The organism is Mycobacterium sp. 852013-50091_SCH5140682, assembly GCF_001665685.1.
Lineage (GTDB): Bacteria > Actinomycetota > Actinomycetes > Mycobacteriales > Mycobacteriaceae > Mycobacterium.
The window spans coordinates 1-113,540 of the sequence record NZ_LZTB01000057.1 but is presented as its reverse complement, the minus strand read 5'-3'; the positions used below and the strand labels follow the sequence as shown (position 1 = coordinate 113,540).

The window sequence follows — 113,540 nt, the reverse complement described above, 5'->3', positions numbered from 1 at the left end:
CGTACCGAATTGCCCATCCACGATCGGCAGACCGACGTCATCGTCGGCATCATCGGTCTGGGGCTGGCGCTCATGGTCCAGGGTGTGCTGCTCAAACGCTATTCGGAGTTCTTCCACCTCATGCGCCTGGATCTGCTGGCCATGTGGCTCTTCGTGCTCAGCAGCAGCATTGTGCTGTTCGGTGTGCGCCCAGTCGCCCGATTCGGCTGGGTGTGGGTGTTGTTGTCGCTCGTGTCGGCGCTGCCGTACCAGGTGGTCGTGATCACGCTGGGCGGCGGGAAGTTCGCCGCAGGAATCGGGACGCTGTTCATCGCGGCCGCCGCGGCCGCCATCGCGGTGGGACGCAATCGCAAGCGCGCGGCGGTCGGTGCCGCCGGCGCGTTCCTCTTCGGGTTCGTACTTCTGTTCGCCCTTGAGCTTCTGGCGCCCGACGCACCGGTCCTGGCGTATCAGATGCTTCCGTCGCTCACGGCGATCGTCGCGGTCGGCGTCGCGGCGTTTCTCTACACCCGGCGGGGGCAGCCCAAGAAAATACTGGACCGCAAGATCGAACCCCTTGCCGCCAAGCAGATCTGGTCAGCCATCCCGCTCGTCGTCGCGGTCGCGGTCGCGCTGGCGTTGATGCCGCTGCCGAAACAACTGAGTGTGACCGAGATCAGCGGCAGCGCCCCCTACGACCTCGTTCCCGGACGACGCCTGTCAGCACCGCCCGGTTGGACCGCCGTCGGGGAGCAGACCTATACCGGGGTGGCCCGCTACTACGGTGACGACGCGATCCTGGTGCGCCAACGGATGGTTGCCAATGTCGGCGATGCCCGCTTCGACAAGCTTTCTGCGCCACGAATACTCATGGTGGACAGCATCGTCAGCGAGCTGCCGTTCTCGTTCGACGCCTACCCGGGGCAGGTACTCTACGACACCACCGGTACGCGGCTCAGTGCGCCACGCGCTGTCGACCTCGGCCACGGGGTGCGCGGAAAGCTCTTCTCTGCCATCGACGACCGGTTGCTGGTGACCTGGGACGTGTTGCGGTTCGCGTGGGGCGACACGAACAAGGATCAGCTCGTCGACGTCTTCGCGGTCGACAATCACCTGCCCGACGCGCCGTTCCCTGATCCGCAGCGTGGTCTGGTGTCCACTCTGCGCAACCTGCTCACCGTGTTGTTCCGCGGCAACTCTGTTCTGGTGCAGCGGCTGCCGACATACAAGGACGCCGAACTGCTCACCGAGTTCGGTCGGGCGCTGGTGGCCGAGCAGTTCGCTCGGGCGGAGACCGGCCGATGAGATATCGCGAGACCTTCGACCCGGAAACTGTCACCGACGATCAGCGCGAGTACGCCCTGCACCGCGCGATCAACGGCCTGCGGGAAGACGATCCGGTGCATTCCGCGTCGACCCCGCTGCTGGGCTGGCAGAAGCCGGTGCTGTGGGGTCTGCTCGCGGTCGTGATCGCCTGCGGGGTGTGGCGGCCGATGCAGACGGCGGTCGTGCTCATCGGGCTGTGCACGCTGGCCTATCTGCTGACGTTGGGCGACCGCGTGCTGATCTTCAAGCGCGGGCTGGCGTCGCGGCCCATCGTGATCTCCGACGAGGCGGCCCGGTCGATTTCGGACGCCGATCTGCCGTCGTACACGATCCTGGTACCGGCGTACAACGAACCGGAGGTGGTCGCCGACCTCATCGGCGCGATGGACGCCCTGGAATACCCGCGCGACAAGCTTCAGGTGCTGCTGTTGCTGGAGGCCGACGATCAGGTCACCATCGACGCCGCCGAGGCATGCGGCGAATCCGACGTCATCACCATCCTTCTGGTGCCGCCGGCTGAGCCGCGCACCAAACCCAAGGCATGCAACTACGGTCTGCATTTCGCGACCGGAGACATCGTCACGATCTTCGACGCAGAGGACCTACCCGAACCGCTGCAGCTGCGCCGCGTGGTGCGGGCCTTCCGTCAGCTGCCGGAGAATGTGGCGTGCGTGCAGGCCAAGCTCGTCTACCACAACGGCCACCAGAACCTCTTGACCGCGTGGTTCACCGCCGAGTACGCGCTGTGGTTCGGCTATCTGCTGCCCGGGATGATGGTGAGCACGTCACCGATTCCCTTGGGCGGCACCTCGAATCATCTGCGGCGTGACATCCTGCGCACAATCGGTGCCTGGGATCCGTTCAATGTCACCGAAGACGCCGATCTCGGCCTGCGTATCGCGTCGCACGGATACCGCACTGCAGTCATCGACTCTTTCACCCTGGAAGAGGCCAACAGCGATGTGATCAACTGGATTCGGCAGCGATCCCGATGGTACAAGGGCTATCTGCAGACCTGGCTGGTTCACATCCGCCAGCCGCTCAAGCTCTACCGCACTCTCGGCCTGCGTAGCTTCATCCGGTTCACCCTGGTACTCGCGGGCACGCCGATCATCGCGGTGCTCAATCTGCTGTTCTGGTTCATCACGGTGCTGTGGTTCCTCGGCCAGCCCGCTGTGGTGGGCGAGGTGTTCCCCGTGTTCATCTATTTCCCGGCGCTGATCGCGATGGTCATCGGCAACTTCACCGTGATGTACATGAACATGGTCGCCCTGCGCGAGGACGACCGGTCGGATCTGCTGCTGGCGGCGCTGAGCGTACCGCTGTTCTGGGTGATGATGAGCGTGGCCGCGGCCAAGGGCTGCTATCAGATGATCCGGCAGCCGTCGTTCTGGGAGAAGACGTTTCACGGGCTGGCCGAGCGGCCCGAGGACACCACGACGGACGAAGCGGCCGCCGCATGACCGGCACTGCGCCGGCAGGGTCGGACCGCCGGCTCAAATTCACGGTCTTCTTCGTGTTCCTGGTCGTCTATCTCGCGGTGGGGTATTGGCTGCAGGTCCACCACGGATTCATCATGGGCGACACGCTGTCACGGGTCGCGGCCACCCAATCCGTATTGTTCAGCCGCGATCCGCACCTCGCTGCGCTGGGTTTCATCTTCACGCCGGTCGCGGCGATGGTGCAGATACCGGCCATCGCGCTGAGCACCCTGTGGGCGGACATCGCGGCACGCGCGTTCTCAGGCACGATCATGTCGGCCACCTTCATGGCAGGCGCAGCCGTGCAGATCCTGAGCATGGGCACCGATCGTGGTCTGCCCCGGGCGTATTCGCTGACCATCACGGTGTTGTTCGCGCTCAACCCGATGATCGTGTTCTACGGCTCCAACGGCATGAGCGAGGCGCCGTTCATCTTCTTCATGTCCTGGGCGGTGCGCCGGCTCATCATGTGGATGGTCGACGACGACGTGCACCACCTCGTTACCGCCGGCGGTATCGCGATGGGGCTGGCGTATTTGACCCGCTACGACGCCGCGGCATGTATCGGCGCTGCCGGGATCCTGGTTGGCCTGACCACCTATGTGCGCGCCACACCGCGCCCACGAATGCGGCGGGCGATTCTGGATCTGTTGATTGTGAGCGGGCCGGGCGCGCTGGCCTTCCTGGGCTGGGCCGCCGCGGGGTGGTTGATCACCGGTGAAGCCTTTGCGCAGTTCACCTCTCAGTACGGCAACACCGCGATCCTGGAGCAATCAGGCCAGACCGCACCGAATTTCGCGCACGGCGTGCAGTTCGCGCTGGTGTGCATCATGCTGCTGGCCCCGACTCTGCTCCCGCTGTTGCTGTGGGTTCTGCTGCAGCGATGGGGTCGACCCAACTGGCAGGTGCTGCTGGTGCCGGTGGCGTTGTTCGGTGCGGTGCTCGCGTTCCAGGCCTACAGTTACGCGGCCGGATCGACGTTTCCGTTCCTGCGGTTCTTCATCATCGCGATTCCGATGACGGCATGCCTGGCCATGCTCGCGGTACCCGACGGTGTTCTCGCGACGCCGACCCGGCGTGGCCGATACGCACCGGAGGTCGTCACGTCCACCGCCGAAACGCCGAAACGCTCGGCCGTACGCTACGTGGCGGTCGCGGCCGTCGTCGCCATCGGCATCCCCGTGACGATCGTGGGTATGGCCCAACCCGATTACGCTCCACAGGAATACGGGCTGGGCGCGGTGTTGAAACCGGATCCCTACAACGTCACGGTGCGCAAGGCCACCGAACACCGCATCGCCCGGACCTTCGGCACCGAACGCAGGATCGCCGAGTACCTACAGTCGTTGAACCTGCCCGACAGCTCGGTGATCACCGACACCGTGTACGGCTTCGGCATTCTCGCCGCGTCGCCACGGCCGCGGGTTTTCGTGATCCCGTCCGACCCGGACTTCACCGAGTTGCTCAACGATCCGAGCGCCAACGGCATCCGATATCTGCTCGCGGTGCCGCCCATCGGCCGCGGCACCTCCGATGCGCTCAATCTGCGGTACCCGACGTTGTACAACACTGGAGCCGACGTCGCCACCCTGGAGCTCGAGATTCCCAACGACGGTGACGGCCAGCCTGATTGGCGGCTCTACCGGGTCAATGAGCGCGTGGGGACCCGCTAGCCGGCCCCAGCCAGCGGGCGCAGTTCGGTGTCAGGGTACCGAGCCGTACGGCCGGCCACGCCTTAGTTTCGCTTGCCCGAGCAGCCACGACGGTACTCGAAACGCGGCGTGTCGCGTACCGCCATGTCTGCTCGGCGGGGAAAGTGGCGCACATGAGCGAGGAACTCGTGACGGTGTACGACGCCGACGGCAATGCGACCGGCACCGCTGCGCGGTCGCGTGTATACGCCGAGGGGCTATGGCACGGCAGCGCCGGCGTGCTGGTCCGCTCGTCCGACGGCAGCCGCATCTACGTGCACCGACGCACTCCGACCAAGGCGGTGTTCGCCGGTATGCACGACTGCCTGGCCGGCGGAGTCATCGATCCCGGCGAGACGCCGTTGCAGACCGCGACCCGCGAACTGCACGAGGAACTCGGCATTTCCGGGGTACCGCTGACCGCTCTCGCGTCGGCGGCATGGGACGGGCAGTGGGCGGGAAAACCCATGCGCTGCCACGTGTTCGCGTTCGAGACGTACTGCGACGGCCCGATCCGGCACCAGCCCGAGGAGATCAGCGCCGGCTGGTGGTGGACCGACGACGAGCTCGCCGCGCACCTGGCTGATCCGGACTGGCCGTTCGTGCCGGACACGCGGGTGCTCATCCCGCAGCTGCTGCGCTTACGTCAACACCCTTGAGCTAACGGTGCGGATGCTTCTTACTGGGTGGTACCTCACCTTCAGGAAGAATCCCGTGCACACCGTTTTCGAAAAGAACAGGCCCGCTGCCGGCCTCGTCGAGCGCTCACTGGCAAACACCGTGTTGCAGCCTTTCTGGCTGGATGACGTGCCTGCCCATCCCGGCTACCCGGCGCTGACCAGGGCGGCGACACACTACGACCTCGTCGTCGTCGGCGGCGGATACACGGGCCTGTGGTCGGCGCTGCTGGCCAAACAGCGTGACCCGGGTCTTCGGGTCGCCGTGCTGGAGGGTCAGACCATCGGCTGGGCAGCTTCGGGTCGCAACGGCGGTTTCGTCGACGCGTCGCTCACCCACGGCGCCGAGAACGGTCGCAGCCGGTGGCCCGATGAGATGGAGACCCTTGACCGGCTGGGCATGGAGAACCTCGACGGCATCGAGAAGACCGTCGATACGTTGCGTCTGGACTGCGACTTCGAGCGCACCGGGTCCATCTCGGTTGCGGTAGAGCCCTACCAGGCCGACGAATTGGCGTCCGCGCCGCTGGGGCCGGGGCAGGTGTACCTGGACCGGCAGGCCATGCGTGCCGAGGTCGCTTCGCCCACCTACCTGGCCGGCGTGTGGTCCAAGGACACCTGTGCGCTGGTTCATCCCGCCAAGCTCGTGTACGAACTCGCCCGCGCCGCAGCTGAACTCGGCGTGGAGGTCTACGAGCACAGCAAGGTATGTGGACTCGGACAGGACCGTCGTGGAGGGCCGCTGACCGTACGCACCGAGCGTGTTTCGGTGCGGGCCGACCGAGTGATCCTGGCAACCAACGGTTTTCCGTCATTGTTGAAGCGGTACCGCTACCACACCGTGCCGGTCTACGACTACGCGCTGATGACCGAACCGCTCACCGAAGCGCAGCTGGCCGACATCGGCTGGCGGCATCGGCAAGGCATCGGCGACATGTCGAACCAGTTCCACTACTACCGCATGTCCAAGGACAATCGCATCCTGTGGGGCGGGTACGACGCCATCTACCACTTCGGCGGCCGCATCCGGCCTCAGTACGAGGACCGCGACGCCACCTACCGTCGACTGGCCGGTCACTTCTTCACGACGTTCCCGCAGCTGGAGGACGTCACGTTTACCCACCGTTGGGCCGGCGTGATCGACACGTCGACGCGATTCTGCGCATTCTTCGGATCCGCGTATGGAGACCGGGTCGGATACGCCGCCGGGTTCACCGGGCTGGGCGTGGCGGCAACACGTTTCGCGGCCGAGGTCATGCTCGACCGGTTCAGCGGCACGCCGACCGAGCGCACCGAACTGGAGATGGTCAAGTCGCTGCCGCTGCCGTTCCCTCCAGAACCGTTGGCATCGGCCGGGATTCAGGCAACACGCTGGTCATTGGACCGTGCCGATCACCAGGAAGGACGCCGCAACGTCCTGCTGAAGGCGCTCGACTCTGTGGGGTTGGGGTTCGATTCGTGAGCACAATCGGTGACGCCGTCGACGCCGCGCGTCTGACGCTCGACCACACCCCACTGCCTCAGGAGTCGGTCGTCACCGGCACTCCGACAACGGCATACCGCGATCTCAATTCCCTGTCGGACGTGACCATCGGTGTTTGGGAACATACACCCGGCGTCTCCCGGGACGTCGAGTCCGACGAGGTGTTCGTGGTTCTCAGCGGTGACGCGACCGTCTCCTTCGACGACGGCTCCCCGACCATCGACCTGCATCCCGGCAGCGTTGTCCGGCTTCATGCCGGACAACGCACCACCTGGACGGTCCGCGAAACGCTGCGCAAGGTGTACGTCGCTTAGGCCCTTCCAAGCGTTATCCGCCGGCGAGAGTCGCCGCGATCTCCCGCGAACCTGCGCCCGTCCGGCGAAGCACGAACGCGACGACACCGAGCGCCACGAGCGTCAGCAACAGCATGAGAGTCGATACCGCAGCCACTTCGGGGCGCAGACCCACCTTCAACGACGAGAAGATATATACCGGCCACGGCGTGGACCCGGGCAGCTGAACGAAACTCGACACGATCGTGTTGTCCAAACTGAGCGTGAACGACATCAGGGCGCCGGCCAGGATTCCGGGAAACGCCAGCGGCAAAGTGATCTGGCGGAATGCGTTCCACTTGCCCGCGTACAAGTCCGCGGCGGCTTCCTCGAGGCGCAGGTCCGTTCCCTGCATCCGCGCGCGGATGATGAATGTCACGACGGCGACCGACATCACCGTATGCGAGATGACCAGTCGGACCATTCCGTTGTTCATCGGCAGGAATCCGGCATCGGTCCCCAACGACACAAACCATGGCAGCAGTGAAACACCCGTCACCACTTCAGGTGTGACCAGCGTGACGGCGAGAATCGCGGTGAGCGCGACCGCCCATCGGTTGCCGTTGCGCGAGCGCGCGAGAGCCAGCCCGCCGAGCGTGCCGAGCACGGTCGAGAGCACCGCCGCGCCTGCCGCCGCCTGCAGGGAGGTCAGTACCGAGTTTCTGATCATGATGTTGTCGAAGGCGCTGGTGTATGCGCCGAATCCGAAACCCTGCCACGCGGCGAGGATCCGCCCGGTGTTGAACGAGTAGGCGACGATCACGATGATCGGCAGGAACAGGAACGCGTACACCGCGATGCCCCACAACCGCAATCCGACGGCGACCGGATCCCACGATCTGCGTTTGCGCTGCGGGGTTGCGATTTCCGGGACGGGACGCTCGAGCGTATCGGTCATGCTTGTGCCCCTTCGGGAATCGTGACGCGGCGGGACCGCTTGATGAGTGCCTTGACGATCAATGCGACGGCGCCGACGGCCACCACGGTGGCGAGGATGAAGGTCATCAGGATGATGGCCATCGCCGATCCCAGCGCCCAGTTCTGGGCGATGTTGAACTGGGCGGCGACCAGCTGGCCCACCATGTTGCCCTGTGCTCCGCCGAGCACGGACGCCGTGATGTAGTCGCCCATCAGCGGTATGAACACCAGCAGGCAGCCGGCTGCGATGCCAGGCAAGGCAGACGGGACCGTGACGTCGATGAACGTTCGCAGGCGTCCCGCACCGAGGTCTTTGCTCGCCTCACGCATACTGGCCTCGGAACGCTCCAGTGCGACGTACAGCGGCATGATCATGAGTGGCAGATAGTTGTAGACCACGCCGATCTGCACTGCCGTCTGCGTATAGAGGATCGACAGCGGGCCGTCGGCGAGCCCGATCTTGTTCATGACGCCGGAGACAAAACCCTCTGGGGACAGCATGATCTGCCATCCCAGCGTGCGGACCAGGAAGTTGGTCCAGAACGGGATCAGCACGAGCGCGAGCAACACGGCGCGTCGGCGTGGGGCGACCTTGACAGCCAGCCAATAGGCGAACGGCAGGCCGATCGCCAGGCATATCAGCGTGCCCAGGCCGGCGATGCGCAGGGTGTTCCAGAACGTGGTCAGGAAGGTCGCGTCGCCGGCTTCGAGGTAGCGGTCGAAGGACATCCGCTCGTTGGAGCGGGCCGTGTAGATGTCGGGCTTGCTCCCGAAGCTGTACCAGCCGATCAGGGTGGTCGGGATCAGGAAGAAGAAGACCAGATAGGCCCACAGCGGAAAGGACAGGGCTGCATTCGATTTCGTTCCCGTGGACAGTCGGATCACGTCACGGCTCCCGCCTGCATGCGATTGAAGATCTTGACCAATCGGCCGGTGGCGTCGGTGACCTCACTGGGAGTCAGCCGATCCAGCGTGGCCTGGGTGGGGTAGATCAGGTCGATCATCGGGACTTCGTTCTGCGCGGCGAGTTCGCGCTGGCCGATCAGCCCGGTCGGGTAGCCGATGTGTTCCATCTCTTTCATGCCCACCTTGGGTTCGAGCATGTAATTGATGAATGCATAAGCGGCGTCGGGGTGTTGGGCACCCTTGGCGATGGCCCACGTGTCCATCCACAGATTCGCGGTGGGTGTCGGGAACACGAAGCGCCAGCGGTCCGGATCGTCGTCCTCCAGAAGGGCCAGGCGCACGTCGCCGTTGAAGGCCTGCATGAGCGCGAACTGGCGCTGGGCGAGCTGCGACGACACTTGGGACACGAATGCCGATATGGTCGGCGCGATCTTGCCGACCATGAACCGCTCACAGGCGTCCAAGTGGCGCTCGTCGGTGGTGTTCAGGTCGATACCGTTGGCGGCGAAGAAGATCGCACAGACCTCCCACGGATCCTCGAGCACCGTGGTCTTGCCGCGGGCTTCCTTCTGCGCGGCATCGAGAAAGTCGTTCCACGATGTCAACTCGCGGCCTATGGCATGGGTGTCGTAGACGTACCCCGTCGTACCCCAGTTCTTGCAGACTGCGTAGGTGTTGGTGCGGTCCCAGGGCTGGTGCAGATACAGGGGATCGACGTTGGAGAGGTTGGGCAGATATGTGTGATCAAGCTGCTCCAGCAGGCCGGCGCGCGCCATCATCGGAACGTAACTGCCGGTCGGCACCACGATGTCGTAGCCACTCGTGCCCCGGGCAGCGCCGAGCTTGGCCACGAGTTCTTCGTTGGAGCCGAAGTTGTCGACCTGGACCGTGACGCCCCGGCGCCCGAACTCCGCCAGGTTGTCCGGATCGTCGTAGTCGCCCCACGAGTAGATGTTGAGCTGGTCCTCGAGCCGGCCGTCCGGAGCAGGCGATGGCACACCGCCGCGCGAACAGCCCGACAGCGCCAGGCCTGCTCCTGCCACGGCGAAACCGGCCAGCAGGCTCCTGCGGGTGATTCGCCGGGAATCGCTGGGGGAGGCCAGGATCCGTAACTGGTCCATGCGATTCACTTCTCAGCCGCGACGGTGGACGGATCCGCGGGGAAGACGTGCACCGGGTCTCCGTCCCAACTGCATCGAACCGCCGAGTGCAGATCGAGTGGCCGGGCCGCAGCGGCGGGCATCCGCGACAGCAGCTCGACGCCGGATGCCGTTGTCACCACGTACTGCACCGTCTCGCCGAGGAAGGAGATGTTGGCCAGCGTTCCGTCGACCGCGTTGATCGGGGTTTCACCGGAAACCGGCCCTACTGAGATGGACTCGGCGCGCACCACCGCCACCACCGGCTGACCGGCTTGGTGGCCCTCCATGGCATTGCGATCGGGCCGGATGGTGTACTCGGGGCCGGTGAGCGTATCCGGGCCGGAGACCATGCAATTGAGGAAGTTCTGCTTCCCGATGAAACCGGCGACGAACGAATTGGCCGGTGACTTGTAGATCTCTGCCGGGGTGCCGAGCTGCTGAATCGCACCGTCGCGCATGACCACCACCCGGTCGCTCATCGACAGCGCTTCTTCCTGATCGTGCGTGACGAAGACGAAAGTGATGCCGAGTTGGAGCTGAATCAGCTTGAGCTCCACCTGCATTTCCTCACGCAACTTGCGGTCCAGCGCCGACATCGGCTCGTCGAGCAGGAGGACCTTCGGGCGGTTGACCAACGCGCGCGCCAGCGCCACCCGCTGTTGCTGTCCACCGGAGAGATTCTTGGGATTGCGGCCTGCGAAGGTTTCCATGCGGGCCAGGCGCAGCGCATCGCCCACCCGGCGGCCTATTTCGGCTTTCGGAGTGCGCTTTTGACGCAGCCCGTATGCGACGTTCTCCGCGACGGTCATGTGCGGGAACAACGCATAAGACTGGAAGACGGTGTTGACGGGCCGCTTGTTCGGTGGGAGTCCGACGATCGATGAGCCGTCGAGCAGGATGTCGCCTCCGTCGGGTTCTTCGAATCCGGCGATCATGCGCAGCAGGGTTGTCTTACCGCAGCCCGACGGGCCGAGCAGGGATAGGAATTCGCCGGCCCGGATGTCGAGGTCGACGCCGCCCACCGCGGTAGCAGCACCGAACTGCTTGGTGATGTTGCGTAATTGTATTGCCGCACCGGACTTTTGCGTTCGGGTCGGCGCCTCGGCGAGGGTGGCTTCGGTCATGGTGAATCCTTCGCTCGGTGGATGTGATCAGCGGGTGGCCGTGGCCGACAACACGTCTGCGTAGACGAGTGCACCGTCGACATAGGTGCGTTCGACCCGGGTCTGGCAGATCTCCTCGGTGGGCAGGTCGAACGGATCCCGGTCGAGCACGACGAGATCGGCGAGGTATCCGGGCTGGATCACTCCGGTGTCGTCGAGGTGGTTGACGTAGGCCGAGCCCGCTGTGTACGCGGCGATTGCCGCCATGAGGTCGATCCTTTGCTCGGGCAGGAAAACCCGGTCGTCGGTGGTGCCGGGTGACCGTCGGTTCACCGCGACGTGGATGCCCTGGATAGGATCTGCGCTGCTGACGGGCCAGTCGCTGCCTGCGGCGAGGACGGCGCCGGCCCGCAGCAGATCCCCGAACGGATACTGCTGGAGCGACCGTCGCTCGCCGAGAAAGGGGATTGTCAGCGAGTCCATGGACGGCTCGTAACAGGCCCACAACGGCTGGATGTTCGCCGTGGCCCCCAAGGTGCGAAACCGCGGAACGTCGTGCGGATCGACGACCTGCAGATGCGCCAGGTGCGGGCGGGTGTCGCGAAAACCGTTGGCACGCCTCGCGGCCTCGACAGCGTCGAGTGCTTCCCGGACAGCGCGGTCGCCGAGGGCGTGGAAGTGCAGCTGAAACCCGAGTGCGTCGAGTTCGACGACGTAGTGCCGCAACGCCTCGGGGTCGACGAAGCTGACGCCGGCGTTGGCGGTGCAGCAGCCGCAGCCGTCGAGATAAGGGGACAGCAGCGCCGCGGTCTGGTTTTCGGCGATCCCGTCGATCATGATCTTGACCGTGTTCGCGCGCAGTCGCCCGCGGTGCAACGCGGTGCGGCGTTCGACCATCTCCGGTATCTGCTCGGCTCCGCGGTCGCGTTCCCACCACTGCGCCGCCGCGACCCGCACCGTCAAGGTTTCCTCGAAAATGGCTCTCCGGTAGGCATATTCGGCATCCGGCACTGCGGCGTACTTGCCCAGCATGGCGTCCTGCCACGCTGTGATGCCCAACGAGTGCAGGTGTGCCTGTGCGTCCAGCAGGGCCCGGTACAACTCGTCCTCGGTGGGCGGGGGAACGTATACCGACACCAGATCCATCGCTGCTTCCTGCAGCATCCCCGTCGCGCGGCCGTCGGCATCGCGTTCGATGCGTCCACCCGGGGGATCCGGCGTGTCCTCGGTGATCCCGGCGATCCGCAGGGCGACGGTGTTCACCCACGCTCCGTGATGATCGCGGTTGGGCAGGTACACCGGACGGTCGGCGACCACCGAATCGAGCATGTCGGCGGTCGGGATGCCGCCGTCGAAGGCCTCCAAGGACCATCCGCCGCCGGTGATCCAGGGGCGGTCAGGATGTGCGGCGGCATATGCGGCGATGGCGGCCAGAGTGGCGGCTGCGTCGTCGACACCGAGAAGATCGCACGTCAGGCGCTCCACACCGGCGCCGACCGGATGGACGTGCGCGTCCTGGAAACCGGGGATGAGTAGCCTGCCCGACAGATCGACGACTTCGGTGTCCGGCCCGATCAGGGCGTGGGCCTCCGGTCCGACCGCGGTGATCCGGTTGCCCGTTACCGCGACCGCCTCCACCCGGGATCGAGCCGAGTTCATCGTGAGGACCGGACCTCCGCTGAATACGATGGTGGCCGGCGCAGCGGGCATTGCGATGTCTCCTCGATTCGGTGGGGCGGACGGCGGTAATACGGCCTCCGATTGCGGTTTGTTGTGGGCCATGACACAGCAGCGCCGCAAAATGGAGCAAGGGCGTTGACATAAGCGAAGGCGGTGCGGATGAGCCGACAACTGAAGTCCGAGTCGCCACGCCGGCGGCGACGCCAGACCAAGCAGGGCGCGGTCCTGTCGGAAGAACTCATCGTCGAGGCGGCATTGCGGGTGCTGCAGTACCACGGCGCGGCCGGGCTGACGGTGAGGCGCCTCGGTCTCGCGCTGGGGGCTGACCCGACCGCCCTGTACCGCTACTTCCGCGGCATCGAGGACGTGGTGCTCGCGATCACCGACGAGTTGCTGCGACGCGTGGCCGAGGGCTGGGAACCGGGTGCTGACTGGCGTGACGCCATGCGGGAACTCGGGCTGCGCGTGCACCGCGTCTACCTTGAGCACCCGCAGGCCGGGGTTCTCGCGGCGAGCCGGGTGACCGGTGGCCCGCACGAAATCCAGCTCATCGAAACGGTTTTGGGCCTATTGCGCGACGCCGGCTTCCCAGACCGGGAAGCCGTCGATGTGTATCACGCCTTCATCGATCAGATGTTGGGGTTCGCTGCGCTCGACGCGGCATATGAGGCCCTTCCCCCCGAACATCGTCAGCGCGACGACAGCAAGTGGCGCGACACCTATTCCCAGCTGCCCGCCGAGACGCACCCGAACATCGCCGCGACCAGCCGGCTACTCGACGAGTCGATGCGCCAAAGTGGGTGTGAACCGGCTCTGGATCTCCTGCTCGACGGCATTGCGGCGCGGTTGAAGGCGCATGTCGGCTAAGCCGATCAGCGGGTCTTGGCGGCGATGCCGTCGAGCAGTTGTCCCAGGCCGGAATGGAATTCAGTGAGCGGGCCGTCGTCGGCCTGATCGAACGCTCCGGCGTCGACGGCTGCTGCCAGTGCGGGGAACCGGACGGGGTCCACGAGGCGACGCAGTAGCGCCGGGTACGCCCGGTCGTCGATTCCGCTCGCCTCGATGGCCAATGCCGCCGAGCCCCGGGTGAACACCAGCACGGCGATGACGGCGGTGAGCTTGTCGCGTTCGGTCAAGCCTGCGCCGGACAGGGCTGCCAGACCGGCGTCGAGCCACGCCAGCTGCCCGGGATCGGCGGGCGGCCCGCTGGATGCGGTCTGCAGGATCCAGGGGTGTCGGTGGTACACGGCCCACAGCTCGCGTGCCCAATTCGTCAGTGCGCCACGCCAATCCGTACCCTGCGGCGGCGACGGCGGTGGGCCCGGTCCGGCGGCGAGCATGAACGTCACCAGCTCGTCCTTGTTGGCCACGTGCCGGTACAGCGACATGGTGCCGCATCCGAGTCGTTCCGCCAGTCGTGCCATGGATAGGGCGGCCAACCCGTCGGTGTCGGCCAGTTCGATCGCCGCCGCGACGATCGCCTCCCGGCTCAGCCCACGTGATCGTCGCGGCGCCGGGTCTTGTTGCCAGAGCAGACGCAACGCGCGGGGGAGCGGGGGTTCGGAGCCTGCCATCAACGCTCAGCGTAACCAGTGACATCCGGGTGCGTATGCAATACGCTTTTGCGTATGACATACGCATTACCGCGTTCGGTGCGGCTCGCGGTGGCGCTGGCGGTGATCGTCGTGGGATTTCTGGCGTATTCGCTGCCGCCGTATCTGACCGGCGGTACGCGCGTGCCGTCCACGTTCGGGCTGCACTATCCCTTACTGGTCGCGCATGTCTTGCTCGCCGGCGTGGCGATGGTGTGCGCGGTCGGGCAGATCTGGCCGGGGCTGCGGCGGCGTCAGCCGAAAGTGCACCGCCGCATCGGGCGCGTGTACGTCGCGACGGCGATTCCGGCGGCCCTGTGCGCGATGGTCATCGGGGCGGCAACGCCGTTCGGCCCGATCCTCGCGGTCAGCAACGTCGCCCTTGCGGCGCTGTGGCTGTGGTTCACCGTCGACGGATTCAGCGCTGCGCGGCGGCGTCGGTTCGGCGCGCATCAGCGCCAAATGCTGCGCAGTGCGACGCTGGCGCTCTCGATCATCACCAACCGGATCTGGACACCGGTGCTGTATGTGTGTTTGGAACCGTTGCGCGACAGCATCTTCGGTGGCAATGACGAAAAGTATGTGTGGCTGGTCGCGGGCGTGGGCGCGTGGTTGGGCTGGACGATTCCGCTGCTGGCGCTGCAGCTCTGGCTGCGGCGGCGGCCGGCTCCGGTTACCGATCGGTCGGCGCACTTGAGCCGGCTGTGATCTGATCGATCACGGCCAGCAACCCGTCGTCCTGCTCGGTGGCGGCCAGGTGTCCGCCGAGCGCGCGATGCAACGCGCTGAAGTAGAGGCCGTCGCCCATCAGTTTCACCGCGCGGGCCACGTTGCGATCCCCGAGCGTCTCATGCAGAACGTTGAGCCAGTCGGCCGAGACCGTCTCGATGACGGTGCGAGCGCGATCGTCGCCGGCCTGCTGCAGCCGGGACACCGCCACCACCGCCCGATCCAGCGGCGTGCCCGCGTAGTGCGATGTGCGGATGTAATAGCGGGCCGGTCCCTCGGGTGCGGTGCGCATTCGCTGCACATCTTCGGCGGCCAGCGTCAGCAGACGATCGCACACGGCCGCGGCGAGGCGGTCCTTCGAGGGGAAGTGATACAGCAGGCCGCCCTTGGACACCCCGGCCTTTGCGGCCACCGCGTCGAGCGTGGCGTACCGCTCGCCTTCGACGGCAAGTAGGTCCTCATAGGCGTCGAGGATGCGGTCCCGCGACGAAGCCATTCCCAGAGCTTACGACAGCAGGCATGAACTGTACCGTCTGGACGGTATAGTGATGTCCCGTCACGCGTGGTCGGTGAGGGAGTTGGTGATGCGGGCGTATCGCGATGTGGTCCGGATGCCGGGCGTGTTGAACATGACGGCCTCTCAGTTGTTCGCCCGCCTGCCGCTCGGCATGCTCAACCTCGCGATCCTGCTCCACGTTCAGGCCATCAGCGGGTCCTATGCGCAGGCCGGGGTCGTGGTCGCAGGGGTAAGCGTGGGAGAGGCGGTGGCCATGCCCATCACCGCTCGAATCGCCGGACGTGCCATGGTGGCGACGCTGGTCGTCGCGGCCCTGGCCAACGGCGCCGCGATGTTGGCCCTCGCGTTCGCCGGTGGCTCCGCGGCGCTGCTGATCGTGCTCGGATTGCTCATCGGGGCAACCGTGCCGCCGTTGATGCCGGTGGTGCGGGCGCTGTACCCACAACTGGTCGCCCGCGACGCGGTTCGCGTGTTGTTCGCTCTCGACACCACTGCGCAAGAACTGATCTGGGTCATCGGCCCGGTGGCCGCCACGTTCCTCGCGTCCACCCTTTCCACGGCGATCCCTCTGGTCGTATCCGCCGGGATTACCGTTGTCGGGACAGGGTGGTTTCTGGTCAGCGCCAAGCATCTTCGCCTACCGGTGACGCCCAGGTCGTCGGGCTTCGGCCGGGTGATGGCCAACCGCACGGTCATTCTCGCCATGGTCGCCAGCCTCGCGATGGTCGCGTCGTTCATGGCTTTGGAAGTCGGCATCGTCGCGCTGCTGGGTCGCACCGGCATCATGGCGGGCCTCGCGATCGCGGTGGCCAGCGTGGGATCGGTCATCGGGGGTTTGGCGTTCGGGCACCGGCGATTTGGGCTTGCGGGCCTGGTGGCCGCATTGTCGACCGTGGCACTCGGCACCGCCGTGTTCGGCGTCATCGACAATCTGGCACTGCAGTTCTGCGCGTTGTTCGTATCCGGCTTGGGTTTTGCGCCGGCAATGTCCGCGTTGTACATCATGGTGTCCGCGGAGATCGCCGACCATGCGGCCACGGAGGCGTTCGGCTGGCTCAACAGCGCCGCGCTGGTGGGCGGTGCCGGCGGCACGGCCATCGCCGGTGTCGCGGCCGACGCGCACGGTGCCGCCGGTCCGACCGTCGTGGCGGTGATACTGGGCCTCGTCGCCGTGAGCAGCCCGCTCGCCGCGCGGCTGACCGGCCCGCTGCGCGGTCTCGCCGGACAACCGGAGGCGCCAACCGACGCCGATGATCCGCTCTGCACGTCGGCGCCCAATTCCGAAGGTTGACAGCATGTTGTCGGGGTCGTCAGTTTCCCCGGCAACCCTCAGTGACCGGGTGTACTCTCCGGGCGATCGCCCTTATCGGCGCTGTATCGCCAACCGGGAGTGAGGCTCACCATGGCTACCGACTTCAACGGCAAGATCGAACTGGACATCCGGGACTCCGAACCCGACTGGGGACCATACGCGGCGCCGACCGCCGATGAGAATGCGCCCAACGTGCTGTATCTGGTGTGGGACGACACGGGCATCGCCACCTGGGACTGTTTCGGTGGCCTCGTGGACATGCCCGCGATGAGCCGCATCGCCGAGCGCGGCGTTCGACTCTCGCAGTTTCACACCACCGCACTGTGTTCACCGACCCGGGCCTCGCTGCTCACCGGCCGCAACGCCACCACGGTCGGGATGGCCACCATCGAGGAGTTCACCGACGGATTCCCCAACTGCAATGGGCGGATTCCGTTGGACACCGCACTGCTGTCGGAAGTGCTCACCGAGAACGGTTACAACACGTACTGCGTGGGCAAGTGGCACCTCACTCCGCTGGAGGAGTCCAATCTCGCTGCCACCAAACGCCATTGGCCGTGCTCGCGCGGTTTCGAACGGTTCTACGGATTCATGGGCGGCGAAACCGATCAGTGGTATCCGGACCTGGTGTACGACAACCATCCCGTCGATCCGCCGGCCACGCCCGAGGAGGGCTATCACCTGTCGAAGGATCTCGCCGACAAGACCATCGAGTTCATCCGCGACTCCAAGGTGATCGCGCCGGACAAGCCGTGGTTCACCTACCTGTGCCCCGGAGCCGGGCACGCTCCGCATCACGTGTTCAAGGAGTGGGCGGACCACTACGCGGGCCGCTTCGACATGGGCTACGAGCGATACCGCGAGATCGTGCTCGAGAATCAGAAGCGCCTCGGGATCGTTCCGCCCGACACCGAGCTCTCGCCGATCAATCCCTATGCAGATGTCAAGGGGCCCAACGGTGAACCGTGGCCGGTGCAGGACACCGTGCGGCCGTGGGACACCCTGAACGACGACGAGAAGCGACTGTTCAGCCGGATGGCCGAGGTCTTCGCCGGCTTCCTGTCCTACACCGACGCCCAGATCGGGCGCGTCCTCGACTACCTCGACGAATCCGGTCAACTCGACAACACCGTGATCGTGGTGATCTCCGACAACGGTGCCAGCGGTGAAGGTGGACCGAACGGATCGGTCAACGAGACCAAGTTCTTCAACGGCTACATCGACACCGCCGAGGAAGGGCTCAAGTTCATCGACCTGCTGGGCTCACCGGAGACCTACAACCACTATCCGATCGGCTGGGCGATGGCGTTCAACACGCCCTACAAGTTGTTCAAGCGGTACGCCTCCCACGAGGGCGGCATTGCCGACACCGCAATCATCTCGTGGCCCAACGGGATTGCCGCGCACGGCGAGGTCCGCGACAACTACGTCAGCGTCTGCGACATCACCCCCACGGTGTATGACCTGTTGGAGATCATGCCGCCCGCCACCGTGCGCGGAGTTGCCCAGAAGCCGCTGGACGGTGTGAGTTTCAAAGTGGCGCTGGATAATCCGACGGCGCCGACGGGCAAGGAGACGCAGTTCTACACCATGCTGGGCACCCGAGGCATCTGGCACAAAGGCTGGTTCGCCAACACTGTGCACGCCGCGACGCCTGCCGGATGGTCCCATTTCGACGCCGACCGCTGGGAGCTCTTCCACATCGAAGCCGATCGCAGCCAGTGCCGTGACCTGGCCGCCGAGCAGCCCGACAAACTCGAAGAACTCAAGGCACTGTGGTTCGCCGAAGCCGACAAGTACAACGGTCTGCCGCTGGCCGATCTCAACATCCTGGAGACGATGACGCGGTGGCGCCCATACCTGGCGGGGGCCCGCTCCACGTACACCTACTACCCGAACACCGCAGAGGTCGGCCTTGGCGCTGCCGCCGAGCTGCGCGGGCAATCGTTCAAGGTGTTGGTCGAGCTGACCGTCGAGCGCCCAGACGCCCAAGGCGTGCTGTTCAAGCAGGGCGGTGCGCACGGCGGGCACGTCCTGTACGTCGCCGACGGGCGCCTGCATTACGTGTACAACTTCCTCGGCGAGATCGAGCAGCAGCTGACCTCGCCGGATCCGATCCCGCTGGGACGGCACATCTTCGGTGTGCGGTACGCCCGCACCGGCACCGTCGAGAACAGTCACACGCCGCTGGGCGACACGGCGTTGTTCATCGACGACGTCGCAGTGGCCGAAATGCCTGCCATGCGGACCCACCCGGGCATGTTCGCGCTCGCAGGCGGCGGCATCTGCATCGGGCGCAACACCGGTTCGGCAGTGTCGAAGAACTATCGCGGGCAGTTCGGCTTCACCGGGGCCACCATCGCCAGGGTCACCGTCGATCTGTCGGGTGAACCGTACGAGGACGTCGAAGCCACCCTGGCCCTGGCCTTCTGCAAGGACTGACAGAACTACTCTGAACCGCATGCACACCGAACTGGTCGAACTGCCCGGGGGAGCGTTCCGCATGGGTTCGACGCGCTTCTACCCGGAAGAGGCTCCGGTGTACACCGCGACGGTGGCGTCGGTCGCGATCGAGAAGTACCCCGTCACCAACGCCCAGTTCGCCGAGTTCGTCGCTGCCACCGGATATGTGACCATCGCCGAACGTCCGTTGGATCCGGCGCTGTATCCGGGTGTGGCCCAACAAGATCTATTACCGGGGGCGCTGGTGTTCCGGCCCACCGCGGGGCCGGTGAATCTGCAGGACTGGCGGCAATGGTGGGACTGGGCGCCCGGCGCGAGCTGGCGATACCCGTTCGGGCCGGACCGCGACCCCGGTCAGCCGGATCACCCCGTCGTACAGGTGGCCTACCCCGACGCCGCGGCGTATGCCGCGTGGGCGGGCCGGCGGCTGCCCACCGAAGCCGAATGGGAGTACGCGGCACGCGGGGGAGCCGACACCGTCTACCCCTGGGGCGACGATGTCATGCCCGGCGGTCAGCTGATGGCCAACACCTGGCAGGGCCGGTTCCCGTACCGCAACGACGGTGCGCTGGGCTGGACCGGTACTTCACCGGTGGGTTCGTTCCCCGCCAACGCCTTTGGGCTGTACGACATGATCGGCAACGTGTGGGAATGGACGTCGACGCGATTCTCGGCCCATCACCAGCCGGGCGCGGTCCAGCCCGCGTGCTGTCCACCGGCGGCCGCGGATCCCAGCATCAACCAGACCCTCAAAGGCGGCTCGCATCTGTGCGCGCCGGAGTATTGCCACCGCTACCGCCCGGCCGCCCGCTCACCGCAATCCCAGGACAGTTCGACGACGCACATCGGCTTCCGCTGCGTCGAGAGCCGTTGATTCCTCGCGCAATCCGAGATGGCCCACGATCACCACCAGACACGTGTGCCCGGCTGCCAGGCTGAGCGGCACCGCGATGTGCAACCGCAGCAGCATCGCACCCGCGACGGCGCCGAGAAAGATGACGACGATCGCCGCGAGCCGCCGGTTCCCCACGCCGGCGAGCCGGCCACCAGGAGGGTTTTCGGCGCCGACCGCGACGGCGACCGTCAGCGCGAGCAATACCGCCGCGCCGATGGTGAGCAGCGCCGTGATGCGGGTGTCTCAGCCGGATGACGTTCGGCGGCGCACTGCCATGCCTGCGGCGAGCGCTCCGGCCGTGAACCCCGCCAGAGCGATGGCCGGTCCAGCCGCACCATCTTTCAGAAGACGATGATCGCGACGACGGTGGCCAGCACCAATCCCGTCATCACGGGAAGGAAGCACTTGCGAGCGAGGCTCAGCACGGGCACCCGCGCGAATCCCGCGACCGCCACCAGCGAAGACCACGCCACCAACGTGCCGCCGCCGGACCAGATGTTGCCCATCTGCCCGATCGCAGCCAAGGTCGAGGGATCCATGTGGACGACGGGCCCGAGCGCCCCCGAGAGCGAGCCAGTCAGCGGCAACCCCGAAAAGCCCGAACCTTCAAGCCCTGCAATGAGTCCGACGAACAACACCGCGAAAGACGTGACGACGGGATTCGGCGACAGATGCGACTGGGCGGCGGTGATGAGGTCGAATAGGAACGCCGGGCCCCGGGCGTCGGCGGGCATCCCGAGGATCGCCGCCGAGAAGTCGCCGTTGCCGATGAAGAAGAATCCGGCGATCGGCAATACGATCCCCATGGCCTTGAACGCGAACACCAGCCCGTCCACGACGTGCTGCGACGACGTCTCTAGGAAGTTGCGTTTGTCGTTGGTGGCCGACGCTGCGAAGAGCAGCAAGGCCGCGAGGCCGCCGACGATGGCAGCTGCGTCTCCGCCTTTGAGTGGGGGCACCACGCTGGTGAACTTTCCCAGTAGCAGGTAGACGATGAACGCGAAGTACACCAGGGGAACCAGCACTGCGAAAAACTTTGCCGCCAAAGTCTTCTGCGGGTGCTGTGGCTCTTCGACCGGGTCGGTCAGGATGACGGTGGTGGTGACGGTCGCGGTGGCACCACCAGCCAGAATTGGTTCCGGCACTGGCGGAGGCGGGGGGCTTGGCACCGCCGGCGCACCCTCACCGGACGAGGCGTCGTCATCATCGCGACGCCGGTCCGCGGCGTCCTCCCAGTCCTTCAGCAGTTCCGGCGAGGGGTGGTGCCAGGTGCGGCGCTGCAATACGTAGGTGATGACGAGCGCGGTGAGGCCCACGATCAGCGACAGCACCATGGCCTTGTCGGCGACCGTGTCGGCGTCGACCCCGGCGGCCTTAGCCGAGATACCTGGGGCCACCTTGATGATGTAGTCCGATGACAGCGCCATCCCCTGACCGGAGATCGCGATGACCATGCCGACCGACAGCGGTGCCAGTCCCGCCCGGATCGCGACAGGGATGAGCACCGCCCCGACCAGGGGCACAGCAGGTGTTGGCCAGAAGAACAGCGAGATCACGTAGGTGACGATCGCGAGCACGATGAAGCTGCTGGTTCCGGCTCGCATCACTCGGCGAAACGGCGTGACCATCATGCGGTCGGCGCCCATCTCCCGCAGCGCCCCCAGCATCGCCGTCACGATCGCGATGATCAGGAAGATGTTGAACAGTTCTTTGGCCGCGGTCAGGCTGGCGTTGAAGATCGACGACAGGCCGGTGATGAGGCTTCCGGAGAACGCCCAGGCCGTCATGAGTGTTGCGGTGACCGCAGGCACGACGATGTTCTTGCGGATTGCCATCGTGATGAGAATGACGACGATGCCTGCAAGGTAGATCCAGTGCGCCGCGGTGAGATGGGTGTCCAATTCGGGACCTCTCGTTGAACTGCTGGTGGGCTGTGCAGTCGATGGTGGAATGTTCGGCGCGGTCACGACCTGGGTCAACGACTACAGTGCACATCCGGAACTGCCTCACCGTGTGCAATATGCTCGAAACTTGTCGGTGGCGTATCGCCCGATTTCCGTGACGTAACGATTCGCCGGCTTGTGCACGTTGTCCAGGTCTGGCCGTGTCGGGGTGTGCAGTATCGCGCCGACGGATTCCCCAATTGGCCGGGCCCAGGTGAGACAGTGCTTGGTGCGGGTCGACAGGACTTGGCAAACGCCATGGCTCAGGCCGCAATTCGCCGGCTTCCAGATTGGGTACACGCACCATGACCGATGTTCGAAGCGCAGGGCCGCCGGACCCGGCGCTGGACGATGGCACACCACTGGGATTGGCGGCGCTGCTGGCGGGGACAGTGGTGGGCACCCTCAGCAACAATGTCGTCAATGTTCCGCTGAACGCGATCATCGACGAGTTCGGCGCTCCACTCGGCAACGGGGTTTTCGTCGTCGTCGGCTTCCTGGTCTGCTTCGCCGCGACCATACCGCTGGCCGGCTGGTTCGGGGACCGCTTCGGGCGCAGACGCATATATTGCATGGCACTGCTGGCGACGGCGGTCTGTGCCGTCGGCGCGGCGACCGCGCCGACGTTGCCCCTGCTGATCGCATGGCGAGCCGCCGGCGGGGTCGCCGCCGCTGCCTTCGCCCCCGCGGTGATGGGCCTGATCGCCTGGATGTTCTCGGGGCAGTCACGAGGCAGGGCCATGGGTGCATGGGCGTCGGCCAACGGCATCGGGCAGGCGATCGGGCCGAGCCTGGGTGGCCTGGTGGCCGACCACTGGGGTTGGCGATGGGTATTCGTGCCGCTCGTGCCGGTGGCGCTGGCAGGCTTCGTCGGCACCCTCCGCTATGTGCCGCGGTATCCCGGGACCAGGATGCGGTTCGACCTCGCGGGCGCATCCGCGTTGACGATCGGATCGGCACTGCTCATGCTCGGGTTGGCCCTGGTGTCACAACCCGACGTCACGGCTTGGTTCGCGCTCGGCGTCGTGGTGATCGCGGTCGTCGTACTGGCGTGGTTCGCGTGGCACTGCACCTGCATTCCGAACCCGTTCGTCGACGTTCGGCTGGTGACCGAATCCCGGTTCGCCCGCAGCGCTGTGGCGGCGTTCGCCCAGATGTTTTGTCTCGGTGCAGCTTTGCTCGCGGTCCCGCTGTATCTGGTCGGCAATTCGGTGTCGATATCGGCTGCGGGCATCGCGTTGTTCACGGTGCCCGCAGCCATGGCGATCCTCGGTCCTGGTGTGGGTCGTTGGCAGGACCGGTTGGGCCCGCGGCGGGTCATGCGCACCGGCCTGGTGTTGCTGCTGATCGCGCAGGTCGGTCTGGCCGTCACGGTCGCGCAGCACCGGCTGCTGCTGCCCGCCATGGTGGCTGTCCTGGTGGCCGCCGGGGTCGGTATCTCGCTGGTTCAGACGCCCGCGGCGACTGGCGCGACGCGCGCACCCGCGGGCGAACGCGGTACCGGGCTGGGCCTGTTCAATCTGGTCCGATTCGGCGGCTCGGCGTGCGGTGCGGCGTGGGTCGCGGTGGCCCTGGACATCAGCGGCTATCCGCTGGTGTTCATCGCCTGCGCGGTGATAGTCACCCTGGGGCTGGCCGGGTCGTTTCTCGGTCCGGACCCTGCCCCGGTGTGATCAGCGGAAGCTGGCCTCCCGGTCGACCGCCGAGCGCACTTCGTCGAGGAGGTCGAGGCGGATCGCCAGCCACACCGTGAATTGGTTCTCGGGCACCCGGATGTCCATGCCCAGAAGCCGTGACACCCGGTCCAGCTTGGCCAGCATGGTGTTGCGGTGCACGTTGAGGACGCGTGCCGTCGCGTTGACGTTGCCGCCCTCGGCCAGATAGGTACTCAAGGTTTCTAACAGGTCAGGAGCAGAGCGCAACGGCCCCAACACATCCCGGACCAACTGGCGGCTTTCCTGAGTCTCGGCCACCTGTGCCAGCACCGTGAAGCCACGCAATTCCTGGTAGGAGGTCGGGCCCGTGCGGTGCAAGCGGCGTGCGATCCCGAGTGCCACCCGGGCCTCGCGATAACTCTCCCTGACCTCACCGGCGCCGCGCGCGGGCCTGCCGTAGGCAACCGGTTCCCGCAGCCCACGGCGCCGCTCCAGCTCGACCGACATCGCCCGGGCGTACTCGGTCATCTCTTCCCGCATCGCCGTGGCGTCCTCGCTGCGCAGTGTCCGCACCACGACCAGGACGTCGCCGATCACCGTGACATAGGCGTTCACCGACGGGTGTGGCGCAACACCGGCCGCATAGCGCGCAAGCCGGACCATGCTTGCGGTCGGGTTGTCCACGCGGCGGGGCAGGACGCCAGGTGCGACGAAAACCCCGAACCGCGAATCGAGTTCGATGTCGTGGTGCTCGGCGCGGGCCCGCATGTCGTGCTCGCTGGAGAAGCTGCCGTGCACCAGGGCCTGGACGAAATCTCCGCGCGCGCGTTCCTCGGCTTCGTCGACGCTGCGTTGCCGCAGCATCTCCGAGCCGACGATCGCGGTGGCCTGCTCGGTCAGCACCGCGTAGCGGGCCAGATCATGGTGACCGGGTTCGGCCGTCGGAACGAGGATCACCACCCAGCCTTCGAACGACTTCCCGAGCCGGATCGCACTCGCCACACACGTCCACACGCTGTCGTGCAAGCCTGTCACCGGCTGGATCCTGGTGTCATGTCCGTCGGAGCGCCGCTCGGACGCCGGCAGGTCGACCGCGAGCATCGCGCTCACCGAATCGGCCAGCGGTGCCAGCACATCGGGTGTGACACCGTTGCACGCAACCACGTGCCCGCGGGCGTCGAGCGCCACCGCCGGATTGCGCGCCAGGTTCGAGACCTCTCGCACCAGGATTTCCAGCCCGGCACCGCGGTGGAACAAGCCCGCGAGTGACGCGTGCACATGCGTCGAGTACCGCATGACGTGGACTTCCTGGCTCAGCGCGCGTTCGGCGAGCAGCCGATTCAGCGCTGCGAACCCGACCGGGATGCCGAACTCGATGACGATCAGCCCCTCGGGCAGGTGACCGACATCGGCCGGTATTGCTCCGTCCACCAGCAGGGTCGTGGCGCCGCGCGCGATGAGCGCCGACAGCGCGGCACTGTTGCCGACCAAGGACTCAGGTCGCGCATAGACCGCGACGGCGTCGAGCGGATCGTGTTGTGTCAGAACCTCGTTGAGCGGAAGCACCCAGCTCAACTCGACGCCGAGGCGGTCGGCGCCCGCGACCACTCGGGCACTCGACATGAGCGACTCGTCGAGCAGTCCCGCAACGGTCATGCGTTCGCTGTCGGTCGGTGTTGCCGGCATGTCACACCTCGCGTCTCGTGCCGTTCTGTATCGATTACCGGACTTGTCAGCACAGACACCATGTGCAATGTAACCCGGTTCAGCCGTCAATCCAGGTCATATTAGCCATCCCGTTGTGATCCTGCCGTTGATAGACATGCCTCGTCAGCCGATCACGACTGCCGCGAGAGAGCGAGACATCAATGCACCGAATTCACCGCATCACCCTCGACGACGCGTTGCCGCTGCTGGCCGCGGGTCGCGCCAAGGCCGAGGAAATCGGCGTCAAGCAGACCCTGTGCATCTGCGACGACGGTGGCAATGTCCTTGCGCTGCACCGGTTACCGGGTGCCCGCCTCACGGGTGTTGACATCGCGATCGCCAAGGCCTTCACCGCCGCGGGGCACGAACGTGCCACCCACCTATTCAACGAACCACCCAACGGGCCTGCGTTGCCCGGCAACGAGGCCTTCGGGATCAGCCACATGCTGCCGGGCAAGTTCGCGATCTTCGTCGGCGGCTTCCCGTTGGTGTTCGACGGCCAGATCGTGGGCGGCGTCGGGATCAGCGGCGGAAACGGCGAGCAGGACAAGGCCGTGGGTGCCGCGATCCTTGCGGAGTTCGAGGCGCTCACGGCCTCGGTTGCGCGGGCCTGAAGCGCACTTTTGTGCACCATGACCCGCTCATAGGTTGCGGCGCCGGTGATTGTGACCATGGCCGGTTCCGTCGCTACCTAGCTAATCTCCTTGACACCCAAGTCATTTCACGAAAGGAAGCATCGATGACCCAGCTGCTCGGGCGCGACGAGTTTCGCGCCGAACTCGAGAATGCGATCAAAGGCCGCGAGGCCAAGAACGCGTCGTTCTCCAAGGCGTGGGCAGACGGCAAGCTGAGCAAGCAGCACTTCGCGCGGTGGGCCGAGAACCACTACCACTACGTCGGCCCGTTCGCCGACTACCTGGCCAACATCTACTCCAATACTCCCGACGAGTTCACCGGGGCAAAGGATTTCACGCTCCAGAACATGTACGAGGAGGAGCTGGCCGACATCCGTCACACCGATCTGCTGATCAAGTTCGGCGAGGCGTGCGGCACCACGCGGGAGCGCATCGAGGATCCGTCCAACATGAACGCGATCACGCGGGGCCTGCAGGCCTGGTGCTACGCGGTGTCGCAGCGCGAGCACTTCGTGGTGGCCACCGCGGCGCTCGTGGTCGGCCTGGAATCGCAGGTGCCGAGCATCTACACCAAGCAGATCGTGCCGCTGCGTGAGGTTTACGGGTTCAGCGAGGACGAGATCGAGTTCTTCGACCTGCACATCACCTCCGACGTGGTGCACGGCGAACGCGGCTACCAGATCGTGCTCGACCACGCCGACACCCCGCAGCTTCAGCAGCGGTGCCTGCAACTCGTGCGGTGGGGCGCAGAGATGCGGTTCTCCTACACCAAGGGTCTCTACGACTACTACGTGGCGCCCGACCTGGAATCGGCGTCCGTCTGATCCCTCTCCCGCCGCCTCGGCAGAAAGGTAGCGCCATGACCACGGATTGGATTGCGGTGTCGAGCACCAAGGAGCTCGGCCGCCGCCGCAAGCTGCGCGTCGAAGTTGACGGTCTGGCCATCGCTCTGTTCGAGGCGGCGGGGCAGGTGTACGCCTTCGCCGACAGCTGCATCCACCAAGACCGCTCGCTGGCCAAGGGGACGCTGTTGCACGGCAAGGTGATCTGCCCGGGTCACCAGTGGCAGTTCGACCTGGAAACCGGATACGAGGAAAGCCAGGACCGTTGCCAACCCATCTATCCGGTCCGGGTCGAAGCCGGCACCGTCTACGTCAACCCGGGGACGAGCGCAGCGACAGCCGGGCGCGAACGAGAGGAAGCACAGGCATGACCAGCCGGACATTCGTCACTGTCGGGGCGGGGCAGACCGCCGCGGTGGCCGCCCGCACGCTACGCCGCCGCGGCTTCGACGGCCGCATCGTGCTGATCGGCGACGAGCCGCACGCGCCCTATCAGCGGCCACCGTTGTCGAAGGAATTCCTGTCCGGCGCAGACACCTCGGACTCGCTGGATATCCTGCCGCCTCAGTGGCGGGCCGACAACGGCATCGAGCTCGTGACAGGCACCGCGGTGGCCCGCGTAGATGCAGCCTCCGGCCGCGTCGAACTGGCGGGCGGACCGGCGATCGAGGCGGACGCGGTCCTGTTCGCCACCGGCGGGCGGCCCCGCCGACTGTCGGTGCCCGGACCCCGGCCCGACCTCGTGCACTATCTGCGCACGGTCGACGAGGCCGTGCGATTGCGGGCCGCCCTGGTTCCTGGGCGTCGGCTCGCGATCATCGGCGCCGGTTTTATCGGGCTCGAAATTGCCGCGACGGCAAGCACTCTGGGTGTCGACGTCACGGTGCTTGAGGCAGCCGCCGTGCCGCTTGCCGGTGTCGTCGGCCCGCGGGTGGGAGCCGAGATCGCCCGCGTCCACCGGGACCGCGGCGTGTCCGTCCGGGCGGGTGTGGCCGTTGACGCGCTGCACACCACCGCGGACGGCGTCGTCATCACATGCTCGGACGGCACGTCGGTGGACGCCGACGCCGTCGTGGTCGGTATCGGCATCGCGCCCAATACCGCCGTGGCCGCTGCCTCCGGTCTGGCAGTAGATCACGGCATCGTGGTGGACGCGCAAGGCCGGGCCTCGATTCCCAACGTCTACGCCGCGGGCGATGTCGCGAGCCGTTATTCGGCGCGCGCCGGGCGCCACGCGCGCCACGAGCATTTCGACAACGCCAACCGCCAGGGCGCCGCGGTCGCCAACGCGATGCTCGGCCGAGAGGCCGTCAACGACGACGCGCCGTGGTTCTGGTCCGATCAGTTCGACCACAACCTCCAATTGCTCGGTGCCGCAACCAGCGAGCTCGTTGTCCGTGGCGACGTCGACGCATTCGACTTCACCGCGTTCTACCTCGACGGTGACGTCCTGCGTGGCGTGTTCACGGTCGACCGCGGCGAAGACGTCATGGTCGGCCGAGAACTGTTGGGCCGCAGCATCGCGCGGGCGCTGCTGCAAGACGAGGACACCGACCTGTGGGAACTGGTGGACACCGAGGAGGTCGCGTCGTGACTCTCACGGGAGCCAACTTCATCGACAGCCAGTGGGTTCCTGCGGTCTCCGGCAACACCTTCGAGCGGCGCAACCCGGCTGATCCCGACGACGTGATCGGCAGCTTCCCGGCCTCCGACGGGACCGACGTGCGCACCGCGGTCGACGCCTTGGAGAAAGGCGCTGCCGAGTGGGCGGCGACCGCGCCAGAGCGGCGTGCCGCGATTCTGGAAGCTGCTGCCGCGCAATTGGAATCACGCACGGATTCGCTGGTCGCCGAGCTGGTTCGCGAAGAGGGCAAGACGACGGCCGAAGCCACCATGGAGGTCAGCCGGACGCCGGCGAACCTGCGCTTCTACGCCGGTGAAGCTACCCGCGCCACGGGAGCGACATACCCGGCCGCGGGCGAAGGCATGGTCTACACCATGCGTGAGCCGGTCGGCATCGTCGCGGCGATCACGCCATGGAACTTTCCGTTCAACATCCCGTCCCGCAAGATCGGACCCGCACTTGCAGCGGGAAACCCGGTGCTGTTCAAGCCATCCGAGATCACACCTCTGATGGGACAGCGCCTGGTCGAGGCACTGCTGCAGGGCGGGTTGCCACCCGGCGCGATCGCGCTCTTGCAGGGCGACGGCGTCGCGGGCGCAGCCGTCGTAGCCGAACCGCGGGTCGCGGCCGTGACGTTCACGGGCTCGACGGATGTGGGTCGGTCGATACACCGGCAGGTCGGCCCCGAACGGCGTGTGCAATTGGAGATGGGCGGCAAGAATCCCGTCGTGGTCGCCGAGGACGCCGACCTCGACGCGGCCGCCGCGCTCATCGTGAAGGGCGCGTTTGGGCTCAGCGGCCAGGCCTGCACCGGTACCAGCCGGGTCGTGGCGCTCGACGCGGTCCACGATGCGGTGCTCGACCGTGTGGTGGCCAGAGCGCAGGCACTGCGGGTCGGTCCGGGCGACGAGGCCGGCGTCAACATGGGGCCACTTGCCAACGCCGCTCAACTCGACAAGTTCCTGTACTACGTCCAAACCGGTATCGCCGAGGGCGCGAGCCTGCGCTGCGGCGGTACGACCGTGGGCGATCGCGGTCACTTCGTGCGTCCGGCCGTCTTCTCCGATGCGCTGCCCACCATGCGCATCGTGACCGAGGAGGTGTTCGGGCCGTTGATCGCCTTCCAGCGCGCTGCGTCCCTCGACGAGGCGATCGACCTGGCCAATGCGACCGAATACGGCCTGAGCGCGTCAATCGTGACGTCCGACCTCGCTGCCGCAAGTCGTTTCGCGCATCGATCGAGGACCGGCCTGGTCAAGATCAACCAGCCCACGACCGGCATGGCGATGAACGCGCCGTTCGGCGGGTACAAGGCATCGAGCACCCAGACGTACAAGGAGCAGGCGGGCGCCACGCTCATGGAGTTCTACACGCTCGAGAAGACCGTCTATCTCACCCCCGCCGTCTGATCAGGAGTAGCAATGGAATTCATGCGAGTCGCCCGGTCCGGGCAAGTGCCCGAAGGCATGGTGCGGCGATTCTTCGCAGGCGATCACGAGTTCGCGGTGGCACGTCTGAACGGCAAGGCCTACGCCACCTCCAACTACTGCACTCACCTGGACTGTCTGTTGTCCTCGGGGAAACTCGTCGACGACGGCATCGGATGCTCATGCCACGGCAGCGCATTCGATCTGGAAACCGGCGAGCCGATCTGTCCGCCCGCGACCGTCGCCATCAAGACCTATCCGGTCGAGGAACGCGACGGGGAGGTCTTCGTCGGCGTCGAACCGGGGGAGATGCCCGCCGGGCCGCGCCGCAGGCGCAAAGGCGCATGATGGCGGACCTCCAGCGGCCGGCTGCGCTGTCGGTGGGCGGTATGGTCAGCTCGAGTCATCCCGCGGCGAGCTTCGCCGGTGCCCGGGTGCTCGCCTCCGGCGGCAATGCCATCGATGCCACGCTCGCCATGGCGGCGACCACGTGGCTCGTGCTGCCGGGGCAATGCGGCATCGGCGGTGATGCATTCGCAATGGTGCGGGAACCCGACGGTCGGGTGTGGACCATCAACGGATCCGGATTCGGTCCCGACGGCGGCACCGCGCACTTCTACCGCGATCAAGGTCTGTCCTCGATACCGTTGCACGGGGCACTGGCCGTCGCGGTGCCCGGGGCGCCCGCCGCGTTGGCAGCGCTGCACGCGCACGGTGCAACCGTGGCGCTCGACGAGCTGTGGGAACCCGTGGCGCGGCTGGCCGAGACTGGCCTGCCGTGCTCGGCCAAGACCGCTGCCGATGTGCGGGAGACGCTGACCGCGATCCGGACGGACGCAGGCCTCGTGTCGATATACGCGCCCACCGGGGAACCGGCCCGGCTCGGGGATCGGCTCGGCCAACCCGATCTGGCGTGCACCATCCGCCGCCTCGCGAAGAACCCGCCCGACTTCTACACCGGTGACGTCGCCCAGCACGCGGTATCGATGCTGCGCGAGGCGGGTGCGCCGTTCAGCGGTGACGAATGGGCCGCCGGTGCCGTGCTCGACCCCGAACCCGCCATCACGGGCAGCTACGCGGGGGCGACCATCCACCAAACGCCGCTGCCGACCCCCGGCTGGATGGTGTTGCAGCAGGCGGCTCTGTGCGACGGCGTCGTCGGATTCGAGCCCTGGCTGGGCGCCGCGGGCATCGACCGGATGGCCCGCGCCGCGCGGCTCGCCTTCCAGGACCGATTCGCGCTGTGCGGAAGCGACACCTCCGGTGCGCGAGATGTCCTCGACCCCAAGCGAATCGAACGGCAACGTCGCGCGCTCGCCGCAGCGGCCGAAGACCGGCGCGCCTACGCCGTGAACGACGGCGACACCACGTGCACGGTCGCGGTGGATCACGAGGGCCGCGCGGTCACGTTCATCCACTCGCTCGGATTCACCTTCGGCGCGGCGCTCACCGTGCCCGGAACGGGTGTGGTGCTCAACAACCGGCTCGGCCGCGGGGCGTACCTGATCCCCGACCACCCCAACGAGGTGGCGCCGCGGCGCAAACCGCTGCACACGCTCAACGCGTGGATCGCCACCGACGAGGCGGGGGAGCTGCTCGCGCTCGGCAGCATCCCCGGCGGGGACGGCCAGGTGCAGTGGAACATGCAGCTGATCTCCCACCTGTTCGACCACGGGCTCGACCCGGCAGGCGCGGTGGAAGCACCCCGCTTCACGGTGTTCCCCGGTTCGGACGCAGACGTGGTCGGTGCGCCCGACGAGCTGCGGGTTGAAGCGAGGATCCCGGAGGACATTCGCGATCAGCTGCGTGCCGCGGGGCACCGCGTCGTCACGCAGTCTCCGTGGGGTGCAGGCGGCAGCGCCCAGGTGATCTGCCGCGACGAACGCGGTGTGCTCAGTGGCGCGGCGGATCCCCGTCAGGAGGGGGTGGCGATCGGTGTCGACTGACCGGGCCGCCGCACCGCAGCCGCAAGGCGACTACCGTCCCGCCGTAGAGCACGACGGAATCGTCTACACCGCGGGCATGACACCGCGCAGGGAGGGCGTTCTGGTGATGTCCGGGGTGGTCGGCGAATCAGTGTCTGCCGAGCAGGCATTCGTCGCTGCGGGAATCGCCGCGGACAACGCGCTGGCGGCGGTACGCGCGGTCGCGTCGGGAGCCATCGTCCGATGCCTGCGCATGACGGTGTACATCGCTTGTGCACCAACGTTTCACGACTTGTCTGCAGTGGCCGACGGAGCCTCGGCGGCGATCCGGTCGGCATGCGGCGAGGCTGCGCTGCCCGTACGGGCAGCGATCGGCGTCGGATGTCTGCCGTCCGGTGCGCCTGTCGAAATCGATTTGATCGCAGCGGTTTCGTGATATGTGTGGTGGTCATGGTGCACAGTGAAGCTCGCCCGCGAATGTGCGCAATTCGTGTTGTCCAGCAGCGCCAGGTGCATCAGAATCACGAGATCTGCTGAACATCACCGCTTTACGTGAGCCGCAGACAGCCTGATCAACCTGACCGAACGGAAGGTGAAGCCGTTGTCCGCAGCCCACTGGGTCTACCTGCTCGGCCTTGTTGTACTGATCGGCACGGTCGTCGCGAAGAAGAACGTCATCGCGCCGGCATTGATCGCCACGTTCCTCACCGGCTTCATCTACCAGGGTAGCTTCACCATGGGGCTTGGCGCGGTGTTCAACGCGTCGATCGCCGGAACACGGGAACTGCTACCGATTTTCATCATCATCGCACTCGTCACCGCGATGCTCGGGGCGATGCGTGCGCTGGGCGCCGACACCATCATGATCCGGCCGCTGAGTGGGCTGTTCCGCAACGGCCACATCTCGTATCTGGTGCTGGCGGTGGTGACTTTCCTGCTGTCGCTGGCGTTCTGGCCCACGCCCGTGCTACCGCTGATCGCCGCGATCCTGCTGCCCGCCGCGGTGCGCGCGGGCCTGCCGGCGCTCGGTGCGGCTCTGGCGATCGCGATTGCCGGGCAGGGCATGGCGCTGAGCTCTGACTACATCATGGGTGTGGCGCCTGCGCTGTCCGCCGAAGGCGCCGACGTGCCCGCCAGATTGATCGCGGACCGGGCCACGATCATCGCGTTGATCGCAGGCGCCGTGGCGTTGGCGCTGGCTTACCTGCGCGATGTGCGGACCAAGATGATCGACCCCGACCAGACGGCGGCCGTCACGCTGCCCATCGCCGAGGCCGGTGGCACCGTGCCCGAAACCGGCGGGGCCGAAACTGGCGGGGCCGGAGCCGGCCGAGCCACAACGGCCACCCTGGCCCCACCGGCGGTTACCCCCGCGCTCAAGCCGTCCCCGAAGGCGCTGATGGTCGCTGTCGCGGTGCCCGTGTTGTTCGCCGCGCTGCTCGTGTTTATGCTGCTGGGCCGGTTCACGACGATCGTGCCCGATATCGACGAGGGGCTGGGCGCGCCGCTCGTCGGCGGTACCGCGGCACTCACACTCGTGGCGATCTCGTTGCTGGCCAAACGGAAAGGCTGGCTCGACGACGTCGGCACCCACTTCACCGAGGGCGTGGCATTCTCGTTCCGCACCATGGGCATGGTGATCCCCGTCGCGGGATTCGTCTATGTCGGGCTCGCGGACTATTCGGCGGGCATCCTCGGGCTGCCCGAGGATGCGCACGCTCCGGCATTCCTGTTCGACGCCGTCGCCGCAGTGCAGCCCCACATTCCACACGTTCCGGTGTTCGCGTCGTTCGCGATGCTGCTCGTCGGCATGCTGATCGGTCTGGACGGAAACGGTTGGCCGGGGCTGCCGTTCACCGGCTCGCTGGCCGGCACCCTCGGTGACGGCACGGCGGATGTCGCGACGCTCGCCGCGATCGCACAGAACGGTGCCAGCTGGACCGGCGGCGGCACGCTGGTGATCTGGTCGTCGCTGATCGTCGTCGCCGGACTCACGGGTGTCTCGGTGGTCGAATTGGCCCGGCGGTTGTTCCTCCCAGTGGTCACCGGCCTCGTCGTGGCCACCGCGTTCGCGACGATGGTGCTGCTGTGACCGGCGTTGTCGAGATCGCCGATCTCGTCCGGTCCGGGGAACTGGCCGCGGCCACAGTGACCCAGGACGCGCTGGACCGCATCGAGCAACGCAACCGCGCGCTCGGTGCGTTCGTACACGTGGACGCCGAATACGCACTCGCGCGGGCGCATGCCGTGGACGAGATGGTGGCCCGTGGCGAAGATCCTGGCCCACTGGCCGGAGTCCCGTTGGGCGTCAAGGAACTTCACCCAGTGGCCGGCTGGCCGTTCGCGATGGGCAGCGCGCTCTACGCCGAGCGCTTCGCCGACCACACCTGCACGCTCGTGACGCGGGCCGTGGCGGCCGGCGCGGTCCCCGTGGGTCTGACGGCCTCACCGGAATTCGGGCGCGCGTCCTACACCGCATCGGAATTGCATGGCGTGACCCGCAATCCATGGAACCTCGCGCTGACCCCCGGCGGTTCCAGCGGCGGGTCGGCGGCTGCGGTCGCGGCCGGACTGGTGCCGATCGCGACCGGCACCGACGGTGCGGGCTCCCTGCGTATCCCGGCGTCCTACTGCGGCCTGGTGGGTTTCAAGACCACTTACGGTCTGGTGCCGCGCGGCCCGCGGCACCGAGGCGCGGCCGACAACGACCACTACGGCGCTCTGACCCGCACGGTCCGTGACACCGCGCGGTTCCTCGACTGCGTGTGCGGCATCGATCCGTTCGACCGGGCATCGCTGCCCGCACCGGCCAAGTTCGAAGAGTGCCTCGGCGCCGACCTGCGCGGATTGCGCGTCGCCTTCGCCGCCGATCTCGGCAACGCGCCGTGCGACCCACGTGTGGCAGAGGTCGTGGCGGCCGCGGCGGACAAGCTCGTCGCCGCCATCGGCGCCGTCGTCGTGCCCGCGGGCGTACGGGTCGACGAGCAGTGCGGTGCGGCCTACCGGACGCTCTCGGCGCCCGACGTCTACGCGCAGCTTCGGACGGCCCCGCGGGGGCGTCAACTACATTCCACGCTGCGTGGCTATCTGGATGCCGCGACGAGCGTGGACGCCGATGCCCTCGCTGATGCGCACGACACCAGGGCCCGGCTCGTGGCCACCTTCGCAGAGGCATTCGAACGCTTCGACTTGCTGCTGACCCCGGCAACCCAAGTGCCCGCATTCGCCGCAGAGGGGCCGATGCCGACCGAGGTCGCCGGACGCCCTGTCGACCATTGGGGTTCCATCGCTGTCACCTTCCCGTTCAATCTCACTGGGCAGCCGGCCATCTCGGTGCCCGCAGGTACGGTCGACGGGGTTCCGGTCGGGCTGCAGATCGTCGGAAGGCGGCACGCGGACTGCGTGGTACTCGCGGTTGCCGCAGCGATGGAAGACATCGCTCCCGCCTCCGCGCGCCCTGCCTAGATTCACCGCGATCCGATATGTAGGTCCTGAACCCACGCGCGCGCCAGGATGAGCCCGGCGTCGGCCGGGTGCCGACGGTCCGACTGGGAGGAGCGCACGGTGGCAGAGGGCACACCCGCAGACAACGCTGCGGTATCCGAGCGGGGATTGTTGGCCCGCATCGGATCCGATTGGTGGGCAACGATTCTCGGCCTCGCGGTGACCGCGCTCGCGGTTGCCGGGGTGCTGCCGAAGATCCCCTGGTGACCGGCATGAGCACCGTTGCCGATCGTGATCTCGCCGACGAGTCGGCGTCGGATTTCACCAGCACGCGTCCGCTGGATTACCTCCCCGGCCTGCTGCTGCTTGTCGCTGTGGGGGTGGCCGGCAAATACGCCGAGGTGGGCTGGCTGGCCTTGGCCAAACATCAGCACTGGCGGGTGCCCGACATCGAGTATGTCTTGTGGGCCATTCTCATCGGCCTCGTGATCGCCAACACCGTTGGGCTACATAGGATTTTCCGTCCCGGTGTACTGACCTACCAGTTCTGGCTGAAGGTCGGGATCGTGGCTCTCGGGTCCCGCTTCGTGCTCGGCGACGTGCTCAAGCTCGGCGCCACGAGCCTCGTGCAGATCCTGGTCGACATGACGGTGGCGGGCACCATCATCATCCTCGCCGCGCGCCTGTTCGGGCTGTCCGGCAAGCTCGGTTCCCTGCTGGCCATCGGTACCTCGATCTGCGGGGTGTCGGCCATCATCGCGTCCAAGGGCGCCATCCGGGCCCGCAATTCCGACGTCAGCTACGCGATCGCGGCGATCCTCGCGCTCGGTGCCGTGGCGTTGTTCACGCTGCCGCCATTGGGGCATGCGATCGGGCTCAGCGATCACGAGTTCGGCCTCTGGGCGGGCCTCGCGGTCGACAACACCGCCGAGACCACCGCCACCGGTTATCTCTTCTCCGATGAGGCGGGCAAGATCGCGGTGCTCGTCAAGTCCGTACGCAACGCCCTCATCGGTTTCGTCGTGCTCGGCTTCGCGCTGTACTGGGCATCCAAGGGGGAGGCCGACGAGTTGGCTCCCGGCGTGCGGGCCAAGGCCGCCTTCGTATGGGAGAAGTTCCCGAAGTTCGTCCTCGGCTTCCTCGCCGTGTCGGCGGTGGCGACGGCGGGCCTGCTGAGCAAGGGGCAGCTGACCAACGTCGGCAACATCTCCAAGTGGGCGTTCCTGCTGACCTTCGCCGGGGTGGGCCTGTCCACCGACATCCGTCAGATCGCACGCACCGGGTGGCGTCCGCTCGTCGTCGCCGTGATCGGGCTCGTGGTGGTCGCCATCGTTTCGCTCGCCCTGGTGCTGCTGACCTCGCGCGTGCTGCACTGGGGTGTGGGCGGCGCGTAGATTGAGCCAGTAGCGACTGTGGGCCGGACCTGCAGCGATTTGGCGCACTGCCCGAGCTCGCCTACTATGTAGGGGTTGTCTTGGGTAGACCCTGGCTGGTTGCTGTTCTGAGATCAGTCTGGCGTATCCATAGTCAACAAAGACCGCGCACGTCCAGGTCGGAATCTGGCGTGCATAAAAACCCAGGTCAGGAGATCGAGTGATTCAGCAGGAATCGCGGTTGAAGGTCGCCGACAACACGGGTGCCAAGGAGATCTTGTGCATCCGCGTGCTCGGTGGCTCGTCGCGACGCTATGCCGGCATCGGCGACATCATCGTGGCGACCGTCAAGGACGCCATCCCCGGCGGCAACGTCAAGCGTGGTGACGTCGTGAAGGCCGTCGTCGTGCGCACCGTCAAGGAACGTCGTCGCGCCGACGGCAGCTACATCAAGTTTGACGAGAACGCCGCAGTCATCATCAAGAACGACAACGACCCCCGCGGCACCCGCATCTTCGGGCCGGTCGGTCGCGAACTGCGCGAGAAGAAGTTCATGAAGATCGTCTCGCTGGCCCCGGAGGTTTTGTAAATGAAGGTCCACAAGGGCGACACCGTTCTGGTGGTCTCCGGTAAGGACAAGGGCGCCAAGGGCAAGGTCCTGGTCGCCTACCCGGAGCGCAACAAGGTCCTCGTCGAGGGCGTCAACCGGATCAAGAAGCACACCGCGCAGTCGCAGAACGAGCGTGGGGCCTCATCGGGCGGCATCGTCACTCAGGAGGCGCCGATCCACGTGTCCAACGTGATGGTGGTCGACTCCGACGGCAACCCGACCCGCATCGGCTACCGCGTCGATGAGGAGAGCGGCAAGAAGGTTCGCGTCTCCAAGCGCAACGGCAAGGACATCTGACTATGACCACCGCAGAGAAGACCCTTCCCCGGCTCAAGCAGCGCTACCGCGACGAAATCCGCGAGTCGCTGCAGCAGCAGTTCGAGTACGGCAACGTCATGCAGATCCCCGGCGTGGTCAAGGTCGTCGTCAACATGGGTGTCGGTGACGCCGCCCGCGACGCCAAGCTGATCAACGGCGCGGTCAACGACCTGGCCCTGATCACCGGTCAGAAGCCCGAGATCCGCAAGGCTCGTAAGTCCATCGCCCAGTTCAAGCTCCGCGAGGGCATGCCCATCGGTGCCCGCGTCACGCTGCGCGGCGACCGCATGTGGGAGTTCCTGGACCGACTGATCTCCATCGCGCTGCCCCGTATCCGCGACTTCCGCGGCCTGTCGGCCAAGCAGTTCGACGGCACCGGCAACTACACCTTCGGTCTGAACGAGCAGTCGATGTTCCACGAGATCGACGTGGATTCCATCGACCGGCCCCGCGGCATGGACATCACCGTCGTCACCTCGGCGACCAACGACGACGAAGGCCGTGCGCTGCTGCGGGCGCTGGGCTTCCCCTTCAAGGAGAACTGAGCACATGGCAAAGAAGGCTCTGGTCCACAAGGCCAACAAGAAGCCCAAGTTCGCGGTCCGCGCATACACGCGCTGCCAGCGGTGCGGTCGTCCGCACGCGGTTTTCCGCAAGTTCGGGCTGTGCCGTATCTGCCTGCGCGAGATGGCACATGCGGGCGAGCTGCCCGGCGTGCAGAAGTCCAGCTGGTAACAACGCACTGACGGCAGCACCCCGTGACCCGGCCATCCGGGACCCGCGGGGTGCTGCTGGTGTTCGGGGCCCAGTCGGCGAGCTCGTCTCGCAGATTTGGCTCTGAGCTGCCGGTTGTCTACACTTGACCGGTTGCCTGTGGCTCTTTGCCCAGGCGAGTCGGTATGTGCCGCCCACAGGTGTCACTGCTGACGTACGACCCCTGACCGAACCCGGTCAGATACGGATGAACACTTCGCAGTAGGCCCACCGTGCGATGTGCCAGGCCCCTTACGGGAACCGGTGCGAGCGCGCTGTATGGGAACCGCAGCGGGAGAGGTTGATTGACGCTGTCATGACAATGACGGATCCGATCGCAGACTTCCTGACACGTCTGCGCAACGCCAACTCGGCGTACCACGATGAGGTGACCCTGCCCCACTCGAAGATCAAGGCGAACATCGCCGAGATCCTCAAGAAAGAGGGCTACATCTCCGATTACCGCACTGAGGACGCCCGCGTCGGCAAGTCCCTGGTGGTGCAGCTCAAGTACGGCCCCAGCCGTGAGCGCAGCATCGCCGGCCTGCGTCGCGTGAGCAAGCCCGGTCTGCGGGTTTACGCAAAATCCACCAATTTGCCGCGCGTTCTCGGTGGCCTGGGTGTGGCGATCATCTCCACGTCCTCGGGCCTGCTCACCGACCGCCAGGCATCTCGACAGGGCGTGGGCGGCGAAGTCCTCGCTTACGTCTGGTAGGGGGAAGCAGATATGTCGCGTATTGGAAAGCAGCCGGTTCCGGTTCCCGCCGGAGTCGACGTGACCATCGACGGTCAGAACGTTTCGGTGAAGGGGCCCAAGGGCACCCTGGTGCTCGATGTCGCCGAGCCGATTGCCGTGTCGCGCAACGATGACGGCGCGATCGTGGTGGCCCGTCCCGACGACGAGCGGCGCAACCGCTCGCTGCACGGACTGTCTCGCACCCTGATCGCCAACCTGGTCACCGGTGTGACCGAGGGCTACACCCGCAAGATGGAGATCTTCGGCGTCGGTTACCGCGTTGTGGCCAAGGGCTCGAACCTGGAGTTCGCGCTGGGCTACAGCCACCCGGTTCTGATCGAGGCTCCCGAGGGCATCACCTTCGCGGTGGAGACGCCCACGAAGTTCTCGGTGTCGGGTATCGACAAGCAGAAGGTCGGCCAGATCTCCGCTGTCATCCGTCGCCTGCGTCGCCCGGACCCGTACAAGGGCAAGGGCATTCGCTACGAGGGTGAGCAGATCCGCCGCAAGGTCGGAAAGACAGGTAAGTAACCATGGCTCCCAAAACTGTTACTGCAGAAAACGCCAAGCGTAAGCCGGTGGGCCAGAACATCTCTGAGACCCGTCGCAACTCTCGTCTGCGCCGCCACGCCCGGCTGCGCAAGAAGGTCGCCGGCACCGCCCAGACCCCGCGTCTGGTGGTCAACCGGTCGGCCCGGCACATCCATGTCCAGCTCGTCGACGATCTGGAAGGCGTCACCCTGGCGGCGGCCTCGTCGATCGAGCCCGACGTCCGCGCGGTGGACGGCGACAAGAAGGCACACAGCGTCCGTGTCGGTCAGCTGATCGCCGAGCGCGCCAAGGCCGCCGGCATCGAGGCCGTCGTGTTCGACCGTGGTGGCTACACCTACGGCGGCCGCATCGCCGCGTTGGCCGACGCCGCGCGAGAGGGTGGGCTGAAATTCTGATGACTGTTAACGAGAGGACTGCATAATGGCCGAGCAGGCTAGCGCCGGTTCGGCGCAGGACAACCGTGGCGGTCGTGGTGACCGCGACGGCCGGGGCCGCCGCGATGACCGTGGTGGCCGTGGCCGCGGCGACGACCGTGGTGAGAAGAGCAACTACATCGAGCGCGTGGTCACCATCAACCGCGTGTCCAAGGTGGTCAAGGGTGGCCGTCGGTTCAGCTTCACCGCTCTGGTGATCGTCGGCGACGGTCACGGCATGGTGGGTGTGGGCTACGGCAAGGCCAAGGAAGTTCCGGCCGCCATCGCCAAGGGTGTCGAGGAAGCGCGCAAGGGCTTCTTCAGGGTTCCGCTGATCGGCGGCACCGTGACCCACCCGGTGCAGGGTGAGGCCGCAGCCGGTGTGGTGATGCTGCGCCCCGCAAGCCCCGGTACCGGTGTCATCGCCGGTGGCGCGTGCCGCGCGGTGCTGGAATGCGCTGGGGTGCACGACGTCCTGGCCAAGTCGCTGGGTAGCGACAACGCGATCAACGTGGTGCACGCCACCGTTGCCGCGCTGAAGCTGCTGCAGCGTCCGGAAGAGGTGGCGGCCCGTCGCGGTCTGCCCATCGAGGATGTTGCGCCGGCCGGCATGCTGCGGGCCCGACGCGAGAGCGAAGCGCTGGCTGCTGCAGCCGCGCGTGAGGGATCGGCATAACCATGGCAGAGCTCAAGATCACCCAGGTGCGCGGGATCATCGGCGCACGCTGGAAGCAGCGCGAAAGCCTGCGGACCCTGGGACTGAAGAAGATCCGTCAGTCCGTGGTTCGTGAGGACAACGCCCAGACCCGCGGTCTGATCAATGTTGTGCATCACCTCGTCGAGGTGGAGGAAGTCAAATGAGCGTTATCAAGCTTCATGACCTGAAGCCGGCTGCGGGCTCGAAGACCGCCAAGACCCGCGTTGGTCGTGGTGAGGGCTCCAAGGGTAAGACCGCCGGTCGCGGTACCAAGGGCACCAAGGCCCGCAAGAACGTCCCGGTGACGTTCGAGGGTGGCCAGATGCCGATCCACATGCGGTTGCCGAAGCTCAAGGGCTTCAAGAACCGCTTCCGGACCGAGTATGAGGTCGTCAACGTCGGCGACATCAGCAAGGCTTTCCCGCAGGGCGGCACCGTCGGTGTCGACGAGCTGGTGGCCAAGGGCCTGGTTCGCAAGAACAGCCTGGTCAAGGTTCTCGGCGACGGCAAGCTGGCCGTCAAGGTCGACGTCACCGCCAACAAGTTCAGCGGCAGCGCCCGTGAGGCCATCACCGCTGCAGGCGGTTCGGCCACCGAGCTGTAAGTTTCGACGTGCAAAGGGCCCTCGCTTCGGCGAGGGCCCTTTTCCGTTGCCGCCCCATCCTCGATTGTGAATCGTCTGCGAGATCCCACGCGATTTCTCGCAGAGGTTTCACGCTCGCGGTGAGTTCGTATTGAATACGGATACGAGCGGGACGGGAGGCGCGGCTGTGGATGCCGATGTGATCGTGGTGGGCGGGGGACTGGCCGGGCTGGTCGCCACCCGTGAATTGACCCGGCGCGGAAAGAAAGTCGCCGTCGTCGATCAGGAGAACGCGGCCAACCTCGGCGGCCAGGCATTCTGGTCGTTCGGCGGGATCTTTCTCGTCGGCAGCCCCGAACAACGCCGCCTGGGGATCAAGGATTCGCTCGAGCTCGCGTGGAACGACTGGCAGGGCAGCGCCGCGTTCGACCGGGTCGACGACGAAGACGCCTGGGCCGCCCAGTGGGCCCGCGCCTACGTGGAGTTCGCCGCCGGCGAGAAACGCGCGTACCTCTCCGAGCACGGCATCACCTTCGTGCCGACCGTGGGCTGGGCCGAACGTGGCGACCTGCGCGCCGACGGTCACGGCAACTCGGTGCCCCGGTTTCACGTCGCCTGGGGTACAGGCACGGGAATCGTTGAGCCCTTTGTGAATTCGGCACTCGCCGCGGCGACTGACGGGCTGGTCACCTTCCATCACCGGCACCGCGTCGACGAGCTGGTGTTCACCGATGGTGCCGTCACCGGCGTCCGCGGCGTGGTGCTGGCCCCCGACGACGCACCGCGCGGTGCGCCGTCCAACCGCGACGTTGTCGGAGATTTCGAACTGAGCGCGCAGGCCGTCGTCGTCGCCTCGGGCGGGATCGGCGCCAACCATGAAATGGTGCGGCGCTATTGGCCGTCCCGCATGGGCACGCCCCCGCGGTCGATGATCACCGGTGTGCCCGCCTACGTGGACGGTCGCATGCTCGACATCGCTGCCGACGCCGGTGTGCGCCTGGTCAACCGGGACCGCATGTGGCATTACACAGAAGGCATCCAGAACTGGAATCCGATCTGGCCCGACCACGCGATCCGGATCCTGCCCGGACCGTCATCGATGTGGTTCGACGCGATCGGCCGTCGGCTGCCCGCGCCGTATCTGCCCGGCTACGACACCCTGGGCACCTTGCGTCATCTCCGCACCGATCCCGATATCGCGGGGCACGACCATTCCTGGTTCATCCTGACCCAGAAGATCATCGAGAAAGAGTTCGCGCTCTCGGGGTCGGAGCAGAATCCTGACATCACTGGCAAGAACCGGTCTGCGATGCTGCGTGAGCGGCTGCTGAGTCGCTCGGCGCCGGGCCCGGTCGAGGCGTTCAAACGCCACGGTGCCGACTTCGTCGTCGCCGACGATCTCGAATCGCTTGTCGCCAAGATGAACGCGCTCACCGACGCGCCGCTGCTGGACGCGAAAGCCATCCGGGCGCAGATCGAGTCGCGTGACCTGCAATTCGCCAACCCGTTCGCCAAAGATGCTCAGGTGCAAGGCATCCGCAACGCACGGCGCTACCTCGGCGACCGCCTGGCCCGGGTCGCCGCGCCACACCGCATCCTCGATCAGTCCGCGGGCCCGCTGATCGGCGTCAAACTGCACATCCTGACTCGAAAGACGTTGGGCGGCATTCAGACTGATCTGTCGTCGCGTGCATTCCGGACCGACGGTCAGGCCATCGCCGGGCTGTATGCCGCGGGCGAGGCCGCCGGGTTCGGTGGCGGCGGCGTGCATGGTTACAACGCGCTCGAGGGCACGTTCCTGGGTGGGTGCATCTTCTCCGGGCGTGCCGCCGGGCAGGCGGCGGCCGAAGCCCTCTAGCTGAGGTGCGGAATGACCTCGGCGGCCAGGCGTTCCATCTGCTCACGATCCTCGGCGACGTTCGCGCCGGCCGGGTTGAGCACGACCATCTGGGCACCCGCGTCCGCCACCTCCTGCAGCCCGCGCACCACGTCGGCAGGCGTGCCCGACACCGGGACCGCCTCGATGCCGGGCATCTGACCGTAGATCCGGTGCAGCCCGTCGAGAACCCGTTCACGTGCGCGGGCGGGGTCGTCGTCGATCATGAGATAGACCCGCTTGCCGATGGTGTAGCCGGCGGGATCCTTGCCCTGCTCGTCGAGTTCCCGGCGCACCGTCTGCACCGCCTCGGCGAATGTGGCGGTGGTCGACGACCCTGCTCCGAGGAACGAGTCCCCGTACCGGACCGCGCGGGCGAGCGCATTGGGCGCGGTGCCACCGAACCAGATCGGCGGATGCGGGCGTTGCACGGGCTTCGGCTGGATCGGCAGGTCCTCCACGTCGCGGAATTGGCCGTGGAACGTGATGCGCGGCTCGTCGGACCAGGCCGCCTTCATCAGCTCCAAGCCCTCGTTGAAGTAACTGACGAACGTGGCGCGGTCCACGCCGAACGCGGCGAACGGCCGGAAATTGCCGCCGTGCCCGACTCCGACGTCGAGGCGCCCGTGGCTGAGCTGGTCGACGGCCGTGATGGCCGACGCGAGTTGCAGCGGATCGTGCAGGGACGTGATGAGCACCGCGACGCCCAGCCGAAGCCGCGTGGTGCAGGCCGCCGCGTAGGACAACAGCTCTAGTGGCGCGACGCCCGGGGCCTCGCCGATCGTCTGCTCCATGGTCCAGCCGCCCTCGAACCCCAACTCTTCGGCGCGGGCCAGGTAGGCCTTCAGACCCTCATCGTCGAATCGACCGGTCACCAGCTGCGGTATCGAAATCGAGAATCTCACCCACACCACGGTACGGCCTCAGGCGCGATCCCCGGGCTCCTCCAAGAAGTTGCTGATCGCCGGGGCCAGCTGATCGGCGTTGGCGACCAGGTCGACGTGACCGCCCGGATGGGTCAGCATCTCCGCGTGCGGCATCAGCCGACTCATGATGTGCGCGTTGGCAATCGGGATGATGGGATCGTCGGTGCCGGCCACCAGCAGCGTGGGTTGGCGGATCGCAGGCAGTGCGAACAGGCTCGTCCAGACGGTGCCTGCCAGCAACTGGTGCAGATAGCCCATCTTCGACCCGGCGTGCAGCTGGGTGCCGAAGATCTTGGCGATGTCGAAACCGTGATCACGGGCCGCGCCACCGTAGAGCTCACCGGCGATGGTCGACAGATACTCCGGATCCCGAAATCGTCGTGGCGTCAACATCTTCGCCAGCACCCGCGGGTGGGCAGGCACCATGAGCGCGCCGGTGCCCGTCGCCACCAGTACCAGACGCCGGCATCGGCGCGGGTTCTGGAACGCGAACTGCTGGGCCAGCGCCCCGCCCCAGGACAGGCCCAGGACGTCGACGACGTCGAAACCGAGCTTCGTCAGCACCCGACCCAGCACCCAGGCAAGATAGGGAAAGCCGTACGGCAGCGCCGAGACCGGGGAGCCACCCGTGCCCGGCACGTCGAACCGAATCACCGTCAGATCGGGATCGAGCGCCGCGACGAACGGGTCGAGCACCTCCAAGCTCGCGCCGATCCCGTTGCACAGCACCAGTGGGACACCGGTGCCGGGGCGGACATCCACCCGGATGCGTTGGCCGCCTGCGGCGATGTACGTCTCGGTCATGGCCTCAGCTCTCATGGACGTAGGTTCCCGGTGCGGGGGCCAGCGGCTCGTAGCCGGGACCGCCAAGGGCTTGCGGCGCATCGACTTCCGGACCGCTGCGCTGCGCAAGCCACGCGATGTAGTGTGGCCACCACGAATCCTTCTGAGGTTCGTTCTCGGTGAGCCATTCCTCGGCGCTGGAGTCATCGACGGCGCCTGCCCGGAACGACGCCTTCGGATTGCCCGGAGGGTTGACGAGTGCGGCAATGTGGCCGCTGGTGGACAGCACGTAGGTGTTGTCTTTGCTGCCGAGCAGCTGCGCACTGCGGTAGGTGGCCTGCCACGGGCAGATGTGGTCCGCCACGCCGCCGATCACGTAGGCGTCGTTGGTGACGTTGCCGAGGTCGACCGGGCTGCCGAGCATGGTGACCTCGCCGGGTTTGGTCAGCGAATTGTGCAGGCCCGACAGCACCATGTCGCGGTGCAGAGCAGCGGTCATCCGCGTGGTGTCGGCATTCCAGAACAGCACGTCGAACGGCGCCGGTTCGCGGCCCTGCACGTAGTTGTTCACCCAGTACCGCCACACCAGGTCGGTCGGCCGCAGCCACGCGAACATCTCGGCCATGGCCTTCCCGTCCAGGTAGCCCTGTCGGGCCGACGACCGGATCGCGGCCTGCGCGGAGCGCTCACTCATCGCCGCGGAGGCGAAGCCGGCTCGGCTCTGGTCCAGCACCGTGACGGCCAGGGTGAGTCCGGCGATCTTGTCGGCCTCGCCGATATCGGCCAGATGCGCGGCCACCATCGCCGCCAGGATGCCGCCGGAGCAGGTCGCCAGCATGTGTGCGCTGTCGGTTCCAGCGATGTCTCGGACCGCGTCCAGCGCCTCCAGGATCGCACCACCGTAGGCGTCGAAGCCCCAATCCCGGTGGCGGGCTTGCGGATTCCGCCATGAGATGGCGAACACCTGCTGGCCCTGCGCCACGAAGTACTCGATCATGCTGCGGCCAGGGGCGATGTCCATGATGTAGAACTTGTTGATCACGGGCGGCACCATCAGCAGCGGGATCTGCCGCACGGTCGGGGTCTGCGGTGCGTAGTGGATCAGCTCGAACATTCGGGTCTTCAGCACTACCGCACCCTTGGTGATGGCGACCGTCTCACCGACGGTGTACGCGTCCGGTTCCACCATCGCCGGGACCCTTGGCTTGGACGACATGTCGCGGGCGAAGGCCCTGAGGCCACGCACGGCCGACATGCCGCCGGTGTCGATGAGCGCCTTCCAGCCCAGCGGGCTCAGTAACGGGTTGTTGCTGGGCGCGAGGCCCTCCAGGATGTTGTCCAAGACGAAACGCATCTTGTCGCGGTCTCGCCAATCCAAGTCGGCCGCGGCGAACAGGTGCTCGGCGGTGTCGGCCGAGGCCAGATAGGCCTGCATGGCGCGGTGCATCAGGGGGTTGCCCTGCCAGGCGGGATCGCTGAACCGCTTGTCTGAGCGAGCCGGAGCGCGGTCGGAGTTGCCGGTCGCTATCGTGGCGAGTTCCCGGCCGAGGCCGCCGATCTGGTCGGCGACGGTGCGGGGCTGGCGGGCCAGGCTGCCCCCGAGCCTGGCCCAGGACTGGTTGGGCATCATCCGCCCGGCGAAGCTGCGAGTCGAATTGACCAGCAGCAGATCCAGGGGGGCGGCGAGTTCGTCGAAACGGTTGTCGGTCATGGCAATCAGTTGCTTTCAGTGGTGGGGACGGCGATTTCGCGGCGCAGGATCTTGCCGGTCGGCCCTTTGGGCAGGGCGTCGACCAGCCAGACGCGGCGCGGGTATTTGTATGCGGCGACACGTTGTTTGACGAAGTCGCGCAGCTCCTCGGCTGCAGTCTGAGCGCCGTCCTTGAGTGCGACCGCCGCGCCGACCTCCTCGCCGAGCGAGTCGTGCGGGATGCCGACGACGCAGGCCTCCGCCACGGCCGGGTGCTCGTAGAGCACCTCCTCGATCTCGCGCGGGTAGATGTTCAGGCCGCCGCGGATGATCATCTGCTTCTTGCGATCGACGATGTAGAAGTAGCCGTCGTCGTCGACCTTGCCGATGTCACCGGTGCCGAACCAGCCGTCCGACGAGATCGCCGCTGCGGTGGCCTCGGGCAGGTTCCAGTAGCCCTTCATGACGTTGTGGCCGCGGATCTGGATCTCGCCGGGCTCGCCCTGGGCGACCTCGGTGCCGTTGTCGTCGACGACGCGCATCTCGACCCCTTCGATCGGCGTGCCGATCGAACCGGCCTTGCGCTCGCGGTCGGGATGGTTGAAGGAGGCCACCGGTGAGGTCTCGGACAGCCCGTAGCCCTCCAGGATCGTGGTGCCGAACGTCTGCTCGAACTCGGTGAGGACCGGCACCGGCAGGGCCGCGCCGCCGGATGCGCAGACGCGCAAAGTCTGTGCTGCACCGGGGAATTCGGGTGCGACGGCGAGCAGCGCGGAGTACATGGTCGGCACGCCCTGGAAGACCGTCACCCGCTCGCGTTCGATCGCCTGCAGCACCGTGCGCGGCTCGAATCGGGGGATCAGCACCAGCGTCGCGCCGACGGCCACCGCGGCGTTGAGGCCACAGGTCAGGCCGAACACATGGAACAGCGGCAGGCAGCCCAGGATCACGTCGTCCGGGCCGACCCCGATCAGCGTGCGCAAGGTGACGTCGGCGTTGCGGCGCAGACCACCGTGGGTCAGCTCGGCGCCCTTGGGCTTGCCGGTGGTGCCGGAGGTGTGCAGCACCACGGCGGTGTCGGTGTCGGCCCGCTCGACCGGTTCGGCCTGCTCGGGCAGGTCCGAGACCAGGGTGGGCAACGTGGCATCGTCGACCAGCCACGCTTGGGCCGTCGCGGCCGTGGCGCCGTCGGTGGCGGCCTCGGCGAACGCCGGCGAGCCGAACAGGGCCTTTGCACCGGTGTTGGACAGGTAGAACTCGACCTCGCGGGCCTTCAGCAGCGGGTTCATCGGCACCGCGATGGCGCCCTGGCGCATGATGCCGTAGTACACCACCGCGAACGAGGCACTGTTCGGCAGCATAATGCCGACCCGGTCGCCGGGGACGATGCCGGCGCGGTCGAGGAAGGTGGCGACCCGTGCTGCGGCGGCGTTGAACTGCGCGAAAGTCAGGGTTTTGCCCTCACAGATCAGGGCGGTTCGATCAGGGTAATTCTCAGCTGCTGCAACGAGATTGGTGCTGAGATTGGTCACGGTGTCCTCCGGGTGCCGACGTTTGATCCGATACCTAAACTGTGACGGCGGCGGCGCAGGAAGACCATGGTGGCGGGAACAACGTCCGGAGCAGTCTGGTGTGAGCGCCCACACCGCGCGACCGCCGCGCCTATCGTGTGCACATGCCAACGGCGCCCGATCCGAGCATTGTGCGGCTCGCCGAGGCCGTGCTGGCCCGTGCCGATGCCCTGGCTGCAGCCATGGCCGAGGTCATCCGGCGCGACGTCGCGTTCTACGCGTCCAACCGCAGCCTGGTCGACGACGCCGAGCTGCACCGCAGCTGCCTGGCCCAGATGGTCTATGTGTTCGACGCCCTGACTGCCGACGGCGGCCCCGAGCTGGCCGACGTATCGGCCGCCGAGGACACCGGCGTGCGGCGCGCACTGGCCGGGGTGCCGCTGGCGATGGTGATGTCGGCGTACCGCGTCGGGTTCCGGTTCATGTGGGAGGCGAGCCTGGCCCAGGCGCGTGACCTCGACATCAGCCCCGAGGCCATCCTGGCCACCACATCGCAGATCATGCTCGCCCAGGATTCCTTCACCCAGGCGATGACCGGAGCCTACCGCCAGCAGTTGACCCAGCAGATGCTCGGCAAGGAGGAGGAACGCTCGGCTCTGGTCGAGGCGATCCTGCAGGGCCGCATCACCGATACCCAGAACCTGTGGGACGCCGCCGACATTTTGCGGCTGCCCACGTCGGGTCCGTATGTCGTTGCGGCAGCTCAAGTTCCGGGCATCGGACGCACCGGGCTGCCGGAGATCGCGAGCAAGCTCGACACCCGCGACATCCGGTCGGCGTGGCGACTGTTGCCCGATCTGCAGGTCGGCATCGTGCACCTGCGGCGCTCGGCCGCCCTAGACGAGCTGTTGGGGATCCTGCGGTCGGCAGCGTCGGACCGGGTGGGCGTGAGCCCGCCGTTCGACGATCTCACGGACACCGGTGAGGCTCTGCGGTTCGCCCGGCTGGCCATCGCGGGCAGGCCGATCGACGATCAGCTGGTGCAGGTTTTCGACGGATCTCCGTTGGCGGTGGCGGCGGTCGCCGCACCCGAAATCATGCAACGCATCGGGAACGACGTCCTCGGCGGCTTCGACGACCTGCCCGCCGAGGAGCGGCAGATCCTGGTCGACACTTTTCAGGCCTGGCTCGACTCCGGCGGCTCCGCCAACGAGACGGCCGCCAAGATCTACGTGCATCCCAACACCGTGCGCCATCGTCTGCATCGCATCGAGGAGCGCACCGGCCGGTCGCTGTCGCGGCCCCGCGACATCGCGGAGCTGTGCCTGGCCTTCGAGGTGTACCGGCGCTTGCCCTGAGGAGTCACTTTTTCTCGCGAGCAGACGCGCAGGTACCCCGACACGCCGATATTGGCGGACCTCAGTGTCTTTTCGCGCAGGAGACTGCATCTGCTGCCGTATCGGCCAGAGCGAGGGTTGCCGCGTCGAGCGCGGGCTCCAAGGGTGTCGGCCAGGACGACAGCTTGGCGACCACCACCGCGCGATCGAAGTCGACGTAGATGAGCTGACCGTGAATGCCGAGGCACATCAGAACCCGGCGGTCGGGATACGGCACCCAGAATTGATTGCGGTACAACCCGCCGGGGAGCCCAGTGTCGGTGGGGGAGTTGGCGAATGCGTCGCGGGAGTCCGCAGCGCCGGTCAGTGCGTCATCGATCCAGGCTCGCGGCACGATGTGATCGCCGCCCCGGCGCAACAGTTCACCGAACCGGGCGGTGTCGCGTAGCGACGCCGCCAACCCACCGTCGTGGAAGACGCTGCCGGCGCGGTCGACCCCGGCGTCCATGTCGTCACCGGCGAAGCGCGACCACAGGGTGCGGGACAGTAGTTCGGGCATGCGTTCACCGGCTGCCCGCTCGCACACCCAGCCCAGCACGTCGGTCTCGCACGATCGGTACTCGAAAACCCCACCGTGCGGCCGTTGTTGGCGAAGATGAGGCAAGTACTCGTACAGCGTCGCCGGTACGTCCGGGCTGGTTCGCGGTACCCAGCCGAGGGCCTGGTCGAGGTGGCGGACCTCCGCGTCGGGATCGAGGTACTCTTCGCAGAATTTGATGCCCGAGCGCATGTCGAGGATGTGCCGTACGGTGGCCCCGGCGTATCCCGACCCGCACAGCTCCGGAACATAGTGGGTGACAGCGTGATTCGGATCCAGCGCTCCGCTGTCGATCAGGACCGCGGCCACCGAGCCGATGATCGACTTGCTGACCGAGTACAGCATGTGCGGCCGTCCGGGTTCGAGATCGCCGGGGTAGCACTCCGCACGGATGACGCCGTCGTGCAGTACCAGGAAGCCGTCGGTGAACGTATCGTCCAGAACCGAGGTGATCGTGCCGTCGGCAAGCGGCATGTTCAGGTCGAGTCGCCGGTCGTCCTCGGCCAGCGGCAACGGGGTGCGGCCTGCGGCCACCCGAGCGGTGGGCACGATTTCGCGCATCCGCCCCGATGTGTGGCGGTTGACCGGACCGGTCTGCCAGTTCTCCAGTGTCACAGCGTGATTCATCATGCGAGCTGCTCTCTTGTGGCGGGTTCGACATCCTCGGCGGCCCCGACGAGGGACTGCTCGTAGTCGATACTCAATTCCGGGGTGGGCCGCCGGAATCCACGCGTGAGCCACAGCAGGTAGCCCACACCGATTGCGAGCCAGCCCAATCCGATGGCCAGTGAGGTTCCGCTGAGCTGGGTGAGCAGGTAGATGCTGACCATCGCACCCACCGCGGGCAGCGCGACGTACCCGAGGGTGCTCAGCCGGCGGGTGCGGTGGTGGCGCAGGTAGTAGGCGATCACGCACACGTTGACTGCCGTGAAGGCCGTGAAGGCGCCGAAGTTGATGAAGCCGGTGGCGGTCTCCAGCGAGAGGTTGAGCCCGACGAAACACATTGCGCCGCTGATCAACACGCAGTAGATCGGGGTCAGCGTGCGGGGGTTGACATATCCGAACACGCGCTTGGAGAGCACACCGTCGCGGCCCATGATATAGAGCAGCCGGCTGGTGCTCAGCTGTACCGCCAGGCATGATGCGGACCCGGCGATGATGCCTGCGAGATTGGTCCAGTCGGCGAAGAACTGGCCGCCGACGTCGACGGACATGGTGTACGACGCGGCCTGGGCGTCCTCGAAGAGATCTCCCGGGTGCACGAGCTGCATGACGTAGGCGCCGACGATGAACAGCAGTCCGCCGATGCCCACGACCAGGATGACCGCACGGGGGATGGTGCGTTTGGGCTCCTTGGTTTCTTCGGCGAGCGTGGTGACCGCGTCGAATCCGAGGAATGAGTAGGCGGCGATGGCCGCTGCGGCCGATACGCCGGTGATGGTGCTGCCGGAGTTCCACAGCGGTGCGGTGTAGGAGACCGGCGGGCTGCCTGCAAGGGTTTTGACGCAGTACGCAAAGAACAGCAGCACGAGGAAGACGGCGACGCCGGTCAGAATCTTGTTGACGCGGTCGGCCACCACGATGCCGACGATGTTGACGAGCGTGGTGAATCCGGCGTTGATGAGCATCCAGACCCAGATGGGGATGGCCGGGAACTGGGCATTGAGCAGGATCGACTGCGTCAGCCAGGCGACCATCGGCAAGAACAGGTAGTCCAGCAGCACGCTCCAGCCGACCAGAAAGCCGACCCGGGAGCCAAGGTTGTGCCGAGCGTAGAAGTACGCGGAGCCGGAGACCGGGTAGATGCCTGCCAGCTTGGCGTAACTCAGAGCCGTGACCAGCATGGCGGCGGTGGCCAGCGCGAACGCGGTCGGCGCTGTGCCTGAGCTGGCGACGGCGATGATTCCGAAGATCACCATCACCAGGCTGGGCGCCATGTAGGAGACGCCGAAGGCGACCACCGAGGGCAGGGTCAGCCGACGCGCCAGGTGCGCTTCCGTCGCAGCGGTCATGGGCGGGCTCCTCGAACACGATTAATTGAATGAGATTCAATAATCTAGACGGAGTGTGGGCCGCGCCACAAGAGGCAAATTGAATAGAGTTCAATAAAGTCGACGAAGGAGGTTCCGATGGGCCGGCCGCGGGTGGCCATACTCAACCGGGACAAGATCGGTGCCGCGGCACTCGAACTGGTCGACCGCAACGGCGATTTCACGATGCCCGGATTGGCCCGGCATCTCGGTGTGCAGGTCGCCGCCGTCTACCACCACGTGCCGGCCGGGCGTGCCGAAATCATCGAAATGGTGCGGATACTCGTCGCCCAGCGGATCGACGACGCGGCGTTCGACCGCATGCCGTGGGATGAGGCATGCGTCGTATGGGCGCAGTCCTATCTGGGTGCCTTCAGTGCCCACCCTGCGGCGGTGCGGCTGCTGGCCACCGAACCGATCCGTGACCCCGGGTTGATCGCTGCCTACAACCCCGTCGCCGCGGGACTCGCCAGGGCAGGTTTCGGCGACGGCGAGATCATCGCGGTGATCACCGCTGTCGAGAACTTCGTGCTCGGTGCAGCGCTCGACGCGTCGGCTCCGGACATCGTGGTGGCGGCCGATCAGGACGGGATCGAACCTGAGCTGCGCCGGGCGCTCGACGAGGCGCCGACCGGGCCGGCACGTGCAGCACAGGCGTTCGACTTGGGTATCGAAGCCTTCGTGGACGGGTTGCGGCAGCGCTTGTCGCGGCGTGCGGGGACCTGAACGGCCGGGCTCGTCGAACGCCTCCGATAGCCAGGTGGCTGTCACCAAGGGTCAACCCGGGCAATCGAATTCACCGCAGTGGGCGACCATCTGGAGTAGATTTCGAGGAGCCGATCACGGGTCGAAGCTCGACCGATGTGGGCTCGGCTCGGTGAGCGTTCGGGGGTTGGGGGACCAATGCGGTCAGATGATGGTGCGACACGGGCGATGACGCCGGAAGGCCATACCAAGCGGTTGTTGTCGATCGACCTGATGGACGCCGATGAACGCAGCCTGCTGGACGGCTGGGGCAACCGCGCCGCGCTGACGCAGACCGCGGGCGCACCGGTGTCGATTCCGGAGTTGTTCGCGGCGCAGGCCGCATTCGACCCGCAGGCGGTGGCCATCACGTGCGGCGTGCGCTCGATGACCTACGGCGAGCTCGACGCTGCATCTGATCGCTTGGCGCACTTGCTTATTGACCGCGGCGCGGCCCCGGGCGAACGCGTGGCGATTCTGCTGCCACGCTGCGCCGAGGCGATCGTGGCGGTCCTTGCGGTACTCAAGACCGGAGCGGCGTACCTGCCGATTGATCCCGCGCATCCCGACGCGCGGGTCGGGATGGTTCTCGCCGACGCCGGGCCGATGGCCGTGATCACCACCGCGGAGCTGCGTTCGCGACTCGACGGGTCGCGGGTGCCGGTCATCGACATCGACGAGGACGCCGTCGATGCCCATCCCAGCGACGCTTTGCCGGTCCCGGCCGCCGACGACATCGCCTACGTCATCTACACCTCGGGAACCACCGGCGTACCCAAAGGCGTGGCCGTCACTCACCGCAATGTGACCCGGCTCTTCGAGGCACTCCGCAGCGAACTGGCGCGCGGTCAGGTCTGGACACACTGTCATTCCTTGGCATTCGACTACTCGGTCTGGGAAATCTGGGGCCCGCTTCTGCACGGTGGACGGTTGTTGATCGTGCCGGAGGATGTCGTTCGGTCGTCCGAAGAATTCCACGCGCTACTCGTGCGCGAAAACGTCACGGTCTTGAGCCAGACGCCCTCGGCGTTCCATGCGCTGCAAACCGCAGACGCGCTGCGGCCCGCAACGGGGCAGCTGAGCCTGCAGACGGTGATCTTCGGCGGTGAAGCGCTTGCGCCGCAACGCCTTGCGCCGTGGTTCGACAGTCATCCCGAACGGCCCCGGATGATCAACATGTACGGCATCACCGAGACGACGGTGCACGCCTCCTTCCGCCAGATCGGCGTCGAAGATGTCGACACGAACGTCAGCCCGATCGGTGCGCCATTACCACATCTGGCCTTCTTCGTGCTGGACGGGTGGCTACGGCCGGTGTCGCCCGGCGTCGCCGGTGAGTTGTACGTGGCCGGTGCCGGAGTGGCATGCGGATATTGGGGTCGCGCCGGTTTGACGGCGTCGCGTTTTGTGGCGTGCCCATTCGGTGATGCGGGTGCATCCGCACTACGCATGTACCGCACCGGTGATCGGGTCTGCTGGGGTGCCGACGGAGATCTGCAATATCTGGGTCGCGTCGACGAACAAGTCAACATGCGCGGGTATCGCATCGAATTGGGCGAGATCCAGGCAGTGCTGGCCGGCATGGAGGGCGTCGACCAGGCGGTGGTGATCGCCCGAGAGGACCGCCCTGGCGACATGCGGCTGGTCGGGTATGTCACCGGCACTGCGGAGCCGGCCGAGTTGCGTGCGCAATTGGCGGATCGATTGCCCGCATACATGGTGCCGAGCGCGCTGGTGACGCTGGAGGCGTTTCCGGTGACCGTCAACGGGAAGCTGGACACGCGCGCCCTGCCGGCGCCGGAGTCCCACGGCGCCAGCCGTTACCGCGCGCCGTCAGATGCGGTCGAGCAGATCCTGGCCGACGTCTACGCCCAAGTCCTCGGTGTCGAACGAGTCGGCGTGGACGATTCCTTCTTCGACCTGGGCGGGGACAGCCTGTCGTCCATGCAGGTGGTGGCCCGGGCGCGGGCGGCCGGTGTGGCGTGCCGCCAGCGCGATGTCGTCGTCGAGCAGACGGTCGCCCGGCTTGCGCGGGTGGCCGCATTCACCGATGGTCAAGCGGCTGTGGTCGACACAGGCACGGGAGCGTTGGTGGGTACCCCGATCATGCACTGGCTGCACGGTTTTGACGGCCCGATCGATCAGTACAACCAGACAGTGGTGGTGCAGGCGCCGGCCGGAGTGACGGAGAGCGACGTCGTCGCGCTGTTGCAGGCCCTGCTGGATCGGCACGCGATCTTGCGGCTGCGTGCGCACGACGACCACGGCGCATGGTCGCTGTCGATCCCCGCGGAAGGGGCCGTAGACGCCCGCCGCTGCGTCCACACGGTGGATGCCTTGTCCGATGAGGCTCTGGCGGCCGCGCGGGCACGACTGAGTCCCGACGCGGGGTCGATGCTCACCGCGCTGTGGGTGCCGACGTCCGGCCTGCTGGCGCTGATGATCCACCACCTTGCCGTGGATGCGCCGTCGTGGCGAATCCTGCTGGAAGACTTGAATATTGCCTGGATGCAGCACAGCAACGGGCAGTCTGTGCGCTTGCCTGCCGGCGGGACATCGTTCGCCCGTTGGGGTTCGATCCTCGCTGAGCACGCGCGCAGTGCCGAGGTGCTGCAGATGGCCGATGCGTGGCGGCAACTGCTGGCAACCCCGGCCGCGCTACCCGCGGTGCAACCCGCCGTCGACACCTACGCCACGGCAGGCCATCTCCTGGTGACGTTGGACGCCGACGTCACGCGCCAGTTGGCGGCGGACGTACCTGCCGCGTTCGGCGCTGGGCTGCAAGACATTCTGCTGATCGCGTTCGGATTGGCCTGGAACGAATTCCTCGGCGCCGGTGGTGGCCCGATCGGTATCGACGTCAAAGGCCACGGACGAGCCGAGCAACTGAGCGACGACGTTGATCTGTCGCGCACGGTGGGGTGGTTCACCAGCAAGTACCCGGTGGCGCTGGTCGTCGACGAAATTCCCTGGCCCCAGGTGGCCGCCGGTGACGCGGCCTTGGGACCGTTGATCAGAGTTGCCCTTGACCGGCTTCGCGCCACACCGGACGGGCTGACATACGGTCTGCTGCGGTACCTGAATCATGAAGTCCGGCTGGAGGGTTCGGAGCCTGTCATCGAATTCAACTATCTGGGGCGTTTCGATGCCGGTGCGGCCGACACGTCCGATCACCTGTGGCGGATCGATGAGGACGCCATGGCGGCCATCCCCGCGGCCTCGGAGATACTCACGCCGCTGGGGCATACCGTGGAGTTCAACTCGGCCATCCTGGATACCGGCACCGGGCAGCGTCTGCACGCGACCTGGACCTGGGCGCCGTCGGCACTGGACCAGAACCGGGTCGAGCGGCTCAACCAGTTGTGGTTTGGCGCTCTGAGAGGCATCTGTGTGCATGTCGCGCGTGGCGGTGCGCCGACACTCAGTGCTGACTAGACGAACCTCCGCACCCGGGCGAAGTTCTCGACGAGATCTGCTGCCGCGGTGACGCTGTCGGCAGGTTTGGTCATCCGCGCCGAGAGTTCGCGAGCGCGAATCGCGTACTCCGGAGACAAGATCTGGCTCAGATCTGCGACGAGCGACGCGCGGGTGGTGCGGGACAGGCGGCGGTGCGTGCCAACCTTCAGCCGGCGTTTGAGCTGAGCTCCCCAGATCATCTGGTTGCCGTCCACCGAAAGGACCAGGGTGGGAACGCCGGCCCGCAGACTCGCGGCCGTGGTACCCGACCCGCCGTGGTGCACGACCGCGCGGCACATCGGGAAAATCGATGCGTAGTTCACTGCGCCGACGATCTTCACGTGATCGGAATGCGCAATGCCATCGAAGTCGCTCCAGCCAGCGCCGATCAAGGCGCGCTCACCCAACTCTGCGCACGCCCCGCTGATCATGTCGACCGTGTCGGCCGGAGATTTCACCGGCATACTGCCGAAGCCGAAGAAAATCGGCGGTGTTCCCGCTGAAATCCATGCCGCGGCTTCTTCGTCGGCGCGGGTCGCCAGCTCCATCGTCAGGGCGCCCACAAAAGGTCGTTGATGTCTCCATGCTGCCCATTCAGCCGCCAACCCCGGGAACGCGACGTGGTCGTAGGCCTGAAGTTCCAATGCCCCCTGCTCGGCAATCCGCTGCGGCGACGGCCCTGTTGTTCTCGGCAAGCCGAGTGCGCCACGCTGAGTATCTTCGAGTTTCTTGCTCAGCCGCCAGATCAGCCAGTCGAACGCGCGCACCGCCAAGCGAGAGGCCGGAGCCGGCAAGATCGCCACGACCTGACCGTTGGGACGCATAGGGACGTGGTGCAGCGTGACCAACGGAAGCCCATGGTGTTCAGCCACATTGGCGGCGATCTCCTGGTACGTCTGCCCCGCGAGCACCAAGTCGGCACCATCGGCGAGTGACGTCAGTGTGGTGCTCATCTGCGTCCACGTCCGGTTGGTGACCTCCTGGATTTCGCGGCCGGCTCGCAGTTGGTCCCGAATTCTCCAGAATCTGCCGAACAGTGATGTGGTGAAGGTGAGGTAGGCATCCATCCAGGCCTGGGTCTCGGCTCCATAGGGTACGGCCGACAGTCCTGCCGATTCCGCGAAGGCGACCAAGTCGGGCGGGACGGCGATATCCACGTCATGCCCCCTGCGCTGCAGCTCCCGGCCAATCACAACCGAAGGTTCGATGTCACCCCGAGTGCCATAGCTTGCCAGCGCAAATCTCATCGCCGATCAGCCTAGACGGCCGCCGCCGGCGAGAACCCGTTTCCTTGACCGTCGAGCCTGCTCCGCGGCGTCGGTAGGCTCGGAGCATGTTCGACTTCCTCCCGAGCTTGCCCGGCCCCGACGATGTGCGGGCGCTGGTCCGCAAGGTCGACACCGTCCGACACAACGGCGTCCCCAGCGCATGTGTTCTCGAACTCGATCTGACGTCCGTGCCTGCGGAGACCGCCGGGTTCGATCCGTTGGCGATGATCTCCGTCGGAGGACGTCCGCTGATCCTGCGCCAGGCCGTCGCGGCGATACACCGGGCTGCCGACGATGACCGGGTGGCCGGGCTGATCGCGCGGGTGCAGATCCCGGCCGCGGCCGCCGGGCCGGTACAGGAGCTGCGCGACGCGATTGCCGCATTCGGCGCCGTCAAGCCGACCGTGGCCTGGTCGGAAACCTATCCGGGCACCTTGTCGTACTACCTGGCCTCGGCGTTCCGCGAGGTGTGGATGCAACCGTCGGGCACGGTCGGGCTGGTCGGTTTCGCGACCAACGCGATGTTCCTCAGGGATGCCCTTGACAAGGTGGGCATCGAAGCGCAGTTCGTCACGCGGGGCGAATACAAGTCTGCGACAAACATTTTCACGCAGGATCGCTACACCGACGCGCACCGGGAAGCCGACAGCCGGCTGATCGAGAGCCTCCAGACCCAGGTATGGCAGGCCATCGCCGAATCTCGGCACGTATCCGTCGAAACCATCGACGCGCTGGCCGACAAGGCACCACTGCTGCGCGACGATGCCGTAGCAGGCGGGCTCGTCGACCGGATCGGCTTCCGTGACGAGGCGTACGCCCGGATCAGTGAACTCTGCGGTGCCGCAGCGGAATCCGATGGCGACGACAGTGCCCCGCGGCTGTATCTGTCGCGGTATGCGCGGGCGTCGGCGCCCAAGCCCACCCCTGCGATTCCGGGGCTCAAGTCGAAGCCGACCGTCGCTGTGGTGACCGTGCACGGGCCGATCGTCAGCGGCAAGGGTGGTCGGCAGGCGCTGCCGTTCGGTAACTCCGGCGCCGGGGGTGACACCATCGCCGCGGCGCTGCGCGAGGCCGCAGCCCAAGACGATGTGGTGGCGATCGTGCTGCGCGTGGACAGCCCCGGGGGTTCTGTGACCGCCTCCGAGACCATCTGGCGTGAGGTGGTGCGGGCCCGCGAAGCCGGTAAGCCCGTCGTCGCGTCGATGGGCGCCGTGGCGGCATCCGGCGGCTACTACGCGGCCATGGCCGCCGACGCGATCATCGCCAATCCGGGCACCATCACCGGCTCGATCGGGGTGTTGACCGGCAAACTCGTGTCGCGAGAGCTCAAGGACAAGCTCGGGGTCGGTTCCGACGCGGTGCGCACCAATGCCAACGCCGACGCCTGGTCCACCAATGCGCCGTTCACCGACGAGCAGCAGGCGCAGGTCGAGGCCGAGGCCGACCTGTTCTACGAGGATTTCGTACAGCGGGTAGCCCAGGGGCGCGGCCTGTCGGTGGAGGCCGTCCGGGACGTCGCCCGCGGCCGGGTGTGGACCGGGGCCGACGCTCACGAACGCGGTCTCGTCGACGAACTCGGCGGACTGCGCACCGCGATCCGCCGCGCGAAACTCCTGGCCGGTCTCGACGAGGACACGAAGGTGAAGATCGCTCACCTGCCCGGGTCGTCGCTGCGAGACCTGTTGTCGCCCAAGCCATCCTCACAACCGGCTGCGGCGTCACTGCCCGAGGCGCTCGGCTCGCTGGCCATCGCGTCGGTGGCCGGGGTGCTGGACCAGGCTCAGCGCTCGGTGACCGGAGCCAACGCGATGTGGCTGGGGGAGTACCGCTTTTAGAGCTCGCGAGTAGACGGAGAATCGCACTAATCCCGCTCCGGTAGTGCGATTTTGCGTCTGCTCAGCGCATTTGGAGCCCCGTTCTTACGGCAGCGACAATTGCTGCACGCCCCGGGGGCGGTGCATTGCGGCTGCCGGAGAGGTAACGTCAGACCTTGGCAACTACTGAATTGCCGGACGAGACGACGGCCTGGCCCTGCGGTGTTCACCAAACAGACCAGCCGAAACCACAGCGCGCGGCGGGGACCGGTGTCGTCAGACACATGGAGGAACCGTGCCTGCGCACAAAAGCCCGATGAGGGGCTTCGGAGACAAGCCGGAGATCGACTACAGCGAACCCGCGGAAAGTGCGCCAGACCCGGGCGTACTCAGACGGGCGATCGCCGCATCGGCGATCGGAAACGCCACAGAATGGTTCGATTACGGCATATACGCCTACGGCGTCAGCTACATATCGGCCGCCATCTTCCCGGGTGATACCCAGCAGGCCACCCTGTTGGCGCTTGCGACATTTGCGGTTTCGTTCCTCGTGCGACCGCTCGGCGGGTTTGTGTGGGGACCACTGGGCGATCGGCTCGGACGCAAACATGTTCTCGCGATCACCATCGTGCTGATGGCAGGTGCGACGTTCTGCGTGGGGCTGGTGCCATCCTACGCGGCGATCGGATTGTGGGCACCGGCCATCATGGTGGTGCTGCGGATGATCCAGGGCTTCTCCACCGGTGGCGAATATGGCGGTGCGGCAACGTTTATGGCCGAGTACGCGCCGTCGCGCCGCCGCGGGTTCCTCGGTAGTTTCCTGGAATTCGGCACCCTTTCCGGCTTTTCGCTCGGCGCATTGCTCATGCTGGGCTTCTCGATGCTGCTCACCGATGACCAAATGGGTTCGTGGGGTTGGCGGTTGCCGTTCATGGTCGCCGCGCCGCTGGGTTTGATCGGCGTGTATCTGCGGTCCCGACTCGAGGACACTCCGGTATTCCGTGAACTCGAGCAGTCCGGGGACACCGAACAAGGCGCGGTGACCCAGTTCAAGGATCTGGTCGGGGAGTACTGGGCGCCCGTGTTGCGGCTGGGCGGTTTGGTTGTCGCACTCAACGTGGTCAATTACACGCTGCTCACCTACATGCCCACCTACCTGGAGCGGACCATCGGACTGTCGAGCAATCACGCGCTGGTCGTACCGATCATCGGCATGCTCACGATGATGGTGTTCCTGCCGTTCGCCGGTCATATCTCCGACCGCGTGGGCCGCAAACCGATGTGGTGGTTCTCGCTGATCGGACTGTTCATCGCCGGTGTGCCGATGTTCCTGTTGATGGGCACCAACATGGTCGGCGCCGTGATCGGATTCGCGGTGCTGGGGCTGCTCTACGTGCCGCAGCTGTCGACGATCTCCGCGACCTTCCCGGCGATGTTCCCGACGCAGGTGCGCTACGCCGGCTTCGCGATCGCCTACAACGTGTCGACCTCACTGTTCGGCGGCACCGCGCCCGCGGTCAATGACTGGTTGGTGTCGTTGACGGGCGACCACCTGGTGCCCGCGTACTACATGATGATCGCCTGCGTCATCGGGGCGATCGCGTTGGTGAAAGTTCCTGAAACCGCCCGTTGCCCGATCGGGGGAACCGAGATCCCCGGCACGCCCGCCGCGCCGCCGCAGCTGGAATACGACGTCGAACCCAGTACGGCGTCGTAGCTTTCAGTCGGCAGGCCGGCGCGCGATCAGCCGGTCGACGGCGTCCTCCATGTGCGCGAGCATCAGCTTGTCGGTGAGCGCGACGTCGCCGGATCGGATGGCGCTTGCCAGCGCATGATGCTCGGTGACCCGGTCGCCGGGGGTGTCGTAGGTATCGGCCAAGGCGTGCAAGCACATTCGGGTCTCGACCAGGTAGGTCTGGTGCATCCTCGACAGTCGTGAGCTGCCCGCCGATGCGACCAGCAGTTCATGGAAGCGGATGTCGGCCTCACTGAGCTCATCGGGTTCGGCGGCCGATTCCATCTCGTCGACGATGGCGAGCAGCTCGTCGCCGACTGCGGCGTAATCGCCGTGCAGGATCTTGCGCGCCGCGGTGCGCTCGACCGCCTCGCGCGCCAGATACATGTCGCGAACCTCGTCGGGCGTCATGTCGATCACGAACACGCCGCGGTTGCGGATGGCGACCACCAGACCTTCCTGGGTCAGCCGCTGAATCCCCTCGCGGATCGGACCGCGGCTCACCCCGAATCTGCGGGCCAGTTCGGCTTCGCCCAGCTGAGATCCCGGTTCAAGCTCGCGGTGCGCGATGGCCTGACGCAGTTTGTCGGCGATGATGCTCGGCGTCGATTGTTGGTCCACCGGGCCGATGAAGTCCGTCACCTGGCCGTCCTGAACAGCGTGCCCAGACCGGGCAGACACGGAACCGGCCCGAGCAACTGCAGGCCCTTCCATACCGTCACGGCATTGGCGGTCAGCACTGGTTTTCCGACCGCCGCCTCCAGCCTCTCGATGATGCCCAGCGTGTGCATGGCGGTGTCGGGCACCAGCACCGCCTCGGCGTCGGGATGGTCAGCTGCTCGTACCATCTCGATCACGTCGTCGGGGGCCAGTAGGCCCACCTCGGCGGCCGTGACGATGCCGTGGCTGCCCATCGCGACCACCACCGCACCACTGGCCGACAGGAACGTCACGAAGTGCGCGGCCACCTCCGCGGGGTACGACGCGGCAACAGCGACGCGGCGAATGCCCAAGTACTGCAACGCATCTGCAAAAGCTATCGAGGTCGACGACGCTGGTACGCCAGCCGCGACGGCCACCTGGTCGACCTGTCGGCGCGCGCCGTCGGGGCCGAACACGAAGCTGCCCGACGTGCACGCCCACATCATCGAGTCCGCGTGCGCGCCGCTCAGCCGGGCCACCCCGTCTGCGAGCCGTTCGGCCTTGCCGAGGTCGAGCAGCGCATCCACGCGGTGCGCGTCCTCGCCGACGCTGGTGATCGCAACGGGCAACGACACAGCGGGGCCCAAACGTGCCGCCAGCGTTTCGAAATCGTCCTCTGCGCTGTGGCCGGGATAGAGGATGCCTACGGTCGGCATGCGGTCTCCTCTCGGATCGTGGGCACGGTGCGGGTCTCGGTCATCAGTGCGCCAGCAGTCGCTGACCGGGCCCGACGGCCTTGCGTCCCGCGACGGCCAGCGCCGCCCACATGGTCACCTGGTTGGCCGTCACGACGGGTTTACCCAGGTCGGCCTCCAGTCGGGCGATCAGGTCGTAGGTCGGCAGGTTCGTGCAGCTGATGACGATCGCCTCGGCATCGGGAACATCGGTGGCCCGCACCAGATCTGCCGTGGTCTCGTACGGCACCGCCCAGATGCGGGTGGTCATCCCCAGGCCCGCCGTCGCGACGACCTCGATGCCTGCCTCCATGAGGTAGCTGGTCAGTCCGATGGTCAGGTCCGCGGTGTAGGGCGTGACAGTGGCGACCTTGCGCAGGCCCAGATGCCGCAACGCGGTGAGCATCGCACCGCTGGTGGTCACGGCGGCCGGGGCGCCCGCAGCGCGCATCGCCGCGACCAGGGCGGCCTCGCCTGCCATGCCCTTGACGAAGCTTCCCGAGGTGCACGCGTACGCGGTGACCAGCGGGGAGACCGCGAGCACGTTGGCGGCGCCTGCCTCCACCTGCTCGGGTTCAGAGATGTGCACCGCCATGTCGACGGTCACGGGCATGGGCGCATACCGCAACCGGGTGACGTAGAGACTGACGTCGTTGGGCACCCATCGCCAGAGTTCCCGGTCGAGGGCGAAGTCGTATGGCGCCACGACACCTATCCCCACCTGCTGCAAAGGCGGGTGAGGGGCCAAACCCTCGATCGTCATGCCCATAGTGTGAGGCCGAACCGGTCGACCGGCAACACATTGTTGACAATCCTACGAAAAGGTTCCTAGCCTCGGATTGATGTCGAGCCCACGTCCGGTGATCGCGGTGTTGTGTGAGCGCGCGAGCGACCGCCCGGCAGGGGTGGCGGATCTGGACCTCGACGTGGACTTCCGGTATTGCGCCGCAGACGGTTTGGCCGACGCGGTGCGGGGTGCGCGGGCGTTGCTGATGTGGGACTACTTCTCCACCGCGCTGCGCGGTGCGTGGGCATCCGCGGACGCCCTGGAGTGGATCCACGTCACCGCGGCCGGCGTCGACACGTTGCTCTTCGACCAACTGCGGGACTCCGACGTCGTGGTCACCAATGCTCGGGGCGTATTCGACCGTCCCATAGCCGAATACGTGCTCGGAGCGGTCATCGCATACGCCAAGGGAACCCAGGCCAGTCTTGATCGGCAACGACGGCATCAGTGGCAGCACCGGGAGACCAGGACCATCACCGGTGCGAACGCACTGGTGGTCGGCACGGGCGGCATCGGCCGGGAGATCGCGCGGCTACTGCGCGCTGCCGGACTCGTCGTGCGTGGCGCCGGACGTGTCGCGCGGGCCGAGGATCCCGATTTCGACGGGGTCGTCGCCACAGCGGACCTGGCCACCGCGGTCGGCTGGTGCGATCACCTGGTGTTGGCCGCCCCGCTCACCGACGACACCCGCGGTCTGGTCGACGCGACCGTCCTGGCCGCGATGAAACCCGATGCGCATCTGGTGAACGTCGCTCGAGGCCCGCTCGTCGACGAGTCCGCACTGCTGGCAGCGCTGACCGCGGGCGGCATCGGTGGCGCCACCCTCGACGTGTTCGACGCCGAACCGCTGCCGCAGGACCATCCGTTGTGGGATGCGCCCGGTGCCGTCGTCACGGCCCACATGTCGGGAGACGCGCTCGGCTGGCGTGACAGGCTGGCCGCGCAATTCGCCGAGAATCTCCAGCGGTGGCTGGCGGGCCGGCCGCTGCACAACGTCGTGGACAAGAGGCTCGGATACGTCAGGGGGACAACGTGATTCCCGCGGCAGCCGACCTGATGGCGGGCTACCGGGACAAAGCGCTCTCGCCCGTCGAGGTCACCAGGGCCGCGCTGGCTGCGATCGACCGCCACAACCGCCTGGTGAACGCCTTCGTGCTGATCGACGAGGACGGCGCGCTGGCGGCCGCACGAGCATCGGAAGCGCGGTGGCAGGCCGGGGAACCGCTCGGGCCCGCCGACGGCATCCCCACCTCGATCAAGGACGCCCTGTGGACGAAGGGCTGGCCGACACTGCGCGGCAGCTGGCTCATCGACGAGGCAGGGCCGTGGGACGAGGACGCGCCAAGCGTTGCGCGGCTGCGTGATTCGGGCGCGGTCCTGCTCGGCAAGACCACCACACCCGAGTACTCGTGGAAAGGTGTCACTGATTCGCCGCGCTACGGCGTGACCGGAAATCCATGGAATCCGACCGTGACCGCCGGCGGGTCCAGCGGTGGCAGCGCCGCGGCCGTTGGCCTCGGTATGGGTGTGTGGTCGGTCGGCACCGACGGCGGCGGCTCGGTGCGCATACCTGCGGCATTCACCGGCACGGTGGCACTCAAACCGACGTACGGACTCATCCCGCTCTATCCGCCCAGCCCCTTCGGCACGCTCTCGCACGCCGGTCCGATGGCCCGGACCGTGGCCGACGTGGCCGCGTTGCTCGACGTGGTCACCGGTTTCGACCCCCGCGACTGGTCCGCAATGCCTTCTCCCACTTCATCGTTCCTGGCCGGTCTCGACGGCGGCATCGCCGGGCTGCGGGTGGCTTATTCGCCCGACCTCGGGTTCGGTTCCAACGATCCCGAGGTCGACGCCGCGGTACGGGCCGCCGTCAACATCCTCGCCGCAGCCGGTGCCGACGTCGAGGAAGTCTCCCCGGGCTTTCCCGACCCCGTGCACGCCTTTCACGTGCTGTGGTTCTCGGGCGAGGCAAAAGTGTTGGAGGGCAAGCTCACTGGCGATCACACCCGGCCCGTCGATCCCGGCCTGCTGCGCACCGCCGAGATCGGCGCCGGATTCTCGGCTTCGGACTACCTCGACGCGACCGCCGTCCGTATGGCATTGGGGGAGCGGATGGGTCGGTTCCACCAGCGCTACGACGTGCTGATCACGCCGACGCTGCCGCTCACTGCCTTCCCCGTGGGACAGGACGTGCCCGACGGCTCCGGATCGCCGGACTGGACCAGCTGGACGCCGTACACCTATCCGTTCAATCTGACTCAGCAGCCGGCACTTTCGGTGCCGTGCGGGTTCAGCAGGAACGGCCTGCCGATCGGTCTGCAGATCGTCGGTCCCCGGCACGCGGATGCCCTGGTGCTGCGCGTCGGACAGACCTATCAGGACGCCACCGACTGGCACCACCGGGTGCCTGCGGTGCTCACGGAGGAGGCGCGATGAGCCGATTGATCACGGTGTCGCTCGACAAGCGAGGGGTCACGTGCGTCGCCCGGTTGCTCGACGACGCGGCGCCCCGAACGTGTGCGGCCGTCTGGGATGCATTGCCGCTCTCGGCACAGGTGTTCCACGGCAAGTACGCCCGCAACGAGATCTACACCCTGCTACCCGCGTTCTGCGCTGACCCGGGCCGGGAGAACACCACAGTGACGCCGATACCCGGTGACCTGTGCTGGTTTTCGTTCGACTCCGACGACTTGGGCAACCCCGCCTACGGCTACGAGAACACCACGGGCACCGGGACGACAGGCGCCATCGTCGACCTGGCGCTCTTCTACGGACGCAACAACCTGCTGATCAACGGCGACCAGGGCTGGGTGCCCGGCAACGTGTTCGGAGCGATCACGGACGGGCTCGAGGAGATGGCAGCCGCGTGCCAGGACCTGTGGATGGGCGGCGCCCGTGGCGAAACCCTGAGTTTCGCCAGGGCGTGACCGGCCCTCAGCCCAGAGTGCCGCTGATGTAGACGATTTCGCCCAACGGGTCCTGGTCGTCCGCCTCGGGCGCGGGCAGGTCGTAACGTGCGAACAGCTCCGCCCGGGGAACACCGGTCATCTGCCAGCCTTTCGGGGCGAGATAGTCCGCCGCGGAATGTCGTTCGCCGTGATAGATCAGAGACGGCATGTCCATGTTCAACCCGAGCTGACTGAAGCCGGCCGCTACGGCGCGGGCCTTGTCGGGATCGAAATCCTTGAGGCCGGGCACGAATTCGGTTGCCAGAGCGCTGTCGGCAGCACTGAGGGCGTCGATGTTGTCGAACAGGCGGTCCTGGGCGTCCGGCGGCAGATAGATCAGCAGACCCTCGGCGGACCAGGCCGTCGGCTGCCCCGGGTCGAAACCCGCGCCACGCAGTGCTGTGGGCCAGTCGTCCCGCAGGTCGATCGGCACCGTGCGGCGCTGCGCCGTCGGCTCCGCACCGAGGTCGGCCAGCACCTGGGTCTTGAACTCGATGACGTCGGGCTGGTCGATCTCGTAGACGACGGTGCCGGCGGGCCAGGGCAACCGGTAGGCGCGCGAATCCAGCCCGGACGCCAGGATCACCGCCTGCCGGATACCGCCCTCGGTGGCTGCGACGAAATAGTCGTCGAAAAACCGTGTGCGTACTGCCATCTCGTCGATGTTCGTCCGCGCTCTGGCGGCCGCTTCCGGGGCGATGGCCTCGATGGCGTCGAAGTCCAGTTCACCGTTGACCATCTTGGTGAACGCGTCGATGCCCACGGCCCGAACCAGGGGCGCCGCGAACGGGTCGTTGATCAGACCGTGCGGCGCGGTGCTGGCGATTGCCCGCCCCGTCGCGACGAGTGTTGCTGTCGCTCCCACGCTCGATGCCAGATCCCAGCTGTCGCCGTCGACCCGCGCCATCAGATCCTCATTTCCGTTCTGCGGACAGATAACCCGAATCGCCGGCAAGGTCGGCGAGGTCATCGGGATAGTCGAAGCCATAGCCGGCGTAGGCGTCACGTGCGGACAGCACGGTCGTCTGCCAACCATGACCGGTCAGATAGTCACCGGCGGTGTGACGGTCGCCGGAATAGAACAGGTCCATCAGGTCGACGTCGGAGCCGACCCGCTTGGACCATTCGCTGACCTTCTTCGTCCATTCCTCGGGGAGCGTGTTCATGTCCATGTGTTCGGTGGCCAGTCGACTCCCCGGTGCGGACAGTTCGGTGATGTTGTCGAAGAGCCGGTCCTGGGCGTCGGGCGGCAGGTAGATCAGGAGTCCCTCGGCGATCCATGCGGTGGGTGCCGACGGGTCGAATCCGGCCGCGCGCAGCGCAGCGGGCCAATCGTCACGCAGATCGATGGCGACGGCGCGGCGTTCGGCGGCAGGTTCGGCGCCGAGCCCGGCCAGCGTGCGGGTCTTGAACTCGATCACCTCAGGTTGGTCGATCTCGTAGACCACGGTGCCTGCTGGCCAGCCCAGCCGGTAGGCGCGGGTGTCCAGACCGGATGCCAGGATGACCGCCTGGCGGATCCCGGCTTCGGTTGCGCTGGTGAAGAAGTCGTCGAAGAACCGGGTACGTACGGCGATCTGCTCGCACATCCGCTGCCGGTCCAGCATCGGGTCGCCCTCGACGCAGAGCTCGCCGTCGGCCAATCGGACGCAGTGCTCCAGCCCGACCGCCTTGACCAGTGGATCGGCGTACGGGTCGTTGATCAGCGGCTCGGGCTGCTTGGTGGCCAGCGCGCGGGACGCGGCGACGCCCGTCGCCGTCGAGCCGACGCTGGTAGCCAGGTCCCAAGTGTCACCGTCGGTGCGTGCCATCGTTGCTCCTTACTGTCGGGTGGCCACTACTGCCAATGAATTACGTTGTGGTTCAGCGTCTTCCGAGTCCGGGAAAGTGCGTCCGTATTCGGCGAACACCTCGGGGCGCCGTCGGGCCGTCACCGACCAGCCGCCGGCGGTGAGATAGTCGACGACCGAATTGCGCTCGCCGGTGTACCAGAGCTCGGACAGGTCGACGTCGAATCCGTGTTTGCGCCACCGCTCGGCCATGGACTGGCTGCGGTTGCGCACAGCCGCCGCGATGTCCGGGTGGTACTCGGTCGCCAGCCGGCTGCCGGTGGCGCTCAGTGCGGTGATGTGGTCGAACAGTCGGTCCTGGGCCTCGGGCGGTAGGTAGACCAGCAGCCCCTCGGCGCTCCACGCCGTCGGCAGATCAGGGTCGAACCCGGCGGCGCGCAGTGCCGCAGGCCAGTCGTCACGAAGATCGACGGCCACGGCGCGGCGCTCTGCGGTGGGGGCGGCGCCCAACTGCTCCATCGCGGCGGTCTTGGCGCCGATCACGTCCGGTTGGTCGATCTCGTAGACCACGGTCTCGTCGGGCCAGGGGAGCCGATAGGCGCGCGCGTCCAGCCCCGAGGCCAGGATCACCGCCTGCCGGATGCCCGCGCCGCCCGCGTCTGCGAAGAAGTCGTCGAAGAACTTCGTCCGCACCGCCATCACCGACGTCATGAACTCGGCCGCCGAGGAATCCTCGCCGTCGAGCACCAGGTCGCCGTCGACGAGTTTGGTGAAGAAGTCCACACCCACCGCGCGCACCAGCGGCGCGGCGTACGGGTCGTTGATCAGAGGCTGTGGTTCGGCGCTGGCGATCGCGCGGGCCGCGGCGACCATGGTGGCCGTCGCGCCGACGCTGGAAGCCAGGTCCCAGCTGTCCGCATCAGTACGTGCCATGTCGGTCCCTACCGCTGCGCGCTGATGTAGAGGACCGATGCGGCGTGTGCCTCATCCTCGACCGGCGGCAGGCCCGTCTGGATCAGAAGATCGTTGGAACTGATGCTGGTGGTCTGCCAGGAGTGGCCCTCCAGATACGTGGTGACGTCGGCGCGATCCCCGAGAAAGATCAACTCGTTGAGGTCGATGTCCAGGCCGTGCGCCCGCCATCGGTCGGTGAAGTCCTTCATTCTGGCGCGGATCGACTCTTCGTCGTTGGCCTCGGTCGCCGGAACACCCTCGACGCCGAGCCTGCTGCCCGGCGCGCTGAGCGCGGTGATCTGGTCGAGCAGGCTGTCCTGGGCCTCCGGCGGCAGATAGCCCAGCAAACCCTCGGCGATCCAAGCCGTCGGCTTGGCGGCATCGAATCCGGCCTCGGTCAACGCCGTGGGCCAGTCGAAGCGAAGGTCCATGGCCACCGTGCGCAGATCTGTGGTCGGCGTGGCGCCCAGCCCGGCGAGGGTCTTCGCCTTGAACTCGACCACCTGAGGTTGGTCGATCTCGAACAGCACGGTGCCGTCCGGCCAGGGGAGCCGGTAGGCCCGGGAATCCAGGCCCGCCGCGAGGATCACCGCCTGACGGATGCCGGCGCGGGCCGCGGACAGGAAGAAGTCGTCGAAGAACCGCGTGCGGGCGGCCATGCCGTTGGCGAATCGATGCAGCCCGGTCGCGGCCTCCTCGTCGAGACCCTCGGTGGTGAAGTCCTCGTCGACCAGTTTGGCGAAGAACTCCATCCCGACGGCCCGAACCAAGGGTGCGGCGAACGGGTCGTCGATCACGGGGTCCTCGGCGTTGGTCGCCATCGCCCTGGCCGCCGCGACCATCGTCGCGGTGGCACCCACGCTGGACGCCAGATCCCAGCTGTCGTTGTCGGTGCGCGCCATGAACTCCCCTTAGATGCCTGTTAGTTAGGTGATGTAACGAGCCGCCGCCGACTGTACGCTTCGAAGCTGAATACGGGGCTTGGCCTGCGGGTCAAGCTGATCGATGCGGGGCCGCCCGGGCGCAACTGTTACTCTCGTAGACTGTTTGACGCTTGAGTTCGCAGGCCCGACGCCTGCCGGGCCGGCATGTATACGACTTGACCATGACGCTGGACCCACCAGCCCCATTTGGCACGCCGCGCTGAAGAGTCGGCTGCGCAGGAGGAAGAGTGCTTTCGGCTTTCATCTCATCGCTGCGGACGGCCGACCTCAGACGCAAGATCCTGTTCACGTTGGGCCTGGTGATCCTGTACCGCCTCGGTGCGTCGATCCCGTCGCCCGGGGTGAACTACCCGAACGTGCAGAAGTGCATCGAACAGGTCAGCGGTGGCGACTCGGCCCAGATCTACTCGCTGATCAACCTGTTCTCCGGTGGCGCACTGCTGCAGTTGACGGTGTTCGCGGTTGGCGTGATGCCTTACATCACCGCCAGCATCATCGTGCAGCTGCTGGTCGTGGTCATCCCGCGGTTCGAGCAGCTGCAGAAGGAAGGCCAGGCCGGCCAGGCCAAGATGACGCAGTACACGCGTTATCTGTCGATCGCGCTGGCCATCCTGCAGGCCACCAGCATCGTGGCGCTGGCCGCCAACGGCGGACTGCTGCAGGGCTGCTCGCTGAACATCATCCAGGACAGCTCGATCTTCGGATTGATCGTCATCGTGCTGGTGATGACCGCGGGCGCCGCCCTGGTCATGTGGATGGGCGAGCTGGTCACCGAGCGCGGCATCGGCAACGGCATGTCCCTGCTGATCTTCGCCGGCATCGCAGCCCGCATCCCGTCGGAGGGCAAGACCATCCTGGACAGCCGCGGCGGCCTGGTCTTCACCGCCGTCTGCGCGGCCGCGCTGGCCATCATCATCGGCGTGGTGTTCGTGGAGCAGGGCCAGCGCCGTATTCCGGTGCAGTACGCCAAGCGCATGGTCGGCCGCAAGATGTACGGCGGCACGTCCACGTACCTGCCGCTGAAGGTCAATCAGGCCGGCGTCATCCCGGTCATCTTCGCGTCCTCACTGATCTACATCCCGCACCTGATCACGCAGCTGATCCGCAGCGGGAACCCCAATGGCGGCAGCGGCTGGTGGGACAAGTTCGTCGCCAACTATCTGACGAATCCCGCCGACCCCGTCTACATCGCGATCTACTTCGGCCTGATCATCTTCTTCACGTACTTCTACGTGTCGATCACGTTCAACCCGGACGAGCGCGCCGACGAGATGAAGAAGTTCGGTGGCTTCATCCCCGGTATTCGACCGGGTAAGCCGACCGCGGACTACCTGCGTTATGTGCTGAGCCGGATCACCCTGCCGGGCTCGATCTACCTGGGTGTGATCGCAGTTCTGCCGAACCTGTTCCTGGAGATCGGCAACACCGGGACGGTGCAGAATCTCCCGTTCGGTGGAACTGCGGTTCTCATCATGATCGGCGTCGGGTTGGATACCGTCAAACAGATCGAGAGCCAGCTCATGCAACGCAACTACGAAGGGTTCCTGAAGTGAGAGTCGTTCTACTCGGACCGCCCGGTGCGGGCAAAGGCACACAGGCGGAGAAGCTGTCCGAGAAGCTCGGCATCCCGCAAATCTCCACCGGGGACCTCTTCCGCAAGAACATCGGCGACGGCACGCCCCTGGGTGTCGAGGCCAAGCGTTACCTCGACGCGGGTGACCTGGTTCCTGCCGAGCTGACGAATCGCCTGGTAGAGGACCGGATCGACCAAGCGGACGCGGCCAACGGGTTCATCCTCGACGGCTACCCGCGCTCGGTTGAGCAGGCCCGCGCACTGCACGACATGCTCGAGGCCCGTAACACCAAGCTGGATGCGGTACTCGAGTTCGCGGTCTCCGAGGACGAGCTGCTCGCCCGGCTCAAGGGCCGCGGCCGCGCCGACGACACCGAAGAGGTCATCCACAACCGGATGAAGGTCTACCGCGAAGAGACCGAGCCGTTGCTGGAGTACTACGGTGACGAGGTCAAGACCGTCGCCGCGGTGGGCGCCCTCGACGAAGTGTTCGCTCGCGCTCTGAGCGCGCTCGGTCGGTGAACCCGCAGTTGGGCGGCGTCGGTGAACCGACAATAGGCCGGGGTCGGTGATCTCCCTGCCGGGGCTGCGCAGCCGTAAGGTCGTCGCACAGCGCAGCGCAGGTGAACTCGACGCCATGGAAGTCGCGGGCGCGCTCGTCGCGTCCGCGCTGCGCGCGGTCCAGGCCGCGGCCGCGCCGGGCGTCAGCACACTCGAGCTCGACCGAATCGCCGAATCCGTCATCCGCGACGGTGGCGGCACGCCATCTTTCCTCGGCTATCACGGCTTTCCGGCCAGCATCTGTTCGTCGGTCAATGACCGTGTGGTGCATGGCATCCCGTCGGCCGGCGAGATACTCGCCACCGGCGATCTGGTGTCGATCGACTGCGGCGCCATCGTCGACGGCTGGCACGGCGACTCAGCCGTCACCTTCGGCGTCGGGACGCTGATCGACGCCGACGAGGCCCTGTCCGAGGCAACCAAGGCGGCTATGGAGGCCGGGATCGCCGCGATGCTTCCCGGCAACCGGCTCACCGACGTCTCGCACGCCATCGAGGTCGAGACCCACGCCGCGGAAGCCCGGCACGACCGCAAATACGGAATCGTCGCCGGCTACGGCGGGCACGCTATCGGCAGGCAGATGCACATGGACCCGTTCCTGCCCAACGAAGGCTCGCCCGGGCGCGGACCCTACCTGGCTGTCGGGTCGGTGCTGGCCATCGAACCCATGCTGACCCTCGGCACCACCAAAACCGTGGTGCTTGAGGACGAGTGGACCGTCATCACCGCCGACGGGACACGCGCTGCGCACTGGGAGCACACCGTCGCCGTGACCGAGGACGGCCCCCGGATCCTCACTCGCTGATTTCCGCTTCAGCAATCGTCCGGCGCGATGTTTCCCGAATCGTCGCGCACCTGCGGGCGCAAAGGTCTAATTGAACTGGATCACCACCAACGTCGTATCTAAGACGGAGGTTGGTTAATGGACGATCCGGAGGCCGCCATGATGCGGGGGCTCTACGATGAGCATGCCGCGGCCTTGTGGCGGTACGCGCTGCGTCTCACCGGCGATCAGGCGCGCGCCGAGGACGTGGTACAGGAGACGCTGCTGCGAGCGTGGCGACATCCCGATGTCACCGCGGACACCGATCGGTCGGCGAGGGCTTGGCTGTTCACGGTCGCGCGGAACATGATTATCGATGAACGCCGCAGCGCCCGGTTCCGCAACGAGACGGGTGTTCCGGACCCAGAACTGGTGGCCGACCACGCCGCCCCCGACCAGGTGGACACCGCATTGGACCGGTTGTTGCTGAGCACCGCACTCAGTCAACTGTCCGACGAGCATCGGGCCGTGGTGCGTCGCGCCTATTACCAGGGCTGGACCACCACGCAGATCGCGGCCGACCTTCAGATACCCGAGGGCACTGTGAAGTCGCGGCTGCATTACGCCGTTCGCGCACTACGACTCAACCTACAAGAAATGGGGGTGACACGATGACGCAGTTCGGTGTACCCCGCATTGATCCTGTGGACGGCGACCGCTACCTGACCTGGGACGCGGCCTATGTCCTCGGCTCATTGACGAGCACCGAGCGCCGCGAGTACGAAGGCCATCTGGCGGGATGCGAGCGCTGCCGTGCAGCTGTCGCCGAGCTGAGCGGCATGCCCGCCCTGCTCGCCCTGCTCGACTTCGACGATGTGCGTGCGCTCGATGAGGAGCAGCCCGATCCACCGCTTCGGCCCGAAGTGTTGGAGTCGGTGCTCGCGAAAGTCAGCTGGCGCCGGCGCCGGTCCCGGTGGGTGACCTCGGCCGCGGTCGGGTTGGCGGCTGCGCTGCTGGCAGTCGGTCTCGTCGTCGCGATCCGCCCCGAGACGTTCGGTCTGCACACCGGCACTGCGCAGCAGCAGACCGCTGAGATGCTCCAGATGGCGAAGGTGGCGGAGACCCCGATCAATGCCAGCATCGCGCTGAGCAGCTACGCGTGGGGCACGCGCATCGACATGGCATGCACCTACGGCGACTGGGGCAAGAAGGACGCGCCGCCGCAGAACCTCGGCATGGTGGTGGTCGGCCGTGACGGGACTCACACCGAGGTCGCGACATGGCTCGGATTGTCCGGCGCAACCGCCCTACCCAGCGGAAACACGACGTTGCCGATCAACGAAATCGCTGCGGTGCAAATGGTTTCGTCGCCCGACGGAAAAGTCTTACTTGAGAAAACCCTGTAAATCCGGCTGCCGGTGAACCGCGCCCCCTCCCGGGCCGTGTCACTAGGCAGAACCGGAAGGCAGGTGGAATATGGCCAGCAGGCACCGAGTGGTCGATCACATCGTCGGCCACCTGGCGGCGAGCGGGGTCACCCACATCTTCGGCGTCGACGGCGCCAACATCGAAGATCTCTACGATGCGGCACACTTTCGTGACGACATCACCGCGGTACTGGCCAAGCATGAATTCTCCGCGGCCGCAATGGCTGACGGCTACAGCCGCAGCGGGGCGGGGATCGGTGTGGTCGCCGCCACATCGGGTGGCGGTTGCCTGAACACCGTGCCGGGCCTGGGAGAGTCACTGGCCAGCCGAGTTCCGGTACTGGCCTTGATCGGTCAGGCCCCGACGCCCTTGGACGGACGCGGGTCCTTCCAGGACACCAGCGGACGCAACGGCGCACTGGACGCCGAGGCCCTGTTCTCGGCGGTGTCCGTGTACTGCCGCAGAGTGGTCAGTGCCCGAGACATTCTCACGGCCCTGCCCGAGGCGCTGGCGGCGGCCCGCACCGGCGGACCGGCCGTGCTGCTGCTGCCCAAGGACATCCAACAGGCCGATCTGGGTGAACCCGCCAACGGCAAGCTGAACGGAATGCACGTGCGCGCACAGCTTTCCGATCCCGGTCCACTCGCCGCGGCGTTGCGGGATGCGGTTGGACCGATCACCATCATCGCCGGTGAGCAGGTGGCCAGGGATGACGCGAGAGCCGAGCTCGAGCGGTTGCGGGCCACCCTGCGCGCGCGCATCGCGACGGTGCCCGACGCCAAGGACGTCGCAGGCACTCCTGGCCTCGGATCGTCCTCTGCGCTAGGGGTATCCGGCGTGATGGGTCACCCCGGTGTCGCCACCGCCGCGGCGCGCAGCGCGCTGTGCCTGCTGGTCGGCACGCGGATGACCGTTACCGCGCGGGCCGGTCTCGACGACGTGCTGGGCACGGTGCCGACCTACTCGATCGGTTCGGCCGAACCATACCTGCCGTGCACCCATGTGCACGCCGACGATCTACGTGGATCGCTGGCCCTGTTGACCCAAGCACTGTCGGGCCACGGCAGACCCGCCCACGTCCGGGTCCCGGATACGGTGCTGCGCAGCGAGTTACGGCCGCCGCCGTACCACGGCCCCGGCGTCCGGTACCGCGATGCGATGGCGGTGCTCGACGATGTCCTACCGGCAGGCACCGACATCGTCGTCGATGCCGGCAATATCGGGGCGTCGGCCATCCACTACCTGCCTGCCCGGCGTGACGGCCGTTTCGTCGTCGCGCTCGGCATGGGTGGGATGGGGTACAGCTTCGGCGCAGGCATCGGGATGACCTTCGCCAGGGGCGGGCGCACCGTCGTCATCGCCGGCGACGGGTCATTCTTCATGCACGGCATGGAGATTCACACCGCCCTGCAGTACCGGTTACCGATCACCTTCCTGCTGTTCGACAACCATGCGCACGCCATGTGCGTGACCCGCGAGCAGACGTTCTACGGGGACCGCTACAGCTACAACCGGTTCGGGCCCAGTCACCTGGGACCCGGTCTGGCCGCGATGTTCCCGGGGCTCACCGCACTCGGCGTCGACGACCTTGGGCAATTGCCCGCCGCACTGCAACTGGCGCTCGACGACGACGGTCCTTCAGTCATCAGCATCGAATGCTCTGCCGATGAAATCCCTCCGTTCGCAGCCTTTCTCAACAAACCCGCCACAACGCACACCGAGGAGAACAAAACCCATGTCGCTGCCCGCGCTCGATGACATCACCGCCCACCGGGGCACCCCCGAAGCCATGGACGGGCTGATCCGGATCGAAACCTCACCGAAGGAGCAGGCCACGCCGATCATCATGGAGATGATGCGGTCGGTGTACCCGCACGACGAGGTGTTCGGCGAGTACTGCACCGTCAACGACTACATCGATTGCCCCCCAGAGGAATTGTTCGACTATCTGTCGGACACCCGCAGCCTGGAGGAGTGGACGTACAGTCTGCGCGGATTCACCACCACCGACGAACCGGGCTTGTGGCTGGCCTATGACCGGCTCGGTGCCGGACCGACCGGGCCGGGAAGCGAGATCTACACCCGCACCGTGGCCAACCGCGAGGCGCTGACCGTCGACTACCACTGTGCGTGGGATCAGGGCAAGCACCTGTGGATGATCTACCTGATGCGCATCGTCGACGCCCAGGTGGTGCTGGACAAGCCGGGATCTGTTGTGCTGTGGACGAATTGCCATCACCCGTTCTACGACAACAACCCGTACCCGGAGACCGCACCACCCGGACGCCCGGTGTGGGTCGGCGACTTCTGGGACATGTTCGGGGCCGGTCATCTGCTCGAACTGCACAACCTCAAAGCGATCGCCGAGTACCGGCACCGCAACGGCCTGCCGGTCACCCCGGCCTGGATGAAATGAGCATGACGATGAGCGCAGCAACCAAGACCGTCTCCCTGCTGGACGTGTCGACCTACCTGCCGGGGGAACCGATCGGCGCCGAATACTACGCACAGTTCGCCGAATCCGACGAGCTGCGAGACAATCTCATGTTCCGGGCGCCCCGGTTTCGGCACCACGTGGCCCCCGACGAGACCGCCATCGACATGGTCGAACGCGCCGCTGCGGGGCTCATCGACCGGCACGGCCAAGATGCGGTGACCGGCGCCGACATCCTCATCACGCACACCCAGATGCCCGACATGCCGTTCTACGGCGGTGGTGGCGGCATGGCGTATCGCCTTGGTATGAAACCGAACTGGGTGATCGACCTGCACAACGGTGGCTGCGCGGCGTTCGTGCTCGGGCTCAAGCTGGCTCGCAACCTGCTGGCCTCCGGTGAAGGCCGCAGCGCGCTGATCGCCGTCGCGCAGAACGCCGCGGGCCAGATCTTCGACCAGGAGACCATCCGGCGTAAGGCTCAGTCCGCAGTGCCAGGCGACGGGGCCGCGGTGGGTCTGGTTGCGCTGTCAGATGTGTCACCGATCCTGGACGTGGAGTGCCGCACCTACGGCGAGTTCGCCGGTGACATGACGATCGCAGTCGATCCGCCCCGCAAGTGGTGGGAGGCAGGCCCGGGAGAGGGGTGCATCGGGTTCACCGAGAGCAAGATCACCAAGGTGCTCGCCCGAGGCAACCGCCAGGTGCCCGAGGTGTCCTACGCGGTGTGTGACCGAATCGGAGTGCAGCCCAAGGATATCGACCTGCTGGTGACCAACCAGCCCAACCGGGCGTTCCTGCGGAATTGGCGCGACGCACTGGAGCTGCCCCAATCGAGGCACGTCGATACTTTCGACGAATGCGGAAACCTTTTCGCCGCAGGCATTCCGGTGAACTTCGACCGTGCGGTGAGCACCGGGCGGATCGAGTCGGGGGACACGGTGTTGATGGCGGCGTTCGCGCATGCCGGCGACTTCGCCGGGGCGGCTGCCATCTGCTGGGGCGGACGCAACTGATGGCCACACCACCCGCTGCGCTGCGCGGCGTGGTCGGCTCGATACCCGATGCGGTCAACCCGTTGGCGTTGTCGCTCAACGAATATCCTTTTCCGCCGTTGCCTGCGGTGCGGTCGGCGATGGCTGCCTCGATCGACAGCGCCAACCGGTACCCCGAGTTCCTGCCCCAGCGGCTGCGGTCGCTGATCGCCGGGCACGTCGGGGTGCGGGAGTCGCAGGTGATCATCGGGTCCGGCGCGACGGGCGTCACGATGCAGGTGCTGCACGCGGTCAGCAGTCCGGGAGACACCATCGTGATGGCGGCGCCGACCTTCGACGGATTTCCGATCTTCGCGCAAATGGCCCGGTTACGGTCGGTGACGGTGCCGCTCGACCGGCACGGCCATCACGATCTCGACGCCATGGCAGAGGCCGCCGAGAAGGCCAGGGTGGTGATCGTGTGCCGACCACACAACCCCACCGGAACTGTCGAACCCGCCGCCGACATCGAACGGTTCCTCGCCCGTGTACCGCGGGACACCGTCGTGCTGCTCGACGAGGCCTACGTCGAGTTCCTGTCCGACGAACACCGCATCGATGCGCCGAGCTTGGTCCGCCGGTTCGGCAATGTGGTGGTGGTACGGACGTTTTCGAAGGCCTACGGGCTGGCCGGGCTGCGGGTCGGCTACGGCTTCTGCGCTCCGGATCTGGGTCGCACGCTGTGGTCCATGCAACTGCCGTTCGGCACCCCGCTGAGTGGGCTCGTGGCAGTCGCAGCCTCCTACGACGCGGAAAGCCAACTCCGACAGCGGATTCGGTTGATCACCGCCGAGCGGCGATACCTGCAGCTGCGGTTGCGGTCGATGGGTCTCTACACCACCGAAGGGCAGGCCAACTTCGTCTACCTACCCGCCTGCGAGCGGCGCTGGCAGGCCGTGTTCGACGGGGCAGGCCTGCAGGTCAGGCACTATCCCGACGGCGGTGTGCGCATCACAGTGGGGGCGCGAGAGTCGACACGGGCAGTGCTGCGAGCGGTGCGCACGGCGATGCGCTGAGTTCGCCGCGCTGTTCGCACCGCAGGCAGCGGTGATGCGGTATGAAGAAGCGTGCCTTCACCACCGGACAAGCGTGATCCCATCGCATTGGCCCGTGCCAACTGGGAGGCCGCCGGCTGGGGTGACGTGGCCGACGGGATGGTCGCGGTGACATCGGTGATGCGCGCACACCAGATCCTCCTGGCCCGGGTCGAGACCGCGCTGCGGCCCTACGACCTGAGTTTCTCGCGCTTCGAGTTGCTGCGGCTGCTGGCGTTCAGCAGGGCCGGTGCGCTGCCCATCACCAAGGCATCGGACCGGCTGCAGGTGCACGTCACCAGCGTCACGCACGCCATCCGCCGGCTGGAGGCCAACGGGTTGGTGCAGCGCGTACCGCATCCCACCGACGGCCGCACCACCCTGGTGCAGATCACCGACTTGGGGCGGTCCACCGTCGAGGAAGCCACCGTGACCCTCAACGATCAGGTGTTCGGGGATGTCGGGATGTCCACGGAACAGTCCCGCGCGTTGGTGGCGTCGATCGAGACGCTGCGGCGCAACTCCGGGGATTTCTGAAAGAACTTCTTGTCCTCCTCGCGTGCGGGGAACTTCTTGTCCTCCTCGCGTGCGGGGGCCTAATCGAGCACGGCGGGCAGCGGAATGGTCGCGGTGACGGCCGTTCCCGCGCCCGGCCGGGACCGGATGTTGAGCCGGCCACCGACGATCTCGGCGCGCTCAGCCATCGAGAGCAACCCGTAGCCGCCCATTTCGTCGCTGCCCAGCGGATGCTCGAACGTGTCGAAACCTTTTCCGTCGTCGACGATTTCGAGCCGCGCCACGTTGTCGTCCAAGCTGAAGGTGAGCCGGGCCCGGCTGGCGTCGGCGTGCTTGACCACGTTCTGCAGGCATTCCTGGGCGATGCGGTAGAGGGCCAGCTCGATGTGGTCGGGCACCCGGGTCTCGGCGAGTTCGACCTCGAGATCTATGCCGGGGATGGACCGCGCCAGGCTGGCCAAACCGCCCGCCAAGCCGAGGTCGTCGAGCACCGGTGGCCGCAGCCCGCTGATCGCGGCGCGGGCCTCCTGCAGGGTCAGGTCGACCAGTTCCCGTGCCTTGTCGAGTTGTTCGGCCAGCGCGCGGGGATCGTCGACGGCGCGGGCCGCGGCGTCCAGCCGGTAGGACAGCGTCACCAGCCGCTGCGAGATGCCGTCGTGGATGTCGCCCGCGAGCCGGCGCCGCTCGATCTCCTGCGCCTCGATGACCTGCTCGACGAAATTCTCGTGGGCCCGCTCGCGGGCCACCAGCTGCCGGTGTAGGCGGGCCTGGTGCAGCGCACCGGCGATGAGCCGGCCGATCACGACCAGCAGTTCCACGTCGCGTTCGCCGAACTCCCGGCGGTTGACGGTGTGCACGTTGAGCACGCCCACCAAGCCGCCCGGATCGGTCTCCATCGGCACAGACACCATCGACGTGAAATCCCGTCCGCGCAGCGTTTCGAACGGCAGGTAGCGCGGATCGGCCTCCTTGTCGTGGCTGATCACCACGGGCTCGCGATGGCTGGCCACCCACCCCGAGATGCCCTGGCCGAGCGGTAGCCGGATCTTGCCGACCTCGGCGTCGAAGGGTGGGGTCGCGCCGGCCAGCGTCAGGGCTCGGTCGGAGTCGTCGAGCACGTGCACGAAGCACACGTCGGTCGCGGTGGCCGCGGTGATCATCCGCGCCGCCGCAGCCGCGAGGTGCTCGACGCCGGGGCCGCTGGAGGTGGCCTGGATGAGCTCCCGCAGCAACGCCAACTCGCGGTCGGCGGTGAGCACCATGGGGCCGAATTCACTGCTCATTGGTAGATGCCTTCGCGTAGGGCGGTGGCGACGGCGCCTGCGCGGTCACTGACGCCAAGCTTGCGGTAGATGGACCGCAGATGGGTCTTGACGGTTTCCTCGCCGATCACCAACTTGGTGGCGATACCGCGGTTGGACAACCCCGCCACCACGAACGACAGGATCTCGCTCTCCCGCTGCGTGAGGCCCTGCCGAACCCCCGGCCAGAACTCGTCGCGTTGCAGTCGCGCGGCCGTGTCGGCGGCGCGGGCGGCCATGCCGGGATCGATCGCGGTGGCGCCACCGTGGGCGAATTCGATCTGGCGGACCAACTCGTCGCTGCTGATGCTCTTGAGTAGGTAACCCGAGGCGCCGACTCGCAATGCCTGGAACAGGTACTGCTCGTCGTCGTACACGCTCAGCATCACCACTTTGCGGTCCGGATCGCGTTCCCGCAGGTCGCGGCACAGATCCAGGCCGCTGGAGCCTTGCATGCGGACGTCGCACAGCACGATGTCGGGATTCAGCTCGGCGACCACGCTGAGCGCTCGCTCAGCGCCGATCGCATGGCCGACCACCAGAACCCGGTCTTCGAACGCGGCGAGCATGGCCTTGAGACCCTCGATGACCATTTCGTGGTCATCGACCAGCACAAGGCGCACTGGGCTGGAGGGCGCCATGGCATCACCCTATGCGTGCGCACTTGCGCGGAGCAGATCCGGCCACACCTTCCGCAGACGAAGTTCGCATGCCCAATCACCCCTAGGGGGGAGGCGCCGGTCCTGTGATGTGGGCCACTCTCATGTGGTGTCCTCACCTCAGGAGAAAACATGGCGTGCCGGGCGGTTCTGGTGGGACTGTCCCGAGCCGACTGATGCAGGAGGGTTCCCGCTGCGTGCGGTGATCTTCGATCTCGACGCGCTGTCAGACCTGGATGTCGACGGTCACCGGGTCGTGTTCAACGCGGCATTCGCTGCGCACGGCCTGTCCCTGGACTGGAGCGTGGCGCGCTATCGGCAACTGTTGGCGCTGCACGACGAACGTCAGCGGGTCGCAGCGGAGCTCCGCAAGCGCTGCGTGGGGCCGGAATGCGACGTGCTCACCGAGGTGCTCGCCGACGAGATCTGCGCCACCAAGGACATGATGTTCGACGAGATGATTCTCGACGCGGGCCTGACTCCGCGCGCCGGTCTCCACGACCTGGTCATGGACGCCTTCGCCGCCGACGTGCCGGTAGGCGTGGTGTCCAGCGGTAGGCGCCGCTGGGTCGAGCCGCTGGTGCGCCAGCTGGTAGGCGAAGGCCTGGTGGAAACCGTGGTCACCGGTGACGACGTCACCTCCTCGATGCACGGCGCCGCCCACCAGCATGCCCTGGCTGAGCTCGGGGTGTCGGCCCATGACGCGCTGGCTGTCGCCGGGTCGAGCACCGGACTGCGGGCCGCGAACGCAGCTGGGCTGGCCAGCGTGCTCATCGGCGCCGAGCCGGGCACGGCTCTCCCGGCAGTCGCGGTACGCCCGGATTACACAGGCATGGACGACGCGCTGCGGCTGGCTACCTGCCGACGCCTGCACGCGTCGTGGTGGGCGCAACACAGCCCGTCGGCCGCTTAGGAGCGCTCAGCCGCGCAGTGTCTCGATCACCGCGCTGAAGTCCAAGTCGGCATGGTCGACGGCGAACTTGGCATAGATCTCCGCGGCATGGGTGCCCAGGGGCGCCGACGAACCCGTCGACTTCACGGCCGCCATCGCCAGGCCGAGGTCCTTGTTCATCAAGGCCGTGGCGAACCCCGGCTTGAAGTCGTTGTTGGCCGGGGACGTCGGAACAGGCCCGGGCACCGGGCAATTGGTGTGCACGGCCCAGCAGTTGCCCGTCGCACCCGTGATGACGTCGAACAAGGACTGCTTGTCCAGGCCGAGCTTCTCGGCCAGTACGAATGCCTCACCGACGGCGATCTGCTGCACCGCCAGCACCATGTTGTTGCACACCTTGGCGGCCTGGCCCGCGCCCGCGGCACCGCAGTGAATGATCTTGCCCGCCATGGGTTCCAGCACCGGACGGGCCGCGTCGACAGCGTCATCGGGGCCACCGACCATGAACGCCAGGGTCCCGGCCACGGCACCCTTGACGCCGCCGGACACCGGGGCGTCGAGCTGACCGAAACCATGCTCACCGGCCAGTTTGTGGACCTCACGGGCATCGTCGACGGAGATCGTGGAACTGTCGATGAACAGTGCGCCTGCCGCCGCGGCGGGCAGCACCTCGGCGTAGCAGTTCTTCACCTGCGCGCCGCTGGCCAACATGGTGATCACCACGTCGGCACCAGCCACGGCCTCGGGCCCACTGCCGAACATGGTGACGCCGTTGGCCTTTGCTGCTTCCTGCGCCGCTGGGGCGGGGTCGAATCCGTGCACGGTGTGCCCGGCGGTCACCAGGTTGGCAGCCATCGGGCCGCCCATGTGACCGAGACCCAGGAAAGCGATTGTGCTCACGTGCAACTCCTATCCCACGCGGGCTCTGCCCGCTTATGCTGACGTGCGGGCTCGGCCCGCGGTCGCGCGCCCGATCACTACGCGCATGATTTCGTTGGTTCCTTCAAGGATGCGGTGCACCCGTAGATCGCGGACGATCTTCTCCAAGCCGTACTCGCGAAGATAGCCGTAGCCGCCGTGCAGTTGCAGGGCCTGATCGGCCACCTCGAAGCAGGTGTCGGTGACGTAGCGTTTGGCCATCGCGCACAACGTCACCTTGTCGGGGTGGTTGGCGTCCAGCGCGGAGGCCGCCCGCCACAACATGTTTCGCGACGTCTCCAGTCCCGTGGCCATGTCGGCCAGCGTGAACCGGATGGTGGGCTCGTCGAGCAGGGCGCCGCCGAATGCCTGTCGGTCGGCAAGATAGGCCACCGCCTTCTCGTGCGCGGCCTGCGCCCCGCCGAGCGAACACGCGGCGATGTTGATGCGCCCACCGTTGAGCCCGTTCATCGCGATGCCGAACCCCGTGCCCTCGGTGCCGCCGAGCAGCGCATCGGCGGGCACCCGAACACCGTCGAAGATCACCTGCGCCGTGGGCTGGGCGTTCCAGCCCATCTTCTGCTCCTGGGCACCGAAACTCAGCCCGGGCGTGTCCTTTTCGACCACGAACGCGGATATGCCCCGCGGTCCCTCCGCGCCAGTTCTGGCCATCACCACGTAGACATCAGAGCTGCCCGCGCCGGAGATGAACTGCTTGTCGCCGTCGAGTACCCAGTCGTCCCCGTCGCGGACGGCCCTCGTGCGCAGGGCCGCGGCGTCCGATCCGGCGCCCGGTTCGGTCAGGCAGTAGCTCGCGATGGCGTCCATCGATGCCAGTCGCGGCACCCAGGTCTTGCGCTGCTCCTCGGTGCCGAAGCTGTCCACCATCCACGCGCACATGTTGTGGATGGACAGAAATGCCGCGATGGCCGGGTCGGCGGCCGCGAGCTGCTCGAAGATGCGCACGGCATCCAGTCGCCGCAGCCCGCTGCCGCCCGCGTCCTCCTGGCAGTAGATCGCCGCCATACCGAGTTCAGCCGCCTCGCGCAGCACGTCGACGGGGAAGTGGTGTTTCTCATCCCACTCCAACGCGTATGGCGCGATGCGCTTTTCGGCGAACGCGGCCGCCGTCTCGGCGATCACGCGTTCGTCGTCATCCAGTTCGTAGAGATCCACGGTGGGTCTACTTCATGGTGGGGATGACGAACTCTGCGCCATCCTTGATGCCCGACGGCCACCGTTCGGTGACGGTCTTGACCTTGGTGTAGAACTGGATCGACGCGGGACCGTGCTGGTTGAGATCGCCGAAGCCGGACCGCTTCCAGCCACCGAAGGTGTGATACGCCACCGGAACCGGGATCGGGACGTTGACGCCGACCATGCCGACCTGGACCCGGGACACGAAGTCGCGGGCGGCATCGCCGTCGCGGGTGAAGATCGCCACGCCGTTGCCGTACTCGTGCTCGGTCGGCAGCCGCAAGGCTTCTTCGTAGTCGTGTGCCCGCACGATGCACAGCACCGGGCCGAAGATCTCGTCGGTGTAGATCGACATGTCGGGAGTGACGTGGTCGAACAGGGTGGGGCCGATGAAGTAGCCGCCCTCCAGGCTCACATCGCCGAAAGTCAGCTCGTCACTGGTTCGTTCGCGGCCGTCGACCACCAACTCGGCGCCGGCGTCGACGCCCTGGCCGATGTAGTCCTTGACCCGGTTGAGCGCGGCCTCGGTGACCAGCGGACCGTAGTCGGCCTTGGGATCGAGGCTGTGGCCCACCCGCAGCTGGTTGACCCGCTCGACGAGGCGCGCGCGCAGCCGGTTCGCGGTGTCCTCGCCCACCGGGACGGCGACGCTGATCGCCATGCAGCGCTCGCCGGCACTGCCGTAGCCTGCCCCGATCAATGCGTCGACGGCCTGGTCGAGGTCGGCGTCGGGCATGACGATCATGTGGTTCTTGGCGCCACCGAAGCATTGGGCGCGCTTGGCGTGTGCGGCCGCGGTGGAGTAGATGTACTGCGCGATGTCGGAGCTGCCGACGAACCCGACGGCCTGGATGTCCGGGTGCGTCAGGATCGCGTCGACGGCTTCCTTGTCGCCCTGGATCACCTGGAACACGCCTGCGGGCAGGCCCGCTTCGATGAACAATTCGGCCAGGCGCAGCGGTACCGAGGGATCGCGTTCAGAAGGCTTGAGAATGAACGCGTTTCCGCATGCCAGCGCGGGGCCGGCCTTCCACAGCGGGATCATCGCGGGGAAGTTGAACGGGGTGATGCCGGCGACCACGCCGAGCGGCTGACGGATCGAGTACACGTCGATGCCGGTGCCCGCACCCTCGGTGAACTCGCCCTTGAGCAGGTGCGGGATGCCCACCGCGAACTCGATCACCTCGATGCCGCGCTGGATGTCGCCCAGCGAGTCGGCGACGGTCTTGCCGTGCTCGAGGGACAGCAGCTCGGCCAGTTCGTCGGCATTCTGGTTGACCAGGTCGATGAAGCGCATCAGCACGCGGGCCCGGCGCTGGGGGTTGAAGGCGGCCCACGTCTTCTGGGCCTCGACCGCGACGGCGACGGCGGCGTCGACATCAGCCGCGGAAGCCATCAGGACCTGGGCCTGGACCTCGCCGGTGCTGGGATTGAGCACATCGGCGGTGCGGGTCGACCCGGCCGCGGTCCGCTCGCCGTTGATGAAGTGGGGAATCTGTGTAGTCATGACGTCCGTCCAAGGATTGTGCGCAATGGTGGCAACTCGGGCCGCACCCGAGATACTTGCATATCCTAGTAATTGGTCGTGTGGTTTGGCAAGGGTCGGTACCGCAAGGGTTCTGATGCTTCAGCGCATGCTCGCCGCGCCCGAAAGCGTCGTCAGCCGGAGACCATCCACGGGCTGACGCCGTGCTCGTCGAACCACGCCTGCTCGGCGGGGCGGACGGCCGCCAGCAGTCGGGAGTGCAGGGCCGCGCCGCGCTTGCTGAGGTTGACGCGGACCTTGCGCCGATCGTCGGCATCGACCTCCCGGAACACCGCGGCGCGGGCGACGAGCCGGTCCACCACGCGGGTCAGCGTCGGGGCGGCCGTCAGCGTCTGCGCGCGCAGCTCGGCCATCGTCAGCCCGGGCGAGGCGCCCAGCGCTTCGAGCACCAGCCAGTCGTCGAGCGTCAGGTCCTCGCCTGCGAGTTCACGCTCGATGACCGCGCTGATCATGCGGGCTACCCGCACGACGTCACTGCCGGACGGTGTGACCGGGTCGCCAGGTGGGAGCATGTCTGTCACAGGCCGACCTCCCAACTGACGATTGCCTCGCGCCGCCGACGCGAGGATACTTCCAAGTGGAATGATTCTAGCTGATCGCCTCGCCTGCCGGCCCATTTGCTCCTCGCACCCGGCACCGTCGAAGGGAACGCGCGGGTGAGCATAGGCGTGCGTACGCGGGGCCGCGACGCCGAATGGCGGTTGGGAATGGTGGTGCCGCTGCAAGGGCCCGCGGGTCTGTTCGGCCCGTCCTGCGAAGCCGTCGGCGAGCTGGTGGCGCACGACCTCAACGCCGCAGGCGGTGTCCTCGGCCGCCAGGTGCGCATCGAAGTGGTCGACGGCGGCGCGCACCCTGCGGCCGTGGCCGCCGACGTCAAACGGCTGATCGACGAGGACCGCATCGACGCGGTCAGCGGCTGGCATATCTCGTCGGTGCGTAACGCGCTCGCGCCGGTCGTCGTCGGGCGGGTGCCCTACTCGTATCCCGCGCTCTACGAGGGCGGCGAGAGGCGACGCGGAATCTATTGCTGCGGTGAGACTCCCGATCAGCAGATCGCGCCAGCGCTGCGATGGATGCGCGACAACCTCGGCATCCGCAAATGGTTCGTCGTGGGGGACGACTATGTCTGGCCGCGCACCTCGCTGGCCGAGGTCCGCAGGTACGTCCGGGCATTGTCACTCGATCTGGTCGGGGGCTCGTTCGTGGCACTCGGGCACGGGGACATCGACCGGCTCGTCGACAAGGTCGCGCAGTCGCGGTGTGACGCCGTGCTGATGCTGCTCGTCGGCCAGGATGCCGTCGAGTTCAACCGGACGTTCGCGCGGCGCGGCCTGCAGGACGAGAAGCTCCGGTTCAGCCCGCTCATGGACGAGAACATGCTCATCGCCAGCGGTCACGATGCCACGCGGGGACTGTTCGTGGCGGCCTCGTACTTCCGCTCGATGGTCGGCCGCAATTCGATGGAGCTGCTGGACCGCTACCTCGACGTCAACGGGTCGAGCGCTCCCGCGCTGGGCAGTGCGGCCGAATCCTGTTATGAGGGAGCCTATTTCCTGGCCGAGATGATCCGCCGGGCCGGGGATCCGCTTGACATCGACGCCGTAGCGGACGGCGTCGCCTATGAGAGTCCACGCGGCACCGTGGAATTTCTGGAGCACCGCACAAGCCAGCCGGTGCACCTCGCCGTGGCGTCCGGTGTCGATTTCGAGATCGTCACGACACTTCCCGGCAGTCTGACCGACTGACAGGCCTGCCGCCTGTTGACACTGTGGCGCCCGTCACTTATTTTCAAATAGATCTATTCCATTTGGAAGTAACTGGGAGGTGTTCCGGTGGGCAGCGTCGGTCTCCTTTACGTAGGGGCAGTGCTTTTCGTCAACGGTCTGATGCTGCTGGACATCGTCCCGGCGCGTTCAGCCGCCGTGTTGAACCTCTTCGTCGGCGCCATGCAGTGCGTGCTGCCGACCATCATGCTCGTGCTGGCCGACGGCGACGCCGCGGCGATCCTGGCGGCGTCGGGTCTCTACCTCTTCGGGTTCACCTACCTCTACGTCGGGATCGTCAACCTGGCCGGCCTGGAACCTGAAGGCATCGGCTGGTTTTCGCTGTTCGTTGCCGGTGGCGCCGTCGTCTACGCCGTGCTGTCGTTCACCGTGGTGCACGATCCGGTGTTCGGCGTCATCTGGCTGAGCTGGTCCGTGCTGTGGCTGCTGTTTTTCCTGGTGCTCGGCCTGCATCGCGATCAGCTGACGCGGTTCACCGGATGGGCGGTGGTGCTGTTGAGCCAGCCGACCTGCACGCTGCCCGCATTCCTGATGCTCAGCGGCACCTACCGCACCTCACCGGGCATCGCGGCCATCTGGGCACTGGGATTCGTTGCCCTGTTCATCGCCGCCAAGGCACTCAGTACACGCCGTTCACACCGATCACACACCGCCGCAACAGAACCCGTCTACAGCTGATCGAACAACCAACGACAAGGAGTAAGTCATGAGGCACGGAGACATTTCATCGAGCAACGACACCGTCGGCGTCGCGGTCGTCAACTACAAGATGCCCCGGTTGCACACCCGGGCCGACGTCCTCGACAACTGCCGCAAGATCGCCGACATGCTCATCGGTATGAAGTCGGGGCTCCCGGGCATGGATCTCGTTGTGTTCCCTGAGTATTCGACCCAGGGAATCATGTACGACGAGCGGGAGATGTACGATACCGCCGCGACCATCCCCGGCGAGGAGACCGCCATCTTCTCAGCCGCGTGCCGGGAGGCGGGCACGTGGGGCGTCTTCTCGATCACCGGCGAACGACACGAAGACCACCCGAACAAGCCGCCCTACAACACCCTCGTGCTGATCGACGACAAAGGCGACATCGTCCAGAAGTACCGCAAGATCCTGCCGTGGTGCCCGATCGAAGGCTGGTATCCCGGTGACACCACATATGTCACCGACGGGCCCAAGGGTCTCAAGATTTCCCTGATCATCTGTGACGACGGGAATTACCCGGAGATCTGGCGTGACTGCGCGATGAAGGGCGCCGAGCTCATCGTGCGGTGCCAGGGCTACATGTACCCCGCCAAGGATCAGCAGGTGCTGATGGCCAAAGCGATGGCGTGGGCCAACAATTGCTATGTGGCCGTTGCCAATGCGGCGGGCTTCGACGGCGTCTACTCGTACTTCGGCCATTCGGCCATCATCGGATTCGACGGGCGCACCCTCGGCGAGACCGGCGAGGAGGAGTACGGGATCCAGTACGCGCAGTTGTCGTTGTCGGCGATCCGCGACGCCCGGGAGAACGACCAGTCGCAGAACCATCTGTTCAAACTGCTCCACCGCGGCTACTCGGGGGTGCATGCCGCGGGCGACGGCGACAAGGGCGTCGCCGACTGCCCGTTCGAGTTCTACAAGCTGTGGGTCACCGACGCGCAGAAAGCCCAGGAGCGGGTCGAGTCGATCACCAGAAGCACGGTCGGCGTGGCGGATTGCCGGGTCGGCTCCCTGCCCGTCGAGCAGACCGCCGAAGCCTGAGAGACGACGCATTGCCGTTCCTCACCGATATGTATCACGAGCAGAACCGCAATTCTGCTCAGGTGGCCGATGAGCCTGCCGGTGCCGAGGCAGCGGATGGTTTTGACCCCAAAGCGCTTTCACGACGGCTGAACGCCGCCATCCTGGGGCAGGCGCACGCCGTGGACGCTGTGGTCCGCGCGGTGTCCATCGCTCATGTCGGCGTGGCCGATCCCGGTCGTCCCCTGTCCAGCGTGCTGCTGGTGGGGCCGACCGGGGTTGGCAAGACCGAACTGGTCCGCCAGGTCGCCGCGGCGCTGCGGACAGGACCCGACGACCTGTGTCGCATCGACATGAGCGCTCTGGCGCAGGAGCATTACGCCGCATCGCTCTCGGGTGCGCCGCCCGGCTACGCGGGCAGCAAAGAGTCCTTCACGCTCTTCGACAAGGCCAAGATCGAAGGCGGGCCGTACATGCCCGGAATCGTGCTGTTCGACGAGGTCGAAAAGGCCGATGCCAGCGTCCTGCGGGCGCTGCTGCACGTGCTGGACACCGGCGAGCTGCGCTTGGCCAACGGGCAGCAGAAGATCTCGTTCCGCAACAGCTACATATTCCTGACCTCCAATCTTGGATCGCTGGAAGTCGCTGTGCGGCAACGGGATAAGCGAAAGAGGCGGTGGTGGCCTGCACGCGGGGTGAAGTCGCATCAGGCCGTCGTGCGCGAGGCGGTCGAGGAATTCTTCGACCCCGAGTTCTTCAACCGCATCGACGAAACCGTGGTATTCGACGCATTCGACGACACCACCGCCGAACGCGTGACGCGCAAGGAGATCGGCGACCTGGTGCGGCGGCTGAAAGCCCGTGATGTCGACCTCGACGTCGACGACAGCGTGGTGGACTTCGTGCAGCGCAGGGGATTCGACCCGGTCTACGGGGCCCGCGGTCTGCGTCGGACCATCCGCACCGAGCTCACTGAACCGGTCGCGTGGGCGGTTCTCACGGCCGCGCGAAAACCCGTCACCCTCAAGGCGCGGGTGCACGATGGCGAGCTGACCGTCACCTGATCCCGGCGAGCAGTCACTGCGGTACCGGAAACGCGGCGTGTCGCGTACCGGAGTGTCTGCTCGCGCTAAAAAGGTGACCTAACCGAGCGGTTCGGCCGGTCCGGCGTGCGCTGTGCGGACTGCGCCGACGCTCGCGACGGTCACCAGCACAACCCCGACATAGCCGAGCACACCGATCTGCTGGCCCAGCACGACGAGCCCGGCCAAGGCCGCGGTGACCGGTGACAGACAGGTGAGCACGGCGAACGCGGCGGGGGACAACCGGCGCAGGGATATCAGCTCCAACGAGTACGGGATCACCGAGGACATCACGCCGACGGCAAGGCCCACGCCGAGTACGTGCCAGTGCAGCGCGTCGGACAGGTTCACGGCCGCGATCGCAAAGGGCGCGACGGCGATTGCCCCCATGGCCGTGGCGATGGCCAGTCCGTCGACGCGGCGGAACTCGGCCGCAGTGCGCGCCGACGCCAGGATGTAACCCGCCCAGGCGACGCCTGCGGCAGCGGCGAAGACGAATCCCATCGGGTCGTAGTGGCCGCCGCCACCGTGCGGGAGGCCCAGCAGCCCGACGCCGGCGAACGCCAGCACGGCCCACAACCAGGCGATGCGCCGCGTACTCGTCACGACCGAAAGGATCAGGGGTCCAAGCGCTTCCACGGTCACCGCGACGCCGAGTGGGATCCGGTCGATCGCCAGGTAGAAGCAGAAGTTCATCACGGCCAGCGTCGTCGCCAACGCGGTCGCCGAACCCCAGGCGCGTCGCGTCAGGCCGCGGATCGACGGGCGCACCACCGCGCCCAAGATGACGCCTGCGACCGCGAACCGGGCGAACAACGCGCCCACGACGCCCAGCGCGGCGAACAGGCCGACGGCGAACGCGGCGCCGACCTCCTGGCTGATCGCGGCGATCACCACCAACGATGCGGCGCCCAGCGGGGCTCGCGAATTGGCGCTCACACCGTGACCGGCAGCTGGGCCCCGGTGGCCAGCTCGGCGTAACCGCGCATGAGCCGCAGCGCCGTCGAACGCGTGATCTCGGGATCACGCGCCACGATGCGGTAGCCGAGATAGTCCTCCATCGCCATCAGGGTCATCGCGGCATCGCGGGCGGGGGAGCCCAGTCGGAATACGCCCGAACCGACACCGGCTTCGAGGATGCGCGTGTAGAGGTCCACCTGCCGGTGATAGATGTGCTGCACGTCGCGGCGCTGGTCGAGTTCGAACCCGGCAGCCAACACGGCCCGCCAGATCGCGCGCCACTCGGCGTCCTCCGGGCCGGTCGGCAGGCCCGCGGCGATGGTCAACGCGAGCTGCTCCCGCACGTCGTCGGTGCTTTCGACGACCGCGAGACGTTCGTCGTAGAAGCGGGAATCGGAGCGTTGAGCGAGCTCGGAGAGCAGTTGATCCATCTCCTTGAAGTAGTAGCGCACCGCGTTGGCGGTGAGCCCGAGCTCCGCGGCGACGTCGGCGATCCGCAAGGTGGCCAGGTCGTGACGTTCGATCAGCGCAATGGCGGCGTCGAGGATTTCCTCGCGTCGCTCTGCTTGTCGATTGGGCCGTGCCACAGGTTCATCCTTACCCGATTTCGTGGTTCCTCTTGCGCAAGCCGCCGCAGAAGCACATTATTTTCCAAACGTGAAAAGAACTACGGGCCTCCGGAGGTTGAATGTCTGATCACCCCATCTACCCCGAGAAGTCCTGGTCCTCGCCGCCACGCGCTCGCGACCTGGGCATCGCCGTCGGCGATCACCCCACCGGCCCGTACAACGCCATCACCGACGTCCCCGGCGTGCGCGTCGGGCACACAACGATTCAGCCGTCACCCGAGGTCAACACCGGTGTGACGGTCGTCGTCCCGCACGCTGGCATCTGGGAGGAACCCGTCTTCGCCGGGACCCACCGGCTCAACGGCAGCGGTGAGCTCACCGGCCTGGAATGGGTACGCGAATCCGGCGAGCTCACCACCGCAGTCGCCCTCACCAACACCCACAGCGTCGGCGTGGTCCGCGACGCGCTGGTCGACGCGCAGGTGCAGGCCCGCGGTGACGGCCTGTACTGGTCACTGCCAGTGGTGGGCGAGACCTACGACGGGCTGCTCAACGACATCAACGGCCATCACGTGCGGGCCGAACACGTCCACGCCGCGCTGGCCACGGCCTCCGACGGCCCGGTCGCCGAGGGTAACGTCGGCGGCGGCACCGGCATGATCTGCCACGGGTTCAAGGGCGGCATCGGCACCGCATCGCGCATCACCGACACCGCCGCGGGCCGCTACACCGTGGGCGTGCTGGTGCAGGCCAACCACGGCCGTCGGGAACGGTTGCGGGTCAACGGCATTGCGGTGGGAGAGGTGATCGGACCTGACCGCGTGCCCCTGCCCGAGATGCCGCTGGCGTACGCGCCGGGGTCGGGTTCGATCATCGTCGTCGTCGCGACCGACGCGCCGCTGCTGCCGCACCAGTGCACGCGGCTGGCTCAGCGTTCCTCGCTCGCAGTCGGCAGGCTCGGCGGAACCGGGGAGCAGTACAGCGGTGACCTGATGCTGGCCTTCGCCACCGGCAACCGCGGTATCCCGCCGTACGCCTGGGACGAGGATCCCGAGACCGACCACCCTGAAATCGGGCTGCGCATGGTGGCCCCACAACTGATGACCCGGCTGTTCGATCTGGTGATCGAGGCCACCGAAGAGGCCATCCTCAACTGTCTCGTCGCCGCGGACACCCTCAGCGGGCGCGGCGGCCGTACCGCACATGCATTGGACCACAATATGTTTCGTCACGCACTTCTTCTGGAGGGGCAATGAGTACCAGCACTGAAACCACCGCAGATCGCCGGCTGCACGGGAAACTCGGACCGGTCGGAGTGGTGTTCATGGTGGTCGCGGCCGCCGCCCCGCTCACCGTCATCGGTGGCAACATGCCGCTGGCTATGGGACTCGGCAACGGCGCAGGCGCGCCGGTCGGATTCCTCATCGCCGCAGCGGTTCTGCTGGTGTTCAGCGTCGGCTTCGTGGCGATGACACCGTACGTGCCCGAGGCCGGAGCCTTCTTTTCATATGTCACGCTGGGGCTGGGAAACCGGCCGGGCAGCGGCATCGCCGCCGTCGCGCTGATCGCCTACACCGCGATCCAGGTCGGCATTTACGGCTACATCGGCTGGGCCATCGGCGACACCGTGCGGTTCTACGGGGGACCGCAAATACCCTGGCCTGCTTACTCATTCGTGATACTGGCGATCGTGGCGCTGCTCGGGTACCGGCATATCGACCTCAGCGCCAAGGTGCTCGGCGTCGCGCTGGTGCTGGAGATCAGCGTGGTCGTGGTGCTGGATCTGGTGATCGTCGCCAAGCCGGGGCCAGCCGGGGTGACGTTCGCATCGTTCACCCCCGGGGTGTTCACTCACGGAGCGCTGGGTATCGCAGTGCTGTTCGCGCTGACAGGATTCATCGGTTTCGAGGCGACCGCGGTGTTTCGCGACGAGGCCCGCAACCCCGAACGCACCATTCCCCGGGCCACCTATGCGGCGGTGCTGCTGATCGGCGGCTTCTACGCGATCACCTGCTGGGCGTTCGTCGTCGCGATCGGTCCCGATCAGGTCACCGAGACCGCCCAGCGCACCCTGGCCGGTGATGCCAACATGTTGCTGGACACCACCGACGCCAACCTCGGGCGGGTCGGCCGCGACATCGTCAACGTGCTGTTGCTGACCAGCCTGTTCGCCTGCGTGCTGTCCTTCCACAATGTGATCGCCCGCTACCAGTTCGCGCTGGCCCGAAAAGGGTTGTTGCCCAACCGGTTGGCGACCGTGCACTCGTCGCACGGCTCGCCCGCGGTGTCCTCGGTGGTGCAGACCGTCACGGCCGCGGTCATCGTCGGGATCCTCGCCGTGCTCGGGGTCGACCCGCTGGTCGGGGTGTTCGGCTCGATGGCCGGTGTGGCGACCGTCGGGATGGTGCTGCTGATGCTCACCACCTCGGTGGCGGTACTGGTCTACTTCGCCCGCCACCGCTCCGACGCAGCGGGGCGCACCTGGCAGACACGCATCGCGCCGGCCCTGGCGTGTGCGGGCCTACTGGGCAGCCTGTGGTTGGTCCTGACGAATTTCACCCTCGTCACCGGCGGCAGCGCGACGCTCAGCGCCATTCTCGCGGCGATCCCATTCGTCGGCCTCGTGGGTGGGGCGGTGCTGCGACGCACCTAGGACTCGCTGCGTAATTCCTCGACGAAAGCGCGGGTTTCCTCCCACGTCGGCAACAGGCCCGCGGCGCGCACCTCTTCGAGAGTGGGCGCCGCGGCGTCGCGCTCGGAGATCACCAGCTCGTGGCCCTCCGGCCAGTCGATGCCGAGATCGGTGGCCAGGATGGTGTGCTCCCGCTCCGGGGCATACGGTGCCGAGCACAGGTACATCACGGTCGAATCATCTTCCAGCGCAAGGAAAGCGTGGCCCAGGCCCTCGGACAGATAGATCGAGCGGCGGTCACGGTCGTCGAGCAGCACCGCGTCCCACTGACCGTAGGTGGGGGAGCCGACGCGAATGTCCACCACGACGTCGAACACCGAACCACGCACGCACGTCACGTATTTGGCCTGGCTCGGCGGCAGCTCCGCGAAATGCACCCCGCGCAGCACCCCGGCCGCCGACACCGAACAGTTGGCCTGGCGCAGATCGAACTTGTGGCCGGCGAAACCGGTGAAGCCCGAGTCGGTGAACCACTCGAAGAACATCCCGCGGGAATCGCCGTGCAGTTTGGGGGTGAGCTCCCACGCCCCGGGGACCTTGAGTTCCCGTGCGGTCACTGGCCGCGCTCCTGGTAGTTCGCCTCGACCTGTTCTTTGAGTGGGCCCCACCACGATTCGTTGGCGCGGTACCAGTCGATGGTGTTGCGCAAACCGTCCTCGAAGTCGGTGTGCACGGGTTTCCACCCCAGCTCGTCGGTGAGTGTCGACGGGTCGATCGCGTACCGCAGATCGTGCCCTGCGCGATCGGTGACGTGGTCGAAATCGTCGGGGTCACGGCCCATCAACCGCAGCAGCGTGCGCATCACGGTCAGGTTGTTCTGCTCGCACTGCGCGCCGATCAGGTACGTCTGACCCGCCTTGCCGTCGGCCAGGATCCGGCGCACCGCGGCGTTGTGATCGTCGACGTGGATCCAGTCGCGGACATTGGCGCCCGCGCCGTACAGCTTGGGCCGCCTGCCGGTGAGCACGTTGGTGATCTGGCGCGGGATGAACTTCTCCACGTGCTGGTACGGGCCGTAGTTGTTGGAGCAGTTCGACAGCGTCGCCCGGACGCCGTACGACCGCACCCAGGCGCGGACCAGCAGGTCGGCGGCCGCCTTGGTCGACGAGTAGGGGCTCGACGGGTTGTACGGCGTGTTCTCGGTGAACCGCGCCGGATCGTCGAGGGGCAGGTCGCCGTACACCTCGTCGGTGGAGATGTGGTGCAGCCGAACCCCGTGCCGCCGCACCGCCTCCAGCACCGTGAAGGTGCCGACGACGTTGGACTGCACGAACGGCGCCGGATCGGCCAGTGCGTTGTCGACATGGGTCTCGGCGGCGAAGTGCACCACGGCGTCGGCGTCGGCCGTCAGGCTCGACACCAACGCCGCGTCGCACACGTCGCCCTCGACCAAGCGGATCCGGTCGGCCACCGGGGCCAGCGACTCCCGACTGCCTGCATAGGTGAGGGCGTCGAGCACCGTCACTGACGCGCCGTCGCGGACGGCGTCCTGCACGAAATTCGCACCGATGAACCCGGCACCCCCGGTGACCAGCAACCGCATGGGTCAACTCTAACGGGCTGGCCGAGTCAGCCTTTCAGGCCCAGCGGGCCGGCCAGCTCCGTCAGCGTCGGCAGCAGCTTGTCCCATCCACCGAGCACCTGGATCGCCACGTGGTCGGCGCCCGCATCGAGGTGTTGCCGCAAACGCTCCGCAACGTCATCAGGCGTGCCGTGAGCGACGACCGCATCGATCAGACGGTTGCTGCCGGGCTTGGCGATGTCATCCTCGCTGAATCCCAACCGTCGCCAGTTGTTCAGGTAGTTGCTGAGATTCAGATAGAAATCGACGGTCTCCCGGCCGACAACGCGGGCCGCCTCCGCCTGCTGCTCCGATCCGTCGGTCAACACCACCTTGTGCTCGGGTGCGAGAAACACGCCAGGACAGATGAGCTCGCGGGCCTGTGCGGTGTGCTCAGGCGTCGTCAGGTACGGATGCGCGCCCGCGCTGCGTTCGGCGGCCAGCTTCAGCACCTTGGGGCCCAGCGCGGCCACGACCCGGCGCTCCTTCGGCACCCCCAGTTCGTCGAGCGCGTCGAGGTACTCGACGAGCACGTCGTAGGGCTTGCGGTACTCCTGCGTGTGCTCGGGATGGCCGATGCCGATGCCGAGGATGAATCGGCCGGGGTGTGCCGCCTCGATGCGGTGATAGGACTCGGCCACCTGGGCCGCCGGGGCCGTCCATACATTGACGATGCCCGTGGCCACCTGCAGCGTGTCGGTCGCCGCCAGGATCGGTTCGACGAACGCCAGATCAGCGGCAGGCGAACCACCAGGCCAGATGGCGCCATAGCCCAGCTTCTCGATCTCGGCGGCCTGTTCGGGCTTCGGTGCGCCGAACGTCCACACTCCAAAGCGGCCCAGGTTCAAGCTCATTCGCGTCCCTTTCGATTACTTGAGGCCCAGCGGCCCGGCAAGTTCGGCAAGTGCCGGTACCAGTTTGTCGGGCGACGTGAGAACCTGCACGGGCACGTGGTCCGCGCCGGCCGCGCGGTGCTCTTTGAGGCGCGCAGCCACATCGCCGACGGTGCCATGCGCGACGACGGCGTCGATGAACGCATCGCTGCCCGGCTTGGCCAGATCGGCATCGGTGAAGCCCAGTCGCTTGAAGTTGTTGAGGTAGTTGGTCAGGCCGAGATAGATATCGAGGGCCTTGCGGCCGGCCGCGCGGGCCTTTTCGGTGCCCTGTTCGGATCCGTCGGTCAGCACCACCTTGTGCTCCGGCGCGAGAAACGCGTCGGCCCCGATGATCTCGCGGGCCTGCGCGGTGTGCTCGGGAGTGGTCAGGTACGGGTGGGCGCCTGCGGCGCGCTCAGCCGACAACTGCAACACCTTGGGACCGAGCGCGGCGACCACGCGGCGTTGCTTGGGAACTCCGTACTCGTCGAGCTTGTCCAGATAGTCGGTGAGGGCGTCGAGCGGTTTGCGGTATTCGCCGATGGCCTCACGATGTCCGACCCCGATGCCCAGCAGGAACCGGCCCGGATGCGCGGACTCGATGCGGTGGAAGGACTCGGCGACCGGCCCGGCCTCGGCGGTCCAGATGTTGACGATGCCCGTCGCGACCTGCAGGTTGGTGGTCTTCTCCAGGATCGGATCGACCCAGTCCAGCTCGGCAGGCGGAGACCCACCTGCCCAGATCGCCCCGTAGCCGAGCGCTTCGATCTCCTGCAACTGTTCTGCCGACAGTGGCTGGAACTGCGAGTAGTGCCCAAAAACGCCGAAACTACCGAGGTCAGGCTTGGCGCCTGTGATGTCAGTCATGGTCGGGTCAACCCGTCGTCGCCCGACCGCTATTCCGAAAAACTCGCAGTGATTCTCACCGCTTGTGCGATTACGCCGGCGCGGGCAGGTCTTCGGGGGCGGGTGCCTCCAGCGGCAGCAGCACGATGAACCGGGTGTTCCCCGGTTCGGACTGCACCCGTAGGTCACCGCTGTGCTTTTCGACGACGATCCGCCACGCGAGGTCCAGGCCGAGACCGGTACCCTCACCGAACGGTTTCGTGGTGAAGAACGGCGTAAAGATCCGCTCGATGATGTCGGCGGGGATGCCCGGGCCGTCGTCGCAGATCTCCACGCGGACCAGATCCCCGTCCCGGCCGGTTCGCACCGTCAGCGTGCCTTCACCGTTCATCGCCTGAATCGCGTTGTCGATGATGTTGGTCCACACCTGGTTGAGGTCCCCCGGATAGCAGGCCAGCTCGGGCAGTGACTTGTCCCAGTCCTTGACGAGTCGAACGCCCTTGCCTTCCTTGCCGATCCGGTCGCCGAACATCATCAGCGTGCTGTGCAGCAGCTCGTGCACATCGGCGGTCTGGTACGGCGCGCGGTCCATCTGCGAATACTGCTTGGCGCCTGCCAGCAGCGCCGATATCCGCTTGCTCGCCTCGGCGATCTGATTCATCAGCAATTCGGTCTCGATGGTGTAGCGCAGCCAACCGATCGCGCTCATGAAGGACGCGGTGGCGTCGACGTCCTCGAGGGAGGCTGCGACACTCTCGAACCAGTCGATGTCCAGCCCGGCGTCGACGAACGTCGGTGCGTAATCCCAGGCACTGGTGATTCCGCGGTCCTCGAGCCACTCGCCGATCTGCTCCTCCCGGTCGGAGGCCTCCAGCGCGGTCAGATCCTGCGCCTTGTGTTTGGCGATCTGCTCGGCCACCCGGTCCTGGATGCTGACCAGCTCGCGCAACGCCGCGGGCGGGACATGCCCGTCGCCGAGCATCGCCAGCTTGTGGCGCATCTTGCCGACTCGGTCGCGCAGATCGGCGACCGCGCGCGCGGTCGCCGCGGCGGGATTGTTGAGCTGATGGGTCAGACCGGCCGAAAGTTGGCCCAGCGCAAGGAGTTTCTCCCGCTGGCCGATGATCTGGCGGCGGCGCAGACCACCGACCTTGTGGCCCTCCAGAAGGTGTACCGCCATCGGGAATTCAGTGCGCATGAAATCGGCGTACGCCTGGGCGTCCAGGACGAAAAACCGCGACGGCTTGGTCACCCGAACAGACGCCTCGTATACCGGCTGCTCGCCCGGGATGTACGCCGACCACGCACCGCAGTACACCCCGCGCATCGAGGTGCGGTTGGTCTCGATGTCGATGCCGCCTGACTTCATGGTCATCACGAGTTCGCCCTCGATCATGACGTAGAAGCACGTGGCGGGCTCGCCCTCGGTGCACACCGGGCCCGGCTCAAACGTCGCGATATGACCGTTGGCACACAGGATGTCGAGTTGTTCGTCGCTCAGTGATTCGAACAGGAACAGGGTCCGTAGTTCTTCGCGCACGCAGCCTTCGCCCATCGTTGTCATTTCTTCTCAGGCCTCCGCCAGATAACGGTGCACCAACATCACCGCCATCGACCCTTCGCCGACGGCGGCGGCCACCCGTTTGGCTGACTCGGCACGCACATCACCTGCAACAAACACACCGGGCACACTTGTTTCCAGGTGATGCGGAGGACGTTCCAGCGTCCAGCCGCAGACATCGCGCAGATCCGGGCCGGCCAGGATGAAGCCGTGGTCGTCGCGGGCCACCACACCGTCGAGCCATTCGGTGCGGGGAGTGGCGCCGATGAAGCAGCACATCCGCGTCGAACTCACCTTTTCCCGCTCACCGGTGCGCTTGTCCTCCAGCACGAGCCCGACGAGATGATCGTCCTCGCCGATCGCCTCGACCACCTCCGTACAGGTGCGGACGTGGATATTGGGGGTCTGTTCGATCTGCTGGATCAGGTAGTAGGACATCGAGGCCTCCAGCGACGGCCCGCGCACCAGCAGCGTCACCGACTTGGCCTCGCGCGACATGAACATCGCCGCCTGCCCGGCGGAGTTGGCGCCGCCCACGATGTAGACGTCCTCGCCCTGGCACTCCGAGGCCTGCGAGACCGAGGCGCCGTAGTAGACGCCGCGGCCGACGAAGTTGAGCGGGTTCACCGGATCGTCCCAGCACCCCGGCACCGGCAGCTGCCGATACTCGACACCGGTGGCCAGGATCACCGCACGGGCGCCGATGGTGTCGCCGTCGGCGAAGGTGATGGTGCGCGCGGCCCCGGCGACGTCGAGCGCGGTGGCTTCGCGGGTGGTGATGACCTCGGCGCCGAAGCGCTCGGCCTGCCGGCGAGCCGAGGTGGCCAGCTCGGCCCCCGACACTCCGGTCGGGAAGCCCAGGTAGTTCTCGATGCGGGAGCTGCGTCCCGCCTGGCCGCCCGTCGTGGTGCCCTCGATCAGGACCGTCTTGAGCCCCTCCGATGCGCCGTAGACCGCGGCCGCCAGTCCGGCCGGGCCACCGCCGATGACAGCGAGGTCGTACATCGTCAGCGACGGGCTGGTGGACAGGCCCAGCATGTCCGCCAGTTCACCGTCGGAAGGCTCGACCAGGGTCTGACCGCCCTCGGTGATGACCACGGGAAGCTGTCGACCGTCCAGGCCCGCGGCCTCGAGCAGTTGCCTGCCTTTGGGCTCATCGGACGTGAACGCCCGATACGTGTGCTGGTTACGGGCCAGGAACTGGCGGACCTCCCACGAGCGGGCGCTCCACTGGTGGCCGATCACCTTGGTGTGGGGGATGGCCCGGTCGCCGACGGCGTGCCAGGCCTCCAGCAGCCCGTCGATGACGGGGTAGAGCTTCTCCTCCGGCGGATCCCACGGCTTGAGCAGGTAATGGTCCAGGTCGACGACGTTGATGGCGTCGATGGCCGCGGTGGTGTCGGCGTACGCCGTCAGCAACACGCGGCGGGCCATGGGGTAGAGATCCATGGCCGATTCCAGGAACTCGATACCGCTCATCTGCGGCATCCGGTAGTCGGCCACGAACACTGCGACGGTGTCACCGCGCAGTTTCAGCTCGTGCAGGGTCTCCAGGGCATCCAGACCGGACTCGGCGCGCATGATCCGGTACCGCTCGCCGTAGTGCCGGCGCAGATCGCGCGCGACAGCACGGGAGACGGCGGGATCGTCGTCGACGGTGAGGATCACTGGCTTACGGGGCGCGGGCGCGGGTCCAGTCATATCGCTCCAATTATGCGCCCCGCTGCCAGCGATTTTCTCGGCTAGGTCGCCAACTACTGCTTGAGCGACGTGGCAGCCTCACCGTCGGCTGACGGCGCGGGCCGTGCCGCCCCGTCGTTACGGCCCGCAGCGGGCTGATCACCCTCGATCCGGTTGAGCATGGCAGGCAGGTCGATGCCGGAGGATTTGAGCGCCTCGACGATCTTGGCCACCGCCAGCGGGCTGATTCCGAGGATGCCGCCGACGGCATCCTGAGCGTCGCCCGCGCCGCCGATGATCGACAGCCTGTCGATGTCGCCGAGCGGCCGGGCCGCAGCCTCGGTGGCCTTGACCATCGACGCCAGGATGTCGGGCAGCATGAGCATCCGCGCGGCTTCAGCGTTGTAGCTGTTCAGGGCGGCCGCGATCTCCTTCTTACCGGTCGCCTCGGCGACCAGCTTGGCCTCGATACCGGCCGCCTCGGCCTGCTGTTCGACGCGCAGCGCGTCGGCCAGTTCCTTCTTGCCCGCGGCCTCGGCGACCAGCTTGGCCTGCATGCTGTCGGCCTCGGCCTGCTGTTCGACACGCAGCGCGTCGGCCGCGGCCTTACGAGCATCGGCCTGGGCCTGCCCGGCCCGTCGCTGCGCTTCGGCGTTGGCTTCTGCGGCGAGGATCGCCGCCTGGCGCTGCCCCTCGGCGCGCGCCACATCGGCCCGCTTCTGCGCCTCGGCGGGAGCGATCACGTCGGCCTGCAGCGCGGCCTGCGCCTGCTCGCTGCGCCGTTGCTCCACCTCGATGCGGGCCTGCACGCGGGCCGCCTCGGCCTGCTCGATGGCGATGCCCACGTCCTTCTCAGCGCGGGCGTGCGCCAGTGGGCCGGCCTGGTCGGCCTGGGCGTTCTCGGCCTCGGTCTGCGCACGCAGCCGGGCCAGCTCGACGTCCCGCTTCTGGTTGGCGGACGCGATCGCGGTGTCCGCTTCGGCCTGGGCCACCGAACCGGCCTGCCTGGCCTTGGCCGACTGGATCTGCGCGTCCCGCTCAGCCTCGGCGGTGCCGACCGCGGCGTCACGCTTGACCTCGGCGATCCGGCGTTGGCCCAGCGACTCCAGGTAGCCGTTCTTGTCCGAGATGCCCGCGATCTTGAGCACGTCGACCTCCATGCCGATGCGGGCGAGATCACCGCCTGCCTCCTCGACCACGCTGCGGGCCAGCGTGTCGCGGTTGGAGTTGAGGTCCTCGACGGTCATGGTCGCGGTGATACCGCGCAGGCTGCCGGCCAGGATGTCGTTGATCTGGCGCTGCAGACCGTCCAGGTCGGAGGTCAGGAAGCGCTGCACGGCGGTCTGCACGGCTTCGTCGGCCGAGCCGATCCGGACCAGCCCGACGGCCTCCACGTTGACCGGGACGCCGTTGTTGGACAGGGCGTTCTGCAGGTTGATGCTGACGTTGAACGGTTCCAGGCTCATGATGTCGACGCGTTCGATGCCGGGCATCCGGAACCGGGCCCCGCCGCGCACCACTTTCGGCGAGCCTCGGCCGGTGAACACGGCCACCTCGTTGGGTGGCACCTTGATGTAGTTCTTGACGTACACCATCGGCAACACCACCAGGATGAGGATCGCGGCGACGGCGGCGAGGATGACGATGAGCAGCAGGGACACTGTGCTGGCCTTTCTGAAGACTCGGTGCTCGGGAACTACTCAGGTGGGTGGAACAGCGACGACGTGGACGTAGTCGGGGTCGATATCCGCGATGTACACACGGGTCGATTTGGGGAGTGCGGCGAGCTCGGCGCTCTTGGCCCGCGAGAACACGCGGTTGCCGTCGGCGTCGACGAAGGACACCTCGCCCCATCCGCCTGCGGGGACTTCGAGCGTGACGGTGCCGAGCAGACCGATGTAGGACGACCGGCCCCTGTGGGAATTGGACTGCTGACGGCGCATGTAGGGCAGCAGCAGGCCGTTGAACACGAACACCAGCACCACGGCGAACGCCGCTGCGGTCACCGCGGTGCCGAAGGTGCCCAGATGCGTCCACGAGCCGATCAGGCCGCCGGTGCCTGCCCCGAGCAGGGCGACCGACAACGCGGTCAGGTTGATGAAGGGCATGCCGTCGCCGTGACCGACATCGGCCAGTAGCAGGGCGGCCAGGAGCGCGACACCGCCGACGACGAACGCCGCCAGGTACACAGCCGTCATGTGGGCGTCTCCGAAGGCACGGGGTCAGCACCACGGGCGGTGCGGATCACTGTGACTATTGTCGCTTGTCGCGTAGTACTACCGTGCACAATTTTCCGGCGGGCGATCGCTGGCCAGCGGTGATTTTGGCGCAGCCCCAACAAAGGGTAGTGTGGACCAACGGTGCGGCTTCCGCGCCGACTCTGCGTGCCCTGTCCTGGAACTTTTAGGAGTTCTTTCGATCCAGCTCACGTTTTCAGTCGGTCGTGTGGCGGTGCCACGGGCGCACGATACGAAACGAAAGCAAGGATCGCTAGACAGTATGGCCAAGAAAGACGGTGCCATCGAGGTTGAGGGTCGCGTGGTCGAACCCCTGCCCAATGCGATGTTCCGCATTGAGTTGGAGAACGGACACAAGGTCCTGGCCCACATCAGCGGCAAGATGCGGCAGCACTACATCCGCATCCTGCCCGAGGACCGCGTCGTGGTGGAGCTTTCTCCCTATGACCTGTCCCGGGGCCGCATTGTGTACCGGTACAAGTAACCGCCCCAATAAGTTCCACCAGACAAGACGAGAGAACAGGATCGCGAAGCCGTGAAGGTGAACCCGAGCGTCAAGCCGATCTGCGACAAGTGCAGGGTGATCCGCCGGCACGGGCGGGTCATGGTGATCTGCTCCGACCCGCGGCACAAGCAGCGGCAGGGCTGATCAAGCCAAGCTCTTGAGCAGTACCCACAACTGAATGCAGACCTCCCAGCGCCACTGAGTGGATAGGCCACTCAACACGTCCGGAACGGAGGCCGGACCCCACACAAGACGACGTGGGAACGGACTGGGAACAGACCTCCGCCAGAAGAAGGAATACCGCCACATGGCAAGGCTCGTGGGCGTCGATCTTCCGCGCGACAAGCGCATGGAGATCGCGCTGACCTACATCTACGGCATCGGCCGTACCCGCTCCCAGGAAATCCTGGATGCGACCGGAATCGACCGGAACATGCGCACCAAGGACCTCACCGACGATCAGGTGACCGTTCTGCGCGACTACATCGAAGGCAACCTCAAGGTTGAGGGTGACCTGCGCCGCGAGGTGCAGGCCGACATTCGTCGCAAGATCGAGATCGGCTGCTACCAGGGCCTGCGGCACCGCCGCGGTCTGCCGGTGCGTGGCCAGCGGACCAAGACCAACGCGCGTACCCGCAAGGGCCCCAAGCGCACCATCGCCGGCAAGAAGAAGGCCAGGTAACCCATGCCACCGAAGAAGGCAGGCGCTCCCAAGAAGGGCGTGAAGACCCGTCGCAGGGAAAAGAAGAACGTCCCGCACGGCGCCGCTCACATCAAGAGCACGTTCAACAACACCATCGTGTCGATCACCGATCCGCAGGGCAACGTCATCGCCTGGGCGTCGTCGGGTCACGTCGGCTTCAAGGGGTCGCGTAAGTCGACGCCGTTCGCCGCGCAGCTGGCCGCCGAGAACGCCGCCCGCAAGGCGCAGGAGCACGGCGTGAAGAAGGTCGACGTGTTCGTCAAGGGCCCGGGCTCGGGCCGCGAGACCGCCATCCGTTCGCTGCAGGCCGCCGGCCTGGAAGTGGGCGCCATTTCCGACGTCACCCCGCAGCCGCACAACGGCTGCCGCCCGCCCAAGCGGCGCCGGGTCTAGGTCTAGGGAGGAAACAGACTCATGGCTCGTTACACCGGACCCGCGACCCGCAAGTCGCGCCGCCTCGGCGTCGACCTGGTCGGCGGCGATCAGTCGTTCGAGAAGCGCCCCTACCCGCCCGGCCAGCACGGCCGTGCGCGGATCAAGGAGAGCGAATACCGCACCCAGCTGCAGGAGAAGCAGAAGGCTCGCTTCACCTACGGCGTGCTGGAGAAGCAGTTCCGCAAGTACTACGAAGAGGCCAACCGCAAGTCGGGTAAGACCGGCGAGAACCTGCTCCAGATCCTGGAGAGCCGGTTGGACAACGTCGTGTACCGCGCCGGCCTGGCCCGGACCCGCCGCATGGCGCGTCAGCTGGTCAGCCACGGCCACTTCACCGTCAACGGTGTCAAGGTGAACATCCCGAGCTACCGGGTGTCGCAGTACGACATCATCGACGTGCGGGACAAGTCGCTGAATACCGACCCGTTCATCATCTCTCGCGAGACCGCAGGCGACCGGCCGATCCCGTCCTGGCTGCAGGTCGTCGGCGAGCGCCAGCGCATCCTGGTCCACCAGCTCCCCGAGCGGGCGCAGATCCAGGTGCCGCTCGCAGAGCAGCTCATCGTCGAGTTCTACTCGAAGTAATGTCTCTGCGGCCGTAGGCCGCAAATGTTGACGGTCATCCGGCTGTCAACACCCAGACGGCATCAAATAGCGGGTGCCGAGAAGGAGATAGAAAACAATGCTGATTTCTCAGCGGCCAACACTGTCCGAAGAGACCGTTGCCGAGAACCGGTCCAAGTTCGTCATCGAACCGCTGGAGCCCGGTTTCGGTTACACCCTCGGCAACTCGCTGCGGCGCACGCTGCTGTCGTCCATCCCGGGCGCAGCGGTCACCAGCATCCGCATCGATGGCGTGCTGCACGAGTTCACCACCGTCCCCGGAGTGAAGGAAGACGTCACCGACATCATCCTGAACCTCAAGGGTCTGGTCGTGTCCTCGGAAGAGGATGAGCCGGTCACCATGTACCTGCGCAAGCAGGGACCGGGTGCGGTCACCGCCGGTGACATCGTGCCGCCGGCCGGTGTGACGGTGCACAACCCCGACATGCACATCGCGACGCTGAACGACAAGGGCAAGCTGGAGGTCGAGCTCGTCGTCGAGCGCGGCCGCGGTTACGTCCCGGCCGTTCAGAACAAGGCCTCGGGTGCCGAGATCGGCCGTATCCCGGTCGACTCCATCTACAGCCCTGTGCTGAAGGTGACCTACAAGGTGGAGGCCACCCGTGTCGAGCAGCGCACCGACTTCGACAAGCTGATCCTCGACGTCGAGACCAAGAACTCGATCAGCCCGCGGGACGCCCTGGCGTCGGCAGGCAAGACCCTGGTCGAGTTGTTCGGTCTGGCACGCGAGCTCAACGTCGAGGCGGAAGGCATCGAGATCGGGCCGTCGCCCGCCGAGGCCGACCACATCGCGTCGTTCGCCCTGCCGATCGACGATCTGGACCTGACCGTCCGGTCGTACAACTGCCTCAAGCGCGAGGGTGTGCACACCGTGGGCGAGCTCGTGGCCCGCACGGAGTCTGATCTGTTGGACATCCGTAACTTCGGCCAGAAGTCCATCGACGAGGTGAAGATCAAGCTGCACCAGCTGGGTCTCTCGCTCAAGGACAGCCCGGCCACCTTCGACCCGTCCGAGGTCGCCGGTTACGACGCCGCAACCGGAACCTGGACCAGCGATGCCGGCTACGACCTGGACACCGACCAGGACTTCGCCGAAACCGAACAGCTCTAACCGGGCTCATTCCCGCCCGATCCCGTCCCGGTCCTACCTGATACGGGGACCGGCCCCATTTAGGAGATAGTCGCAATGCCCAAGCCCACCAAGGGTGCCCGCCTCGGCGGGTCGTCCTCACACCAGAAGGCGATCCTGGCCAACCTGGCCACGTCGCTGTTCGAGCACGGTCGGATCAAGACGACCGAGCCCAAGGCGCGGGCGCTGCGGCCCTACGCGGAGAAGCTCATCACCCACGCCAAGAAGGGCAACCTGCACAACCGGCGTGAGGTCATGAAGAAGATCCGCGACAAGGACGTCGTGCACGTCCTGTTCGCCGAGATCGCTCCCTTCTTCGCCGACCGCAACGGTGGCTACACCCGCATCATCAAGGTCGAGAACCGTAAGGGCGACAACGCGCCCATGGCGGTCATCGAGCTGGTGCGGGAGAAGACCGTGACCTCCGAGGCCGACCGCGCACGCCGTGCCGCCGCATCCGCGGCCAAGGCCGCCGATGCCAAGGCTGAAGAGGCTGAGGTCGTCGAGGCCGACGAGGCTGCGCTGGCCGAGGAGACCCCGGCCAACGAGGCCGAGGCCGCTGACGAGGCCATCGCCGACGCGCAGACGGCCGAGGCCGCCGACGCTGAAGACGCCAAGGATGAGGCTGACGAAGCCAAGTCCTGAGGACGTTCGCGACATGCCCGCCATCGAATCCGATGGCGGGCATGTTGCTTTCGTCCGCCTTCGTCTCGACATCGCCTACGACGGCACCGAATTCGCCGGCTGGGCACCGCAGGCCGGGCAACGCACCGTGGCCGGCGTGCTGGAGGAGACGTTGTCGACGGTGTTCCGGGAGCCGGTCCGGTTGGTGACGGCCGGGCGCACCGACACCGGCGTACACGCCACGGGTCAAGTTGCGCACGTCGACGTACCCTCTGGCGCACTGGGTTTCGCGTATCCGCGCACACCGCGTCCCGGTGACCCCGAGTTTCTGCCGCTGGTACGACGATTGGCCCGATTCCTGCCGACAGATGTGCGGGTGCGCCGAATAGTCCGTGCCCCCGCCGGTTTCGACGCCCGATTCTCGGCGTTGCGCAGGCATTACGAATACCGGCTGTCCTTGGCGCCGTGGGGCGTGGACCCGCAGCAGGCCCGGTTTGTCACTCCGTGGGCACGACCGTTGGATCTGGATGCGATGACCGCGGCGTCTCAGGAGTTGTTGGGACTACAGGACTTCGCCGCGTTCTGCCGGTTCCGCGAGGGTGCGACGACCATCCGCGATCTGCAGCGCCTGTCCTGGGAGCGCCACGGCGATGTGGTGATCGCCCACGTCACCGCTGATGCGTTCTGCTGGAACATGGTGCGCTCACTGGTCGGCGCGCTGCTGGCGGTGGGGGAGCGACGTCGCGAACCTGCCTGGATCGCCGGACTTTTGGGCGCTGATCGCAGGTCCAGTGAGTTCGCCGCCGCCCCGGCGCGGGGACTGACGCTGGTGGGCGTCGACTATCCGCCCGACGATCAGCTGGCTGCCCGGATCGCGGTCACCCGGGACCTGCGCACGCTCTGAGCGCTACGCGCTACGGCCGCCGAGACGACGGTTTTCGGTGCGAAATCGCCAAAAAGTCGCGAACAACCGTAGTGTCGGCGGGGGTCAGAGCCGAGCGGAGACGAATCGGGCGGCCTGGGCCACCATTCCCGACTGAATGTAGCCGGGCGCCAAGTGATCCTGCCATTCGGACCGCCACTTGTACGGGCTGCTCGGATTGCAGACGGGATCGTCGGAGTGGCAGAGATCGATGGTGCGGTTGCGGTACACCGGGCTCAACGCGGTGATCGGCAGCGCCCAGTTGGAACCGTTGCCGAAGAGCGCCACGGCCGCGACGTGCCGGTCGGTGCCTGCCGGCAGCGGACTGTTGAAGGTGAACGCCGAAATAGGCACCGCGAGAACCAGATCGGTTGCCGCTGCGCCCAGTGAGTAGCCACCCAGCACGAGTCGGGTGCTCGGGCAGTTACGAGTCATCCACTGGATGTGACGGCTCATGTCGTTGGCGCCCATGTCGACCTGGGTGTCGGCAGGGTAATTCACCGGATACAGGCTGATATTCGGTCCGCGCAGGGCACGCAATGCGTTGACGAACGCAGCGCCGACCTGCCCGGGCCCTGGGGGCTCCATGCGGCCGCGGGCAAACACCACCTCCGCCGGAGGGCATGTGGCCGCTTTCGCGGCGCCAACCATGCTCGGCGCCACCGTCATTGGCACCACGACGGCGGTCAGGGCGGTGATCAGCGCGGCCAACATCCGACGGCCAATCACGCATTCGATGGTATTGACGATCCCGTCGAGAATAGGTGCCGGTCCGGCAACGATCCGGCGACGAAGTCGTCCGGCTCAGAGGCGGCCCGCCACGAAATCCGCCGCCTGGTTGACCATGCCGCCATCGATGTATGCCCCGGCGAGGTGGTCGGGCCAGTTGTTTTTCCAGGTGTTGGGATCGGCGGGGTTGCAGATCGGGTCGGCGCCATGGCACAACTCGATCGTCCGGTCGCGGTAGACGGGGTTGAAGTTGGTGATCGGGCCCACCCAGGCCGCACCGTTACCGAACAGCGCCACCGCAGCGATATGTCCGTCGGCGTCGGCCGGCAGCGGGTTCTTGAACCCGAACGCCGTGAACGGCACGGCCAGAACGACGTCGGTGACCGCCGCGCCCAGCGAATAGCCCCCGAGGACCAGTCGGGTGTTCGGACAATTGCCGATCATGTACTGGACGTGACCGCTCATGTCATTGGCGCCGATGTCCACCTCGGTGTCCGCGGGGTAGCGGACGGCGTACACGCCGATGTTCTTGTTGACCCGTGACCGCAGGGCGTTGACGAACGCATTGCCGAGGGTGCCGACGCCGGGCGGTTCGGTACGCCCCCGGGCGAAGACCACCTCGACGTCGGGGCACGGCGCGGCCGAAGCGACCGCGAGCACGTCGACGCCTGGAACGGCTGACGTGAGGATCGGTAGCGCCGGCACAGCCAACGCCACCGCTGTCACACCCAACCATCGCCTGACCCGCCGACCGATGGAAAGTTTGAGCACCTAAGCGATGCTAGCCGAGCGAATTGACGCGTGCGGAGGCTATGTGGCGAGGACTACACCAGGCCGGCGACGAAACTTGCAGCCTGGCTGGTGGGACCCCCGTCATAGGCCCGGTGCGCGTCGACGCTGTTGCCGTCGGTGCACACGGGATCGTTCGGATTGCACAGGTCGATGGCACGCGAACCGTAGACGGGGCTGGCCGTCATCGGCAGCCCGAGCTTGGCGGACGGGTTGCCGAACACCGCAACGGCCGCGATGTGGTCAGGCGCGTTGGGCGGCAGTGGGGCATTGAAGCCCACGGCCGGGAAGGGAACCGCGGAGATGACGTCGATGACCGCGGCGCCCTGCGAGTAGCCGCCGAGCACCAGGCGGGTATTGGGGCAGTTGTCCATCATCCACTGGACGTGGCCGCTGGCGTCGTTGGCGCCGTCGGCAGCAGCCAGGAAGTCGTAGCTGGCGGGGTAGTTCACCGCGTAGGTGCCCACCGAACGGCCGCCCACCTTGTTGCGGAGCGAGCTGACGAAAGCGTTGCCGATCCGGCCCAGGCCGGGACTGTCGTTGGTGCCGCGCGCGAACACCACCTGGATGTCAGGGCAGTCGTCGGCTGAGGCGACGGCGACGTTGCCGGCGGGGACCGGCGTCACGAGTGCGGCCGCGGCGGTCAGCGCAGCGGCGGCAACGAGCGGAGCGTAACGACGAACAAGATCAATGGCCACACCAAATCCTAGCGTCCGGGCGTCGCTAGACGATGCGAGCGACGAAGTTCGCGGCCTGATCCGTCAGGCCTGCCGTCACGTAGTCGCTGTGCGCGAACGGATTCCGGCCTCGCGAGCAGATCGGGTCGCCGTCCTTGCAGAGATCGATGGCTTTGCCACCGAAGACCGATGAGGTGAGCGGATTCCCGAACTTGGCGGCGGGGTTCCCGAACGCCACGACGGCCGCTATCTGCGGTACCAGGCTGCTGGGCAGCGGCGGTGCCGACCCGATCTCGCCGACCTTGTTGCCCAGCGGCGGTATGCCGGCGAGCATGTCGACCACCGCTGCGCCCTGCGAGTAACCGCCGAGCACGATCTTGGTCGACGGGCACGACGCCGCCAGCGAGGTGATGCGGTTGGCGGCGTCGTTGGCGCCGTCGGCCGCGGTGAGGAAGTCATAGCTGGCGGGGTAGTTCACCCCGTAAGTCGACACGCTGCGACCCCCGACCTTGGCGCGCAGCGCGTCGGCGAAGGCCTGTCCCGGGCGCCCGAGGTCGGGTGCGTCGTTGGTGCCGCGAGCGAAAATGACCTCGATGTCGGAGCACGGTTCAGCCGCGGCGGGAGCTGAGAATGCGAGCGGCAATGCCGCGCTGACCAGCGTTGAGACGATCGCGGCCACCCGGGCCGACTTCCGAAGAAGACTCACGGACGACATCGTCACACAAAATGGTTAGCCGCGGCTAATCGTTTGCCCGTTCGGTGGTCTCCCGCAGTGGCATGTCGGGCCAGCTCGCGAGTTCGACCTGGCCGACGGACTCGGGGTCCGCCTGCTCGCTGCGGTCTCCCTGGCGGGCGAGGGCCAGGCCGAGCAGGACCACCGTCCCACCGATGGCCTGGCTGACCGTCATGGCCTCGCCGAGCAGGATCCAGGCCGAGAGCACCGCGAACATCACCTCGGACAAGCCCACCAGCGACGCGAACCGTGGCTTGAGGCGGGCGACGCCGAAGATACCGAGGGTGTACGCGAGAGCCGTCGGAATGAGGCCCAGCGTGATCACCGGCACCAGCCACGACGTGGTGAAGCCCGCGATGACGACGGAGTTCGCCGTGAATGTCAGCGGCATCACACCGGTGACACCGAGCAGCGCGACGGCGACGGTTCCGACGATGAGACCGCCTGCGGCCAGGCTGATGGGGTTGAGACCTTCGCCGTCGGTGCTGACGTGGTTGGACATCATGAAGTAGCACGCCGCGCATACCGCGGCGGCCAACCCCCAGCTGACGCCGATGATGTTGATGTGGGCGCCGCTGAAGACGTTGAGCACGAGCATGATTCCGGCGACGGCCAGGCCCACTCCGGCGAACGTCATCGAGCTGGGGCGCCGGCGCGTGGTGGCCCAAACCCATCCGACCACCAGGATCGGCGCGGTGTACTCGAGCAGGAGGGCCACGCCGACCGAGAGATGCGCAACGGCGTTGTAGTAGCAGAGTTGCGCACCGGCGATCGGGACCAGGCCGTAGGCGACGACGGTCTTGGCATGCCGGATGGACTCGCCGACCCAGCCGGGCCGCACAAAGCTGGCGAAGATGGCCATCGCCAGGGCTCCGCCGGCGAGCCGGGCGGTGACGGCGCCGGTCGGGCTCCAGCCGGCTTCGATCAGCGCTTTCGCAAACGGACCGGAGGACCCGAAGGCCAGTGCTGAACTGAGTGCGAACAGCAGGCCGAGCCGAAAGTGGTTCTCGGTGCTCGGGCGGTCGAGTGCGGCCGTGGCCATGGGTACACCTCCTGGGCGCGTGTAATGAGTAAAATGACTTTTGGTAGTGACGGTACGGCGGAAAGGAGTCACGAGTCAAATGCTTTTCACTTATGACACGGAGCTCACACTCCGGGCCGCCGCGCTGCTGGTCAACAGCGATCGGGTGGACGGTGAGCAGCTTGGTGACCTCGCCGCTCTCGACGAGTACCTGAACGAGTTCGGCTGGACGGGGCGGCGCGACCGCGACGACGTCGAACTGCGCGCGGTACACGAACTCCGGACTCGGATCGGGGACATCTGGGCCGTTGCCGACGACGAGGAAGCGACGGTAGAGCGGGTCAACGCGCTGCTGAGCGAGACCAAGGCGTCGCCATGGCTGACCCGCCACGTGGAAAACCCCGATTGGCATCTACACCTGGGCGCCGCGGACGACCCGCTGTGGCAGCGCATGGGCGCCGAGATCGCGATGGCCCTCGCGGACCTGATCCGCGGCGGCGAGCTCAGGCGGTTGAAGATCTGTGCGGCGCCCGACTGCACCGCGGTGCTGACCGATCTGTCACGCAACCGCTCCCGCATCTTCTGCGACACCGGTAACTGCGGTAACCGCCAGCACGTAGCGGCCTACCGGCAGCGGCAGCGCGAGGAGGAGTAGCGGGGCTGGTTCGCAACTGCCCTCAGCCGCCGCGGCAGGAGATGTCCACGTAGACGGTGTCGGACTCCGTCGGATCGATCCGATTGCCGTTCGGCTGTGAATTGGAACTGCGCAACCCTTCGATGCCGGTGACCCGGCACGAGCTCAGCGGATACACCGCGGCACCGTTGAGTTGTACCTCGTAGCCCTGCGCGCGCAGTGCGTTGACCGTGTCCTGCGCATTGCCGTAACCGTTGTTGAACGCCGAAGGATCTGCCGACGCCGTGTGTGCCGCTGCGGCGAGCAGGGCAGCCGCCATCGCAGCCGCGCTGAGCCAAGTCCTCACCCGAATCCCTTTCGTCGGCCGGGCAGCGCGGCGATTGCCAAGTGCTGCAGGCGGTTCCGAAAGGAGTTAGGGGGCGGGGTTACATCGCGGGCTCAATCGTTGCCGTGGCCGTTGTGACTCTGGTGCTCCCGCAAGGCCGTGAGCGCCTTCTGTTCGGAGGCGTGTGCGGCTTCGGTGATGGCGTCGTGTTCCGCGGCGGGGTCGGCGTAG

General features: G+C 66.7%; 114 protein-coding genes and 1 pseudogene (1 of these 115 running past the window's edge). 69 read left to right on the top strand and 46 right to left on the bottom strand.

Features of this window, described 5'->3' with window-relative positions; genetic code table 11:
- From A5784_RS17350 to A5784_RS17325, 6 genes are all read left to right on the top strand, one after another.
- Window positions 1-1,284 carry the 3' portion of a hypothetical protein gene (locus A5784_RS17350; RefSeq protein ID WP_082944903.1) on the top strand. Its footprint begins 243 nt before the window's first position, so 1,284 of the gene's 1,527 nt are visible here — the last part of the coding sequence; the start codon falls outside the window, past its left edge; the stop codon is at window positions 1,282-1,284.
- Entirely contained in the window at window positions 1,281-2,768 is a 1,488-nt protein-coding gene (locus tag A5784_RS17345; RefSeq protein ID WP_064946140.1) for a glycosyltransferase, read from the top strand. Before A5784_RS17350 ends, A5784_RS17345 begins: the two co-directional genes overlap by 4 nt.
- Window positions 2,765-4,459 (top strand): glycosyltransferase family protein, encoded by a 1,695-nt coding sequence (locus tag A5784_RS17340; protein ID WP_064946139.1) that lies wholly within the window; start codon window positions 2,765-2,767, stop codon window positions 4,457-4,459. Before A5784_RS17345 ends, A5784_RS17340 begins: the two co-directional genes overlap by 4 nt.
- Before the next feature lie 152 nt (window positions 4,460-4,611).
- Window positions 4,612-5,136, top strand: coding sequence for an NUDIX hydrolase (locus tag A5784_RS17335; RefSeq protein ID WP_064946138.1), 525 nt, complete (start codon window positions 4,612-4,614; stop codon window positions 5,134-5,136).
- Window positions 5,137-5,191: 55 nt separating this feature from the next.
- A complete protein-coding gene (locus A5784_RS17330) occupies window positions 5,192-6,616 on the top strand; it encodes an NAD(P)/FAD-dependent oxidoreductase (protein WP_232006088.1) in 1,425 nt (474 codons plus the stop codon).
- Window positions 6,613-6,951, top strand: coding sequence for a cupin domain-containing protein (locus A5784_RS17325; RefSeq protein WP_064946136.1), 339 nt, complete (start codon window positions 6,613-6,615; stop codon window positions 6,949-6,951). The genes A5784_RS17330 and A5784_RS17325 overlap by 4 nt, the downstream gene beginning before the upstream one ends.
- A 13-nt stretch (window positions 6,952-6,964) precedes the next feature.
- Here A5784_RS17325 and A5784_RS17320 read toward each other — a convergent pair whose 3' ends face one another.
- From A5784_RS17320 to A5784_RS17300, 5 genes are read right to left on the bottom strand one after another with little or no spacing between them, the layout of a single operon-like run.
- Entirely contained in the window at window positions 6,965-7,867 is a 903-nt protein-coding gene (locus A5784_RS17320; RefSeq protein WP_064946135.1) for an ABC transporter permease, read from the bottom strand.
- Window positions 7,864-8,772, bottom strand: coding sequence for an ABC transporter permease (locus tag A5784_RS17315; protein WP_064946134.1), 909 nt, complete (start codon window positions 8,770-8,772; stop codon window positions 7,864-7,866). Before A5784_RS17315 ends, A5784_RS17320 begins: the two co-directional genes overlap by 4 nt.
- Window positions 8,769-9,914, bottom strand: coding sequence for a polyamine ABC transporter substrate-binding protein (locus A5784_RS17310; RefSeq protein WP_064946133.1), 1,146 nt, complete (start codon window positions 9,912-9,914; stop codon window positions 8,769-8,771). The genes A5784_RS17315 and A5784_RS17310 overlap by 4 nt, the downstream gene beginning before the upstream one ends.
- A gap of 5 nt (window positions 9,915-9,919) precedes the next feature.
- Window positions 9,920-11,059, bottom strand: a complete 1,140-nt coding sequence (locus A5784_RS17305) for an ABC transporter ATP-binding protein (RefSeq protein WP_064946132.1) — start codon at window positions 11,057-11,059, stop codon at window positions 9,920-9,922.
- A gap of 27 nt (window positions 11,060-11,086) precedes the next feature.
- Window positions 11,087-12,748: an amidohydrolase gene (locus tag A5784_RS17300; protein WP_064946131.1), complete on the bottom strand. Its 1,662-nt coding sequence runs from the start codon at window positions 12,746-12,748 to the stop codon at window positions 11,087-11,089.
- 129 nt (window positions 12,749-12,877) lie between these two features.
- On the opposite strand from A5784_RS17300, the gene A5784_RS17295 reads away from it, so the two are divergent.
- On the top strand, window positions 12,878-13,585 hold the full coding sequence (locus A5784_RS17295) for a TetR/AcrR family transcriptional regulator (RefSeq protein ID WP_064946130.1): 708 nt from the start codon (window positions 12,878-12,880) through the stop codon (window positions 13,583-13,585).
- A gap of 5 nt (window positions 13,586-13,590) precedes the next feature.
- Here A5784_RS17295 and A5784_RS17290 read toward each other — a convergent pair whose 3' ends face one another.
- Window positions 13,591-14,292, bottom strand: a complete 702-nt coding sequence (locus A5784_RS17290; RefSeq protein WP_064946129.1) for a TetR/AcrR family transcriptional regulator — start codon at window positions 14,290-14,292, stop codon at window positions 13,591-13,593.
- 54 nt (window positions 14,293-14,346) lie between these two features.
- Between A5784_RS17290 and A5784_RS17285 the strand changes: the two genes are divergently transcribed.
- Window positions 14,347-15,018 carry a DUF2306 domain-containing protein gene (locus A5784_RS17285; protein ID WP_064946128.1) on the top strand — a complete coding sequence of 224 codons (672 nt, stop codon included), beginning with the start codon at window positions 14,347-14,349 and terminating at the stop codon, window positions 15,016-15,018.
- Here the strand turns inward: A5784_RS17285 and A5784_RS17280 are convergent.
- Window positions 14,984-15,535, bottom strand: a complete 552-nt coding sequence (locus A5784_RS17280) for a TetR/AcrR family transcriptional regulator (RefSeq protein ID WP_064946127.1) — start codon at window positions 15,533-15,535, stop codon at window positions 14,984-14,986. The genes A5784_RS17285 and A5784_RS17280 overlap by 35 nt on opposite strands.
- Before the next feature lie 52 nt (window positions 15,536-15,587).
- On the opposite strand from A5784_RS17280, the gene A5784_RS17275 reads away from it, so the two are divergent.
- From A5784_RS17275 to A5784_RS17265, 3 genes are all read left to right on the top strand, one after another.
- Window positions 15,588-16,847 (top strand): MFS transporter, encoded by a 1,260-nt coding sequence (locus A5784_RS17275; protein WP_232006086.1) that lies wholly within the window; start codon window positions 15,588-15,590, stop codon window positions 16,845-16,847.
- Window positions 16,848-16,958: 111 nt separating this feature from the next.
- Window positions 16,959-19,310, top strand: coding sequence for an arylsulfatase (locus A5784_RS17270; RefSeq protein ID WP_064946125.1), 2,352 nt, complete (start codon window positions 16,959-16,961; stop codon window positions 19,308-19,310).
- Window positions 19,311-19,329: 19 nt separating this feature from the next.
- Window positions 19,330-20,205: a formylglycine-generating enzyme family protein gene (locus A5784_RS17265; RefSeq protein WP_064946124.1), complete on the top strand. Its 876-nt coding sequence runs from the start codon at window positions 19,330-19,332 to the stop codon at window positions 20,203-20,205.
- Here the strand turns inward: A5784_RS17265 and A5784_RS38345 are convergent.
- Entirely contained in the window at window positions 20,143-20,427 is a 285-nt protein-coding gene (locus A5784_RS38345; protein WP_156750622.1) for a hypothetical protein, read from the bottom strand. The genes A5784_RS17265 and A5784_RS38345 overlap by 63 nt on opposite strands.
- 140 nt (window positions 20,428-20,567) lie before the next feature.
- Window positions 20,568-22,127 (bottom strand): hypothetical protein, encoded by a 1,560-nt coding sequence (locus A5784_RS17255; protein ID WP_064946122.1) that lies wholly within the window; start codon window positions 22,125-22,127, stop codon window positions 20,568-20,570.
- A 347-nt stretch (window positions 22,128-22,474) separates the two neighbouring features.
- On the opposite strand from A5784_RS17255, the gene A5784_RS17250 reads away from it, so the two are divergent.
- The gene (locus A5784_RS17250; RefSeq protein ID WP_064946121.1) at window positions 22,475-23,842 is read left to right on the top strand and encodes an MFS transporter; all 1,368 of its coding nucleotides are present in this window, start codon (window positions 22,475-22,477) and stop codon (window positions 23,840-23,842) included.
- Here the strand turns inward: A5784_RS17250 and A5784_RS17245 are convergent, their stop codons facing one another.
- Entirely contained in the window at window positions 23,843-25,510 is a 1,668-nt protein-coding gene (locus tag A5784_RS17245) for a PucR family transcriptional regulator (protein ID WP_064946120.1), read from the bottom strand.
- A gap of 182 nt (window positions 25,511-25,692) precedes the next feature.
- Between A5784_RS17245 and A5784_RS17240 the strand changes: the two genes are divergently transcribed.
- The 23 genes from A5784_RS17240 (at window position 25,693) to A5784_RS17130 (ending at window position 43,321) form a co-directional block, all read left to right on the top strand.
- Entirely contained in the window at window positions 25,693-26,145 is a 453-nt protein-coding gene (locus A5784_RS17240) for a GlcG/HbpS family heme-binding protein (protein ID WP_036429084.1), read from the top strand.
- 125 nt (window positions 26,146-26,270) lie between these two features.
- Window positions 26,271-26,990, top strand: a complete 720-nt coding sequence (locus A5784_RS17235) for an iron-containing redox enzyme family protein (protein ID WP_064946119.1) — start codon at window positions 26,271-26,273, stop codon at window positions 26,988-26,990.
- 35 nt (window positions 26,991-27,025) lie between these two features.
- The gene (locus A5784_RS17230; RefSeq protein WP_064946118.1) at window positions 27,026-27,379 is read left to right on the top strand and encodes a Rieske (2Fe-2S) protein; all 354 of its coding nucleotides are present in this window, start codon (window positions 27,026-27,028) and stop codon (window positions 27,377-27,379) included.
- Window positions 27,376-28,602: an NAD(P)/FAD-dependent oxidoreductase gene (locus A5784_RS17225; protein ID WP_064946117.1), complete on the top strand. Its 1,227-nt coding sequence runs from the start codon at window positions 27,376-27,378 to the stop codon at window positions 28,600-28,602. The genes A5784_RS17230 and A5784_RS17225 overlap by 4 nt, the downstream gene beginning before the upstream one ends.
- Complete coding sequence (locus A5784_RS17220) at window positions 28,599-30,041, top strand: aldehyde dehydrogenase family protein (protein ID WP_064946116.1); 1,443 nt, start codon at window positions 28,599-28,601, stop codon at window positions 30,039-30,041. Before A5784_RS17225 ends, A5784_RS17220 begins: the two co-directional genes overlap by 4 nt.
- Window positions 30,042-30,053: 12 nt before the next feature.
- A complete protein-coding gene (locus A5784_RS17215; RefSeq protein WP_064946115.1) occupies window positions 30,054-30,407 on the top strand; it encodes a Rieske (2Fe-2S) protein in 354 nt (117 codons plus the stop codon).
- Window positions 30,407-32,005: a gamma-glutamyltransferase family protein gene (locus tag A5784_RS17210; RefSeq protein WP_064946114.1), complete on the top strand. Its 1,599-nt coding sequence runs from the start codon at window positions 30,407-30,409 to the stop codon at window positions 32,003-32,005. The genes A5784_RS17215 and A5784_RS17210 overlap by 1 nt, the downstream gene beginning before the upstream one ends.
- Complete coding sequence (locus A5784_RS17205; protein ID WP_064946113.1) at window positions 31,995-32,420, top strand: RidA family protein; 426 nt, start codon at window positions 31,995-31,997, stop codon at window positions 32,418-32,420. The genes A5784_RS17210 and A5784_RS17205 overlap by 11 nt, the downstream gene beginning before the upstream one ends.
- A gap of 165 nt (window positions 32,421-32,585) precedes the next feature.
- On the top strand, window positions 32,586-34,076 hold the full coding sequence (locus A5784_RS17200; RefSeq protein ID WP_064946212.1) for a hypothetical protein: 1,491 nt from the start codon (window positions 32,586-32,588) through the stop codon (window positions 34,074-34,076).
- On the top strand, window positions 34,073-35,449 hold the full coding sequence (locus A5784_RS17195; protein ID WP_064946112.1) for an amidase: 1,377 nt from the start codon (window positions 34,073-34,075) through the stop codon (window positions 35,447-35,449). The genes A5784_RS17200 and A5784_RS17195 overlap by 4 nt, the downstream gene beginning before the upstream one ends.
- A gap of 99 nt (window positions 35,450-35,548) precedes the next feature.
- A complete protein-coding gene (locus tag A5784_RS38815) occupies window positions 35,549-35,695 on the top strand; it encodes a hypothetical protein (protein ID WP_197514778.1) in 147 nt (48 codons plus the stop codon).
- 5 nt (window positions 35,696-35,700) lie between these two features.
- Entirely contained in the window at window positions 35,701-36,822 is a 1,122-nt protein-coding gene (locus A5784_RS17185; RefSeq protein WP_064946211.1) for a YeiH family protein, read from the top strand.
- A gap of 199 nt (window positions 36,823-37,021) precedes the next feature.
- Window positions 37,022-37,390: a 50S ribosomal protein L14 gene (gene rplN / locus A5784_RS17180; protein ID WP_018601827.1), complete on the top strand. Its 369-nt coding sequence runs from the start codon at window positions 37,022-37,024 to the stop codon at window positions 37,388-37,390.
- Entirely contained in the window at window positions 37,391-37,708 is a 318-nt protein-coding gene (rplX, locus tag A5784_RS17175; RefSeq protein WP_029369081.1) for a 50S ribosomal protein L24, read from the top strand.
- 2 nt (window positions 37,709-37,710) lie between these two features.
- A complete protein-coding gene (rplE, locus tag A5784_RS17170) occupies window positions 37,711-38,274 on the top strand; it encodes a 50S ribosomal protein L5 (protein WP_062827997.1) in 564 nt (187 codons plus the stop codon).
- A gap of 4 nt (window positions 38,275-38,278) precedes the next feature.
- Window positions 38,279-38,464 carry a type Z 30S ribosomal protein S14 gene (locus A5784_RS17165; protein ID WP_064946110.1) on the top strand — a complete coding sequence of 62 codons (186 nt, stop codon included), beginning with the start codon at window positions 38,279-38,281 and terminating at the stop codon, window positions 38,462-38,464.
- A 334-nt stretch (window positions 38,465-38,798) separates the two neighbouring features.
- Window positions 38,799-39,197: a 30S ribosomal protein S8 gene (gene rpsH / locus A5784_RS17160; protein ID WP_029369016.1), complete on the top strand. Its 399-nt coding sequence runs from the start codon at window positions 38,799-38,801 to the stop codon at window positions 39,195-39,197.
- A gap of 12 nt (window positions 39,198-39,209) precedes the next feature.
- Window positions 39,210-39,749, top strand: a complete 540-nt coding sequence (gene rplF, locus A5784_RS17155) for a 50S ribosomal protein L6 (protein WP_064946109.1) — start codon at window positions 39,210-39,212, stop codon at window positions 39,747-39,749.
- A gap of 2 nt (window positions 39,750-39,751) precedes the next feature.
- Window positions 39,752-40,165: a 50S ribosomal protein L18 gene (rplR, locus tag A5784_RS17150; protein WP_064946108.1), complete on the top strand. Its 414-nt coding sequence runs from the start codon at window positions 39,752-39,754 to the stop codon at window positions 40,163-40,165.
- A gap of 25 nt (window positions 40,166-40,190) precedes the next feature.
- Window positions 40,191-40,859, top strand: coding sequence for a 30S ribosomal protein S5 (rpsE, locus tag A5784_RS17145; protein ID WP_064946107.1), 669 nt, complete (start codon window positions 40,191-40,193; stop codon window positions 40,857-40,859).
- A 2-nt stretch (window positions 40,860-40,861) separates the two neighbouring features.
- On the top strand, window positions 40,862-41,044 hold the full coding sequence (gene rpmD / locus A5784_RS17140) for a 50S ribosomal protein L30 (protein ID WP_018601819.1): 183 nt from the start codon (window positions 40,862-40,864) through the stop codon (window positions 41,042-41,044).
- Complete coding sequence (gene rplO / locus A5784_RS17135) at window positions 41,041-41,484, top strand: 50S ribosomal protein L15 (RefSeq protein WP_064946106.1); 444 nt, start codon at window positions 41,041-41,043, stop codon at window positions 41,482-41,484. The genes rpmD and rplO overlap by 4 nt, the downstream gene beginning before the upstream one ends.
- Before the next feature lie 166 nt (window positions 41,485-41,650).
- Window positions 41,651-43,321: an FAD-binding dehydrogenase gene (locus A5784_RS17130; RefSeq protein WP_064946105.1), complete on the top strand. Its 1,671-nt coding sequence runs from the start codon at window positions 41,651-41,653 to the stop codon at window positions 43,319-43,321.
- Here A5784_RS17130 and A5784_RS17125 read toward each other — a convergent pair.
- From A5784_RS17125 to A5784_RS17110, 4 genes are read right to left on the bottom strand one after another with little or no spacing between them, the layout of a single operon-like run.
- Entirely contained in the window at window positions 43,318-44,244 is a 927-nt protein-coding gene (locus tag A5784_RS17125) for an LLM class flavin-dependent oxidoreductase (protein WP_064946210.1), read from the bottom strand. The genes A5784_RS17130 and A5784_RS17125 overlap by 4 nt on opposite strands.
- An 18-nt stretch (window positions 44,245-44,262) precedes the next feature.
- The gene (gene phaZ / locus A5784_RS17120; RefSeq protein ID WP_232006085.1) at window positions 44,263-45,069 is read right to left on the bottom strand and encodes a poly(3-hydroxyalkanoate) depolymerase; all 807 of its coding nucleotides are present in this window, start codon (window positions 45,067-45,069) and stop codon (window positions 44,263-44,265) included.
- A gap of 4 nt (window positions 45,070-45,073) precedes the next feature.
- Window positions 45,074-46,759 (bottom strand): PHA/PHB synthase family protein, encoded by a 1,686-nt coding sequence (locus tag A5784_RS17115; protein ID WP_064946103.1) that lies wholly within the window; start codon window positions 46,757-46,759, stop codon window positions 45,074-45,076.
- Window positions 46,760-46,764: 5 nt separating this feature from the next.
- On the bottom strand, window positions 46,765-48,270 hold the full coding sequence (locus A5784_RS17110) for a long-chain-fatty-acid--CoA ligase (protein ID WP_064946102.1): 1,506 nt from the start codon (window positions 48,268-48,270) through the stop codon (window positions 46,765-46,767).
- Between the two features lie 143 nt (window positions 48,271-48,413).
- Between A5784_RS17110 and A5784_RS17105 the strand changes: the two genes are divergently transcribed.
- Window positions 48,414-49,607, top strand: a complete 1,194-nt coding sequence (locus A5784_RS17105) for a PucR family transcriptional regulator (RefSeq protein ID WP_064946101.1) — start codon at window positions 48,414-48,416, stop codon at window positions 49,605-49,607.
- A gap of 61 nt (window positions 49,608-49,668) precedes the next feature.
- Here the strand turns inward: A5784_RS17105 and A5784_RS17100 are convergent, their stop codons facing one another.
- Window positions 49,669-50,811, bottom strand: a complete 1,143-nt coding sequence (locus tag A5784_RS17100) for a serine hydrolase domain-containing protein (protein ID WP_502687520.1) — start codon at window positions 50,809-50,811, stop codon at window positions 49,669-49,671.
- Window positions 50,811-52,196: an APC family permease gene (locus A5784_RS17095; RefSeq protein WP_064946099.1), complete on the bottom strand. Its 1,386-nt coding sequence runs from the start codon at window positions 52,194-52,196 to the stop codon at window positions 50,811-50,813. The genes A5784_RS17100 and A5784_RS17095 overlap by 1 nt, the downstream gene beginning before the upstream one ends.
- Before the next feature lie 117 nt (window positions 52,197-52,313).
- Between A5784_RS17095 and A5784_RS17090 the strand changes: the two genes are divergently transcribed.
- Together A5784_RS17090 and A5784_RS17085 are read left to right on the top strand one after the other, a co-directional pair.
- Window positions 52,314-52,940, top strand: coding sequence for a TetR/AcrR family transcriptional regulator (locus A5784_RS17090; protein ID WP_064946098.1), 627 nt, complete (start codon window positions 52,314-52,316; stop codon window positions 52,938-52,940).
- 204 nt (window positions 52,941-53,144) lie between these two features.
- Window positions 53,145-56,393: pseudogene (locus A5784_RS17085) on the top strand (amino acid adenylation domain-containing protein); the annotation flags it as partial.
- Here the strand turns inward: A5784_RS17085 and A5784_RS17080 are convergent.
- Window positions 56,390-57,661 (bottom strand): glycosyltransferase, encoded by a 1,272-nt coding sequence (locus tag A5784_RS17080; RefSeq protein ID WP_064946096.1) that lies wholly within the window; start codon window positions 57,659-57,661, stop codon window positions 56,390-56,392. The pseudogene A5784_RS17085 and the gene A5784_RS17080 sit on opposite strands and share 4 nt — an antisense overlap.
- A gap of 86 nt (window positions 57,662-57,747) precedes the next feature.
- On the opposite strand from A5784_RS17080, the gene sppA reads away from it, so the two are divergent.
- Both sppA and A5784_RS17070 read left to right on the top strand, forming a co-directional pair.
- Window positions 57,748-59,517 carry a signal peptide peptidase SppA gene (sppA, locus tag A5784_RS17075; RefSeq protein ID WP_064946095.1) on the top strand — a complete coding sequence of 590 codons (1,770 nt, stop codon included), beginning with the start codon at window positions 57,748-57,750 and terminating at the stop codon, window positions 59,515-59,517.
- Window positions 59,518-59,812: 295 nt separating this feature from the next.
- A complete protein-coding gene (locus tag A5784_RS17070) occupies window positions 59,813-61,213 on the top strand; it encodes an MFS transporter (RefSeq protein ID WP_064946094.1) in 1,401 nt (466 codons plus the stop codon).
- Between the two features lie 3 nt (window positions 61,214-61,216).
- Here the strand turns inward: A5784_RS17070 and A5784_RS17065 are convergent, their stop codons facing one another.
- From A5784_RS17065 to A5784_RS17055, 3 genes are read right to left on the bottom strand one after another with little or no spacing between them, the layout of a single operon-like run.
- Window positions 61,217-61,873, bottom strand: a complete 657-nt coding sequence (locus A5784_RS17065) for a GntR family transcriptional regulator (RefSeq protein WP_064946093.1) — start codon at window positions 61,871-61,873, stop codon at window positions 61,217-61,219.
- Window positions 61,870-62,589, bottom strand: a complete 720-nt coding sequence (locus A5784_RS17060) for a maleate cis-trans isomerase family protein (RefSeq protein WP_064946092.1) — start codon at window positions 62,587-62,589, stop codon at window positions 61,870-61,872. Before A5784_RS17060 ends, A5784_RS17065 begins: the two co-directional genes overlap by 4 nt.
- 43 nt (window positions 62,590-62,632) lie before the next feature.
- Window positions 62,633-63,370: a maleate cis-trans isomerase family protein gene (locus A5784_RS17055; protein ID WP_197514777.1), complete on the bottom strand. Its 738-nt coding sequence runs from the start codon at window positions 63,368-63,370 to the stop codon at window positions 62,633-62,635.
- A gap of 79 nt (window positions 63,371-63,449) precedes the next feature.
- Between A5784_RS17055 and A5784_RS17050 the strand changes: the two genes are divergently transcribed.
- Genes A5784_RS17050 through A5784_RS17040 form a run of 3 tightly spaced genes read left to right on the top strand, consistent with a single transcriptional unit; the run spans window position 63,450 to window position 66,324 of the window.
- Window positions 63,450-64,430, top strand: a complete 981-nt coding sequence (locus A5784_RS17050) for a D-2-hydroxyacid dehydrogenase (protein WP_082944899.1) — start codon at window positions 63,450-63,452, stop codon at window positions 64,428-64,430.
- Entirely contained in the window at window positions 64,427-65,833 is a 1,407-nt protein-coding gene (locus tag A5784_RS17045; protein ID WP_064946090.1) for an amidase, read from the top strand. The genes A5784_RS17050 and A5784_RS17045 overlap by 4 nt, the downstream gene beginning before the upstream one ends.
- Window positions 65,830-66,324 carry a DUF3830 family protein gene (locus A5784_RS17040; RefSeq protein WP_064946089.1) on the top strand — a complete coding sequence of 165 codons (495 nt, stop codon included), beginning with the start codon at window positions 65,830-65,832 and terminating at the stop codon, window positions 66,322-66,324. Before A5784_RS17045 ends, A5784_RS17040 begins: the two co-directional genes overlap by 4 nt.
- Window positions 66,325-66,331: 7 nt before the next feature.
- Here A5784_RS17040 and A5784_RS17035 read toward each other — a convergent pair whose 3' ends face one another.
- The 4 genes from A5784_RS17035 to A5784_RS17020 are packed head-to-tail and all read right to left on the bottom strand — an operon-like array spanning window position 66,332 to window position 69,991.
- Window positions 66,332-67,252, bottom strand: coding sequence for a class I SAM-dependent methyltransferase (locus A5784_RS17035; RefSeq protein ID WP_064946088.1), 921 nt, complete (start codon window positions 67,250-67,252; stop codon window positions 66,332-66,334).
- A 7-nt stretch (window positions 67,253-67,259) separates the two neighbouring features.
- Window positions 67,260-68,156, bottom strand: a complete 897-nt coding sequence (locus A5784_RS17030; RefSeq protein ID WP_064946087.1) for a class I SAM-dependent methyltransferase — start codon at window positions 68,154-68,156, stop codon at window positions 67,260-67,262.
- Window positions 68,157-68,165: 9 nt separating this feature from the next.
- A complete protein-coding gene (locus A5784_RS17025) occupies window positions 68,166-69,068 on the bottom strand; it encodes a class I SAM-dependent methyltransferase (protein ID WP_064946086.1) in 903 nt (300 codons plus the stop codon).
- Between the two features lie 8 nt (window positions 69,069-69,076).
- Window positions 69,077-69,991 carry a class I SAM-dependent methyltransferase gene (locus tag A5784_RS17020; protein WP_064946085.1) on the bottom strand — a complete coding sequence of 305 codons (915 nt, stop codon included), beginning with the start codon at window positions 69,989-69,991 and terminating at the stop codon, window positions 69,077-69,079.
- A 269-nt stretch (window positions 69,992-70,260) separates the two neighbouring features.
- Here A5784_RS17020 and secY point away from each other — a divergent pair, with 269 nt between their 5' ends.
- The 10 genes from secY (at window position 70,261) to A5784_RS16970 (ending at window position 79,397) form a co-directional block, all read left to right on the top strand.
- Window positions 70,261-71,586, top strand: a complete 1,326-nt coding sequence (gene secY / locus A5784_RS17015) for a preprotein translocase subunit SecY (RefSeq protein WP_064946084.1) — start codon at window positions 70,261-70,263, stop codon at window positions 71,584-71,586.
- The gene (locus tag A5784_RS17010) at window positions 71,583-72,128 is read left to right on the top strand and encodes an adenylate kinase (RefSeq protein WP_029368390.1); all 546 of its coding nucleotides are present in this window, start codon (window positions 71,583-71,585) and stop codon (window positions 72,126-72,128) included. Before secY ends, A5784_RS17010 begins: the two co-directional genes overlap by 4 nt.
- Window positions 72,129-72,174: 46 nt before the next feature.
- Complete coding sequence (gene map / locus A5784_RS17005; RefSeq protein ID WP_064946083.1) at window positions 72,175-72,972, top strand: type I methionyl aminopeptidase; 798 nt, start codon at window positions 72,175-72,177, stop codon at window positions 72,970-72,972.
- A gap of 117 nt (window positions 72,973-73,089) precedes the next feature.
- Window positions 73,090-73,605 (top strand): sigma-70 family RNA polymerase sigma factor, encoded by a 516-nt coding sequence (locus tag A5784_RS17000; protein ID WP_064946082.1) that lies wholly within the window; start codon window positions 73,090-73,092, stop codon window positions 73,603-73,605.
- A complete protein-coding gene (locus A5784_RS16995) occupies window positions 73,602-74,336 on the top strand; it encodes an anti-sigma factor family protein (protein WP_064946081.1) in 735 nt (244 codons plus the stop codon). The genes A5784_RS17000 and A5784_RS16995 overlap by 4 nt, the downstream gene beginning before the upstream one ends.
- Window positions 74,337-74,406: 70 nt before the next feature.
- A complete protein-coding gene (locus A5784_RS16990) occupies window positions 74,407-76,116 on the top strand; it encodes a thiamine pyrophosphate-binding protein (RefSeq protein ID WP_064946080.1) in 1,710 nt (569 codons plus the stop codon).
- Window positions 76,094-76,774: a hypothetical protein gene (locus A5784_RS16985; protein ID WP_064946079.1), complete on the top strand. Its 681-nt coding sequence runs from the start codon at window positions 76,094-76,096 to the stop codon at window positions 76,772-76,774. The genes A5784_RS16990 and A5784_RS16985 overlap by 23 nt, the downstream gene beginning before the upstream one ends.
- An 8-nt stretch (window positions 76,775-76,782) precedes the next feature.
- Entirely contained in the window at window positions 76,783-77,808 is a 1,026-nt protein-coding gene (locus A5784_RS16980) for a 3-oxoacyl-ACP synthase III family protein (protein WP_156750619.1), read from the top strand.
- Entirely contained in the window at window positions 77,808-78,842 is a 1,035-nt protein-coding gene (locus A5784_RS16975) for an aminotransferase class I/II-fold pyridoxal phosphate-dependent enzyme (RefSeq protein WP_064946077.1), read from the top strand. The genes A5784_RS16980 and A5784_RS16975 overlap by 1 nt, the downstream gene beginning before the upstream one ends.
- A gap of 51 nt (window positions 78,843-78,893) precedes the next feature.
- On the top strand, window positions 78,894-79,397 hold the full coding sequence (locus A5784_RS16970; protein ID WP_064946076.1) for a MarR family winged helix-turn-helix transcriptional regulator: 504 nt from the start codon (window positions 78,894-78,896) through the stop codon (window positions 79,395-79,397).
- Between the two features lie 59 nt (window positions 79,398-79,456).
- Here A5784_RS16970 and A5784_RS16965 read toward each other — a convergent pair whose 3' ends face one another.
- Both A5784_RS16965 and A5784_RS16960 read right to left on the bottom strand, forming a co-directional pair.
- A complete protein-coding gene (locus A5784_RS16965) occupies window positions 79,457-80,638 on the bottom strand; it encodes a GAF domain-containing sensor histidine kinase (RefSeq protein ID WP_082944912.1) in 1,182 nt (393 codons plus the stop codon).
- 17 nt (window positions 80,639-80,655) lie between these two features.
- The gene (locus A5784_RS16960; protein WP_064946074.1) at window positions 80,656-81,318 is read right to left on the bottom strand and encodes a response regulator; all 663 of its coding nucleotides are present in this window, start codon (window positions 81,316-81,318) and stop codon (window positions 80,656-80,658) included.
- Between the two features lie 127 nt (window positions 81,319-81,445).
- Here A5784_RS16960 and A5784_RS16955 point away from each other — a divergent pair, with 127 nt between their 5' ends.
- Entirely contained in the window at window positions 81,446-82,249 is an 804-nt protein-coding gene (locus tag A5784_RS16955) for an HAD family hydrolase (RefSeq protein ID WP_064946208.1), read from the top strand.
- 6 nt (window positions 82,250-82,255) lie between these two features.
- Here A5784_RS16955 and mmsB read toward each other — a convergent pair whose 3' ends face one another.
- From mmsB to A5784_RS16935, 4 genes are all read right to left on the bottom strand, one after another.
- A complete protein-coding gene (gene mmsB / locus A5784_RS16950; RefSeq protein ID WP_082944896.1) occupies window positions 82,256-83,128 on the bottom strand; it encodes a 3-hydroxyisobutyrate dehydrogenase in 873 nt (290 codons plus the stop codon).
- 33 nt (window positions 83,129-83,161) lie between these two features.
- Window positions 83,162-84,322, bottom strand: a complete 1,161-nt coding sequence (locus A5784_RS16945; RefSeq protein ID WP_064946072.1) for an acyl-CoA dehydrogenase family protein — start codon at window positions 84,320-84,322, stop codon at window positions 83,162-83,164.
- A 7-nt stretch (window positions 84,323-84,329) separates the two neighbouring features.
- Window positions 84,330-85,850: a CoA-acylating methylmalonate-semialdehyde dehydrogenase gene (locus A5784_RS16940; RefSeq protein ID WP_064946071.1), complete on the bottom strand. Its 1,521-nt coding sequence runs from the start codon at window positions 85,848-85,850 to the stop codon at window positions 84,330-84,332.
- A gap of 152 nt (window positions 85,851-86,002) precedes the next feature.
- The gene (locus tag A5784_RS16935; protein ID WP_064946070.1) at window positions 86,003-86,401 is read right to left on the bottom strand and encodes a MarR family winged helix-turn-helix transcriptional regulator; all 399 of its coding nucleotides are present in this window, start codon (window positions 86,399-86,401) and stop codon (window positions 86,003-86,005) included.
- Between the two features lie 195 nt (window positions 86,402-86,596).
- On the opposite strand from A5784_RS16935, the gene A5784_RS16930 reads away from it, so the two are divergent.
- The 4 genes from A5784_RS16930 to A5784_RS16915 all read left to right on the top strand — a co-directional run bounded on the left by A5784_RS16930 (window position 86,597) and on the right by A5784_RS16915 (window position 90,460).
- Window positions 86,597-87,634: a substrate-binding domain-containing protein gene (locus tag A5784_RS16930; RefSeq protein WP_064946207.1), complete on the top strand. Its 1,038-nt coding sequence runs from the start codon at window positions 86,597-86,599 to the stop codon at window positions 87,632-87,634.
- 87 nt (window positions 87,635-87,721) lie between these two features.
- Window positions 87,722-88,351, top strand: coding sequence for an AmiS/UreI family transporter (locus tag A5784_RS16925; RefSeq protein ID WP_064946069.1), 630 nt, complete (start codon window positions 87,722-87,724; stop codon window positions 88,349-88,351).
- A gap of 28 nt (window positions 88,352-88,379) precedes the next feature.
- Window positions 88,380-89,417, top strand: a complete 1,038-nt coding sequence (locus A5784_RS16920) for an aliphatic amidase (RefSeq protein ID WP_064946068.1) — start codon at window positions 88,380-88,382, stop codon at window positions 89,415-89,417.
- A gap of 11 nt (window positions 89,418-89,428) precedes the next feature.
- Window positions 89,429-90,460 (top strand): AAA family ATPase, encoded by a 1,032-nt coding sequence (locus tag A5784_RS16915; RefSeq protein ID WP_064946067.1) that lies wholly within the window; start codon window positions 89,429-89,431, stop codon window positions 90,458-90,460.
- Window positions 90,461-90,538: 78 nt separating this feature from the next.
- Here the strand turns inward: A5784_RS16915 and A5784_RS16910 are convergent, their stop codons facing one another.
- Window positions 90,539-91,417, bottom strand: a complete 879-nt coding sequence (locus A5784_RS16910; protein ID WP_064946066.1) for an EamA family transporter — start codon at window positions 91,415-91,417, stop codon at window positions 90,539-90,541.
- A complete protein-coding gene (locus A5784_RS16905; protein ID WP_064946065.1) occupies window positions 91,414-92,025 on the bottom strand; it encodes a TetR/AcrR family transcriptional regulator in 612 nt (203 codons plus the stop codon). The genes A5784_RS16910 and A5784_RS16905 overlap by 4 nt, the downstream gene beginning before the upstream one ends.
- 101 nt (window positions 92,026-92,126) lie before the next feature.
- Between A5784_RS16905 and A5784_RS16900 the strand changes: the two genes are divergently transcribed.
- Window positions 92,127-93,263: a DmpA family aminopeptidase gene (locus A5784_RS16900; RefSeq protein ID WP_064946064.1), complete on the top strand. Its 1,137-nt coding sequence runs from the start codon at window positions 92,127-92,129 to the stop codon at window positions 93,261-93,263.
- Window positions 93,260-94,660, top strand: coding sequence for an APC family permease (locus tag A5784_RS16895; RefSeq protein ID WP_064946063.1), 1,401 nt, complete (start codon window positions 93,260-93,262; stop codon window positions 94,658-94,660). Before A5784_RS16900 ends, A5784_RS16895 begins: the two co-directional genes overlap by 4 nt.
- Here A5784_RS16895 and A5784_RS16890 read toward each other — a convergent pair.
- From A5784_RS16890 to A5784_RS16855, 8 genes are all read right to left on the bottom strand, one after another.
- On the bottom strand, window positions 94,657-95,256 hold the full coding sequence (locus tag A5784_RS16890) for a dTDP-4-dehydrorhamnose 3,5-epimerase family protein (protein WP_064946062.1): 600 nt from the start codon (window positions 95,254-95,256) through the stop codon (window positions 94,657-94,659). The two genes, A5784_RS16895 and A5784_RS16890, sit on opposite strands and share 4 nt — an antisense overlap.
- Entirely contained in the window at window positions 95,253-96,242 is a 990-nt protein-coding gene (gene rfbB / locus A5784_RS16885) for a dTDP-glucose 4,6-dehydratase (RefSeq protein ID WP_064946061.1), read from the bottom strand. Before rfbB ends, A5784_RS16890 begins: the two co-directional genes overlap by 4 nt.
- A 26-nt stretch (window positions 96,243-96,268) precedes the next feature.
- Complete coding sequence (locus A5784_RS16880) at window positions 96,269-97,114, bottom strand: LLM class F420-dependent oxidoreductase (RefSeq protein WP_064946060.1); 846 nt, start codon at window positions 97,112-97,114, stop codon at window positions 96,269-96,271.
- 15 nt (window positions 97,115-97,129) lie between these two features.
- Window positions 97,130-98,002: an LLM class F420-dependent oxidoreductase gene (locus A5784_RS16875; RefSeq protein WP_064946059.1), complete on the bottom strand. Its 873-nt coding sequence runs from the start codon at window positions 98,000-98,002 to the stop codon at window positions 97,130-97,132.
- A gap of 70 nt (window positions 98,003-98,072) precedes the next feature.
- The gene (locus tag A5784_RS16870) at window positions 98,073-99,536 is read right to left on the bottom strand and encodes an ATP-binding protein (RefSeq protein WP_064946058.1); all 1,464 of its coding nucleotides are present in this window, start codon (window positions 99,534-99,536) and stop codon (window positions 98,073-98,075) included.
- A 15-nt stretch (window positions 99,537-99,551) separates the two neighbouring features.
- Window positions 99,552-101,243 carry an NAD(P)/FAD-dependent oxidoreductase gene (locus A5784_RS16865; RefSeq protein WP_064946057.1) on the bottom strand — a complete coding sequence of 564 codons (1,692 nt, stop codon included), beginning with the start codon at window positions 101,241-101,243 and terminating at the stop codon, window positions 99,552-99,554.
- Between the two features lie 53 nt (window positions 101,244-101,296).
- Window positions 101,297-102,883, bottom strand: a complete 1,587-nt coding sequence (locus A5784_RS16860; RefSeq protein WP_064946056.1) for a flotillin family protein — start codon at window positions 102,881-102,883, stop codon at window positions 101,297-101,299.
- A gap of 39 nt (window positions 102,884-102,922) precedes the next feature.
- Complete coding sequence (locus A5784_RS16855) at window positions 102,923-103,420, bottom strand: NfeD family membrane protein (protein ID WP_064946055.1); 498 nt, start codon at window positions 103,418-103,420, stop codon at window positions 102,923-102,925.
- Window positions 103,421-103,721: 301 nt separating this feature from the next.
- On the opposite strand from A5784_RS16855, the gene infA reads away from it, so the two are divergent.
- From infA to truA, 8 genes are all read left to right on the top strand, one after another.
- Window positions 103,722-103,943, top strand: a complete 222-nt coding sequence (infA, locus tag A5784_RS16850; protein WP_003418601.1) for a translation initiation factor IF-1 — start codon at window positions 103,722-103,724, stop codon at window positions 103,941-103,943.
- 51 nt (window positions 103,944-103,994) lie between these two features.
- The gene (gene rpmJ, locus A5784_RS37635; protein WP_003879483.1) at window positions 103,995-104,108 is read left to right on the top strand and encodes a 50S ribosomal protein L36; all 114 of its coding nucleotides are present in this window, start codon (window positions 103,995-103,997) and stop codon (window positions 104,106-104,108) included.
- A gap of 163 nt (window positions 104,109-104,271) precedes the next feature.
- A complete protein-coding gene (gene rpsM / locus A5784_RS16845; protein WP_018601786.1) occupies window positions 104,272-104,646 on the top strand; it encodes a 30S ribosomal protein S13 in 375 nt (124 codons plus the stop codon).
- 3 nt (window positions 104,647-104,649) lie between these two features.
- Window positions 104,650-105,060, top strand: a complete 411-nt coding sequence (rpsK, locus tag A5784_RS16840) for a 30S ribosomal protein S11 (protein ID WP_019972253.1) — start codon at window positions 104,650-104,652, stop codon at window positions 105,058-105,060.
- 21 nt (window positions 105,061-105,081) lie between these two features.
- Window positions 105,082-105,687: a 30S ribosomal protein S4 gene (gene rpsD, locus A5784_RS16835; protein WP_064946054.1), complete on the top strand. Its 606-nt coding sequence runs from the start codon at window positions 105,082-105,084 to the stop codon at window positions 105,685-105,687.
- Window positions 105,688-105,784: 97 nt separating this feature from the next.
- Window positions 105,785-106,837: a DNA-directed RNA polymerase subunit alpha gene (locus A5784_RS16830; protein ID WP_018601783.1), complete on the top strand. Its 1,053-nt coding sequence runs from the start codon at window positions 105,785-105,787 to the stop codon at window positions 106,835-106,837.
- Window positions 106,838-106,912: 75 nt separating this feature from the next.
- On the top strand, window positions 106,913-107,500 hold the full coding sequence (gene rplQ / locus A5784_RS16825) for a 50S ribosomal protein L17 (protein ID WP_064946053.1): 588 nt from the start codon (window positions 106,913-106,915) through the stop codon (window positions 107,498-107,500).
- A gap of 13 nt (window positions 107,501-107,513) precedes the next feature.
- Complete coding sequence (gene truA / locus A5784_RS16820; RefSeq protein ID WP_064946052.1) at window positions 107,514-108,383, top strand: tRNA pseudouridine(38-40) synthase TruA; 870 nt, start codon at window positions 107,514-107,516, stop codon at window positions 108,381-108,383.
- An 84-nt stretch (window positions 108,384-108,467) separates the two neighbouring features.
- Here truA and A5784_RS16815 read toward each other — a convergent pair whose 3' ends face one another.
- From A5784_RS16815 to A5784_RS16795, 5 genes are all read right to left on the bottom strand, one after another.
- Complete coding sequence (locus A5784_RS16815) at window positions 108,468-109,139, bottom strand: cutinase family protein (protein ID WP_502687519.1); 672 nt, start codon at window positions 109,137-109,139, stop codon at window positions 108,468-108,470.
- A gap of 66 nt (window positions 109,140-109,205) precedes the next feature.
- On the bottom strand, window positions 109,206-109,901 hold the full coding sequence (locus A5784_RS16810) for a cutinase family protein (RefSeq protein WP_064946050.1): 696 nt from the start codon (window positions 109,899-109,901) through the stop codon (window positions 109,206-109,208).
- 53 nt (window positions 109,902-109,954) lie between these two features.
- Window positions 109,955-110,617 (bottom strand): cutinase family protein, encoded by a 663-nt coding sequence (locus A5784_RS16805; protein WP_064946049.1) that lies wholly within the window; start codon window positions 110,615-110,617, stop codon window positions 109,955-109,957.
- Between the two features lie 25 nt (window positions 110,618-110,642).
- Window positions 110,643-111,311 carry a cutinase family protein gene (locus A5784_RS16800; protein WP_082944911.1) on the bottom strand — a complete coding sequence of 223 codons (669 nt, stop codon included), beginning with the start codon at window positions 111,309-111,311 and terminating at the stop codon, window positions 110,643-110,645.
- A gap of 25 nt (window positions 111,312-111,336) precedes the next feature.
- Window positions 111,337-112,371 (bottom strand): EamA family transporter, encoded by a 1,035-nt coding sequence (locus A5784_RS16795; protein ID WP_064946047.1) that lies wholly within the window; start codon window positions 112,369-112,371, stop codon window positions 111,337-111,339.
- A gap of 79 nt (window positions 112,372-112,450) precedes the next feature.
- Here A5784_RS16795 and A5784_RS16790 point away from each other — a divergent pair, with 79 nt between their 5' ends.
- Window positions 112,451-113,005, top strand: coding sequence for a CGNR zinc finger domain-containing protein (locus A5784_RS16790; protein ID WP_064946046.1), 555 nt, complete (start codon window positions 112,451-112,453; stop codon window positions 113,003-113,005).
- Window positions 113,006-113,027: 22 nt separating this feature from the next.
- Here the strand turns inward: A5784_RS16790 and A5784_RS16785 are convergent, their stop codons facing one another.
- The gene (locus tag A5784_RS16785) at window positions 113,028-113,303 is read right to left on the bottom strand and encodes a hypothetical protein (protein WP_064946045.1); all 276 of its coding nucleotides are present in this window, start codon (window positions 113,301-113,303) and stop codon (window positions 113,028-113,030) included.
- Window positions 113,304-113,540 lie beyond the last annotated feature (237 nt).

Excerpts from the sequence above, each read along its gene's own strand:
- A5784_RS17345 (WP_064946140.1), top strand. The coding sequence starts at position 1,281 with ATGAGATATCGCGAGACCTTCGACCCGGAAACTGTCACCGACGATCAG.
- A5784_RS17340 (WP_064946139.1), top strand. The coding sequence starts at position 2,765 with ATGACCGGCACTGCGCCGGCAGGGTCGGACCGCCGGCTCAAATTCACG.
- A5784_RS17335 (WP_064946138.1), top strand. The coding sequence starts at position 4,612 with ATGAGCGAGGAACTCGTGACGGTGTACGACGCCGACGGCAATGCGACC.
- A5784_RS17320 (WP_064946135.1), bottom strand. The coding sequence starts at position 7,867 with ATGACCGATACGCTCGAGCGTCCCGTCCCGGAAATCGCAACCCCGCAG.
- A5784_RS17310 (WP_064946133.1), bottom strand. The coding sequence starts at position 9,914 with ATGGACCAGTTACGGATCCTGGCCTCCCCCAGCGATTCCCGGCGAATC.
- A5784_RS17305 (WP_064946132.1), bottom strand. The coding sequence starts at position 11,059 with ATGACCGAAGCCACCCTCGCCGAGGCGCCGACCCGAACGCAAAAGTCC.
- A5784_RS17300 (WP_064946131.1), bottom strand. The coding sequence starts at position 12,748 with ATGCCCGCTGCGCCGGCCACCATCGTATTCAGCGGAGGTCCGGTCCTC.
- A5784_RS17295 (WP_064946130.1), top strand. The coding sequence starts at position 12,878 with ATGAGCCGACAACTGAAGTCCGAGTCGCCACGCCGGCGGCGACGCCAG.
- A5784_RS17290 (WP_064946129.1), bottom strand. The coding sequence starts at position 14,292 with ATGGCAGGCTCCGAACCCCCGCTCCCCCGCGCGTTGCGTCTGCTCTGG.
- A5784_RS17285 (WP_064946128.1), top strand. The coding sequence starts at position 14,347 with ATGACATACGCATTACCGCGTTCGGTGCGGCTCGCGGTGGCGCTGGCG.
- A5784_RS17280 (WP_064946127.1), bottom strand. The coding sequence starts at position 15,535 with ATGGCTTCGTCGCGGGACCGCATCCTCGACGCCTATGAGGACCTACTT.
- A5784_RS17275 (WP_232006086.1), top strand. The coding sequence starts at position 15,588 with ATGTCCCGTCACGCGTGGTCGGTGAGGGAGTTGGTGATGCGGGCGTAT.
- A5784_RS17270 (WP_064946125.1), top strand. The coding sequence starts at position 16,959 with ATGGCTACCGACTTCAACGGCAAGATCGAACTGGACATCCGGGACTCC.
- A5784_RS17265 (WP_064946124.1), top strand. The coding sequence starts at position 19,330 with ATGCACACCGAACTGGTCGAACTGCCCGGGGGAGCGTTCCGCATGGGT.
- A5784_RS17250 (WP_064946121.1), top strand. The coding sequence starts at position 22,475 with ATGACCGATGTTCGAAGCGCAGGGCCGCCGGACCCGGCGCTGGACGAT.
- A5784_RS17245 (WP_064946120.1), bottom strand. The coding sequence starts at position 25,510 with ATGCCGGCAACACCGACCGACAGCGAACGCATGACCGTTGCGGGACTG.
- A5784_RS17240 (WP_036429084.1), top strand. The coding sequence starts at position 25,693 with ATGCACCGAATTCACCGCATCACCCTCGACGACGCGTTGCCGCTGCTG.
- A5784_RS17235 (WP_064946119.1), top strand. The coding sequence starts at position 26,271 with ATGACCCAGCTGCTCGGGCGCGACGAGTTTCGCGCCGAACTCGAGAAT.
- A5784_RS17230 (WP_064946118.1), top strand. The coding sequence starts at position 27,026 with ATGACCACGGATTGGATTGCGGTGTCGAGCACCAAGGAGCTCGGCCGC.
- A5784_RS17225 (WP_064946117.1), top strand. The coding sequence starts at position 27,376 with ATGACCAGCCGGACATTCGTCACTGTCGGGGCGGGGCAGACCGCCGCG.
- A5784_RS17215 (WP_064946115.1), top strand. The coding sequence starts at position 30,054 with ATGGAATTCATGCGAGTCGCCCGGTCCGGGCAAGTGCCCGAAGGCATG.
- A5784_RS17210 (WP_064946114.1), top strand. The coding sequence starts at position 30,407 with ATGGCGGACCTCCAGCGGCCGGCTGCGCTGTCGGTGGGCGGTATGGTC.
- A5784_RS17185 (WP_064946211.1), top strand. The coding sequence starts at position 35,701 with ATGAGCACCGTTGCCGATCGTGATCTCGCCGACGAGTCGGCGTCGGAT.
- rplX (WP_029369081.1), top strand. The coding sequence starts at position 37,391 with ATGAAGGTCCACAAGGGCGACACCGTTCTGGTGGTCTCCGGTAAGGAC.
- rplE (WP_062827997.1), top strand. The coding sequence starts at position 37,711 with ATGACCACCGCAGAGAAGACCCTTCCCCGGCTCAAGCAGCGCTACCGC.
- A5784_RS17165 (WP_064946110.1), top strand. The coding sequence starts at position 38,279 with ATGGCAAAGAAGGCTCTGGTCCACAAGGCCAACAAGAAGCCCAAGTTC.
- rpsH (WP_029369016.1), top strand. The coding sequence starts at position 38,799 with ATGACAATGACGGATCCGATCGCAGACTTCCTGACACGTCTGCGCAAC.
- rplF (WP_064946109.1), top strand. The coding sequence starts at position 39,210 with ATGTCGCGTATTGGAAAGCAGCCGGTTCCGGTTCCCGCCGGAGTCGAC.
- rplR (WP_064946108.1), top strand. The coding sequence starts at position 39,752 with ATGGCTCCCAAAACTGTTACTGCAGAAAACGCCAAGCGTAAGCCGGTG.
- rpsE (WP_064946107.1), top strand. The coding sequence starts at position 40,191 with ATGGCCGAGCAGGCTAGCGCCGGTTCGGCGCAGGACAACCGTGGCGGT.
- rpmD (WP_018601819.1), top strand. The coding sequence starts at position 40,862 with ATGGCAGAGCTCAAGATCACCCAGGTGCGCGGGATCATCGGCGCACGC.
- rplO (WP_064946106.1), top strand. The coding sequence starts at position 41,041 with ATGAGCGTTATCAAGCTTCATGACCTGAAGCCGGCTGCGGGCTCGAAG.
- phaZ (WP_232006085.1), bottom strand. The coding sequence starts at position 45,069 with ATGACCGAGACGTACATCGCCGCAGGCGGCCAACGCATCCGGGTGGAT.
- A5784_RS17115 (WP_064946103.1), bottom strand. The coding sequence starts at position 46,759 with ATGACCGACAACCGTTTCGACGAACTCGCCGCCCCCCTGGATCTGCTG.
- A5784_RS17105 (WP_064946101.1), top strand. The coding sequence starts at position 48,414 with ATGCCAACGGCGCCCGATCCGAGCATTGTGCGGCTCGCCGAGGCCGTG.
- A5784_RS17100 (WP_502687520.1), bottom strand. The coding sequence starts at position 50,811 with ATGAATCACGCTGTGACACTGGAGAACTGGCAGACCGGTCCGGTCAAC.
- A5784_RS17095 (WP_064946099.1), bottom strand. The coding sequence starts at position 52,196 with ATGACCGCTGCGACGGAAGCGCACCTGGCGCGTCGGCTGACCCTGCCC.
- A5784_RS17090 (WP_064946098.1), top strand. The coding sequence starts at position 52,314 with ATGGGCCGGCCGCGGGTGGCCATACTCAACCGGGACAAGATCGGTGCC.
- A5784_RS17080 (WP_064946096.1), bottom strand. The coding sequence starts at position 57,661 with ATGAGATTTGCGCTGGCAAGCTATGGCACTCGGGGTGACATCGAACCT.
- sppA (WP_064946095.1), top strand. The coding sequence starts at position 57,748 with ATGTTCGACTTCCTCCCGAGCTTGCCCGGCCCCGACGATGTGCGGGCG.
- A5784_RS17070 (WP_064946094.1), top strand. The coding sequence starts at position 59,813 with ATGAGGGGCTTCGGAGACAAGCCGGAGATCGACTACAGCGAACCCGCG.
- A5784_RS17060 (WP_064946092.1), bottom strand. The coding sequence starts at position 62,589 with ATGCCGACCGTAGGCATCCTCTATCCCGGCCACAGCGCAGAGGACGAT.
- A5784_RS17055 (WP_197514777.1), bottom strand. The coding sequence starts at position 63,370 with ATGACGATCGAGGGTTTGGCCCCTCACCCGCCTTTGCAGCAGGTGGGG.
- A5784_RS17050 (WP_082944899.1), top strand. The coding sequence starts at position 63,450 with ATGTCGAGCCCACGTCCGGTGATCGCGGTGTTGTGTGAGCGCGCGAGC.
- A5784_RS17040 (WP_064946089.1), top strand. The coding sequence starts at position 65,830 with ATGAGCCGATTGATCACGGTGTCGCTCGACAAGCGAGGGGTCACGTGC.
- A5784_RS17035 (WP_064946088.1), bottom strand. The coding sequence starts at position 67,252 with ATGGCGCGGGTCGACGGCGACAGCTGGGATCTGGCATCGAGCGTGGGA.
- A5784_RS17030 (WP_064946087.1), bottom strand. The coding sequence starts at position 68,156 with ATGGCACGCACCGACGGTGACACTTGGGACCTGGCTACCAGCGTCGGC.
- A5784_RS17025 (WP_064946086.1), bottom strand. The coding sequence starts at position 69,068 with ATGGCACGTACTGATGCGGACAGCTGGGACCTGGCTTCCAGCGTCGGC.
- A5784_RS17020 (WP_064946085.1), bottom strand. The coding sequence starts at position 69,991 with ATGGCGCGCACCGACAACGACAGCTGGGATCTGGCGTCCAGCGTGGGT.
- A5784_RS17000 (WP_064946082.1), top strand. The coding sequence starts at position 73,090 with ATGGACGATCCGGAGGCCGCCATGATGCGGGGGCTCTACGATGAGCAT.
- A5784_RS16995 (WP_064946081.1), top strand. The coding sequence starts at position 73,602 with ATGACGCAGTTCGGTGTACCCCGCATTGATCCTGTGGACGGCGACCGC.
- A5784_RS16990 (WP_064946080.1), top strand. The coding sequence starts at position 74,407 with ATGGCCAGCAGGCACCGAGTGGTCGATCACATCGTCGGCCACCTGGCG.
- A5784_RS16985 (WP_064946079.1), top strand. The coding sequence starts at position 76,094 with ATGTCGCTGCCCGCGCTCGATGACATCACCGCCCACCGGGGCACCCCC.
- A5784_RS16980 (WP_156750619.1), top strand. The coding sequence starts at position 76,783 with ATGAGCGCAGCAACCAAGACCGTCTCCCTGCTGGACGTGTCGACCTAC.
- A5784_RS16975 (WP_064946077.1), top strand. The coding sequence starts at position 77,808 with ATGGCCACACCACCCGCTGCGCTGCGCGGCGTGGTCGGCTCGATACCC.
- A5784_RS16965 (WP_082944912.1), bottom strand. The coding sequence starts at position 80,638 with ATGGTGCTCACCGCCGACCGCGAGTTGGCGTTGCTGCGGGAGCTCATC.
- A5784_RS16960 (WP_064946074.1), bottom strand. The coding sequence starts at position 81,318 with ATGGCGCCCTCCAGCCCAGTGCGCCTTGTGCTGGTCGATGACCACGAA.
- A5784_RS16940 (WP_064946071.1), bottom strand. The coding sequence starts at position 85,850 with ATGACTACACAGATTCCCCACTTCATCAACGGCGAGCGGACCGCGGCC.
- A5784_RS16935 (WP_064946070.1), bottom strand. The coding sequence starts at position 86,401 with ATGCTCCCACCTGGCGACCCGGTCACACCGTCCGGCAGTGACGTCGTG.
- A5784_RS16930 (WP_064946207.1), top strand. The coding sequence starts at position 86,597 with ATGGTGGTGCCGCTGCAAGGGCCCGCGGGTCTGTTCGGCCCGTCCTGC.
- A5784_RS16920 (WP_064946068.1), top strand. The coding sequence starts at position 88,380 with ATGAGGCACGGAGACATTTCATCGAGCAACGACACCGTCGGCGTCGCG.
- A5784_RS16900 (WP_064946064.1), top strand. The coding sequence starts at position 92,127 with ATGTCTGATCACCCCATCTACCCCGAGAAGTCCTGGTCCTCGCCGCCA.
- A5784_RS16895 (WP_064946063.1), top strand. The coding sequence starts at position 93,260 with ATGAGTACCAGCACTGAAACCACCGCAGATCGCCGGCTGCACGGGAAA.
- rfbB (WP_064946061.1), bottom strand. The coding sequence starts at position 96,242 with ATGCGGTTGCTGGTCACCGGGGGTGCCGGGTTCATCGGTGCGAATTTC.
- A5784_RS16880 (WP_064946060.1), bottom strand. The coding sequence starts at position 97,114 with ATGAGCTTGAACCTGGGCCGCTTTGGAGTGTGGACGTTCGGCGCACCG.
- A5784_RS16875 (WP_064946059.1), bottom strand. The coding sequence starts at position 98,002 with ATGACTGACATCACAGGCGCCAAGCCTGACCTCGGTAGTTTCGGCGTT.
- A5784_RS16870 (WP_064946058.1), bottom strand. The coding sequence starts at position 99,536 with ATGGGCGAAGGCTGCGTGCGCGAAGAACTACGGACCCTGTTCCTGTTC.
- A5784_RS16865 (WP_064946057.1), bottom strand. The coding sequence starts at position 101,243 with ATGACTGGACCCGCGCCCGCGCCCCGTAAGCCAGTGATCCTCACCGTC.
- A5784_RS16855 (WP_064946055.1), bottom strand. The coding sequence starts at position 103,420 with ATGACGGCTGTGTACCTGGCGGCGTTCGTCGTCGGCGGTGTCGCGCTC.
- infA (WP_003418601.1), top strand. The coding sequence starts at position 103,722 with ATGGCCAAGAAAGACGGTGCCATCGAGGTTGAGGGTCGCGTGGTCGAA.
- rpsM (WP_018601786.1), top strand. The coding sequence starts at position 104,272 with ATGGCAAGGCTCGTGGGCGTCGATCTTCCGCGCGACAAGCGCATGGAG.
- rpsK (WP_019972253.1), top strand. The coding sequence starts at position 104,650 with ATGCCACCGAAGAAGGCAGGCGCTCCCAAGAAGGGCGTGAAGACCCGT.
- rpsD (WP_064946054.1), top strand. The coding sequence starts at position 105,082 with ATGGCTCGTTACACCGGACCCGCGACCCGCAAGTCGCGCCGCCTCGGC.
- A5784_RS16830 (WP_018601783.1), top strand. The coding sequence starts at position 105,785 with ATGCTGATTTCTCAGCGGCCAACACTGTCCGAAGAGACCGTTGCCGAG.
- rplQ (WP_064946053.1), top strand. The coding sequence starts at position 106,913 with ATGCCCAAGCCCACCAAGGGTGCCCGCCTCGGCGGGTCGTCCTCACAC.
- truA (WP_064946052.1), top strand. The coding sequence starts at position 107,514 with ATGCCCGCCATCGAATCCGATGGCGGGCATGTTGCTTTCGTCCGCCTT.
- A5784_RS16800 (WP_082944911.1), bottom strand. The coding sequence starts at position 111,311 with ATGTCGTCCGTGAGTCTTCTTCGGAAGTCGGCCCGGGTGGCCGCGATC.
- A5784_RS16795 (WP_064946047.1), bottom strand. The coding sequence starts at position 112,371 with ATGGCCACGGCCGCACTCGACCGCCCGAGCACCGAGAACCACTTTCGG.
- A5784_RS16790 (WP_064946046.1), top strand. The coding sequence starts at position 112,451 with ATGCTTTTCACTTATGACACGGAGCTCACACTCCGGGCCGCCGCGCTG.
- A5784_RS16785 (WP_064946045.1), bottom strand. The coding sequence starts at position 113,303 with ATGGCGGCTGCCCTGCTCGCCGCAGCGGCACACACGGCGTCGGCAGAT.